Origin of the sequence: Umezawaea endophytica (assembly GCF_025061645.1) — a bacterium.
Taxonomy (GTDB): Bacteria; Actinomycetota; Actinomycetes; order Mycobacteriales; family Pseudonocardiaceae; genus Umezawaea; species Umezawaea endophytica.
Genome location: NZ_JANYMP010000020.1, coordinates 1 through 115343 on the forward strand (window position 1 = coordinate 1; position 115343 = coordinate 115343).

The following is a 115343-nucleotide window of genomic DNA, read 5'->3' on the forward strand; positions in this document are numbered from 1 at the left end:
AACTCTCCCAAGCCCGCACCGCCGCCGCCATCACCGCGCTGCTCGGTGGAGGTGGGGCACCGGCGCCGAAGGCGATCGAGAACACCGGCGCCGAGGCGGTGGTGATCGCCCCGCAGCGGCTGGTGATGGCGGAGTTCGCGCTGCCGTCGGCCACCGCCCCCGAATCGTTGGCCGGTCGGCGCTTCCTGGTCGTCGGCGACGGCGAGGAACTGGTGGCACGGCTCGTGGACCTGGGCGCGGAGGTGACCCGCGACCCGGCCGCGACGGTCGACGGCGTGTTCCACCTCGACCGCTCGACCGCGCTGCCCGAGGCGTTCCCGCTGTTCCGGGCGTTGCTGGCCAACGGTCCTCGCCACCTGGTCGTCGTGGGGTCCGGCGAAGGCCTGCGCGGGTTCACCCGCAGCGCCGCCAGGGAGTACCCCGACACGGCGGTGAAGGTCGTCGAGTTCGACGGTGAGGTCCGGGTGGACGCGCTGGTCGCCGAACTCGGGGCCACCGACGGAGAACCCGTCGTCCGGATCACCGGAGCGGGCCGGGTCGGGCTGCGGATGGTCGAGACCGACCTGGGGCTGCTCGGCAGCTCCGGCGCGGGCCCGGCCGGTGACGGCGCCGCCGAAGCGCTGGCGATCGGGCTCGACCGCGACTCCGTCGTGCTGCTGGTCGGTGGCGCGAAGGGCATCACCGCCCGCTTCGCCGCCACGGTGGCGAGCGCGAGCCGGTGCCGGATCGAACTGCTGGGCCGCACCGCGCTGCCCACCGAGGACGAGCCGCCCGCCATCGCGGCGGCGGCCGACCCCGCCGCCCTGCGGGCCGCGCTGATCGCGAGCGGGCTGCGGGTCCCGGCCGAGATCGAACGGGAGATCGGGCGGATCGAGGCCGTGCGGGAGGTGCGCGACACCGTGCGGCGGCTGACCGAGTTGGGCAGCGCGGTGCGCTACCACTCCGTGGACATGCGGGACGTCGAGGCCGTGCACCGCGCGGTCAAGGAGATCCACACCGAGCACGGCAGGCTCGACGGCGTCGTGTACGCGGCCGGGGTCATCGAGGACAAGCTGATCGCGGAGAAGACCGCCGAGTCGTTCGGCCGGGTGTTCGCCACCAAGGTCGACGGCGCCAAGACGCTCCTCGAAGCCGTCGACGGGCTGCCGAACGGGCCGCGGTTCGCGGTGTTCTTCGGCAGCATCGCCGCGGTGCTGGGCAACCGCGGCCAGTCCGACTACGCCGCCGCGAACGACGCACTGGAATCGTTGGCGCGCCGGTGCTCCTACCGCGCGCTGACCGTCCACTGGGGACCGTGGGCGCCGACCGGCGTCAACAACGGCATGGTGACGCCGGAGCTGATGCGGTCCTACGCCAAGCGCGGCATCAAGCTGATCGACCCGGAGGAGGGCGCGCTCAGCCTGCTGCGCGAACTCGCCTGGGGCCCGGAGGCGCTGGACTCGGTGGTCTACACGGCATCGGGCTGGTGACGACGATGAGCACCCCTGTCGCCATCGTCGGCATGTCGGTCCTGCTGCCCGGCGCGCCGGACCTGGACACGTACTGGGGCAACATCACCAGCGGCGTGGACGCGATCACCGAGGTCCCGGCCGGCCGCTGGGACGCCGACTACTACGAGCCCGACCTGGCACGCCGGGCCGACCGGGTCTACTGCCGCCGCGGCGGTTTCGTAGACCCGCTGGCCGAGGTCGACGTCGTGAGCTTCGGGATCATGCCGAACTCCGTGGCGGGCACCGAACCCGACCAGTTGATCGCCCTGCACGTCGCGGCGGCGGCCATCGCGGACGCGGGCGGCGACGCCCGGCTGCCGGTCGACCGGGAGCGCGTCGGCGTGGTGCTCGGCCGCGGCGGCTACCTGACGCCCGCGCTGGCCCGGCTGGACCAGCGGGTCCGGACAGCGCGCCAGCTCGTGCGCACGCTCGGCCAGCTCATGCCGGAACTGGGCGACGAGAAGCTGGAGCAGGTGCGGCAGGCGTTCAGCGACCAGCTCGGCCCGGACTCCCCGGAGTCCGCGATCGGGCTGGTGCCGAACCTCGCCGCGTCCCGCGTGGCGAACCGGCTCGACCTGCGCGGCCCCGCCTACACCGTGGACGCGGCCTGCGCGTCCTCGCTGGTCGCGGTCGACCACGCGGTGCGCGAACTCGCCGACGGGCGCTGCGACGTGGTGCTCGCGGGCGGGGTGCACCACTGCCACGACATCACGCTGTGGAGCGTCTTCACCCAGCTCGGCGCCCTGTCACCGAGCCAGCGCATCCGTCCGTTCGACAAGGGCGCGGACGGCGTGCTGATCGGCGAGGGCACGGGTGTGGTGGTGCTGAAGCGCCTCGCCGACGCCGAGCGCGACGGCGACCGGGTGTACGCGGTGATCACCGGGACCGGTGTCGCCAGCGACGGCCGCACCGCGTCGCTCGTCAACCCGGACACCGGCGGCCAGGTCCGCGCGATCCGCCAGGCGTGGCTCGCCGCGGGCACCGATCCGACCGCGTCGGGCTCGATCGGTCTGCTGGAAGCCCACGGCACGGCCACCCCCGCCGGTGACGCGGCCGAACTCGCGACGCTGGCCGAGGTGTTCGGGCCCGCGTCCGCGACCGACCGGCCGGTGATCGGCTCGGTCAAGTCCATGATCGGCCACACCATGCCGGCGGCGGGCGTCGCCGCGCTGGTGAAGGCCGCTCTGGCCGTGCACCACGGAGTCCTGCCGCCCACCCTGCACTGCGAGGACCCGCACCCGGCGCTGGCGACCACCCGGTTCCGGCCGATCGCCGAGGTCCGGCCGTGGGTCGACGAGGTGCGGCGGGCGGGCGTGAACGCGTTCGGGTTCGGCGGCATCAACGCGCACGTCGTGCTGGAGCAGGCCCCCACCAGCAGGCCGGGTCCGGCCGTGGTGCTGGAACCGGAACGGGTGCTGCGGCTGTCCGCGGCGTCCCCCGGCCACCTGGCCGCGCTGCTCGACACCGACGACGCGACCGTGCTCGCCGCGAGCCTGGACGAGCGCGAGGCGGCGACCGGGCCGACCCGGCTCGGGATCGTCGACCCCACCCCGAAACGCCTCGCGCTGGCGCGCAAGGCCGTGGCCAAGGGCGCGGGCTGGCGGGGCCGCAACGACGTGTGGTTCGCGCCGAAACCCCTGCTGGGCACCGGGGGCGGCAAGCTCGCGTTCATCTTCCCCGGTCTGGAGGCGGACTTCGCGCCGTCCGTGGACGCGCTCGCCCGCCGGTTCGGCCTCGACTGGCGCTCCGAAGCGCTCGTCGGCGACGTCGGCAGGCACGGCACGGGCGTGTTCCAGCTCGGCAGGCTCCTGGACACCGTGCTGCGCGAACTCGGCGTGCGGCCGGACGGCGTCGCGGGGCACAGCGTCGGCGAGTGGACCGCGATGGCCGCCGGGGGGATCCACTCCGCGCACCAGGTCGACGCGTTCCTCAGCGCCTTCGACCCGGACGCGCTGCGCGTGCCCGGCCTGGCGTTCGCGGTGCTCGGCGCCCCGGCCGACCAGGTGCTGGCCGCACTCGCGAACCAGGACGACGTGGTGCTGTCCCACGACAACGCGCCCAGCCAGTCGATGGTCTGCGGACCGGCCGAAGCCGTCGAGGCGCTGGTGCTGAGGTTCCGCGCCGACGGCGTGATCAGCCAGGTGCTGCCGTTCCAGTCCGGTTTCCACACGCCGATGCTCGAGCCCTACCTCGCGCCGATCCAGCGGGCGGCGGAGACCTACGACATCAACCCGGCGCGGGTGCCGGTGTGGTCGGCCACGACCGCGAGCGAGTTCCCGACCGACCCGGACGAGGTGCGCGCCCTGTTCGTCCGGCACCTGCTGGAGCCCGTGCGGTTCCGGCCGATGGTCGAGGCCATGCACGCGGCCGGGTTCCGGGCGTTCGTGCAGCTCGGCGTCGGCCAGACCGGGTCGCTGATCACGGACACGGTGCAGGGCAACGACACCCTGGTCGTGTCCGCGCACTCGCCGCACCGCGACGGGATCGACCAGGTGCGCCGGGTCGTGACCGCGCTGTGGGTCGACGGCGCCGAACCGGACGTCCGGCCGCTGCTCCCCGAGTCCGCGAAGCGGCGGCGGGCGCCGGTCCGGCTGGACCTCGGCGGTGCGCTCATCACGCTCGACTCGCGCACCCGGCTGCGGGTGCCCGGCCAGGCGTCCGCATTGGACAGCCTGGTCGACGGCTCGCCGCTCGCGGCGGAGTTGTCGTTGCTGCTCAAGGACACCGCGGACGTGGCGGCCGAGCTGCTCACGAAACGCAGGCCCGCCCCCGCTCCCTCGGTGCGGAAGCTCGACGCGGTGCTGCCGGTGTCCGTCGACACCATGCCCTACCTGCTGGACCACTGCTTCTTCCAGCAGCGCCCAGGCTGGCCCGACCACGTCGATAGCTGGCCGGTCGTGCCCGCCACGACGGTGATCGGCCACCTGATGGCGTTCGCCGAGCAGGCGGCTCCCGGACAGCGGGCCGTCGCGGTGCACGACGTGCGGCTCAGCCAGTGGATCACGGCCATCCCGTCGGTCGACGTGCCGGTCAGCGTCGTGCCCGCGGGTGACGACCGGGTGCTGGCCTCGCTGGACGGCTACTCCCGCGCGGTCGTCGAACTGGCGCCGGAGTTCCCCGCCCAGGCGCCCGCGCCCTGGACGTTCACCGACGAGCGGAAGCCGGACCTGACCGCGCGCGAGCTGTACGACGAGCGCTGGATGTTCCACGGCCCCCGGTTCCAGGGGGTCGAGGAGCTGACGGCGATCGGCCCGAAGCACGTGCGCGCCAGGCTGGTCACGCCCGCCGCGCCCGGCGCGCTGCTGGACAACGTCGGCCAGGTGCTCGGCTACTGGATCATGGCGTCGCTGCCGGACCGCACGACGGTGTTCCCGGTCGCGATCCACCGCATCCGCTTCCACGGCGACCACCCGGCCGCCGGGGAGGAGCTGGAGTGCCTGGTGCGCATCACCTCCGTGACCGACAACGCCCTGACCGCGGACATGCAGCTCGTCCGCCGCGGCCGCGTGTGGGCGGAGTTCGACGGCTGGTCGGACCGCCGGTTCGACAGCGACCCGAACATCCGCGCGAACGACCGGGCGCCGGGCCGCAACACGCTGTCCACTGTGGAGGATGGCGGCTGGACGCGCGTGCACGAGCGGTGGCCGGACCTGGCGACCCGCGAGCTGATCATGCGCAACCAGCTCGGCAGCGCCGAGCGCGAGCAGTACGACCAGCAGTCGCCGCGGGCGAAGCGGCAGTGGCTGCTGGGCCGGATCGCGGCGAAGGACGCGGTGCGCCGCTGGATGTGGGAGCACGGCGAGGGCGAGGTGTTCCCGGCCGAACTCCTGTTGCGCGACAACGAGGTCGTGGGCGTGCACGGGCGGGAGGCTCCCCCGTTGACGGTGTCGGTCGCCCATCACGGGGAACTCGGCGTCGGGATCGCCCGACGTGGTCGCTGCGGTATCGCCGTCGAGCCTGCGGACGACCCGGACGCCGTGGCGAAGGCGAGCAGTGCGGCTCTGGAAAAAGCTTTCGGAGCGCGCTTCGCACCCTCCGACGGCGCGGTCCCCGAAGTGCGGTGCGCACGGATCGGCAACCCGCCGGGTCTGCCGAGCAGGGAGTACATCGTGGCCTGGACGGCCGACGACGAACAGGAGATGGGCACATGAGCGTCGAAACCACCGCGCCGGTCACCGAAGGCCAGGTCACCCAGGACCAGATCACCGGCGAAGCGGTGCTCGCCGAGATCTCCGGGATGCTGCGCGTCCTGCTGGACGAGTACGGCCTCGACGACGTCGAGATCACCATGGCCACCAAGTTCCACGAGGACCTGGAGTTGGAGAGCATCGACCTCGTCTCGCTCTCCGCCGACCTCAAGGAGCGCTACGGCAACCAGGTCAACTTCGCCGAGTTCATCGCGGGGTTCGACCTGGAGGAGATCATCGCGATGACCGTCGGCCAGCTCGTCGACCACGTCGTGGTGTCGCTGCGCGAAGCGGCCCGCGGATGACGAAGATCCTCGCGGGCGACCTCGACACCCACGTGCAGCGCCTCCCGCCGACGATCCCGGTCGACGGCGAGGCGCCGGTCGTGGTGTTCATCCACGGCCTGCTCACCGACAGCCTGGCGAGCTACTACTTCACCCTCGGGCCCGCGTTCGCGGCGGCGGGCGTCGACGTGGTGATGTACGACCTGCGCGGGCACGGCAAGTCCGGCCGACCGGCGACCGGCTACCAGTTGGAGCGGTTCGTCTCCGACCTGGTGTCGCTGCTGGACGCCATGGACATCACCCGGCCCGTGCACCTGGTCGGCAACTCCTTCGGCGGCAGCATCGCGTTCGGCCTCGCCGCAGCGCACCCGGAGCGGGTCGCCACGGTCATCGCCATCGAGGCCGAGCCGCCCGTCCAGGCGTGGACCGTGCGGATGGCCGAGGGCCTTGACCTGGCCAAGTCGCAGCTCACCCAGGACGCGGTGATCGACTGGATCGCGGTCAACAACGGCAAGCACACCGCCCGGCTGTCACGGGCCGCGGGCAGGCTGCTCCAGGTGACCTCGATGCTGGAGGACATCCCGGTCAGCGACACGATCGCGGACGACCTGTCGGCGATCCGCTGCCCGGTGCTGGCGATCTTCGGCGCCGATTCGGGGCTGTCGCGGCAGGTGCCGTACTTCGAGTCGTACCTGGCGTCGTGCCGCACGGTCGTGCTGCCCGACCAGGGCCACTCGGTGCTGATCGAGCGCACGGACGAGACCCGCGACGCGATCCTGGGCTGGGTGCGCGACCACGCGTTGGGCCGCGTCGGGTGAGCCGGTTCCTCTTCGTGGTGCCGCCGCTGGTCGGGCACGTCAACCCGACCATCGGGGTCGCCGCGGAACTGGTCTCGCGCGGCCACGAGGTCGCGTGGGCGGGCCACCACGACGCGATCGGGAAGCTCGTCGGACCGGACGCGCGGGTGTTCGGCTGCGCGTCACCGGAACTGGTGCCGCGCGGCTCGGACCTGACCGGCCCGGCGGCGTTCCGGTTCCTGTGGCAGGAGTTCCTGCTGCCGCTGGGCGAGGCCATGAAACCCGGTGTGCGCACGGCGATCGGGGCGTTCCGGCCGGACGTCGTGGTCGCCGACCAGCAGGCCATCGCGGGTGGGCTGGTCGCCGAGGAGCTCGGCGTCCCGTGGATCACGTCCGCCACGACGTCCGCCGAACTCGTGGACCCGTTGGCAGGCATGCCGAAGGTCAAGGCGTGGCTCGCCGAGCGGATCGACGCGCTGCGCGGCGGGCACGGCGGACCGGACCCGAGGATGTCGCCGCACGGCGTCCTCGCGTTCACCACGCGGGAACTGCTCGGCGAGGTCGACCTCCCCCACGACGACGTGTGGCTGGTCGGCCCATCCATCGTCCCCCGACCGTCCACAGCGGACTTCCCGTGGGAGTGGCTGACCCGCGACGCGCCCACCGTGCTGGTCACCCTGGGCACGGCGAACGCCGACGCCGGTCACCGCTTCCTCGCCCAGGCCGCGCAGGCGTTGGCGCGCCTGGACGTCCGGGCCGTGCTGGTCGACCCGGACAGCTCGCTGACCGAGGTCGGCGACAACGTCCTGGTGCGGCGGCACGTCCCACAGCTCGACCTGCTCCCCCACGTCGACGCCGTGGTCTGCCACGCGGGCCACAACACGGTGTGCGAGGCGCTGTGGCACGGCGTCCCCCTCGTCGTCGCGCCGATCCGCGACGACCAGCCCATCGTCGCGGGCCAGGTCGTCGACGCGGGCGCGGGCGTGCGGGTGCGCTTCTCCCGCGCCACCTCGACCCACCTGTCCGATGCCGTCACGGCCGTGCTCGACGAGGCGAACGGCCACCGCAAGGCCGCCGCGCTCGTCGGCGACTCGTTCCGCGCGGCAGGCGGCGCGACCCGCGCCGCCGACCACCTCGAGAAGGTGTGAGGACCCCGATGTCCGGATCTTTCGGCACGCTGCTGTCGTACGCGAGGCCGCACCGCGCGGTCCTGCTGTCCACGCTCGCGCTGACCCTGCTGGCCAGCGCCTGCGGCCTCGCCCAGCCGCTGGTGGCGCAGGACGTGCTGAGCGCGCTGGGCACCGGCGGCGGCGTGACGGGCCCGATCCTCGCGCTCGCCGCCCTGCTGCTCGCGGGGGCCGCGCTGACCGGCGGGACGGCGTGGCTCCAGCAGCGCACGTCGGAGAGCGTCGTCCGCGACGTCCGCCGCGGCCTGGTGTTCCGGCTCATCCGGCTCCGCGTCCCCGAGCTGGACCGGCGCCCGCCGGGCGACCTGATCGCCAGGGTCACGTCCGACAGCACCCTGCTCCAGAGCGCGGCGACCGAGGGCCTGATCCTGGTCGTCAACGGCGCGCTGACGCTCGTCGGCGCGATCGTGCTGATGGGCACCCTGCACCTCGGGCTGCTCGGCGTGACGCTGCTGGTCCTGTTCGCGGTCGCGGTGGTCCTGACCCTCGTGCTGCCCCGCATCCGCCAGGCCGTGGCACGGGCCCAGGAGTCGGTCGGCGCGATCGGCGCCACCCTCGACCGCACGCTGGGCGCCGCCAGGACCGTGAAGGCGAACGGCGCGGAGGACCGCGAGACCGCCCGCGCCGAGGACGCCGTCGAGCACGCCTACCAGGCCGGACTCGTCGGCGCGCGCTACTCCGCGATCGTCAGCGTCGTCTCCGGCGCGTCGATCCAGGGCGCTTTCCTGGCCGTGCTCGGCTTCGGGGGGATGCTCGTGGCGTCCGGCGACCTGTCGGTGGCCTCGCTGATCGCGTTCCTCCTCTACGTGTTCTTCCTGGCGGGCCCGATCGCCTCCCTCATCGGCGGCGCCAGCAAGCTCCAGCAGGGCCTTGGCGCGGTGGGCCGCATCGAGGAGGTCCGCGACATGCCCATCGAGGACGACGTGGCCGCGCTCGTGGCGCTCCCCGACGGCCTGCCCCCGCCGTCGATCGAACTGCGGGACGTCCACTTCTCCTACCCCGGCCGCGCCCCCGCGTTGCAGGGCGTCTCCTTCACCATCGCGGGCGGCACCCAGACCGCGCTGGTCGGCCTGTCCGGCGCGGGCAAGACCACCATGTTCGCCCTGCTCCAGCGCTTCTACGACCCGGTGGCGGGCTCGGTCCTCATCGACGGCCGGGACGTCTCCTCGATGACCCGCGCCGAGGTCCGCCGACGCATCGCCTACGTCGAGCAGGACGCTCCCGCGATGGCGGGCACCATCCGCGACAACCTCCTCTACGCCGCCCCTTCGGCGACGGACGAGGACATCGCCGAGGCACTGCGCGTGACCTGCCTCGACACCCTGGTGAACGGTCTTGAGCTGGGCCTGGACACCTCCGTAGGGCCGCGCGGCGTGACCCTGTCCGGCGGCGAGCGCCAGCGGCTGGCCATCGCCAGGGCGTTGCTCCGCAAACCGCAGGTGCTCCTCCTCGACGAGGCCACGGCGCAGCTCGACGCCCGCAACGAGCAGGCCCTGCGGGACGCCGTCACCAGCGCCGCGCGGCGCTGCACCGTGGTCCTGATCGCGCACCGCCTGTCGACGGTGACCGAGGTCGACCAGATCGTGGTGCTGGAACACGGATCGGTGCGGGCGAGGGGCACGCACCGCTCGCTGGTGGACGACGACGACCTGTACCGCGAACTGGCGTCGACCCAACTCCTTGCCGATGCTATGGAATAGTCGGTGGTGTGCCGGTACGCAAACCGCTCGTGCTCGCCATCTGCTGCATGAGCCTCTTCATCGTCGGCTTGGACGCGACGATCGTGAACCTCGCGCTGCCGTCGATCCGCGAGGAGCTGGACGCCTCGGTGACCGGACTCCAGTGGACGGTCGACGCGTACACGCTCGTCCTGGCGGCCCTGCTCGTGCTGTCCGGCTCCACCGCCGACCGCCTGGGCAGGCGCCGCACGTTCCAGACGGGCCTGGTCCTCTTCAGCCTCGGCTCGCTGCTGTGCAGCATCGCGCCGTCCGTCGGCCTGCTCATCGTGTTCCGCATGGTCCAGGCCGCGGGCGGCTCCATGCTCAACCCGGTCGCCATGTCGATCATCACCAACACCTTCACCGAGAAGCGCGAACGCGCCAGGGCCATCGGCGTCTGGGGCGGCGTGGTCGGCCTCAGCATGGCCGCGGGCCCGCTCGTGGGCGGCGCGCTGGTGGAGACGATCGGCTGGCGGTCGATCTTCTGGCTCAACGTCCCGGTCGGCGTGCTGGCCATCGTCCTCACGGCCCTCTTCGTCCCGGAGTCGAAGGCCCCGAACCCCCGCCGACTGGACCCGGTCGGCCAACTACTGGTGATCGTGATCCTCGCGGGAACCGTCTTCGGGATCATCGAGGGCCCCGGCAAGGGCTGGACGTCACCACTGATCATCGGCTGCTTCACCGCGGCCGCACTGGCGCTCGCCGCCCTGCTCTTCTACGAGCCCCGCCGCGAGGACCCACTCCTGGAACTGCGCTTCTTCCGCAGCATCCCCTTCTCCGGCGCCACGGTGATCGCGGTCTGCGCCTTCGCCGCGCTGGGCGGCTTCCTGTTCCTCAACAGCATCTACCTCCAGGAAACCCGCGGCTTCTCCGCCTTGCACGCGGGTTTGCTGACGTTGCCCATGGCCGCCATGACCGCCATCTTCGCTCCCCTGTCCGGCCGTCTCGTAGGCGCTTGGGGAGCACGGGTCCCGCTGCTGGTCGCCGGAGTCGGCCTCACCACCGCGGGCCTCCTGCTGACCAGGACCGGCCCCGACTCACCGATCGCGCTGCTGGTCGTCGCGTACACCGCGTTCGGCATCGGGTTCGGCATGGTGAACGCACCGATCACGAACACCGCCGTCTCCGGGATGCCCACCGAACAGGCGGGCGTGGCCGCGGCCATCGCCTCCACCAGCCGCCAGGTCGGCGCGGCACTGGGCGTCGCCCTGATCGGCGCTTTCGCCGGCAGCGCGGTCGGCTGGTGGATCATCGCGGGCTGCGGGGTGGCGGTCACCGTGCTGGGCGCGGCGACAACCGGTCAACGAGCGTTGAAGTCCACGCTGTAGAGGATCTTCTTCGCCGGGTGCGTCCTGGCGACGTCCAGCATGGCGAGGCCGAGGTTCTCGGTCGTGGTGGTCACCTTGGGGAACAGCTTGTTCAGCAGCGGGTAGGCCGGTCCGAACACCTTGTAGAGACGATTCGCCCACCGGTGCGGCGACACCACACCGTGCAACGGCTGGATGTATCCGGGCCTGAACGCGTATCCCCTTGGTGACAACGCCATCACGTCGTTCTCCGTCTTCCCCTTGACCCGCGCCCACATCTGGCGGCCCTTCTCGGAGGTGTCGGTACCGGCGCCGGAGACGTAGATGAAGGTCGAGTTCGGGTTGAGTTCAGAGAGGAGGCGGGCGGCGGCGAGGGTGAAGTCGTAGGTGATTCGGGTGTAGTCGGGTTCGTTCATGCCTACGGAGGAGACGCCCAGGCAGAAGAAGCAGGCGTCGTAGTTGGTTAGCTGGTCTCGGAGGGGGGAGAGGTCGGAGAAGTCGGTGTGGATGACTTCGGTGAGTTTGGGGTCGGATTTGCCGGTGGGGCGGCGGCCGATGGAGAGGACGGACTCCACATCGGACGCGACCAGACATTCCCGCAACACACCCTGGCCGACCATGCCACTGGCACCGAAGACGATGACCTTCATGAGCGAAGGCTAGAGCAATGGGGGGAGGGGTGAACGGATCTGTCTTGCCATGAACACACACATCCTCAACACGAAACCCCGCCAGATCCGCCGATCCCGCCCCGGCGAAGTGCTCCCGGATTGCTTCCCGACTGAGCAGCGGGGTGTCGCCGAGTGGGGCCATTGGGTGTCGTACATCGGTTTCTTCGGCGTAGAACGCGGCCAGCTTGTCCACCTGGCTGCGGTCGCCGTTCTGCAACCGGCAGGCGCCGTCGAGGATGGCGCGGAATACGTCTTCAGGGGTCGACATCGTGTATGTCCTTCCAAGCGGAGTATTCGCTCCGGATGATACGGAGTTCAAACTCCGGTTAGCAAGGGGTGGTCGGCGGGAGTGAGACTGTTGGGGAGGGAGGATGGTGGGATGCGGAGTGACGCGCGGGCTAACCGGGACCGGGTGTTGGCTGCTGCCGAAGAGGTTTTTGGTGAGTCCGGCAACGCCGGCTCGACCGACGAGGTCGCGCGGCGCGCCGGTGTCGGTATCGGTACGGTTTTCCGGCATTTCCCGACCAAACGGGCGCTGCTCAAGGCCACGATCGTTCGACACCTCACGCTGCTAGCCGAAACAGCGCGAGCGCGCAGTGAAGGCGGCGAAGCCGGAGCGGCGTTTCGGGAAACGTTCCGCGAGATGGTTTCCGGCGCTCCGGCGAAGCTCGCGCTCGTCGCGTTGCTGGAAGAACCCGCCGACCCGACCGACTCAACCGACGAGGTGATGGCCGCGGCCATCATGGTGCGCGACGCCGTCGAGGAGTTGCTGTCCCGTGGCCAGCAGGCCGGCGAGGTGCGGGCGGACGCGACCGTCGATGAGGTCTACCTGCTGATCAGAGCGCTGGCCAACGCCAGGGGTGACCGGACCGTCGTGGACAGAGCGGTCGACATAGTGCTGGACGGCCTGTCCCCCCAACATTCCGAATAGCCCACCCCGACGCGCCGAGAGCGCGGATTCAGGCAGCAGTCGGGTGGGGGTGGCAGCGTTGGGCAGGTGAGCGGCGCGAACTGTTCCACGCCGGGGCGCCGCCACCCAGGTCGACGCTGGTCGCGGTGAGCCAGGTGATTCACGAGCCGAGCGCTAGTTCACCAGCCAACCGGCGGGATCGAGGAGCGCGGTTCCGGACACCGCGCGACCCGACCGGCAGGCCGCCCGAACCGAGCACCGGCCCCGTCACCCACCGCAACGCGGCGAAAGCCAGGCGCACCACCGCCAGACGAAAGCCAAGCACACCAACACAGGACCAAAGCCGGACACGGCCACCACCAGGCCAAAGCCAGGCGCACCGCCGCCAGGCGAAAGCTAGGCGCGCTCAGCCCGTCGCACCACCGCCAGGCGAAAGCCAGACGCGCTCAGCCTGTCGCACCACCACCCGGCCAAAACCAGGCACGCTCAGCCCATCGCACCACCACCCGGCCAAAACCAGACGCACTCAGCCCATCGCACCACCACCCGACAAACCCACCCCCTACAACAGCGTCAACTGGTCCCGGTCAATCCCCCTCTGCGTAGGCACTCCTGCGGGCAGCGCGCCGTTCGGCCAGCGGCCCTCGCCGTCGCCCGGCACGCCGGCCTCTCCTCTCCCCACGAACCCGTGCCGTCTCAGCAGCGGCCGCATTCGGGTCTCCAGCCACCTCCGGTACCGCTTGTCCGCGTAGCTCCCGGACCCGTACAGGTTCCGGTACCCGTCCAGCAGGTCCGGGTGTTCGCGGAGCAGCCAGGACGCGAACCACTCCCGTGCGCCCGGTCGCAGGTGTAGGGCGAGTGCTGTCACGCCGGTGGCTCCGGTGGCCGCTACCGCGCCCAGCAGGGCGTCCAGGTGTTCCTCGGAGTCGGTCAGGGCGGGCAGGACGGGTGCGATGAAGACGCCGCAGGGCAGGCCTGCGTCCCGGACCCGGCGGACCAGGTCCAGGCGGGCCTGGGGGCTGGGGGTGCCGGGTTCGAGCGACTGCTGGAGGTCGCGGTCCAGCAGGGCGAGGGACACGCCGATCCCGACCGGCACGGACTTCGCGGCCTCGGTCAGCAGGGGTAGGTCGCGGGCGAGCACCGTGCCCTTGGTCAGGATGGAGAACGGGGTGCCCGAGTCGGCGAGCGCCTTGATGATCCCCGGCATCAGCCGGTACCGGCCCTCGGCCCGCTGGTACGGGTCCGTGTTGGTGCCCATCGCCACGTGCTCGCGCTGCCACCGCGTCGACCGCAACTGCCGGGTGAGCACCTGGACGGCGTTGACCTTCACCACGACCTGGGTGTCGAAGTCGTGGCCCGTGTCCAGGTCGAGGTAGCTGTGCGTGTTGCGGGCGAAGCAGTTGTGGCTCACGACACCGTTGGCGACGAAGTCGCCGGTGCCGGTGGTGATGTCGAACAGCTCCCGGTCCTCCCCGAGCGCCTCGACGGCGACGACGCCCACGGCCGCGTCGAGCGGCGCGGCGTCGACGGATCGGGACGAGCTGCGAGCCGGGTCGACCACGTGGCAGAACCGCAGGGCCTCCGGCGCGCCGCCGCGCACCCGCGTGACGCCGTCCTCGACCGTGCAGTCGAAGTCGAGGCGTTTCAACCCCAGCACCACGGCGTCCACGATGGGGTGGTCCGTGCGGATCCGCAGCACCCCGCCGTCGCACCGGCCCGCCGCGTCGAACACGCCCGCGAGGAACCCCTTGGTCCACCCGTCCCCCGGCGCGACGGGCCACTCGATCCGGTCACGGTCGAGGCCCGCGTACAGCTCGGCCCGCTCCAGCGCCTCGGGCTCGGTGGTCAGCCCGCCCCGGACGACGCCCCACAGGTACCCGCTCCGGTACTCGGCGTCCTGCTCGGGACCGGCGGAGAACCCGCCGAACCCGACCAGCCTGTCACCCACCGCCAGCCGCGGGAGGTCGCAGGAGCCGGACGCCACGTGCCTCCAGCCCTCGGTGGTCAGGAAGCGGTGGTCCCCACTGGACACCAGGGACGCACCGTCCTCGAGGACCACCCGGAACGCGGGCTTCACGGTGCGCCAGTGCGCGAGGACGGTGGTACGAACGTACCGACCGCCACGAGTGCCGCAGACCTCGTCGCCGACCTCCAGGTCGGCGAGCGCCCGAACCCTCCCGTCGCCCAGCAGCACCGGGGTCGAACCGTCCAAGCAGTACGTGCAGCCGTGCGTGCACCCGCGATAGGGGTTGACCGTCCACTTGAACGGCATCGGGGAGGCTCCGGGGACCTTGTTCAGCACGGACTTGGCGTGGACCTCGTGGAACACCACCTCGGCGAACTCGGGAGTTCGTACGCTGCGCACGAGCCCCGGCAACCCCGGTAGCGCCTGCCGAGGCGCCGCCCCGTCCTTCTGCCCGTCCCATCGCATGCAAATATTCGAACACGTGTTCGAACCGGCGTCAATCGGAGTCACCCGTTGGATTACCTACTGTCACTCTTCACCACCCCCGCGCTCACCTTCGCGGGCGCCACGACCACCTGGGGCGAGGTGTTCGGGTTCGTGACGGGCGCCCTCTGCGTGTGGTTGGTGGCCCGGCAGAACACCTGGAACTGGCCCATCGGCATCCTGAACAACCTGGCGTTCCTCGCGCTGTTCGCCACCAGCGGCCTCTACGCCGACTCGGGGTTGCAGGTCGTCTACCTGGGACTGGCGCTCTACGGCTGGTGGTCCTGGCTGCGCGGCGGCGTCGAGCACACGCCGCTGCCGGTCAGCCGCACGACGACGGCGCAGTGGCTCTGGCTGGCCGTCGCGGGCGTCGTGCTGACCGGTGTCCTGGTGTGGGTCCTGACGGCCTTCACGTCGTCGACCGTGCCGTGGGCGGACGCGATCACGACGGTCCTGTCGCTGCTGGCGACCTGGGGCCAGACGCGCAAGAAGCTGGAGTCGTGGTGGCTCTGGATCGCCGCCGACGTCATCTACGTGCCGCTCTACGCGTACAAGGGCCTGTGGCTCACGGCCGTCCTGTACCTCGGCTTCATCGCCCTGTGCGTCCTGGGCCTGCGGTCCTGGTCGAAGGCCTACCGCCGGGACCTGGTGGCCGCGTGACCCGCTTCCGCCACGCGCTGGTGCTCGGCAAGTTCTACCCGCCGCACGCCGGGCACCACCACCTGGTCCGCACGGCCGCGGCGAGCAGCGAGCGCACGACCGTCGCCGTGCTGGGGGCGAGCGTCGAGTCGATCCCGCTGGCCGACCGGGTGGCCTGGCTGGCCGCCGAGCACGCGGACGATCCCGGCGTGGTCGTCGTCGGTGACGTCGACGACCACCCGATGGACTTCGAGGACGACGCGATCTGGGAACTGCACATGGGCGTCACGCGGTCGGCGCTGGCCCGTCGGGCGATCCTCGACGGCGACCCGACGGGCGCGCCGGTGGACGCCGTGTTCTCCAGCGAGGCCTACGGGGACGAGCTGGCGAAGCGGCTGGGCGCGGAGCACGTGCCCGTCGACCCGGCGCGGTCGGCGTTCCCGGTGTCCGGCACGGCGGTGCGCGCCGACCCGGCCGCCCACTGGCACCACCTGGCGCCGTCGACGCGGCGCGGGCTCGTCGCGCGGATCGTCGTGGTGGGCGCGGAGAGCACCGGGACGACGACGCTGTCGCGCGCGCTGGCCGCCGAGCTGGGCGCGCCGTGGGTGCCGGAGTACGGCAGGCGGCACACGGAGCTGAAGCTGGCCGCCGCCAAGGCCTTCGACCCCCGCGCCGGGGTGGACGATCTGGTGTGGACGGTCGGCGACTTCGTGGACGTGGCCGTGCGCCAGCGGATCGACGAGGACGCGGCCGTGGACGGACCGGTCCTGGTGTGCGACAACGACCCGTGGGCGGCGACGGTCTGGGGCCACCGCTACCTCGGCGCGCCGCACCCCGACATCGCGCCGGACGCCCGGAAACCCGCCCTGTACCTGCTGACCGACCACGTCGGGGTGCCGTTCGAGCAGGACGGCTGGCGGGACGGCGAGCACCTCCGGGAGGCGATGACGGGCCTGTTCACCGCGGGCCTGGCCGACCGCGGTGTGCCGTGGCGGCTGCTCACCGGCACGCCCGACGACCGGCTGGCGCAAGCGGCGACGGCCGTGGAGGAGGTGCTCGCCGAGCACTTCCGCTTCGCGAAACCCCTGGAGGCGCCGAAAACCGGTCGCCAGGGGTGACCGGGCGGTCTACCGTCCGCGACCATGTCGAACGCCGAACTCCCCCGCCGGGCCGCCGAGGCGATCCTGCGCCGCGTGGCGCCGTCGGCGACGCTCACCGAGGTCATCCGCCGCACCGGCGGCGAGCTGAGCGGCGTCCACGAGCTGCGCTGCGCCGAACCGGTGATCGTCAAGGTCTACCCGGAGGAGTGGGACTACCGGCAGGACAAGGAGGTCCACGTCTACCGGACGCTCGCCCGGCACGGTGTCGGTCCCGTCCCCGAGGTGCTGCACGTCGAACGGGCGGGCGGCCTGCTCGACGAGGCCTTCACCGTGCTGAGCAGGATTCCCGGCGTGCCGATGTCCGAGGTCTCCGCGGGGATGGACGAGGCCGAGCACCGCGGGCTCTACCGGGGCATCGGGGAGTTCCTGGCCGCCGTGCACGACATCGGCCAGGACGGCTACGGCGAGATCACCACCGAGGTCGTCGACCCCGCGCCCGCCAACACCCCCTACATGACCCGCCGGTTCGCCCGGTCCCTCGCCCTCTTCGACGGCGACCCGGAGCTGCGCCGCGGCGTGGAGTCGTACGTCGCCGAGCGGGTCGGGCTGTTCGCTAGCTGCGCGGCGCCCGTGCTGTGCCACAACGACCTGCACGAGGGCAACGTGCTGGTCGCCGAGGGCCCGAACGGCTGGGCCGTCACGGGGTTCGTCGACGTGGAGAACGCCATCGCCGCCGATCCCCTGATCGACATCGCCAAGACCGACTACTACTCGATCCTCGGCGTCGAGGCCAAGCTGACCGGTCTGCTGGAGGGCTACGGCCCGCTGCCGGACGACTGGCGCGAGCGCGTGGCGGTCTACTCGCTGCACCACGCGCTGGAGCTGTGGTGCTTCCACAGCATCGTCGGCAACACCCGGTTCCTGCCCGACATCGCCGGGGGCGTGCGCCGCCGCCTGGCTAGACCGTGACCACGACCTGGTCCAGCGACTTGCGCATTAGGTTCGGCACGACGCAGTCGTCGGCCGGGTAGCCGATCGGGATGACCGCGAACGCCTTCTCGTTGCGCGGCCGGTCCAGCACCTCGCCGAGGAACCTCATCGGCGACGGCGTGTGCGTCAGCGCGGCCAGGCCGGACAGGTGCAGTGCGGTCAGCATCATCCCGACCGCGATGCCGACGGACTCGTCCACGTAGTAGTGCTTGCGCGTGCTGCCGTCGGGTTCGAGGTAGAACCGCTGCTGGAACACGACGACCAGGTGCGGCGCGTCGGTCAGGTGCGGCTTGTGGTCGTCCGTCCCGAGTGGACGGAGGGCGTCGAGCCACTGCTCGCCGAGCCTGCCCGCGTAGGAGATCCGCTCCTCTTCCTCCGCAGCGGCCCGGATGCGGGCGCGCACCTCGGGGTCCTTGACCACGACGAACGTCCACGGCTGCTGGTGCGCGCCGCTGGGCGCGGTCGCGGCGACCGCGATGGCGTTGAGCACCAGCTCGTCCGGCACGGCGTCCGCGGAGAACATCCGCACGGTGCGGCGTTCGTCCATCCGCGCCCGCAGGTCAGCCGAGATCCGCAGCGATTCCTCGAAGGCGAGCCGGGCCGGGCGGTACGGCACGGGGTCGAAGTCGAGGCCGTGGTCGGGAGTCCAGTGCGTCGTCACGGTTCGAGTGTGGCTCGGGTGGGGTGGCGAGGAGAACCCCTGTCCGCCGAACCGTCCGGATGTCGGGCACCCCAGTCGTCGTGAATGATGTGCGCCGTGACGGACAAGCTGCCGACGGGGCGACGCCGACGCCGAGCTCGACCGACGACGGGCCACGGCCATGGTCACGGTCACGGCCCGGCGGAGCCCGCGTCGAGACAGGTCCGCACGCTGCTGCTGGTCCTGCTCGTGCCGCTGGTGCTGGCGACCGTCGTCGGCGCGCTGCTGCTCTACCCGTTCGGCCACGACCAGAAGACCGGCGCGGAGATCGGCCTGCGGCAGAGCCCGGTGAAGGCCGACGTCACGGCCGTGGTCGCCGGGTCGTGCGGCGGCCAGGCGGGTACCGGGGAGTGCCTGCTGGTCACGGTGAGGATGACCGAGGGCGAGGCGTCCGGGCGGTCGATCACCGTCCCGGTGCCGAACGAGCCCGCGACGCCGAAGTTCGCCGTGGACGACGCCGTCGTGCTGGCCTACGCGGGCGCGAACCCGACGGACCCCCAGTCCTACCAACTGGTCGACTTCCAGCGCGGGCTGCCGCTGTCCGTGCTCGCGGCCCTGTTCGCGATAGCCGTGCTGCTGCTCGGCCGGTGGCAGGGGTTGAAGGCGCTCGGCGCGCTGGTGCTCAGCTTCGTGGTGCTGATCCTGTTCGTGCTGCCCGCGATCCTGGCGGGCGAGGACCCGCTGCTGGTGGCGGTGGTCGGCGCCGGGCTGATCATGTTCGTCGTGCTGTACCTCACGCACGGGCTGACGGCGCGCACGTCGACGGCGGTGCTCGGCACACTGGTCAGCCTGGCGATCATCGGCGCGCTCGGCTCGGCGTTCTCGGCGTTCGGCAAGCTCACCGGGCTGGACGAGGACACGGCGAACCTGGTCGCGCTGCTGGGCCGCGGCATCGACACGCGGGGGCTGCTGCTGGCGGGCGCCCTGATCGGCGCGCTCGGCGTGCTGGACGACGTGACCGTGACGCAGACCAGCTCCGTGTGGGAGCTGCGCAGGGCGAACCCGTCGCTGAGCCGCCGCGAGCTGTACTCGGCGGGCCTGCGGATCGGCCGCGACCACATGTCGTCGGTGGTCAACACGCTGGTCATGGCCTATGCGGGCGCGGCGTTGCCGCTGCTGCTGGCGTTCTCGCTGTCCGGGCGCGGGCTGTTCGAGATCTTCACCGCGCAGCAGGTCGCCCAGGAGATCGTCCGGACGCTGGTGGGCAGCATCGGCCTGGTCGCCGCGGTGCCGGTCACGACCGCGCTGGCCGTTCTGGTGGCGACGCGGGAGCCGGTGGCGGAATCCACAGTGGAGGAACCGCCCGCCGTCGAACCGGAGCCCGAACCCGAGCCCGAGCCGGTCGCCCCGCTCGGGAGGAGGCGACCGGCCGCCAGGCTGTCCGGTGACATCTACACCGGCTACCACCGGGACAAGGGTCCGTGGACCCGCCCTCAGTGAGCGATCAGCACCGCGACGAGCGCGATGGTCGCGGGCACCGTCTGGACGAAGATGATCTTCTTGCTGGCCGTCAGCGCGCCGTAGACGCCGGCCACCATGACGCACACCAGGAAGAACACGGCGAACTGGAACGAGGGGTCGCCGTCGACGACCAGCGAGTAGAGCAGGCCCGCGCCGAGGAAGCCGTTGTAGAGGCCCTGGTTGGCGCCGAGCGTCTTGGTCTCCTTCGCGAACTCCGGCGTCAGGCCGAACGCCTTGTACCCGCGCGGCTTGTCCCAGAGGAACATCTCCAGCACCAGGATGTAGAAGTGGATGATCGCCACGAGGCCGACCAGGATGTTCGCCGCGATCTGCACGGGGTCCTCCAGGGTTGAGCGCGTTTACCGGTCAGTATCGTGACAGCGGGCGGGCGTTCCGGCTCGCCCCGGTGCCCGGTTAGGGGTTTCGGGCAGCGGATTCAGGGGTGTTCGTGCAGCCCACGCGGTGAGGACCGCTCGGTCCATGGCGGATACTGGTGTCGTGGCACGTGGCAGGAACACCCCGCAGACGCTCAGCGAGCAGGTCGACTCCGGAACGGCCGAGCTGTCGCCGGACCCCGACCGGCCGAACGCCTGGCTGCTGCGGCTCAACGGCACCGCGCAGTCCCACGTGGACCTCGACGACCCGACGAACATCGAGTTCGAGTACGTCCAGCGCCTGGCCCACGTCGTGGACCTCATGGCGCCGACCGGCAAGCCCGTGCGGGCCCTCCACCTGGGCGGCGGCGGGTTCACGCTGCCGCGGTACATCTCCGCGACCAGGCCCCGGTCGACCCAGCAGGTCGTGGAGATCGACGCGGCGCTGATCGAACTGCTGCGGCGCGTGCTGCCGCCGGACAAGAACGCCCGCATCCGCATCCGCAACGGCGACGCCCGCGAGGTCATGTCCCGCGCGCCGGGCGACTCGTTCGACCTCGTCGTGAGCGACGTGTTCTCCGGCGCCCGCACACCCGCGCACCTGACGTCGCTCGAGTACGTCCAGGAGGCCGAGCGCACGATGGTCGCGGACGGGATCTACGCGTCGAACATCGGCGACGGCAACGCGCTGGTGTACGCCCGCGCCCAGGCGTCGACCGTGCGCGCGGTGTTCGAGCACGTCGCCGTGATCGCCGAGCCGGGCATCCTCCGAGGTCGCCGGTTCGGCAACCTGATCATCCTCGGCTCGCACGTCGAACTGCCCGTCGAGCAGCTCGTCCGGCGCACCGCGGGCGACCCGTTCCCCGGCCGCGTCGAGCACGGGCGGCAGGTGGAGAAGTTCATCGGCGGCGCGAAGCCGACGACGGACGCGACCGCCACCCAGTCACCCAGCCCGCCGCCCGGCACGTGGGGCCTGCCCCCGGAGTGATCACCTGCCCGGCGCCGCGGAACCCCACCCGATCGGCGGCGGGTGAAAGCAGTGATCAGGATGGTCGACCGCGCAGTCCGCACCTACCCTCGAAGTACTGGGAGGGAGGCGCGTGGATGTCGACCCTGGTCCTGTACACCCCGCAGAACCGCAGGCTCGACCTGTCCCGGCTCGACGGGCAGGACTTCGCCCTCGTCCGGTCGCTGCACCGCCAGATCCGTCGCGGGGACAGGACCCTGCTCTGCTTGCGCGCCTCGACCGGGGACGGGGCCGAGATGCACGTCCGGGTCCGCGACGGCCGCTACTGGGCGGTGCACTTCCCCGGAGGCGACTGCGGCCTGGATCGGCACGAGATCTCGCGGGAGTCCGACGAGCACCGGCGCCAGAAGGACTACTGGCAGCGCGCCGCCGAGCACGCGGGCTACCGGGCGTGGCAGGAGCACCGGACCGACGCGAACACGATCCTCGACGTGGCCATCGACGGCCCCTGCCGAACAGGCGTCGAGGTCCAGCACTCGACGCTGGGAACCTTCCAGGTCAAGTCACGCACCACGAAGTCGTTCAACGTCGGCTGGCTCCCCGTCTGGTTCCTCGACTCCGACAACACCCCGCCGTGGTTCCACCAGGTGCCCGCGCTCGGGTGCAACACGTTGCGGTGGAGTTCGCTGCCCGTGCGAGGCTCGGCCACCGCTTTCGGTCCGAGCAGGTTCGCCGCCCTGGCGTGCACGGTCGCGAACTTCGGCACCTGCCCGGCCAGCGGGAGATCCCCGTGCGGGAAGCACCACCCGCGACGTGAGCCCTGGCGCGGGCTCACCGTGGACGACATCGCCGAGATGATCCCCGCCAGGGAGATCGTTCCCATGCGCGATCTGCGGGACCACGTCCACCTCGTCTCACCCGCGAACCTGGCGCTGTTCGAGGAACTCACCGGACGCAGCGGTGAGTACCGGCCAGGCAGCGCGTCGACGCGAGCCGGTGCCGCCACCAGCAGCACGCCCTGCGCAAACCCCGCCCACGACGATCCGCCACCGGGGCCGGGTTGTTCGAAGTGCGGCCGTGCACGGGCGGGGCCCGGCCGCGTGCTGTGCCCCGCCTGCCTGCACCGGCTGCGGACCCGGCCCATGAGCTCGTACTACGACGTCCCGTAACGGCCTAATGCGGGTACTCCGCAGGCCGGTTCTGGAAGGCCAGGATCGCCGGGTTGAGGATGACGCCGTCGCGGATCTCGATCGCTCGCCGGACGGTCTCGTCGGCGTCCCACGACGCGGGCCCCTCGAGCACCGTGCGCAGGTGCGGCAGCAGGGCCTCGCTGATCTCCCAGCTCGCCGAGTTCCACAGGTGCGACGGGCTGTGGTCGACGGCGTAGTAGGTGACCTGGTCGCCCACCACGAACGTCGGCGCGGCGAACGTCGTCGGCCTGGCCCAGCTGAAACCCATGCCCTCGTCGCACGAGACGTCGACGATCAACGTGCCCGGCGCGAGGGTGGGGAGGTCGTCCTCGATCAGGAACGTGAGCGGCGCGGCGGTGTCCTGGAGGACGCAGTTCACGATGATGTCGTGCCCGGCGAGGAACTCGGCGAGCGGCACGCGGCCGTCGCGGGTGTCCGCGTTGCTGCGGCGGGGGTCCTCGTCGTCGTGGTCGAACTGCACCATGACCGCCGAGTGGATCGGTGAGCCGACGGCGGCGACGTCGCGGTTGGTGAGGACGTGCACGTCGTGCACGCCGAGCGCGTTCAACGCCGTGACCGCGCCGCGGGCGGTGGCGCCGAAGCCGATGACGACCGCGCGCAGCCGCCTGCCGTAGTCGCCGGTCGAGCCGACCTGCTCCAGCGCGTGCAGGACCGAGGAGTAGCCCGCCAGTTCGTTGTTCTTGTGGAACACGTGCAGGCTGAACGCGCCTTCGCTCGTCCAGTGGTTCATCGCCTCGAACGCGATCAGCGTCAGCCGCCGGTCGATGGCCGCCTGGGTCAGCTTCTCGTCCTGCACGCAGTGCGGCCAGCCCCACAACACCTGCCCGGTGCGCAATCCGGCCACGTCCTGCGGCAGCGGCTTCGCCAGCAGCACGACGTCGCACTCGGCGACCAGCTCCGCGCGGGTGCGCAGGCCCGCGACCTGCGCCGCCAGCCGCTCGTCCGACACGCCGAAGCGCTCGCCGTAGCCGTGCTCCAGGTAGATCCGAGCCAGCAGGTCGGCGTCGATCCGGTCGAGGTGCAGCGGGTGGATCGGCAGTCTCCGCTCGTGCTCCTTGCTCGAACGAGCAACCACCCCGACGGTGAGCAGGTCCACCTGAAGCCCCATTCCACGTGCTTTCACGCCGTCACCGCATGGCTGTTGACCAGCTAGTGACCGGCGCTCCCGACCGTACCCCGTGTGCGGGCGGCACACCGGTCGGCGAGATGGCCCGGCGGACGCGGAAGGCGTCCGCCGGGCCATCCGGACTAGCAGCGGCCGAGGTCCTCCCACTGGGCGGTCAGGCCCGGCTCGGACCCCTGGGTCCACCAGCGGGCGCGCCACAGCCGCTGGTTGTGCGTGGCGCGCGCGTTCTCCAGGTAGACGCTCTCCCACTTCCACGCGGACACGCCCGCGCAGCCGACCGGCGTACCGGGCGTGGTGGTCGTCGTCGTGGTCGTGGTCGTGGTGGTCGTCGTCGTCGTCGTGGGCGGCGTGCCACCGCACTCACCCACGAGGTCGTCGACGAACCGCACACCGGTCGACCGGTAGTTCGCCGCGTTCGCGACGGCCACGGCGGGCGAGAGCACCTGGTTCTTCGCGTAGTAGACCCAGTCGGCCTGCTCCAGGTACGTGGCCAGACCGCCGTTGTGGGTCGCGAGGTCGATGAACCAGTGGTTGAAGTTCAGCGACATCGCCTGGCGCGGGTACACGTCGAACGGACCGCTGCGGTCGTGGTCCGCCACCAGCGTGCCGTCGATGTAGTACTTCACGTGGCCGTCGGCGACCGTCGCGACCACGTTGTGCCAGCCGTCCACACTGGACCGCTGGCTGTTGCTCTTGTTCTTCGACACCCACGGTTCGAGCTGGTAGGTGTGCCAGCTCGTCTGGTAGTTGATCGGCCCGGCCTCACCCCATCCGCCGTTGGGCAGGTACTCGGAGAAGTCCAGCTCGCTGTACAGCGGGTCGTTGTCGTAGCGCAGCGGGCTGATCGTGAAGAACGTCTGGTTCACGTGGTCGCCGTCCGGCCCGCTCACCGGCGCGTCGGAGAACCGGATGCGGCTGGCGTACGTGCCTTCGAGGAACCGGCGTTCCCCTTGCAGGACCTCGGTGTGCTTGGTGCCCGCCGCGGTGCCGTCGGTCGACGACGCCAACTGGAGCACCTTGTCACCGTTCACCGTGGGGAACGTGACGTTCTCCGGCGCCCACGTCGCGCCCGGCACGCCGGGGCCGCCCGCGTTCGACCGGACCTGCCAGCCGTGCTGGCCCAGCGTCCCGTCGGTGTGCGAGGAGTAGTTGAAGTCGTCGAACAGGACGCCGCACCCCGCCGCCGCGGCCGGAGCCGCCGCGCCGCTCGCGCCCCCGGCGGTGATCAGGGAACCGACCACCACGGCCGCCGCCAGTGCCGCTCCCGCGACCCGGACCTTCGTCGCGCGCCCCATCAGGCACGCTGCCAGAGGGCGGGGGTGGCCGAGGGCTCCCACGAGACGATGGACGTGTGCTGCTGGAGGCAGCGGTAGGTCGCGCCGTCGTAGGTGACCTGGGCACCGACCGGGTAGAAGGTGTTCGGCGCCCACGTGCCGCTCGCGGGCGGCTGCTGCGTGGTCGTCGTCGGCGGCGGTGGGCTGGTCGTGCAGCTACCCGACCCGAGGTCGTCCTTGAACCGCACGCCGCTCGACCGGAACGACGCCGCGTTCGCGACGGCCGTCGACGGCGACAGCACCTGGTCCTTGGCGTAGTAGACCCAGTCGACCTGCTGGAGGTACGTCGCCGTGCCGCCGCTGTGGCCCGCCGTGTCGATGAACCACTGGTTGAAGTTCAGCGACATCGCCTGGCGCGGGTACACGTCGAACGGACCGCTGCGGTCGTGGTCCGCCACCAGCGCGCCGTCGATGTAGTACTTCACGTGCCCGGCCGAGACCGTGGACACGACCGTGTGCCAGCCGTTGATGCTGCGCCGCTGGCTGGCGCTCTTGTTCTCCGCGTACCAGGGTTCCGGCGTGTAGGTGTGCCAGCTCGTCTGGAAGTTGACCGGGCCGGTCTCACCCCACCCGCCGTTCGGCAGGTACTCGGAGAAGTCCAGCTCGCTGTAGATCGGGTCGTTGTTGTAGCGCAGCGGGCTGATCGTGAAGAAGGTCTGGTTCACGTGGTCGCCGTCAGGCCCGCTGGACGGGGCGTCGGAGAACCGGATCCGGCTGGCGTAGGTGCCTTCGAGGAACCGCCTGGCGCCCTGGTAGATCTCGGTCTGCGTCGTGCCCGCGCCGGTCCCGTTGGTGGACGACGCGAGCTGGAGCACCTTGTCGCCGTCGGACGTCGGGAACGAGATGCCCTCCGGCGCCCACCTGGCTCCGGGCACGCCTGGACCACCGGCGTTCGCCCGGACCTGCCAGCCGTGCGAGCCGAGGGCGCCATCGGTGTGCGACGCGTAGTTGAAGTCGTCGAACAGCGCGCCGCACGCGGCGGCGGTGACGTCACTGGCCTCCACGGGGGCGCCGGACGCGGTGGAGACGCCCACCGCGACCATCGACAGTGCTGACACGGCCGCTGCTGCGGCCGTGGTGAAACGAGTTCTGCTGGATCGCGACATGAGCGTCCGCTCTCTCGGGTGGGGATGGGGAGAACCGCGGCGACCGGTGACCTGTTGCAGTTTTACCAGTGGTCCAGCAACAGATCCCCCATCAGCAAAGTGGTCTACCTCACAGGTAAAGTCAAGAGGTCTAGACCGATTATCTGCCAGCGGTTCTGAGGGTTCGATCAACACCCGAGAGGTAATACCACTGGTCACTTTCCGACCGGCTGAACAGGGTCACCAGTTGCTACGATGCAGAGGGCGCAACGGGAGGGAGCCAGCGGTGCGGCGAACAGAGGTGCGGGAGCGTCTGCGCGAGCTCATCCAACAGCGGCGGCCGGGCGAGGTCATGCCGTCCGAACGCGCGCTGAGCGAGGAGTTCGGCGTCTCCCGCCCCACGCTGCGCGCGGCCATGGACGACCTCGCCAGGGATGGCCTGCTGGTCCGCGAACACGGCCGGGGCACCTTCACCGGCACCAGGAAGATCAGCCAGGAGCTCACGCCCACCACCCCCGGCGAACTCGCCGTCCCCCCGGCGGAGGGCACCTGGTTCAGCAAGGTCGTCGAGTTCCGGGTCGAACCGGCGGGCGCGCGGCTCGGCAGGCGCCTGGAGGTCTCGCCGAGCCACGAACTCCTCGCCGTCACCAGGGTGAGGATCGTGGAGAACGCCCCGATGGCGATCGAGCGCATCCTCCTCCCGCACGACCTGGTCCCCGGCATCAACCCGGAGGACTTCGAGTCCGGCTCCCTCTACGAGCTGCTCAGGATGCGGTACGAGATCGTCGCCACGACCGCGGTGCAGATCACCGAGCCCACGGTCACCGACCCGGAGGAGGCGGCACTCCTCGGCGTCCCCCAGTACGCGCCAGCGCTGCTGTTCGAACGCACGACCAGGGACGCCACCGAGCGCGTCTTCGAGTACACCAGGTCCATCTACCGCGGCGACCGCTACCGCATCACGTCCCACTTGCGCTTCGACCGCACGTCGGGCTGACCGGCGGGCGTGACCACGCCGTCGTAGAGCCGCAGCACCACCGAGACGGTCACGTCCCAGCCGGGGCGCATGAGCTTCGGCTTGTCCCAGCACAGCGCCGAGCCGATGCCGCGGTACTGGGAGACGCGCACGAACCACGGGTCGCTCGGGCCGGACAGCACCGCCGTCCACGGGGCGACGGGGTCGGCGACCACGACGGCCAGCCAGTCCGCGACGACGCCGTTCAGGTCGTCCGCGCCGCGGCCGTCCGGGGTGATCACCCGCACGAGCGTCGGGTCGACGTCCGGCAGCCGCCAGAACCACCCGCCGTAGCCCGCGCCCGGCCGTCCGAGGCTGCCGGGGCTGTTCAGCACCACCTCGGAGTCCGCGGACAGCACGCTGGTCCACGACAGCTCCCAGCCACCCGACACGACCCGCCTGCGGATCTCACGGCGTTCGCGCAGCAGCACCACGCCGAACGAGTCGCACCACTCGACGGTCCCGTCCTCGGCCTGGCGCACCTGCCCCAGCTCGCCCTCGACGTAACCCCGGCCGCGCCGGTAGCTCCGACCGCCCCACAGGTTCACGCCGTCGACGTCGGGCAGCGCCAGCCCGATGCCCCGGTGCCACGGGTGGTCGGCCGGGTGCTCGCCGGTGACGACCGTGCCGCCGAGCGTCCGGACCGGGTGCAGCGCGGGCCTGGACACGACGGCGGGCGGCACGACGGCTTCCCGGCCGTACTCCGCCGCGCGGCCGAGCACCGACCACGGCGCCCCCAGTTCGGCGAAGGTCCGGAGCTGGTCGGCCGCCCGGACCACCGTGTCGTCGATCCCGTGCACCACCATCCGACTCCCCTTCCGCCGCAACCACTTCCGCGCGATCTGCACCGGTTCCGCCGCCGTGCGCACGGCTTCCAGCACGCGCATGAACCCGCCGCACGCCGCCAGCGGCGACTGGAGCGGCACCGAGGGGTCCCCGAGGTGCGCCACCAGGTTCCGCAACGGGGAGACGTGGTCGAACAACTCGTCGACGCCGTCGAGCACCAGCCGGTCGCGCGTGTAGTGCAGTTCCGCGCGCTTGAGGCTGCCGTGGACGACGAGCACGGGCTCCTGCTCGACGTCCGCGCACAGCGTCACGGCGACGACCACGGTGGTGCCGTTGCCGGTCCGCAGCCGCAGGCAGGAGGTGTCGTCGGCCTCGATGTCGTGCGCGCGCAGCAGTTCCAGCTCGATCGACGAGACGTCGTCGCTGCCGTCGACGGCCAGCGCGGTCGCGATGGCGTGCGCGTACGGGTTCGTGAGCGCCCCGTCCACCACGGGTTCGCCGTCGAGCGTGCGCCGCCCGGCCCACGGCGCGCGGGTGTAGTAGGCGTCATCGCGCGACCAGGCGCCACGCACGCCGATGCCCGCCACCTCACCGAGTTCGCCGGTCCGCACCAGGTCGGCGAGCCGCCGCACCGCGCCGGACCCGAGGCTCTGGAATCCGACCTGGCAGGCGACGCCCGACGTCAGGTCGACGAGTTCCCGCCACTGCCGCAGCGTCGGCGTCGGCGGCTTCTCCAGCAGGAGGTGCGCGCCGGAAGCCAGGACGTGCCGGGCGAGCGGCAGGTGCGTGTGCATCGGCGTGGACACGACACCGATGTCCGGCCGGGTCTCGGCCAGCAGTCGCGGCAGGTCGGGGCTCACCGGGCGGCGGCCGACCAGCCGCAGGCCCTCGGCGTCCAGCGGGGCGACCTCGCAGACCCCGGCGAACCGGACCTCCCCCGCGGCCTCCAGCTCGACGATCTCCCGCAGGTAGCTCCGCCCGTACCCGGACGCGCCGACGAGGACGACGGCCGGTGGCCCGTCGAGCCGTCCCATCCCGCCCACCTCGCTCAACCGGTTCCGCCAAGCTAAGCGCCGATCCGACCAGCAGTCAAGAGACCAGATGGAAACCGCTTACCAGCTTGTGGCGCAACAGTATCCACCCTTGCGATCAAGGCCTTCCGAGGTCCATCGTTACCGCGGCCGACACCGGGAGGAACCGTGGGTCCCCACCGCAGGAGCAGGTACGCCGCGGCGCTGGCCGCAGTTCTCGTGCTCACCGCCCCGCCGATCACCGCGTCCACCGGGCGCCACCACGGCGGTTGGGAGAGGCTCGACCGCGGTCTGGTCGCCGCCCGAACGGCCCAGGGCGTGCACCTGAGCTGGCGGCTGCTCCGCGAGGAGACCACGGGCTGGACCGCGACCGGCCTGGCGGGCCCCGACTTCGCGGTGTACCGGGACGGGCGGCGGATCGCCACCGTCACCGACAGCACCGCCTACCTCGACGCGTCACCCGGCGAGCGCTACCAGGTCGCCGCCGTGGTGCGCGGCCGGGAGGCCCGGCGGAGCGACCCGGTCACGCCGTGGGCCACGTCCCACCTCGACCTGCCGCTGCGCAGGCCGGCGGACGGCGTGACCCCGGCGGGCGAGAGCTACACCTACTCCGCCAACGACGTCAGCGTCGGCGACGTGGACGGCGACGGGCGGTACGAGTACGTGGTCAAGTGGGACCCGTCCAACAGCAAGGACGTCTCCCAGGTCGGCTACACCGGGCCGGTCTACCTCGACACCTACCGGCTCGACGGCACGCTACTGCACCGGGTCGACCTCGGGGTGAACATCCGGGCGGGCGCGCACTACACCCAGTTCCTCGTGCACGACTTCGACGGCGACGGCCGGGCCGAGATGATGGTCAAGACGGCGCCGGGGACGAAGGTCGTCGGCCGCGACGGCCGGGAGCGGCACATCACCATGCCGCGCGAGGACGTGCTCGCGGGCCACACCCACCAGGACGACTACCGCGTCGACGCCGAGGGCTACCGCAGGCACCTGGTCGAGGTGTTCCGGGGCTGGGACCGGCACCCCGAGGTCGTGGCCGGGCACTGGCCCGCGACGCTGGAGCAGGCGCTGGGCCTCGCGCCCCGGTACGCCTACCCGCTGTCGGAGGCGGACGCCGCCGCGCTGGTGGACCACTTCGTCGACGTCTACGCGCCCGGCCGCAGCGCCAACAACAGGCTGCGGAACTTCGCCGGGTTCATCCTGAGCGGACCCGAGTACCTGACCGTCTTCGACGGCGCCACTGGCCGGGAGCTCCAGACCGTCCGGTACAAGCCGGGCCGGACGGACGACGGCCTCCTCTGGGGCGACTACGCGATGAACCGGATCGAGCCCGGCAACCGCGTCGACAGGTTCCTCTCCGGCGTCGCCCACCTCGACGGGAAGCACCCGTCGGCGATCTTCGCCCGCGGCTACTACACCCGGTCCACCGTGATCGCCTACGACTGGGACGGCAGGCGGCTGGAGCAGCGGTGGTACGCCGACAGCGGCTGGGTGCCGATGTCCAACCCCTTCAACGACTCCCCGCACGGCCGGGACGGCACCGATCCGCGCTGGGCCACCCTGACCACCCAGGGCGCGCACTCGCTCGGCGTGGCCGACGTGGACGGCGACGGCAGGCAGGAGGTCGTCTACGGCGCGGCGACCCTCGACGACGACGGCAGCCTCCGGTACAGCTCCACCGGGATCCTGCCGCCCGGCAGCGCCGACCCCGGCGCGCGCAAGCGACTCGGTCACGGCGACGCCCTGCACGTGACCGACATCGACCCGAACCGGCCCGGCCTGGAGATCTACATGGTCCACGAGGGCGGCCCGGTCGCGCCGTACGGCTACGGCCTGCGCGACGCGGCGACGGGTGAGGTGCTCTACGGCGGCTACTCGGGCGTGGACACCGGGCGGGGCATGGTCGGCGACGTCCGGCCGGACGTGCCGGGCCTGGAGACGTGGGCGTCGCTGCCGGGCGGGTCCGGCGCGGTCGGGGTGTGGAGCGCCGACGGCAGGCTGCTGGAGAACCGCTCCCCCGGAACGAACATGAGCATCCGCTGGGCCGGGGACCTCACCACGCAGATCGTCGGCGGGGCGCTCGACGCGACCCCGACGATCGAGGACTGGCGGCGCGGCACGCTGCTCACGGCGGACGGGACGCGGACCAACAACGGCACCAAGGGAACGCCGTCGCTGGTCGCCGACGTCTTCGGCGACTGGCGGGAGGAACTGCTGGTGCGCACGGTGGACAGCTCGGCGCTGCGGTTCTACACGAGCACGGAACCCACCAACCACAAGATGTACGCGCTCACGCAGGACCGGCAGTACCGCGTCGAGGTCGCCCGGCAGCAGACCACCTACAACCAGCCCTCGTACCCCGGCTTCTACCTGGCCTCCGACACCGACTGGGCCGAGGTCCCGAGGCGCTGACCCCCGAGTCCTTCCGCCGCCCCCACCGGAGGAGGAACCGCTTGAGGACCAAGCTCGCACTGCTCGTGGCGCTCGCCGCGAGCCTCGTCACCGCGCCCGATGCCGCGGCCGCGACCACGGTGTCGCCCACCGATCCCAACATCAGGTACGCCGGACGGTGGAACACCAGTGCTCCCAGCGCCTACGTCTCCGAGTGGGCAGGCGCGTACGTCACCGTCGGCTTCACCGGCACCACGGTGAAGCTCAGGCAGCGCAACGCGATCGACCTCTTCGCCGCCATCGACGGCGGGCCTTTCACGGCGTACGCCAACAGGAGCGGGACGGTCGACCTCACGCCGACACCGCTGGCCGCGGGCAACCACACGCTGCGCGTCTCCTACCGCCCGATCGCCGGATCCTACAAGGGCGACGCGGTGTTCCAGGGGGTCGTCCTGGACACCGGCGCGCGGACGTTCGCCCCCGCCGTGCCGTCGAAGACCGTCGAGTTCGTCGGCGACTCCATCACCGTCGGCCAACTCTCGTCCCGGCAGGCGCTCACCGCGTACGGCTGGCTGGTCGGCGAGCGGCTGGGCGCGCGGCACACGCAGATCGCGGTGGGCGGCGCGTGCCTGTCCCCGTCGACGGACGGGTGCCTGAACATGAGGGACGGGTTCCTGCGCACGGGGCTGGCGGAGTCCGCGCCGCCGTGGGACTTCTCCCGCTACCGGGCGGACGCGGTGGTCGTGAACCTGGGCACCAACGACGTCGGGCACGGCGTGACGGGACCGCAGTTCCAGAGCGCCTACGTGACCCTGCTGCGCCGGGCCAGGGAGAAGTACCCGACCGCGGCCCTGTTCGCACTCGGGACCTTCCGCAAGCGCTACCTCGCCGAGACGCAGGCCGCGGTGAAGACCCTCACCGACGGCGGCGACGCGAACGTCTCGTTCGTCGACACGACGGGCTGGGTCGTCGAGGCCACCGACACCGTCGACAACGTGCACCCGAACGACACCGGGCACCGCAAGATCGCCGACCGGCTCGCGCCGATCGTCTCCGCGCGGCTCGGCGGCTGACGGCGCGACGGGGCCGCCACCACCTCGTCGTGGTGGCGGCCCGGTCCGCCGCTAGGGAGTGGCGAAGCTGGGGTGCGGCGGCTGGTTGTACGCGGTGTTCTGCCAGGCGATGGCGAGCCGGTACTGCCGGTCCTGCATGAGCGACGCGCGCTTGATGGTCGTCGTGTCGGTGGTGGAGTAGATCCGCAGCGCCTTGTTGTCCGACGTGCGCCAGACGACCTCCTCGCGCCAGTCGCCGAGGATGTCGGCGGACAGGGCGGGCGTGGACTTGGTGCCGTTGTTCGACGCGACGCCGGAGCCCGTGAGCAGGCGGGTGTCGCCGGACGTGCCGTACTTGTCGATCGTGGTGCCGTTCAGCAGCTCCCGCTGGGCGTCGCCGTCCCACCAGATCACGAAGTTCGCCGAACCGGGCTTGCGGCTGTTGACCTGCGCCCCGGTGGTGGCGCTGCGCAGCCCGCCGACCGCGGAGGACCACACCTCGGCACCGGCGTTGCCCGCCCAGACGTCCGCCGCCACGCCCCGACCGTTGTCGCAGCCGCACGACGCGGCGCTCCAGATGATCTGCCCGGTCCGGGCGTCACCGATCCAGTCGGCCGGGTCGCTGCCCGACTCCGACGGCTTGTAGACCTCAAGGCCGGACCTGGACGGGATGAAGTCGCCCACGTGCAGGGCGTCGCCGTGGTGCGTGTTGTTCTGCCACAGCCCGTAACCGTTGTCGTCGACGGCCATCGAGCCGTACATGATCTCGTCACGGCCGTCGCCGTCCACGTCCGCGACGGAGAGCTGGTGGTTGCCCTTGCCGGTCCACTGGGACCCGTTGGTGGACGACGAGGAGTCGAACGTCCACCGCCGGGTCAGCGCGCCGCCGCGGAAGTCCCACGCCACCACCGTGCTGCGGGTGTAGTAGCCGCGCGCCATGATGATGCTCGGCGACGAACCGTCCACATAGGCCGTTCCGGCGAGGAAGCGGTCGACGCGGTTGCCGTAGCTGTCGCCCCACCCGGAGACGGTGCCGCGCGCGACCACGAAGTTCTCGGTGTCCAGCACGGCGCCGTCGGTACCGCGGAACACGGACAGGAACTCCGGGCCGGTCAGGACGTAGCCGGAGGAGTTGCGGTAGTCGGCGGACGAGCTGCCGATCACCTGGCCGGTGCCCGACCGCGTGCCGTCGGCGGTCTTCGTGACCACCTCGGCCCTGCCGTCGCCGTCGTAGTCGAACACCTGGAACTGGGTGTAGTGGGCGCCCGCGCGGATGTTGCGGCCGAGGTCGATCCGCCACAGCCTGGTGCCGTTGAGCTTGTACGCGTCGAGGTAGACGTTGCCCGTGTAACCCGACTGCGAGTTGTCCTTGGCGTTGGTGGGGTCCCACTTCAGGACGATCTCGTACGAGCCGTCGCCGTCCAGGTCTCCCACGGAGGCGTCGTTCGCGGTGTAGGTGTAGGCCTCGCCGCTGGGCGTGGTGCCGCCCGGCGGGATCTGGAGCGGGACGTCCTGGCTGGTCGCCGCCGCCGTCACCTCGTCGGCGCTCGCGGAGGGCTGCTCCGCGCCGTCGACCACCGACCGCACGGAGTACCTCGCGCCGGGCGGCGCTCCCACGTCCAGGTAGCTCGTCGCGGTGGTGACCGGCGTGGTGGTGACCAGCGTCCCGTCGCGGTAGACGTTGAACGCCGAGTCGGCCGAGTCGGTCCGGAGTTGCCGCCAGGACACGAAGTTGCCGTCGTCGGTGGCGGACCGGAGGCTGATCAGCCCCCTGTCGAGGCGTTCCGTCGTGCCGGTGGGCGCGGGCTCCGCGTGCGCCTGCGCCGCGACGCCGCCCACCGCCGAGGCGCAGGACGCGACCAGCGCGAGCGCGAGCAGGTGTCGTCGGGCCGGACCCGCCTTGGTGCCGAACAGTCTCATCGTGCCGCTCCGATTCTCCGCACAGGCTTTCGATTTCCACGACAATGCGAAACCGACGAGGGCGAAAGACCTCGCCTTGCATGACCCCGGCAGCGGTCGCGCTCGTTCGCGCCGTCACCCGGAGAACCGGGCGGACGATCACTGGAAAGCGCTTTCCAGATCGTCAACATAGGGGTAACGCCGGAGGTCGTCAACAGGACCGGCCCGCTTCGAACGCCGTTCGACGCCCCGTTCGACGAATTCGACGATCCGCCGCCGCTCTTTCCTTGCCACAGAGGAAAAGGCGGCATTGACGGTGGCGTAACACCCTCGTAGCCTTCCCGGCACTGCCGCTGCGAACCGTGTCCTGCCAAGACGATTGCGACCGGAGGCGTCACCGTGGTCGAGTTGAAACGATTCAGGGCACTCGTCACCTCGGTGGCCGCGCTGCTGCTGGCCGTCACGGTCACCTCCTGCGGCGGCTCCTCGGGCGGAGGCGGCGAGGAGGAGACGGGCCCGGTCACCCTGCGGTTCTCCTGGTGGGGCAACGCGGAGCGCGCGGGCCTGATGCAGCAGGCACTCGACCTGTTCCACAGCAAGAACCCCACCATCACCGTCACGCCGAGCTTCCAGGAGTTCGAGGCCTACTGGCAGAAGATCGCCACCGAGACCGCGGGCGGGAACGCGCCGGACGTCCTCCAGACGGACTTCGCCTACCTGAGGGAGTACGCCGACCGCCGCGTCCTCTACGACCTGAAGAAGCAGGAGGGCAAGAACCTCGACCTCGGCGACCTCGTCGACGGGCTCAAGGGGGTGGGCGAGATCAAGGGCGGCCTCTACGGCGTGCCCGTGGGCGGCAACACCTGGGGCTTCGTCTACAACCCCGCGCTCTACGCCCAGGCGGGCGTGCCGGAACCGAAGCTCGGCTGGACCTGGGACGACTACCGCGCGGGCGCCAAGCAGATCACCGAGAAGACCGGCGTGTTCGGCAGTTCCAACCCCATCGACACCTACTACAACCTGGAGCTGCGGCTGCGGCAGGAGGGCGGCTCGCTCTACACCGAGGAGGGCGGGCTCGGCTTCGACCGCGCGCGCTTGGCCGCGTTCCTGGCCGAGGGCAAAAAGATGGCCGACGACAAGGCCGCGCTGCCCGTCGAGAAGGGCGTGCAGATCAAGCCGAAGCACGCGCTGGAGTCGGACCTCGTGGCGGGCTCGCCCGCGTGGGACAACTTCCTCGACCGCTACTCCAAGGCCACCAAGGCGGAGCTGAAGATCGCCCCGTCCCCGAGCGACAACCCGCAGGTGTTGGGGCAGTACCTCAAACCGGCCCTGCTGCTGAGCGTGTCGCAGAAGTCCGAACACCCCGCCGCGGCGGCGAAGCTGGTGTCGTTCATGATCAACGACCCGGAGGTCGGCAAGATCTTCGGCGCCAACCGGGGCCTCCCGCCGACCAACGCCCAGCGCTCGGCGGCCCAGCTCACCGGCCCGCTGGCCGCCGTGGCCGCCTACGAGGACGGCATCAAGGACAAGCTCGGCAAGACCCCGCCCGCACCGCCCAAGGGCGCGGGCTCGCTGGAGCAGGCGTTCATCCGCATCAACGAGGAACTGCTGTACGGCCGGATCACGGTGGACCAGGCGGTCGACCAGTTCTTCACCGAGGCCGACGAAACGCTCGGCAACTGACGATGGCGACGGTCACCCCGGTCCGCCCCGTCGACGCCACACCTCCCGGAGCGCCGGGCCCCCGCGGGGCGAGGCGGCGCTCCGGCGACGGCATCACCGGGTACTTCTTCCTGTCGCCGTGGATGCTCGGCATCCTGCTGCTGACGCTCGGCCCGATGGCGACCTCGCTGTACCTCTCCTTCACCGACTACGACCTGTTCGACACCCCGCGGTGGATCGGCCTGGACAACTACGCGCGGATGTTCCAGGACCAGCGCTGGCTCAGGTCGGTCCAGGTGACCGCCCTGTACGTGGTGCTCGCGGTGCCGGTCAAGCTGGCCGTCGCGCTCGCCGTGGCGCTGCTGCTCAACAGCGAGCGCAAGGGGCAGGGCCTGTACCGGGCGGCGTTCTACGGGCCTTCGCTGATCGGCGGGAGCGTGAGCGTCGCGATCGTGTGGAAGGCGATGTTCAGCGACGACGCCGCCGTGGACCAGGTCCTGCGGGTGTTCGGCGTCCACACCGGCGGCTGGTCGGGCAACCCGGACTTCTCCCTGCTGATGCTCGTGCTGCTGGCCACGTGGCAGCTCGGGGCGCCGATGGTGATCTTCCTGGCCGGGCTCAAGCAGGTGCCGAGGGAGCTGTACGAGGCGGCCGAGGTCGACGGGGCCGGGCGGTGGCGCCGGTTCGCGTCGATCACGCTGCCGATGATCTCGCCGGTGGTGTTCTTCAACCTGCTGATGGAGACCATCAACTCGTTCCAGGTGTTCACGTCCGCCTACGTCGTCGGCGGACCGAACGGACAGCCCGCGGGCACGACGCTGTTCTACACCGTCTACCTGTTCGACCGGGGCTTCGGCGACTACCGCATGGGGTACGCGTCCGCGATGGCCTGGATGCTGCTGCTGGGCGTCGGTCTGGTCACCGCGTTCCTGTTCCGCTCCGCGCGCGGCTGGGTCCACTACTCCGGGGAGAAGGCGTGAAGCGCGTGGCCTGGCACGTGGGCGTGCTGCTCCTGCTCGCCGTCGTGCTGTACCCGCTGGTGTGGGTCGCGGCCGCCACGTTCAAGCCGTCAGACGAGATCGTGGGCAGTCTGCGGCTGCTGCCGCTCGACCCCACGGTGGAGAACTACGAACGGGCCGTCGAGGGCGTCGGCGGGGTCGGGATCGGCCGGTACTTCCTCAACTCCGGGCTGCTGGCCGTGCTGTCCGTGGTCGGCACCGTGGCGTCATCGGCGCTGGCCGCCTTCGCGTTCGCCAGGCTGCGCTTCCGGGGCCGTTCGGCGATGTTCGCCGTCATGATCTCCACGCTGCTGCTGCCGTTCCACGTGCTGATCATCCCGCAGTACGTCGTGTTCCAGCGCCTCGACCTCGTCGACACCTACGTGCCGCTGCTGATCGGCAAGTTCCTGGCGTCGGAGGCGTTCTTCGTCTTCCTCATCGTCCAGTTCATCAGGACGATCCCGCTCGAACTGGACGAGTCGGCGAAGATCGACGGCGCCGGGCCGTGGCGGATCTTCTGGAACATCGTGCTGCCGCTGGCGAGACCCGCGCTGATCACCACGGCGATCTTCACGTTCATCTGGACGTGGAACGACTTCTTCGGCCCGCTGATCTACCTCAGCACGCCGGACAAGTACCCGCTGCCGCTCGCGCTCCAGCTCTTCATCGACGAGGCCAGCGGCTCCGACTTCGGCGCGCTGATGGCGATGTCGCTGCTCGCGCTCGTCCCGGTGGTCCTGTTCTTCCTGTTCTTCCAGCGGTTCCTCGTCGAGGGCGTGTCGACCTCCGGGATCAAGGGGTGAGGCGCTTCCCGCTGTTCGCCGAGTGCCTGACGGCCGGTGTCCTGGTGGTGCTCGCCGCGCTCCCGCTGGTCACGCTGCTGCCCGCGCTCGCCGCGGGCTGCGCGCACGTCAAGGCGCACGTCGACGGCGAGACCACCGCACTCCGCGCCTTCTTCGACCGCGTGCGCGACGCGGCGCGCGGCGGCCTCGGCCCGTCCACCGGCGTGGTCGCGGGGTTCGGCGCGCTCGCCGCTGACGTGGCCGTGCTGCGGCGCGTGCCGCTGCCCGGTGGAGGCGTGGTGAGCGCGGTCTGCGCGGTGGCGGCCGTCGGGCTCGCGGTCGTCGTCCTGCGGGCGGCGGCGGACTGGTCGCCGGGCGAGCGCTGGACGGCGCTGCTGCGCTCGGCCGCCCGCCGGAGCGCGGCGGACCCGAGCGGCTCGCTGCTGCTCGTCGTGGCGCTCGGCGTGCTCGTCGTGGTCACCTGGCAGCTTCCGCCGCTGGTCGTGCCCATGCTCGGCTGCGTCCTGATGGCGGCGGTCGCCGTCGAACGCCGCCGCTCCCGGCTTCGGGATGCCGAACACCTCTGATCCAGAGGTTTGCGCGCCACCGTGCGGGGCACCTAAGAAGGCACGGTCCAGGCGACGGAGAGGTGCGGAGCGCGTGTCACTGCTGGCCGACCGCTACCGGCTGGGCCGGGTGCTGGGCAGCGGCGGCATGGGCGACGTGCACCGGGCCTGGGACACCAAGCTCGGCCGGTTCGTCGCCGTCAAGGTGTTCCGCGCCCGCCTGGACGCCGTGTCGACCCGCCGCTTCGACGGCGAGGCCCGCACGCTCGCGGCCCTGTCGCATCCCCGTCTGGTGTCGGTCTTCGACGCGGGAACGGACGGCGACGCGACGTTCCTGGTGCTGCAACTCGTGGACGGCCGGACCCTGCACAACCGGATCGGCGACGGCCCGCTGTCACCGGAGGAGGTGCGGACGCTCGGCGCCGAACTGGCCGACGCGCTCGCCTACGTGCACGCCAACGACGTGGTGCACCGCGACGTCAAGCCGTCGAACATCCTGCTCGACACCGACGGCGACGCCTACCTGGCCGACTTCGGCCTGGCCAGGCTGACCGGCTCGACGCGCCTCACCGGCACCGGCGAGATGATGGGCACCGCCGCCTACCTCGCCCCCGAACAGGTACGCGGCCGGGACCTAGGTCCGCCCGTGGACGTATACGCACTCGGCCTCGTGCTGCTGGAGTGCCTGACCGGCTACCGCGAGTACGAGGGCAGCGAGGTGGAGGCCGCGGTGGCGCGCCTGCACCGCCCACCCGACCTCCCCGCCGACCTCCCCCCGGACCTGGCCAGGCTGCTGACCAGGATGACCGCACTCACACCACGCCGCCGACCGACCGCCCAGCAGTGCGCCCAAGCACTCCGCGCCGGGACGGACGCGCCGACCGGTTCCCGAACCCGCAAGGCGATCCTGGCCACTACGGCCGCCGCGGCGGTGGGCCTGATCGGCGCCACGTGGGCCTTCACCGGCGACCACGAACACCCAACGTCCGACCCGATCCCGACCCGCTCGTCAACCGCACCCACCCCGACGACCAGCGCCGCCCAGGCCGTCACCGCCGAGTCCGAGCCCCCCGTCGGCGTCCCGGCCCCGGAGAACGCCTCGCCGGATCGCGCGATCGTTCCGACCGACACAGGGGCGCCGCCCACCGAGGACGACCCTGGCTCGACAAGGGGCAAGGACAAGCAGAACCCAGGTCAGGCGAAGAAGTCCGCCGAAGGCGCGACGAAGAAGAACGGCGGCTGATCGGCCGGTCACGCACTCCGGCCACCAGACCGCTGTTCGAGTGCTCGAATCGGTCTCAGGGCAAAGCCTGAGCGATGTGTGCCTGAACGCGCACCGTCCGCTGTGGTCTGTCTATTGCCAAAAAGATGCCCTTTAAGCGGTCAGACGCGCCGGTGGATTTTCGGAGAATCCTCCCGCGGAACGCAGGCCGTGACGGACGACGATCGAACGCGGCGACGATCGAACGGCACTCGACCTGCCCTGACCTCGGCCGGAGGCGCGTCCACGGCGCTTGGCCTGCCGACCTCCTGCGAACGCGAGCGCCGACGTCTCGCCACGGGCGGGATGGGATTCCGGCATCCACGTCCGCCATGCACCTGATCTACAGCGAGTTACGCACAGCTACCTCATCCCGATGCACAAGGAGTTGGCCGGAAACGAGCGTCACTCACCGATCAAAGCGAGGAAAGGCCACGAGCATGGAATCGACATGGCGGTTGGGGCTCAAGCCCGCGGGAAACGTCGCTTGGTCTGCCGGGAGCTCTGCCGCCGCGGTGCCGGAGCGGGACCCGTGCCCGCTGCCGCCCGACGATCGCCGACTCGATCCCACCGAGCAGGTGACAGCCGAGGTCGCGCTTCCCGCTCGGCGAGGTCGATCGGACCTGGCGGGGCCTCACGGCCAACTGGTGTACAGACTGGCCGTCGCCGTCGACATCGAGAACTACAGCAGGTTGGACACCCTGGACCAGTCGCTGATCCAAACCCGGTTGAGCGAGGTCCTCGACTTCGCGGCACGCCACGCGGGTCTGGCGCGAGACCGGTGGCACCGCCAACTCCGAGGCGATGGGGAACTCGCCGTGCTGCCACCGGACGTGGACGTGGCGTGGGTCGTCGCGGAGTTCACCGAGCAGCTCGTCACGGCTCTGGCCGACCTGAGGCGGGCCAACTCGACCGAGCCCGCCCTGCGGATCCGGGTAGCGATGCACCACGGAACGGTGGCGATGGGGCACTTCGGGCCCGCGGGCGACACCCCGGTGATCACCTGCCGCCTCCTGGACTCGGACAACGCGCGGAACGCGCTGACTGACGAGACCTCGACCGACCTGGTCCTCGTGGTCTCGGAACAGCTCTACCAGGAGGTCGTCGCGAGCCGGTTCTACGGCCTCGCCCCGGACCGGTTCCGACCTACCCTGGTGTCCGCCAAGGACAAGGACTACGCGGGCTACCTCTGCTCGGGCACCCCTCGAACGCCGGACCGACCGGACAACCGGGCGAGCAGGCCGTCCGGCAACGGCAACGGGAACGGGAACGGGAACGTCAGGAGGATGCGCGAGGCGGGTTGACCAGCGCATCGGTTCGGGGTGCGCACCCGCGCCTGCCGGAAGCGCGAATCGGCCCCCACGAGATCGGGCCGAGACCACGACGTTCGCAGGACCCGAGATAGGACGAAGCGCCGCCCCGCTCCCGGCGCCACGAGGAGCGGGCGGCACCAACCCGCGTCAGCCCGTCGCCCCCAACGGTCGGTGGCGGACCGAGAGTGCGGCCAGGCGGGCCTCGTGGCGGCGCATGTCGGCGAGGAAGCCCGGCCAGTCGTCACCGCCGGACCAGGCGTTGCCCGCTAGCGCACAGAGCCTCGGGAACGCGAGGTACTCGGCGTGGGACGGGTCGGGGACGAATTCCGTCCACAACTGGGCCTGGGTGCCGAGTACCAGCGCTGCCTCCTCCGGGGACCAGCCTGGTGGGGGGAGTTCCTGCGCGTAGACGTCCCGCAGGGTCACCACTCCCGCGGGCTGGCCCGCGAGTTCGTCCGCGGCGTCGGTCTGCGGGTAGTCGAGGTACGTCGAGCGCCACGGGGTCATGATCACGGGGTGGCCGTTGCGGGCTGCCTCCAGGCCGTGGACGGGGTCGCGCCAGACCATGACCGTGGTCTCCCGCGGCAGGGACGCGGCGCCGCCGCCCTCGTCCCAGCAGACCGGTGTGCGGCCGTTCTCCAGCAGGAAACCGCTGATCTCGCCGAGGAACCAGCCGTGCAGGGCGTCCGGGCCTGGCAGGCCCGCCGACCGGACGCGCTCCAACGCCAGCGGGCTGCGGCCCCACTCCGCCGTGGGGCACTCGTCGCCGCCGATGTGGACGTGCTGCGACGGGAAGACGTCCATGACCTCCTCCAGCACGGCCCGACAGAAGTCCATTGTGGACTCCTGCACGCCGAACACCTCCTCGGAGACGCCCCAGCTCGTCCACACGGGCAGGTGGCGGTCCGGGAAGTTGCCGAGCTGCGGGTACGCGGCGAGCGCGGCGCGGGCGTGGCCGGGCATCTCGATCTCGGGCATGACGGTGACACCGCGCTCGGCCGCGTAGGCGACCAGGCCGCGCAGTTCGGCGGTGGTGTACGCGCCGCCGTGCGGACTGGCGTCGAACCGGGTGCTGCCCGCCGGGCCGATCATGCTCTCGGCGCGCCAGCCGCCCACCTCGGTGAGCTTCGGGTAGCCGGGAACGGGCATGCGCCAGCCCTGGTCGTCGGTGAGGTGCAGGTGCAGGACCGTGAGCTTGTGCAGCGCCAGCAGGTCCACGAACCGGTGCAGGAACGCGATGGGCATGAAGTGCCGCGCCACGTCCAGCATCGCGCCGCGCCACGGGAACGCCGGGACGTCCTGGACCTCCAGGCACGGCAGGGCGATCGGCCCCGTCGGCTCCACCGGGAGGAGTTGGCGCAGCGACTGGACCCCGTGCAGCAGGCCCGCGGGGGCCGCCGCGCGCAGCCGGACCCCGCCCTGGTCGACGCGGAGTTCGTAGCCCTCGGCGCCGAGGTGGCCCAGCGCCGGGTTGACGGCCAGCACCACGTCGCCGTCCGGTGAGGGCGGTAGCGCGACGCCGTACGGCCTCAGGTAGCCGCGCAGGAGGTGGACCGCTTGCGCGGCACCGGATCCCGTGCGGACGGCGGTGGCGCCGCCGATCGTGAAGCTGCCGGGAAGCCGCACCAGTTGCTTCGGCGGGGGAACGATCACGCCTGCACTCTCCTCACCCTTTGACCGCACCCGCGGTGATACCGGAAGTGACCCGCCCCTGAAGGGCGAGGAAGACCAGGAGGACGGGAACCATGAACAGCGTGGAAGCGGCCATCGTGGCGCCCCAGTCGGTGCCGAACGTGTTGCTGAACGACGACAGCCACACCGGCAGCGTCCGGTCGTCGCGGTTCTTGATGATCAGCAGGTTGGCGAAGGCGAACTCGTTCCACGCCGTGATGAACCCGAACAGCGACGTAGACATCAGGCCGGGGGCCAGCAGCGGGAAGACGATGCGGCGGAACGCCTGGAAGCGCGTGCAGCCGTCGACCAGCGCGGCCTCCTCCAGGTCGACCGGGATCGCGCCGAGGAACCCGCGCAGGGTCACGATGGTGAACGGCAGCGTGATCATGAAGTAGATCAGCGTCAGCATGGACAGCTTGTCGAGCATGTCCGTGTCGCGGGCGATGACGTACATCGGGATCAGCAGCGCCTCCCACGGCGTCATCTGCGCGACGAACACCATCAGGATGAACGCCCGCCTGCCCTTCCACCTCATCCGCGCGACGGCGAACGCCGCCAGCAGCGCGACGGCCAGCGCGAGCAGGACGCCGCCGAGCGACACGACGAGGCTGTTGCGCCAGAACAACCAGAACCCGCTCGCCCGGACGGCCGTGGCGAAGTGGTCGAAGCTGACCGTGGTGGGCCAGAACGTCGGCGTCGGAGCCTGGATGTCCTTGGTGGGCTTGAACGCCGTCAGGACCATCCAGTACACCGGGAACACCGCGACGACGCACACGAGCAGCGCCGAGGCGGTCAGGGGGATCCTGCGCCACTTCACAGTTCCGCCTCCTGCTTGAACATCTGGCGGAAGTAGGCCAGCAGCACGACCACCAGCAGCAGCACCGTGATCATCGAGACGGCCGCGCCGAGGTCGTACTTGTTGAGCGACTGCGCGATCTGGAACGCGTACACCGGCAGCGTCGTGGTGGCGTCACCCGGCCCGCCCTGGCTGATGGCCCAGATCTGGACGAACGACTTGAACACCCAGATCACCTCCAGCGACAGGATCAGGCCGAACATGGGGCGCAGGATGGGGAACGTGATGGAGGTGAACAGCCGCCACGAGCCCGCGCCGTCGATCTTCGCTGACTCGTAGAGCTCCGACGGCACGGTCGTCATCGCGGAGTACAGCGACAGCGCGGCGAACGGCACCGACTGCCAGACGATGAGCGCGACGAGGATGCCGAACGTCGAACTGCCGTTCGCGAACCACGTGTAGTCCTGGAACTGCTCGAACCCGAGCTGGACCAGCACCCAGTTGACCACGCCGAGCCGCGACTGGAACAGCCACTGGAACACCGTGGTCGCGGCGATGATCGGCGTCGCCCAGGTCAGCACCAGGCAGCCCATCACCAGCAGCCGCAACCACTTCCCGAGCGCGGACAGCAGCAGCGCGACCAGCGTGGACAGCACCATGATGAGCACGACGTTGACCACCGTGAACAGCAGCGTGCGCCGGACGACGGCCCAGAACACCGGGTCCGCCAGCGCTTCCCGGTAGTTGTCCAGCCCGACGAAGGTCGCGCCGCCGCGGATCAGCTCGCCGAGCCGGAAGTGCTGCACCGAGATGACCAGGTTGCGCACCAGCGGGTACAGCAGCAGGTACGCCGACCCGAGCACGGTCGGGGCGATCAGCAGGTAGGGCCAGATCGACACCCGGCGCCGCCGCCTCGGGCGCTGAGGCGGCGGCGGTTCCGGGGTGGCGGTCGGCCGCGGGCCCGCGTCGCGGACCACGGGAGCGGTCGACACGTCCGGCCTACTTGCCGGAGTTCAGGGCGGCGGCGATCACGTCGTCGGCCTTCTTGGCCTCCGCGACGGGATCACCGCCGGTCAGCACCGCGGTGAGGAAGTCCTTCACCGGGTTCTTCGCCTCGACGGCCGCCCAGTTCGGCGACTGCGGGGTGCCGTGGCCGTTGACCGCGCCCGCGGCCATCGCCGCCGCGCCGGGGTTCTCGGCGAGCGCGGACGCGAGGCTCGTGCGGTTCGGCACGTAGTTCATCGCCTTGGCCAGCTCGGTCTGCCACTTCTCCCCCGTCAGCGCCTTGATCATCTTGTACGCCTGGTCGGGGTGGCTGGAGGACTGCGGCACGATCAGGTCCGAGCCGCCGGTGAAGACGGCGCCGGGCTTGTCGGCGGTCTTGCCGGGGATCGGGAAGAACCCGAGCTTGCCCTCCAGCGCCGGGTTGGCCTTGGTGATCAGACCGGCCGCGCCGGGCACCGCGATCAACTGGGCGACGTCACCCCTCGAGAAGACGTCGGTCTGCTGCGGCTTGGCCTCGTCGGAGTCCTTCGGGCCCTGGCCCAGCGCCTGGAGGGACCGGTAGAAGTCCACGGCCGCCGCGCCCGCGGGCGTGCCGAGGCCGCCCTTCCACTTGTCGCCGTCCTTGGTGGCGAGGTCTCCCCCCTCGTCCCACAGGAACCCGGACAGCACGTACCAGTTCTGGCCGGGCAGGTAGATGCCCTGGGTCGTGCCCTGGTTGAGCTTCGCCGTGGTCTCCAGCCACTCCGCGCGGGTCTTCGGCGGCGCGGTGATCCCGGCGGCGGCGAACAGGTCCTTGTTGTAGATGACCACGCGGTTCGCCGCGTAGTAGGGGATGCCGAACTGCTTGCCGTCCACCGCTCCGGGATCGCGCAGGCCGGGGATCCAGTCCTTGCCGTTCAGCTCGTCGACCTTGTCCGTCAGGTCGACCACGCCGCCGCTGGCCGCGTACTGCGCGACCTGGGTGTTGCCGACCTCGATCACGTCCGGCGCGTCGTTGCTCGCGAGCGCGCTGACGACCTTCTGCCCGATGCCGCCCCACTCCTGGATCTGGATGTTGAGCTTGATGTTCGCGTTCTCCGCCTCGAAGTCGCTCTGGAAGCGCTGGAGGAAGTCGGGGGTGACGCTGTCCTTCATGAGCCAGACGTCCAGTGTCGCGGGACCGTCCGATGTGGACGTCGGCGTGGACGAACCGCAGGCGGCGGTGGCGAACGCCAGCGCGAGAGCGGCGGCGAGCAGGCGGGGGCTCTTCATCAGTCACCTCGTGGCGCGATGTTGACCATTGGTAAGACCAGATCTGTTGCACCAGAAGGTGGCATAGACCAATCGTCCGGTCAAGCATCGAGACCAAGAAGATGTTTCCGCAGACCAGCACCCCACAAGATGATCTACCGAACGGCGGTTGACACCCAGGCCGGACGCGAAAACGGTCTCAACTGGTCAAGTTGCGGCTTGACCAGTTGGCCGCTGTCAGGACGTGCGGGTCGGCCTGCCCGCCCTCAGGCACGCTTCCGCCCGCAGGTCGAGGAACGCCTCCTTGGGGTCCGGGAAGTGCCGCCACGGCTCGCCGTCCGCGTGGGGGCCGAGCAACCGGAACTGGTCGACGGCTTCGGCGTAGCGGTGGTTGTCGACCAGCGCCAGGACCGCGTAGCCGCGATCGGTCCGCGAAGCCCGGTCGTCCACGTGGTCGCGCGCCAGCACGGCGTCCAGGGCGGCGTGCACGAGCGGCGTGCGCCAGGCGACGGGGTCGTCCGCGGCCGACTCCAGCGCGGCGTGCAAGGGCAGCGCGGCCAGGAGGTGCGACGTGTTCGCGGCGCGTTCGGCGAAGGCGGTTGCCAGGTCGTGGGAACCGCACCACCGCTCGCTCCAGTAGCCGAGCGCCCGGTCGTGGCCCGCGCGGTGCGCGGGCGCCCGCGCCGTGAGCCCGGCCCAGATCCGGCCGAACCGGTCGTGGTCGAAGGACAGGCCGCAGGCGATCTCCGTGAACGACCACCAGGGCGTCGGGTCGTCCGGAGCCACCTCGACCGCGTGCTCGACGGCCGCCTCCGCCCGGCGCAGCACGCGCTGGAAGGCCCGGAGGTGTTCGTCCGCCGTCTCCCAGTCCGGGGCCGTGCCGCGAACGGCCCACGCCAACCGCACCCACGCCTCGGCGTCGACCACCGCGAGGTGCGGATCATCGGGGTGGGCCGCGCGCCACCGGTTCAGCCACCCGTCGTCGTGCGCACCGACGTCGGCGACCGCCCCCACGACGTGGGAGCGCCGGTCCCAGTCGCCCCACGAGTCGGCGACCACCGCGGCCGCGTGCCGCCACCGCCCGAACCGGGCTTCGGACAGGGCGAAGGTGAGGGCCGGCTCGCGTTCCGGGAAGTGTTCGCGCACGTCGCCGTTGGCCACGAGGCCCCACCGGGCCGGGTCGGCGTTCTTCCGAGGATCCATGGGGGGCAACGGGTTCTCCTGCCTCAGGCAGTGGGCCGGTAGTCGGGTGCGATGCCCGCCGCGGCGAGCGCGGCGCGGAGGGCCGTCGTGCTGCCGCCGTCGGCGACCGCGGCGTCGACGTGCTCCGGCGGGACGCCCACGTACTCGACGTCGCCGATCCAGTCCCGCCGCCAGCGCGCCCGACCGGCGTCGACGTGCGCCAGCGAGATGAGCCCGGTCAGGTCCTCCTCGACGAACCCCCTGGCGAACTCGCGCCGCGCTCGCGGTCCCCCGGACGCGCTGCCGGGACGCAGCCCGTCGGGGGCGAGGTCGACGAGCCTGCCCGCGTCCAACGCGTCCAGGACGGCGGTCAGCGTCGCGGGCCGCCCCGAGATCCGCGACGCCGCCCGGAGCAGCCGGTCCGCGGCGAACGCGGTCCGCGCCCGCACGGTGAGGTGCCCGAGTTCCGCCCAATCCACGCGCACGACGGGCGTCGGGCTCGCGAAGGACGCGTCCAGGACCCGCGTCGGCTCCACCAGCAGCCCGGCCGCGGGACCGCCGCCCCAGCTCCGAACCGGTTGCGCGGCCAGCGCTTCGACGGCCGCGATGCGCTCCGAGGTCGGCGGGTGGGAGTCGTAGGGGTCCTGCTCCCGGTCGCCGGACCCCTGCCTGACCTCTTCCAGGAAGTCGGCCAGTTCGTCGCAGCCGAGCAGGTCGGCGAAGCCGTCGAAGACCCCGTTCGGCAGGTATCCCGCGGCGGACGCGACGGCCAGGTGCCGCTCGACGAAGACATCCCACGCCGCGCCGAGCACCAGCAGTTCCCGCAGCGCGCTCGCGGCCGTGACCGAGCCCGCCACCCGCGCGGACACGACGTCGGCCGCGAGTTCCTGCCCGCGGCAGACCGCGCTCGACACCTTCAGGTACAGCTTGGTGTACTCCGCGATCAGGGCCGCCACGACGGCACGGGCCTGGTTGTCGCCCTTGAGCCCCTTGAGGACGCGTAGCTGCGCGTCTCGGCCGCTCATCACGATCCCGGCCAGGCGGGTGTCGCGGTTGCCGTAGTGGCCCAGCTCGTGGGCAAGGATCGAGGCGATCTGCTCCTCGGTGAGGCACGCCAGCAGCGGGGCGCCGATGTACAGGCGCCGCCGCACCACCCGCAGGCCGAGGAGCCTCGTCTGCTCGGACACCGCGGCGTTGACCACCGGGACGATCCGCACCTCGTCCGGCGGTCGGGTGCCGACCACCGCGGCGACCCGGTTCACCAGGTCCCACAGCCGCGGCTGGTCGTGCGCGGTGACCGGAACGCCGACGGGGTCCTCGCGCTGGGCCCGCCCGATCGTGATCACCGCGCCCACCAGCGCGAAGAACGCGGAGAACGCGAACACCGCCAGGAAGAGCCCGGTGAGGGGCCGATTCCACAGCAGCAGCCCCTCGCCGACGAGGATGCCGGCGGCCAGTCCCAGCAGCAGGACGTAGAACCCGGCCGGCATCGCGACCGCCGTGGCGGCGCGCAGCGAAAAGCGCATCGGACTGCCTCCCCCGAACACCGCAACCCCCTGCGGCTCCGAGCAGTGTGCGGCACCGCCCGCTCGACGGCCAAGCCGGGACGCGTTCAGTCCAGTGAGGCGACGAACCGGGAGACCGCGTCCGGGGTCAGCTTCTGCGCGAGCCGTCCGCCGGGCGCGAGGGAGGCGAGCTGGTACAGCGGCCGGTCGGCCGCCGCCATGCCCTGCGCCTCGGCCCGCAACTGGGCGACGAGCAGTTGGGAGAACACCAGCCCGTTCGGGTCACCGCGACCCGCCAGCACGTCCGCCAGCCTGCGCAGCGGGAACACGCCCTGCTCGCGCCCGCCGGTGCCCGCGTAGATCGCCAGCGCCAGGTTGATCGCCTTGCCGCCGCCGCGCACGAACAGCCCCACCGTGCGGCTGCCGCGGACGTCGGTGACGAGCAGGTCCAGCTCGTCGGCCGCCCGCAGGTCGACCGACCGCGTGCCGAACGCCCGCACGGACAGCACCTGGCCCTGGAGCCAGACCCGGCGCCGGGCCTCGCTCCACGCCAGGAGCAGCAGCGGCAGGGCGACGATCGCCAGGGCGATCAGTCCGGGGACGCGGCCCGCGATGAGCCCGAGGACCCCGCCGAAGAACCCCGCCACCATCACCGCCCCGATGGCGACCATGCGCGCCCGCTTGCGCACCGTCGCCGGGTCGAGGAGGTCCAGCGGGATCCGCTCGGCGTCGTCGGTCACCGGCCCAGCGCTTCCCGCACGGAGACGACCACGTCGACCAGCGGCACCGCGCGCTGGTCACCGGTCGCGAGTTCCTTGAGCTGCACGACACCGGCCTCGATGTCCCGCTCGCCGAGCACGAGCGCGAACCTGGCACCGGACTTGTCCGCCGCCTTCATCGCGCCCTTCATCCCACGGCCGCCGTAGGCGAGGTCGAACCGCACCCCGGCCGCCCGCAGCTCACCGGACAGCCCGACCAGCCGCGACTTCGCGGCCTCGCCGAGCGGCACGCCGTAGACGTCGCAGCGGGTCACGTCGCCGGGCGTGATGCCCTCGGCCTGGCACGCCAGCAGCGTGCGGTCGACGCCGAGCCCGAAGCCGACACCGGACAGCGGCTGCCCGCCCAACTGCTCCATCAGCCCGTCGTAGCGCCCGCCGCCACCGATGCCGGACTGCGAGCCCAGGCCGTCGTGCACGAACTCGAACGTCGTCTTCGTGTAGTAGTCGAGGCCGCGCACCATCCGCGGGTTCTCGGTGAACTTCACGCCCAGCTCGTTCAGGTAGCCCTTGACGGTCTCGTAGTGCTCACGCGTCTCCGGCGCCAGGTGGTCCAGCATCAGCGGCGCGTCGTCCATCAGCGCCCGCACCTCGGGGCGCTTGTCGTCCAGCACCCTCAACGGGTTCAGCTCCGCGCGCGTGCGAGTCGCCTCGTCCAGCGGCAGCTTCGCCAGGAACGCCTGGAGCTTCTCCCGGTACTGCGGGCGGTCCGAGCTGTCACCGAGCGAGGTGATGTCGAGCCGGAACCCGGTGAGGCCCAGCGACCGGAAGCCCGCGTCGGCGATGGCGATCACCTCGGCGTCCAGCGCCGGGTCGTCGACGCCGATCGCCTCCACGCCGACCTGCTGGAGCTGCCGGTAGCGACCGGCCTGCGGGCGCTCGTAGCGGAAGAACGGCCCGACGTAGTACAGCTTCGCGGGGAGCTGGCCGCGGTCGAGGCCGTGTTCGATCACGGCCCGCATGACCCCGGCCGTGCCCTCGGGGCGCAGCGTGACGGACCGGTCGCCGCGGTCCGCGAACGAGTACATCTCCTTGCTCACCACGTCGGTGGACTCACCGACGCCGCGCGCGAACAACGCCGTCTCCTCGAAGATCGGCAGCTCGATGTAGCCGTAGCCCGCCCGGCGCGCGGGCTCGGCCAGCGCCTCGCGCACGGCCAGGAACGACTCCGCGGTCGGCGGGAAGTAGTCGGGAACGCCCTTGGGGGCGGAAAAAGTAGTCACGTCACAGTCCTCGGTGCGGTGCGGCCGGTGCGGAGTCGCCCAGTTGCGTCAGGTACGGGTTGCTCACGCGCTCCCGGCCGATGGTGGTCGTCGGTCCGTGGCCGGGCAGGACCACCGTGTCGTCCGCCAACGTCAACACCTTGCGGCGCAACGACGTCAGCATGCTCCGGTGGTCACCACCCGGCAGGTCGGTGCGACCGATCGAGCCCGCGAAGAGGGTGTCGCCGGACAGCACCAGCCGTCCGCCCTCCTCGGTGCCCGCGCGGAACATCACCGACCCGCCCGTATGGCCGGGGGTGTGGTCGACGGTCATCCTCAGCCCGGCGAGGTCCAGTTCGGCGCCGTCGTCGAGCGAGCGCACCTGCTTCGGCTCGCGCATCTCCAGCTTGCCGCCGAAGAACGCGGCCGTCTCGGCGCTGATGCCCTTCAGCGGGTCCGACAGCATCTCCTGGTCGTCCGGGTGGATCCAGGCGGGGATGTCGTGCCCGTCGCACACGGGGGCGACGGAGAACGAGTGGTCGAAGTGACCGTGGGTCAGCAGCACGGCGACCGGCGACAGCCGGTGCTCACGCAGCGCCTTCTCCAGCGGCTCGACGGCGTCCTGGCCGGGGTCCACGACGACGCAGGCCTCGCCCTCGCCGGTGGCCACCAGGTAGCAGTTGGCCTGCAAGGCGCCGGTCGGGAACCCGATCACCAGCACGGCGGCACCTCTCGACGGCAACGGATTGGCAACAGAACGCGGTGTAACCGCTGTACCAGCCTAGCCGGCACACACCAGCTATATACGTGCCCCCTAGACTGCCCAAATTGTCGGCTCTGCCGGCACGCACTATCCACCCGCGAAGCACGAGATCCCTGGGGAGGGAGCAGGTGCCGAACAACGAGCAGCGCCGCGAACAAGCAAAGCGGAAGCTGGAGCGTCAGCTCGTCAACCGACAGCAACGAGCGAAGCGTCGAAGGCTTACCGCGCTGGTAGCGACGACCTTGACCGTGATCGTGGTCGCGGGCGGCGTCTACTTCCTCGCGACGCACGACTGGAGCAACGGCGACGCCGAGGCCGCCACCGGTGAGAGCAGCTCGGCGCCGAAGCCGATCCAGATCCCCACGGAGGTCAAGGCACTGCCGAAGCGCCCGACCCCGTTGGCCGACCCGGTCGCCTGCGAGTACCGCCCCTCCAAGGAGCCCGGTGCCAAGGAAGGCATCAAGGCGCCCGAGGGCGCCGGGATCGCCTCCACCGGCACGCAGACCGTGACGATCAAGGCCAACATCGGTGAGCTGAAGCTGACCCTGGACAAGTCGCTGGCCCCCTGCACGGTGAACAGCTTCATCAACCTGGTCACGCAGAAGTACTACGACGGGTCGAGCTGCCACCGCATCGGCACCGAGGGCCTCCAGATGTTGCAGTGCGGTGACCCGACCGGCACCGGTTCGGGCGGCCCCGGCTACGCCTTCGACAACGAGGTGTGGCCCGAGCTGACCTACGGCCGCTCGTACCTGGCCATGGCGAACGCGGGCGCGGACCCCGAGACGCAGAAGGGGACGAACGGCAGCCAGTTCTTCATCGTCTACGGCGACGCGCAACTCTCCCCCGACTACACCGTCTTCGGCAGCCTCGACGAGGCCGGCCTGAAGCTGATCGACGAGGTCGCGAAGGCGGGCCACGACGGCGCGTTCGACCCGTCGCCCGGCGGCGGCAAGCCGAACAAGGAAGTCAAGTTCGAGACGGCCACCGTCGGCTAGCACGCACCACCACGCACGAGAGCCCCGGCACACCGTGCCGGGGCCCTTCGCGTCTTCCCCTTGGTACTGCACGGGACCTGTCGATCATCCTGCCGAACAGCTCTAACGCCCCGCTGACGCCTCGTCGATCTCCGCCATGTGCGCCTCGGCCCACTCCCGCAGCGCGGCGAGCGGCACCTCCAGCGAAAGCCCGAGTTCGGTCAGCCGGTAGTGCACCCGCACCGGCACGGCGGGCTCCACCCGCCGCGCGACCAGCCCGTCGTGCACCAGGCTCTGGAGCGTCACGGACAGCATCTTCTGCGAGATCCCCGGTATCCGCCGCCGCAGGTCGGCGAACCGCACCTCACCGGGCGCGGCCTCGGCCAGCACCTTCACCGCCATCGACGTCCACTTGGACCCGATCCGGTCCAGCAGCCGCCGCGTGGGGCACGCGGGCGAGAACAGGTCTCCACGGGTCACCCGGACCTCACCACCTGACGCGGAAGTGCCGTCTTGGCACGGCGAACGAGAGTACCTAGCTTCACCAGGTAACCAATGGTAACCGCAGAGGAGCTGGGATGACCGACATCACCGTGGACGAGGTGGCCGCGAACGGCATCGAGATCACCGTGGCGACAGCCGGAACGGGACCGGCGATCCTGCTCCTGCACGGCTTCCCGCACACCTGGCGCATCTGGGAAAAAGTCATTCCCACGCTGGCCGCGAGCCACCGCGTCATCGCCCCGGACCTACGCGGCCTAGGCGGCACCACCCGAGCCAAGACCGGCTACGACGCCGGCACCCTGGCCCAAGACGCGGAAGCGTTGCTGGACGCACTGGGCGAACGAACCGCAACCGTCGTAGGCATCGACGCGGGCGCCCCACCAGCGTTCCTCCTGGCCATGCACCACCCCGAGCGAGTCGACCGCCTGGTACTCATGGAGTCCCTGCTGGGCGACCTACCAGGCGCCGAGGCTTTCACCCCACCGTGGTGGTTCGGCTTCCACCAGGTCCCCGACCTGGCCGAACAGGTCCTGACCGGCCACGAGGCCAAATACCTCAGGTTCTTCCTCACCGCGGGCACCCAGGGCCGAGGCGTACCACCGGACATCGAAACCGCGTTCACCACCGCCTACACCGGCCACGACTCCTTGCGCTGCGCCTTCGAGCACTACCGCGCCATGCCCACCAGCACCCGCCAGATCCGCGACGCCGTGGCGCACAGCAGACTCACCACCCCAACCCTGACGATCGGCGCCCACCCGGTCGGCTCAACCCTGGAACGACAACTACGCCCGATCGCCGACAACCTCACCGGCCGCGTGATCCCCGACTGCGGCCACATCATCCCACTGGACCGACCAGCCGCACTGCTACAGCTACTACTGGAGTAGCACGCCCCCGCACATCAGCACGCAACTAGAAGACACCCACACTCCCCCCGCCACCCCGATCCGAAGCGCCCTCATGGCCCGTTTCGTTTGTCAAGGCATCTTTCCCGCCTTGACAAACGAAACGGGCCATGGAGACACTTGGCGAGCGGGGTGGCTATCCCCACACCCTCAGCTAGCCGAAGTCACCCGGTAAACGTCGTACACACCCTCAACGCTCCGAACGGCCTTCAGCACGTGCCCGAGGTGCTTCGGATCCCCCATCTCGAACGAGAACCGGCTCACCGCCACCCGGTCCCGCGAAGTGGTCACCGAAGCCGACAGGATGTTGACCTTCTCGTCCGCCAGCACCTTCGTCACGTCCGACAGCAGCCGGTGCCGATCGAGCGCCTCCACCTGGATCGCCACCAGGAACACCGACGACGCCGAAGGCGCCCACTCGACGTCCAGCAGCCGCTCGGGCGAGGCCAGCAGTTCGTCGGCGTTCGTGCAGTCGGTCCGGTGCACCGAGACCCCACCACCACGGGTCACGAAGCCGAGGATGTCGTCACCGGGCACCGGCGTGCAGCACCGGGCCAGCTTCACCCACACGTCCGTGGCGTCCTTGACCACGACACCGGCGTCCCCGGTCACCCTCCGGCGGGTGACCGTCGACGGCGTCGACCGCTCGGCCAGCTCCTCCTCGGCGTGGTCGACCCCGCCCAACTGGGCCACGAGCCGCTGGACGACGTGCCGCCCCGACGTGTGCCCCTCGCCGACGGCGGCGTACAGGGCGCTCACGTCGGGGTAGTGCAGCTCCTTGGCCAACGCCCCCATCGAGTCGGCCGACACCAATCGCTGCAACGGGAGTCCGACCCGCCGGACCTCCTTCGCGATGGTGTCCTTGCCGACCTCGATCGCTTCTTCCTTGCGCTCCTTCGCGAACCACTGCTTGATCTTCGCCTTCGCGCGGGGCGACGCGACGAACGACAGCCAGTCCCTCGAAGGCCCGGCACCCTCGGCCTTCGAGGTGAAGATCTCGACGACCTCGCCGTTCTCCAGCTTCCGCTCCAGCGCGACGAGCCGCCCGTTCACCCGAGCGCCGATGCACCGGTGGCCCACCTCGGTGTGCACCGAGTAGGCGAAGTCCACCGGCGTCGACCCGGCGGGCAGCGTCTCCACGTCACCCTTGGGCGTGAACACGAAGATCTCGCGAGCGGCCAGGTCGAAGCGCAGCGACTCCAGGAACTCGCCGGGGTCGGCCGCCTCCCGCTGCCAGTCGAGGAGCTGGCGCATCCACGCCATCTCGTCGACCTCGACGCCCTTGCCGTTGTGCGTCCCGCGCGTCTCCTTGTACCGCCAGTGCGCCGCGATGCCGTACTCGGCGGTGCGGTGCATGTCGTACGTCCGGATCTGCACTTCCAGGGGCTTGCCGTCCGGCCCGATCACCGTCGTGTGCAACGACTGGTAGACCCCGAACCGCGGCTGCGCGATGTAGTCCTTGAACCGGCCGGGCATCGGCTGCCACAGCGCGTGCACGACACCCATGGCGGCGTAGCAGTCGCGCACCTCGTCCACCTGGATGCGGACGCCCACCAAGTCGTGGATGTCGTCGAAGTCGCGGCCCCGGACGATCATCTTCTGGTGGATCGAGTAGTAGTGCTTCGGCCTGCCCTCGACCTTCGCGGTGATCCGCGAGCCCTCGAGCTGGCCGGTCAGCTCGGTGATGACCCCGCCGAGGTACGTGTCGCGCGACGGGGCCCGGTTGGCCACCAGCCGCACGATCTCGTCGTACTTCTTCGGCTGGAGGATCGCGAACGCGAGGTCCTCCAACTCCCACTTGACCGTCGCCATGCCCAGGCGGTGCGCCAGCGGGGCGAGGACCTCCAGGGTCTCCCGCGCCTTGCGCGCCTGCTTCTCCGGCGGCAGGAAGCGCATCGTGCGCATGTTGTGCAGCCGGTCGGCCAGCTTGATGACCAGCACCCGCGGGTCCTTGGCCATGGCGATGACCATCTTGCGGATGGTCTCGGCCTCGGCCGCCGCGCCGAGCTTCACCTTGTCGAGCTTCGTGACACCGTCCACGAGCCGGGCCACCTCGTCGCCGAAGTCCTCGCGGAGGGCTTCGAGCGAGTAGTCGGTGTCCTCGACCGTGTCGTGCAGGAGGGCAGCCACCAGCGTGGTGGTGTCCATGCCCAGCTCACCCAGGATCGTCGCCACGGCGAGCGGGTGGGTGATGTACGGGTCGCCGGACTTGCGGCGCTGGGGCCGGTGCTTCTCCTCGGCCACGTCGTACGCGCTCTGCAACAGGGCCAGGTCGGCCTTGGGGTGCAGGTCGCGGTGGACGGCGGCCAGTGGTTCGAGCACCTGCTTCACGGGCGCCGCCCGCTGTGCGGTGATGCGTCGCGCGAGTCGCGCGCGCACGCGCCTGGTGGCTGACGGCGGCCGTGCGGGCACGGGCTGCGTCGTCGCCGCGGGTTCGGTGTCCTGGCTCAACCACGCTCCTCAGGGGCTAGGACCCGAGAATAGCCCCGCGCGCCGAGAAAAACGGCGTGCGGGGCGACGAGCGGGGTACTTCACACGGCGAGCAGCGCGCTGACGTTCCGTCCGGCTAGTCGGGCACGACCGTCCAGGGCGGTGATCTCCAGTACCACGGAGATGCCCGTCACGATCGCCCCCGCACGCTCCACGAGTGTGCAGGCGGCCTCGGCGGTGCCCCCGGTCGCGAGCACGTCGTCCACGATCACGACGCGCTGACCAGGGAGGATGGCATCGGCGGGCAGTTCCAGCTCCGCCGTGCCGTACTCCAGGTCGTACGACACGCGGTGCGCGACGGCGGGCAGCTTGCCCGGCTTGCGCAGCGGCACGACGCCGTAGCGCCAGCCGTACCCGAGGGGTGCTCCGAGCAGGAAACCGCGCGATTCGATCGCGGCGACGACCTGCGTGTCCGGGTCGATCTTGTCCTGCAACCCGTCCACCACGGCGCGCAGGGCGTCGGGATCGGCGAGCACCGGCGTGAGGTCCCGGAAAACAACACCCGGTCGGGGGAAGTCCGGGACCTCACGCAGGAGTTTCAGCGCGTTGTCGAGCTTCAACGCTGCTTCTTGCCGGTCGGGCGGCCACGACGGAGGTCGCTGGCCTTCGGCGTGCGGGACGGCACACCGGCCGCCGCCGCGTACGCCTTCTCCTTGCGGAGTTCGGCGTCCAGGACCGACTCGTCGCTGGACTCGATGCCCTCGGGGGCCTCACCGGTCGACTGACCGGCGGCGGCCTTCTTCGCCAGGCTCTCCCGGCGGGCGAGCACCCGCTGGGCCTGGGCCTTGTACTTCGGGTCGCGCATCTTCAAGTCCACGGCCGCGGGGGTCGCGATGTAGATGGACGACAGTGCGCCGATGAAGATACCCGTGAGCTGCACGAGCGCCAGGTCCTGGAGCGTGCCGACGCCGAGCAGGCCGACGCCGATCACGAGCAGGCCGAGCACGGGCAGCAGGGCGATCAGCGAGGTGTTGATCGACCGCATCAGGGTCTGGTTGACCGCCAGGTTGGCCGCCTCGGCGTAAGTGCGCCGGGTCAGGCCCAGGATGCCCCTGGTGTTCTCCTTGACCTTGTCGAACACGACCACCGTGTCGTAGAGCGAGAAGCCCAGGATGGTCAGCAGACCGATAACCGTCGCGGGCGAGACCTCGAACCCGACGAGCGAGTAGATGCCCGCCGTGATGATGACGTCGTGGAACACGGCGATGAGCGCCGCGACGGCCATCGACAGCTCGAAGTACAGCGCCAGGAAGATCGCCACCGCCACCAGGAACACCAGCAGCGCGATCAGGGCCTTGGTCGTGATCTCACCGCCCCAGGAGGCGCTGACGGCGCTGTCGCTGATCGACTGGATGCCGCCGGACGGCTTCAGGTCGTCGTTCAGCGCGGTCTTCAGCTTGGCGACCTGCTCCGTGTTCAGCGTCTCGGTGCGGATCTGGATGGTCGCCGTGCCGCCGGTGCCCACGCTCTGCACCGCCGTGGCGTCCTCGCCGAGCGCCTTGCTGAAGCTGTCCTTGACCGCTTGGACCTGGATGTCGCCCTGCGAGCTCGCGGCGGGCATCTGGATCTTGGTGCCGCCGACGAAGTCGATGCCGAGGTTGAACTGCTTGATCCCGATCGAGCCGATGCAGATCAGCAGGATGATCCCGAAGATCACGTACCAGCGCTTGCGCTTGCCGACGATGTCGAACGCGCCAGTGCCGACGTAGAGGCGGTGGAAGACTCCGTTGCCCTTGGTCTTCGCCACGTCAGGCCTCCTTCACGGCGGTGGTCTTCGAGCTCGCGTGCGCGCGCTGGTCGACACCGGCCTGCTGCGCCCCGCCGAGGCCGGACACCTTCGGGTTGGACAGGAACTTGGACTTCGACGCCAGCGCCACCAGCGGGTGCGTGACCAGGAAGACGACCACCAGGTCGAGCACCGTCGACATGCCGAGCGTGAACGCGAAGCCCTTCACCTGGCCGACGGCGATCACGTACAGGATCGCCGAGGCCAGGAAGCTGACCGCGTCGGCGGACAGGATCGTCCGCCGCGAGCGGATCCAGGCGCGCGGCACGGCCGACCGGAACGACCGGCCCTCCCGCACCTCGTCCTTCAACCGCTCGAAGAACACCACGAACGAGTCCGCCGTGATACCGATCGACACGATGAAGCCCGCGATGCCCGCGAGGTCGAGGGTGAACCCGATCCAGCGGCCGAGCAACACCAGGACGGCGTAGACGATGCCACCGGACAGGAGCAGCGACAGGATCGTCAGGATGCCCAGCAGGCGGTAGTAGAAGAGGCAGTAGAGGAACACCAGGCCGAGGCCGATGCCACCCGCGAGGAGGCCGGCTTCCAGCGAGGCGAGGCCCAGGGTCGCGGACACCGTCTCGGCCTCGGAGGCCTCGAACGACAGCGGCAGCGAGCCGTACTTCAGCACGTTCGCGAGCTGGTCGGCCTCCTTCTGCGTGAAGGTGCCGCTGATCTGGGTGCTGCCGCCGAGGATCGGCTCGTTGATGTTCGGGGCCGACACGACCTGGCTGTCGAGCACCACGGCGACCTGCTGCTGCGTGTTCGCGGTGGTGAACTTGCCCCACTTCGAACCGCCGTCGCCCTTGAAGTCCAGGGAGACCACGAAGCCCGCGCCCTGCGGGTCGCTGCCCGAGGTCGCGTTGTTGATGTCCTCACCGGTCAGGCGGGTGTAGAGCGAGTAGTCGTCTTCCTTGACCGTCTTGTCGTCGGCCGCCGGGTTCACCGGCGCGAGGACGTACTTGTTCGCCTTGTCCTGGTCGCAGGTGATCAGGGGCTTGTCGAAGTCGTCGTTGCCGATCAGCGGGTCGACGTCGACCGGGCAGGTGAACGCCTGGAGGGCCTGCTGCACGGTCTGCGCGTCCAGCGTGGTGAGCGCCGGGTCCTGCCTGCACGCCTTCGCCTCGGCGATGGCCTTGGTCGTGTCGTCCGAGTACTTGCCGTTGAACACGGCCTGGCAGTCGGGCTGGTCGGCGGGCGGCTGCGCGGCGTCGCTCGCGGGCGGCGCGGACGGGTCCGTGCTCACGGGGGCGGACGGGTCCGTGCTGGCGGGCTGGCCCTCCTGGAGGGGAGCCGGACGGCCCTGCGGGGCACCGCTGGACGGCGGCGTCGAGCCCGCGGTCTCACCGGGCGGGACCGAGCCCGACGTGGGGGCGGGGCTGCCGGACGTCGACGCGGGAGGCGTCGAGCCGGTCGTCTGCGGGACGACCGGGGCGTTCGGCGCCGGGGAGCCCACGACCTTGCGGAACGCCAGGCGCGCCGTCTTGCCGAGGCTCTTCGCGCCCTCGCCGTCGGCGCCGGGCACGGTGATGACCAGGTTCGTGCCGTCGCGGACGACCTCGGAGCCGGACACACCGAGGCCGTTGACACGGGTCTCGATGAGGGTTCGGGCCTGGTTGAGCGCCTCGTCCGTCGGAGTCTTCCCGTCGGGGGCTCGCGCGGTCAGCGTGACCCGCGTTCCTCCCTGGAGGTCGATGCCGAGCTTGGGGGTCGCCTTGCCGCTCCCGGTGAAGAACACCAGGGAGTACAGCGCGACCACGATGAGGACAAATGCGCCCAGGTACTTCGCTGGGCGGATCTGCCCGGCCGGAGGTGCCACGGTCCGTCCGTCTCCTCGAACTGGAAGATGATGTCAGGTCGGCGGACCTCGTCCTGGTGGGACGAGGACAGCACGCCCTCACCCGAAGGTGTTCAGTCCGGGCGAGGGCGCAGCGTACCCCGCGTCGTGTGAGCTGGACGTCACTGCCCGCAGTTGGCAGTTTTGACCGTTGCCAACCGCGGACCGACGCGCTCCGACGCGCTTACTTCTTGGTGTTGTGCTCCAGCGGCGGCGCGATCTCCGCGGCGGTCGCCGGGGCGACCTCGTCGACGACGGCGTCCTGTTCGTCGTCCTCGACCTCGTCGAGGTCGTCGGCCGGGACGATCTTCTCGCGCACGGCCTGGCGCAGCCAGGTCGTGACGACGCCGTCGGCGATCTCCAGGTCGATCGTGGCGTCGTCGGTGGCGTCGGCGACCGTCGCGTAGAGACCGGAGGTGGTCATCACGCGGTCACCCGGCTCCAGGGAGGACAGGAGCTGCTGCTGCTCGGCTGCCGCGCGCTTCTGCTTGCGAGCGCTGAGGAACAGCGGCACGGCGAGCAGCACCAGCAGCAACGGGAACATCAGGGACGAAAGGTTCATCATTCTCCGTTCGGCCGAACGCCCGATCCGTGTCCGGAACGTCCGATTTTTCTGGGTGCCACCGGCGATTGTGCCAGGTCATCGAACCCGATCACTCGTCAGGCCGTGGGTGGCTGCAATCCCAGGTGCAACCAGGCGGCGTCGGTGGCCACGCGTCCTCTGGGCGTACGGGCCAGCATGCCGGCTCTGACCAGGTAGGGCTCGCACACCTCCTCCACCGTGGTCACCTCCTCACCCACGGCGACGGCGAGGGTCGCGACCCCGACCGGCCCGCCGCCGAACGAGCGAACCAGCGCGCCGAGCACGGCCCGGTCCAACCGGTCCAGGCCCAGTTCGTCGACGTCGTAGACGGCGAGGGCGTCGCGGGCGACCTGGAGGTCGACCACGCCGTCCGCGCGGACCTCGGCGAAGTCGCGGACCCGGCGCAGCAGCCGGTTCGCGATCCGGGGCGTGCCGCGGGACCGGCCCGCGATCTCCAGCGCGCCGTCCTCCCGCAGGTCGACGCCCAGGATCTTGGCCGAGCGCCTGATGATGTGGTCCAGCTCGTCGGCGGTGTAGAACTCCATGTGCCCGGTGAAGCCGAACCGGTCGCGCAGCGGGCCGGTCAGCGAGCCGGACCGGGTGGTGGCGCCGACCAGCGTGAACGGCGCGATGTCCAGCGGGATGCTGGTCGCGCCCGGCCCCTTGCCGACGACGACGTCGACCCGGAAATCCTCCATCGCCAGGTACAGCATCTCCTCGGCGGGCCGGGCGATGCGGTGGATCTCGTCGATGAACAGCACGTCGCCCTCGACGAGGTTCGACAGCATCGCGGCGAGGTCGCCCGCCCGTTCCAGCGCGGGCCCGGAGGTGATCCGCAGCGACGCGCCCAGCTCGGCCGCGATGATCATCGCGAGGCTGGTCTTGCCGAGTCCGGGAGGGCCGGACAGCAGCACGTGGTCCGGCGGCGACCCGCGGCGCATCGCGCCCTGGAGCACCAGTTCCAACTGCTCGCGGACCTTGAGCTGGCCGACGAACTCGGTCAGGTCCTTGGGCCGCAGCGTTCCCTCGACGTCCCGCTCGGTCGGGATGACCAACGGCGAGAGGGTCTCGTCCTCTTCCTCGTAATTCACCTCTTGCGCCCCAAGGCGGCCAGCGAACGGCGGAGCACGGTCGGGGTGGTCTGCGCGGAGTCCTCGGCGATGACCGCGTCCACGGTCGACTCGGCCTGCTTGACCGGGAAACCGAGGCCCAGCAGCGCTTCCACGACCTGCTCGCGCACCTGCGGAGCGCCGTCCGCGACGCCGTCGGCGGTCGGCAGCGGGCCCGCCTTGTCGCGCAGCTCGATGATCAGCCGCTCGGCGCCCTTGCGGCCGATGCCGGGCACCTGGGTGAGCACGGTGATGTTGCCGTCGGCCAGCGCGGCCCGCAGCTTGTCCGGCTCCAGCACCGCCAGCGTGGCCAGCGCGAGCCGCGGCCCGATGCCGGACACGGTCTGCAACAGGCCGAACAGCTCCCGCGCGTCCGCGTCGGTGAAGCCGAACAGGGTCAACGAGTCCTCGCGCACGACCAGCGAGGTCGAGAGCGTCGCCTCCTCGCCGCGCCGCAGCCCGGCGAGCGTCGTGGGCGTCGCCTGGACGGCGAACCCGACTCCCCCGACCTCGACGACCACGTGATCGAGTCCGATGGACAGCACCTGTCCACGCAGCGACGAAATCACTTGGTCCTACCTCCGTTTTTCGCGGCCTGCGCGAGCTTGAGCTTGTGGGTGCGGGCCATCTCGGCGGCCTTGGCCTGCGCCTGGGCCATCCTCGACTGCATCGGCGCCCGCCAGATGTGGCAGATGGCCAGCGCCAGCGCGTCCGCCGCGTCCGCGGGCTTCGGCGCCTCGACCAGGCCGAGCAGCTTGGTGACCATCATCGTCACCTGCGCCTTGTCCGCGCGGCCCGACCCCGTGACGGCGGCCTTGACCTCGCTGGGCGTGTGGAACATGACCGGCAGGCCCCGCCGCGCGGCGGCCAGGGCGACCACGCCACCGGCCTGGGCCGTGGCCATCGCGGTGCGCACGTTGTGCTGGCTGAAGACCCGCTCGATGGCGATCACCTCCGGCCGGTACCGGTCCAGCCAGACCTCCACCTCGTCGGCGAGGTGCATCAGCCGGATCGCCAGCTCGTCGTCAACCGACGTGCGGACCACGTCGACCGCGACGATCTTCACCGCGCGGCCGGGGCCACCGTCGACGACGCCGAACCCGCACCGGGTCAGGCCTGGGTCGACGCCGAACACGCGCACTGGGGTCCCTCCACCGAGACGAACATCCGTTCGAACTTTAGTGGGTGGGCCACCGCCCGCTCCCCGCGACACGCGACCACCCGTCCAGGTGGTCCGCGACCGCCGATTCCCCCTCACGGGGACAGTCACGGATTGGCGACACCGGGGACGTGCGCGGTCGACACTGAGTCACCACCTCGCTACGGTGACGCGGTCCCTTTGATCCACTTCACCTTCCCGGTCGCGACAAGCGGGAGGCCACGATGCCGAGGCGATTCTGCGCTCGAACGGCCTTCCTCTGCACCCTGCTGGCGCTGCTGGTGGGTGTCGTGGTGTCGGGCGTGCTCGGCCACCAGGCGTCCGTCGCGCTGGACAAGACGTCGCAGCTCGCCGCCGCCGTCGCCGCGCTGGTCCTCTTCCTCCGGGCCGCCCGCCGCGAGCAGGGCACCGAGCGCCGCTGGCGGCTGTGGATGGTCGCGTCGACGGCGAGCCTGACCGTCGGCCTGAGCGCGTGGATCTGGGGCCAGCTCTTCCTCGGCGTCTCGCTGCCCTCGTCCACGTTGGCACCGCTGGGTTTCATCCTCACGCCGGTGCTCGCGCTGGGCGCGGTGCTGACGCTGGCGCACGGCGCGGCGGACTCGCTGCCGAACCACCGCAGCAAGCTGCTGGTGGTGCTGGACGGCCTGATCGTCGTGGGCTCGCTGTTCGTGCTGACCTGGGTGTCGGCGCTGGAGTCGATCGCCCGCGCCTGGGCCACGTCCGGGCCCGGTTTCGCCACCGTGATCGCCCACCCGGCCGCGTACCTGGTGCTGCTGGTGACGCTCCTGGTCACGTCGTGGACCCACCGCACCGTCCGCCAGTTGCCGATGCTGTTCCTCGCCCTCGCGGGGCTCGCGCAGTCGGCGTCCGGCTGGATCTTCGCCTGGCTCGTCAGCCACGGCGCCGAGGCCATCCCACCGATCGCCGACGTGGGCTTCATGGCGTGCCCGGTGATGCTCCTGCTCAGCTCGTTGGCCCCCACCAAGGGGAAACCGGTCCGCACGGGCGGGCTCGGCACCGGGGAGCTGCTGCACCTGCTCGTGCCGTACCTGCCGATGCTGATCACCGGTCTGTTCATCGTCGTCGGCACCGCGACGGGCGTCAGGTTCAACCCGCTGGAGATCTACGCGGGTCTCGGCGTCGTGCTGCTGGTGATCGTGCGGCAGCTCGTGACGCTGATGGACAACGCCCGCCTGCTCGACCAGCTCCACGAGAGCCGGGAACAGCTCCGGCACCAGGCCTTCCACGACCCGCTGACGGGGGTGGCGAACCGCGAGCTGTTCCGCGAGCGCCTCACCGCCGCGCTCCGCCGCGGCGACCCGGTCGTGCTCGCGTTCATCGACGTGGACGGCTTCAAGCACGTCAACGACAACTTCGGCCACGCCGAGGGCGACGCCGTCCTGCGGATCGTGGCGACCAGGCTCCAGCACTGCGTGCGCGACGAGGACACCGTAGCCCGGCTCGGCGGCGACGAGTTCGGCGTCCTGGTGGAGAGCGGCGACGTCGACCCGTCGGAGATCGGCAACCGCGTCCTGGCCGCGCTCAAGTCCCCGCACCAGACCCAGGGCCGCGAGCACGAGGTGTGCGCGAGCGTGGGCATAGCCCACCGCACGGCCCACGACGCCGCCGTGTCCGCCGACGACATGCTCGGTTCGGCCGACGCCGCCATGTACACGGCGAAGCGGCTGGGCAAGGGCATGGTCGTCGTCCACGGCTCGATCCCCGCACCGGAGCACGCGTGACCGCCGACGACGTCATCGCCGCACTCGACCTCGCCCCGCTACCCGTGGAGGGCGGCCACTTCGCGCAGGGCCACCGCTCCGCGGACCTGTCGACCATCTACTACCTGCTGCGCGCGGGCGAGTCCTCCGCCGTGCACAGGCTGACGAACGTCGAGGTGTACGCGCACCACGCCGGCGCCCCGCTGCGGATGCTGCTGCTGCACCCGGACGGCTCGGTGACCACACCGGTGCTCGGCTCGGCCCTCGCCGACGGGCAGCGCCCGCAGGTCGTGGTGCCCGCCGGGGTGTGGCAGGCGAGCGAGCCCGACGGCGACTGGGCGCTGGTGACCACGGTCGTCGTGCCGCCGTACACCGACGACGTGGTGGAGTTCGGCGACGCCGACGCACTGGCCGCCGAGTACCCGTCGCACGCGGCGGAGGTCAGGCGGCTCTGCCCGTGACGGTGCCGCGCGTGCGGGGGGTCGTGCTGCCCGTGGTCCGCTAGCGGTACGGGCCCTGGCCGGTCGGCCGGACCACGACCTCGTTCACGTCCACGGACGGCGGCTGCGACACGGCGTACAGCACCGCGCGGCCCACGTCGGCCGGGTCGAGCTTGGGTTCGGTGGCCCGTGACGCCGGGATCGCGCCGGTGTCGGTCAGGCCCGGCTGGACGACGGTGACGCGGACGCCGGTGTCGGCGCACTCGGCGCGGATGTTCTGCGCCAGGCCGGTGACGGCCCACTTCGTGGCCGAGTACAGGTTGCCGGGGCGGACGCCGCGGCCCGCCGCCGAGCCTGTCAGCACGAGGTGGCCGCGGCTGCGGACGAGCGCGGGCATGGCGGCCTTGGCGGTGTACGCGGGGCCGCAGACGTTGGTGAGCACCATGTCCGCCCACTCGGCGGGCGGGGCGCCCTCGTCGGAGGTGAAGGACGTGACGACGCTGGCGCCCGCGTTGGCGAAGACGACGTCGATCGAGCCCCACTCCTCCTCGACGCGCCCCATCAGGAACGCCAGGTCGTGCCACGAGGTCACGTCGCACGAGGCCGCCCAGACGCGGTCGGGCCCTCCCAGCCTCATCCCCGCGTTGACCAGGTCCTCCGCGCGCCGGGAGGCCAGCACCAGCCGGTAGCCGGCGGCGGCGGCCAGTTCCGCGGTGGCAGCGCCGATGCCACGGGAAGCACCGGTGATCACGAAGACCGAGTCGCCCATGGCGCGAACGCTACCCAAAGTCGTCAGCGGGACGACAGTGACACCTGATTGGATCATCTCACTGGTCCGAACAGGGGGTTTCATGAACATCACACGCAGGTTCGCGCTCGGCTTGGGGTCGGCCGCGGCGGCGTCGGCGGTGCTGGGCTCGGGAACGGCGGCGGCGCAGGACGACGAGGTCGACACCGAGCCGGAGCTGGAGGCGGTGGTCCCGCGCACGGCCGAGGTGGCGAGGCGCAAGATCGCCCGCAAGTACCGCCTGGAAACCCGCAGGGCGCGCGGCACCTGGTCCTCCTACATCGGTGTGGCGAACCCGGACGGGTCCGTGCGGGCGGCCGTGGAGGAGCACCCGGACACCGTCGTGGAGGCGTACAGCGTCAACAAGATCGCCGTGGCGGTCACGGTGCTGGACAAGGTCGACCGGGGGCTGCTGACGCTCGACCAGCGGATCGAGCTGACGGCGGACATCGTCATCCACGACACCGACGGGATCTTCGGGCTGGACGGCGCGTACCCCAGCTCGATCACCGTCGGCCACGTCCTGTCGGCGCTGCTGACCGTCTCGGACAACACCGCCGTGCGGCTGTGCGGCCTGCTCGTGCCCGCGCGGGAGATCAACGACATCCTGCGGGGCAAGGGTTTCGTCCACACGCAGGTCGTGCCGGTCGCCAACCCGAACCGGTACTACCTCGGGACGACGACGCCGCGCGAGACGTTCACGCTGCTGCGGAAGCTGGTGAACGAGGAGCTGCTGTCGCCCGCCTCGACCACCCACCTGCTGACGGTGCTGAGGTCGCTGACGTCGTTCACCGACGGCGTCCGGCTGGAGCTGTCGTCGAACGAGCGGCTCCAGGTCGCGACGAAGGCCGGTTGGTTCGCGGACGGCCGCAACGAGGCGGGTGTCGTGTTCGACGCCGACGGCAAGCCGGTGATCACGTTCGCGCTGTTCGCGTCCGGTCGGTTCCGCGGGGACGAGACCGCCAACAACGACAACTACAGCGCCACGCACCCGGCGCTGCGGGCGCGCGCGGCGATCGGCAGGACCCTGTTCGACTCGGTCCGGCAGATCACCTGCCCGGCGCCGAGGCCCCGTCTCTCGCAGGTCTACCGGCCCTGGACGGGCGCGTGACGTATTTCCCGAGGAGCTGCGCGCTCCTCACCTAGTGGACAGGGTCGGTCGTCGCCGCCGTCGACGACCGACCCGTTCACTCCCCGATCGGCTCGGGGGAGGTGTTGTCGGTGGTCACCGTGCCGCGTCCGGGGTCCGCGACGACTAGGCTCCCGGCAAGCTATCGAGGAGGAACGGGTTTGACTCCCAGGCAGGTGACGCTGGCGGAGGTCGCGAGCCACGCGGGGGTGTCGCTGGCGACCGCGTCGCGAGTCCTCAACGGCAGCACGCGGCAGGTCAGCGACGAGCTGCGAGACCGCGTCGTCGGGTCCGCGCAGGAGCTGGGCTACCTGCCGAACGCCGCCGCGCAAGCGCTGGCGCGCAACAGCAGCGTGCTCGTGGGTCTCGTGGTGCACGACATCTCGGACCCGTACTTCTCCAGCATCGCGGCGGGCGTGACCAGGATCGCCGAGGAGGCGGGCCTGGTCGTGGTGCTCGGCACCACCGGCCGCGACCCCGAGCGCGAGGTCGAGCTGCTGTACACGCTCCGCGCGCACCGGGCGCGGGCCGTCGTGATCGCGGGCAGCCGCACCACGGACCGAGGGGCCACGGCCAGGCTCGCCGCCGAGGTCGAGGCGTTCACCGCGCAGGGCGGGCGGGTCGCGTGCGTCTCGCAGTCCCGCATCCCCGCGGACACCGTCGTGCCGTCGAACCGGGCGGGTGCCCGCGCGCTGGCGCGGGAGCTGGCGGCGCTGGGGCACAAGCGGTTCGCCGTGCTGGCGGGGCCGCCGAACCTGGTGGTGGCGCGCGACCGGCTCGCGGGCTTCAAGGCCGGGCTGGCCGACGCCGGGCTCGACCTGCCCGCCGCGTCCGTGGTCACCGGGGCGTTCACCAGGGACGGCGGGCACGCGGCGGCGACCGAGCTGCTGGCCGCGAAGACCGGCGCGACCTGCGTGTTCGCCGTCAACGACGTGATGGCGCTCGGCGCGATGGCGGCGCTGCGCGAATCCGGGCTGCGGGTGCCGGAGGACGTGTCCATGGCGGGGTTCGACGACATCCCGACGCTGCGGGACCTGGTGCCGGGGCTGAGCACCGTGCGGCTCCCGCTGGAGGAGCTGGGCGAACGGGCGGCGCGGCTCGTGCTGGACGAGGGGACCGCCGAGGTCCGCACGGTCAAGGTCGCGGGCGAGGTCGTACTCAGGGCGAGCACCCGAGCACCCTCCGGAACCGGCCTGCGGTGAGGGCCATACCCTCTAAACTGGACCGAACCGCTCTCCACCAGCATGCCCGACCGAGGAGTGACTCCTTCCGTGCGCGACGCGCAGTCACCTGGCTTCAGTACTGAGCCGGGTCGAACACCCGGCTGCCACACCAGCTCGATCCCGTCCCTCGCCGGAGGCGACAGGTGATCGGAACACTCCTGAGCGTCCTCGGCCTGCTGGCCGTCGTCGCTCTCACCCTCGGGACCGCCACCGCGGTCGCCGCCGAGTTCTCGTTGACCGCCCTCGAACGCAGCACCGTGGACAACCACGCCGCCGTCGTGGGCGATGCCAGGGCCCTGAAGCTCCAGAAGGCGCACAAGTCGCTGTCCTTCCAGCTCTCCGGCGCCCAGTTGGCCATCACCATCACCACCCTGATCACCGGCTACATCGCCGAACCCGCCATCGCGGAACTGGTCGAACCCGGCCTGACCGCCCTCGGCGTGCCGTCTTCGGTGGCCGACCCGCTGGCACTGGCGTTCGCGCTGGCGCTGGCCACGGCCGTGTCGATGGTGTTCGGCGAGCTCGTGCCGAAGAACCTCGCCATCGCGAAGCCGATGGAGACGGCCCGCGCGGTCGTCGGCTACCAGGCGGCGTTCTCCAGCACGTTCCGCTGGCTGATCAGCGGCATGAACCTGACCGCGAACTGGCTGGTGCGCCGCTTCGGCGTCGAACCGGTCGAGGAGCTGGCGTCCGCGCGGTCGCCGGAGGAGCTGAGCGCCCTGGTGCGCTCCAGCGCCGAGCACGGCACGCTCGACCAGGGCACGGCGACGCTGCTGGACCGCTCGCTGCGCTTCGGCGACCGCACGGCCGGTGAGCTGATGACGCCGCGCGTGCAGGTCGAGGCGCTGCGCGTCGACGCGACCGTGCTGGACCTGATCTCCAAGACCCGCGAGACCGGCTTCTCCCGGTTCCCCGTGCACAACGGCGACCTGGACGAGGTGCGCGGAATGGTGCACGTGAAGCAGGCGTTCAGCGTGCCGGTGAACCAGCGCGGGACCACGCCGGTGTCGGCGCTGACCCGGCCGGTGCAGATCGTGCCGGAGACCCTGGAGGGCGACGCGCTGCTGGACCGGCTGCGGGCGTCCGGGCTCCAGACCGCGCTCGTCGTGGACGAGTACGGCGGCACGGCCGGGCTGGTGACGCTGGAGGACGTGGTCGAGGAGATCGTGGGCGACGTCCGCGACGAGCACGACCGGGGCGAGGCCGCTCCGGTCCGCCCGCTGGGCAAGGGGAGCTGGATGGTGTCCGGGCTGCTGCGCGACGACGAGGTCGCCGAGGCCACCAGGTTCCGGATGCCGGAGGGCGACTACGAGACGCTGGCCGGTCTGGTCATGGCCAGGCTCGGCCGCATCCCCGAGGTCGGCGACGAGATCCGGGTCGACGGCTGGCGCATCACCGTGATGCGGATGGACCGGCACCGCACGGCCGAGCTGCGGGTGGCCAGGGTCGCCGACGCGGACCAGGTGGCGGCGCAGTGAGCATCCTGGTCCTCTTCCTGTTCCTGGCGGGCAACGCGTTCTTCGTCGGCGCCGAGTTCGCGATCATCACCGCCCGCCGCGACCGGCTCGAGGCGCTGGCCGAGAAGGGCAGCAGCCGGGCCCGCACGGCGATCAAGGCCGGTCGGGAGCTGCCGCTGATGATCGCGGGCGCGCAGCTCGGCATCACGCTGTGCTCGCTGGGGCTCGGCGCGATCGGCGAACCCGCCGTGGCGTCGATCCTGGAGTCGCCGTTCCACGCCATCGGCGTCCCGACGGCGGTGCGGCACGGCATCTCGTTCGCCATCGCGCTGATCATCGTGGTGGCGCTGCACACGATCCTCGGCGAGATGGTGCCGAAGAACCTGGCCATCGCGAACCCGGAGCAGCTCGCGATCTGGCTCGTGCCGGTGCACTACGGGTTCTGCAAGCTCGTCGGCCCGGTGCTGCGGATGTTCACCGTCGTGTCGACGGCCGTGCTGAAGCTGATGAAGGTCACGCCGAAGGACGAGCTGGACACGGCGTACACGCCGGACGAGCTGGCGATGCTGATCGCCCAGTCCCGCCAGGAGGGCCTGCTGGAGGACTCCGAGCACCGGCGGCTCACGCAGACGCTGTCGTCGGCGGAGCGGACCGTGGCCGACGTGCTGGTGCCGCTGGACCGGCTGACCACGCTGTCGTCCAACCCGACGGTCGGCGAGGTCGAGTCGTCCGTGGCCCAGACCGGGTTCTCCCGGTTCCCCGTGCGCGGCGACAACGGGAAGCTGCTGGGCTACCTGCACGTCAAGGACGTGCTGGACCTCGCGGGCGCGGATCCGGGCACGCCCGTGCCCCGCACCCGCATCCGCGGCCTGCCGGACCTGCCCGTGGACGCCCACCTGGACGAGGCGCTGGCCGCGCTGCGGCGGGCGCAGTCGCACCTGGCGCGGGCCGTGGACGCGGACGGCGCGCTGTGCGGCGTCGTGGCGATGGAGGACCTGGTCGAGGAGTACGTCGGCACGGTCCGCGACGGCACCCACGTGAGCCGCGAGCTGTGAGTCAGGAGGCCCGAGCGGCGAATCGGGCCTCCTCCGCGGCGAACCCCTTGGGGGACACGGTCTTCCACATCAGCACCGCGGACAGCAGGTGCACGGCCGAGGCCATCACCCACACCCAGCGCAGCCCCCACGTCGCCGCGACGAACCCACCCGCGAGCGCGCCGAGCGGCGTCAGGCCCCAGGCCAGCGCGCGGTGGCTGGTGAGCACCCGGCCGAGCAGCGGCGTGGGCGTGAACCGCTGGCGGCTGGACTGCGAGCACACGTTCCACACCAGCGTCGTGGACGACAGCACCACCAGCGTCCCGGCGACCAGCGCGAACACCGGCGGCTCCACCGCGATGAGCAGGATCAGGACCGAGGCGGACAGCGTCGAGAGCCGCATGGACCAGGCGTAGCCGAGCCGGGTGACCAGTCGGTGCACCACGAACGACGCCCCGATCCACCCGACAGCCAGGCACGCCATCAGCACGCCGTAGCCGACCGAGCCGACGTGCAGGATCTGCGTCGCGTAGAGGACGAACATCGGCATGCTCGCGCTGGCGGCGAACGAGCCGAGCGCGACGGTGACCGTGATGGTGCGCAGCAGCGGGCTGCCCACGAGGAACGCGAGCCCGGTCCTGATGTCGCGCAGCGGGTGACCCGGCGGGCTCGGCACGTGCGGGACGGCGAGGCCACGGGTCAGCAGCAGCGCCACCAGTGCCGCCGCGCAGGCGAGCCACGCGGGCAGCCCGACCGCGAACGCCAGCAGGAAACCGGTCACCGGCGGCACCACGAACTGCACGACCCCGCGGTCGATGACGATCATCCGGGCGTTCGCGGCGGCCAACCGGTCCGGGCCGACGACGTCCGGTACCAGCGCGCCGCTGGCGCCGTCGCCGAGCACCTGCGAGCTGACGACGACGAACGAGACGACCAGCAGCAGCGGCAGGGTCAGCACGCCGGTCGACGTCGCGACGGCGAGCACGGCCGCCGCCGCGGCCTGCACGGCGAACGCCGACGCGAGCACCACCGTCCGCCGGAACCGGTCGATCAACACCCCCGCCGCCAGCGAGAACAGCAGCCACGGGAGCTGCCCCACCACGTTCACCAGCGCCACCTGCCGCGGATCGGTCGTGATCGTGATCGCCAGGAGCGGCAGCGCCGTCAGCAGCAGCCCCTCCCCCGTCGACCCGCTGACCGCGACCGCCTGCAACCGCCCCCACCCAGTCCCCATGCACCCACCTTGGCCGGATCACTGGCCAAGTCGAACGTTTTAGGCTGGGCTAAAGCGATGGCCCTCCGCTTCGCCGTCTCGCCGCTCTGGGAAACGATCGCCGGCCTGCGCGTGCTGGCCGCCCCGGAGTGCGCCCCGGTCCACCAGCGCTGGACCACGTGGGCCGAATCGCGCCTGGGCAGCCTGCCGGACGACCCGTGGTTCCGCCTGCTCCGCCGCCTCGCCACCCGCGGCCCCGTCGTGCCCGAGTTCCTCATCCCCACACCGGGTCTGCGCTCCACCGGCATCGACACGGAGGTCGACGCCCTCTTCCGCGCCACCCCCGAGCGCATCACCGCCGCCGTCGGCGCCGACCCCCACGCCCGCCCCCTGCTGGACGACCCGACCGAGGCACTGACCGCCCTGCGCGACCGCGTCCGAGCCGTCCACGACGCGATCGTCGAACCCCTCTGGCCGAGGCTGGAGGGCGTCCTCCAGGGCGACGTGGAACGCCGTGGCCGCAGGCTCACCGAACACGGCGGCCCCACCGTGCTCAACGAACTGCACGACACCGTCACCTGGCACCCGACCGCCGTCGAGGTGGCAGGCACCATCACCGAACTGGGCACCCGCGACCTCGTACTGGTCCCGTCGGCCTTCATCTGGCCGGACGTCTACCTCCGCGACAGCCCCGTCCGCCTTGCCCTCTGCTACCCGGCCACCGGCTTCGGCACCCTGTGGACCAGACCGACCCCACCAGCCCGCCCCGCCCTCACCCGCCTGCTCGGCACCACCCGCGCCCGCCTGCTGCACGAACTGGAACGCCCGAGCACCGTGTCCGAACTCGCCGAACGCCTGGACGTGACCGCGGGGTCGGTCTCGCAGCACCTCGGGGTGCTGCGGGCGACCGGCCTCGCGGTCAGCCGCCGGGAGGGGCGGGAGGTGGTGTCGCTGCGAACGGCACTGGGGCTGGCGCTGGTGCAGGGCGGGGATTAGGGCTTGGGCGCATTGGTGCGGATCACGCCGGCTCCCTGTCCAGGAGCTGCGTCCCACCGTCCCGCATGGTGTTCGCCACGCTCGCGCAAGCCTCGGTGAATGCACTGGCATCACGTCCCCAGTAGTCCGAGACGGCTTGGCCGCCACGAACCAGGAGATCAGCCACATCGGCGGCCATGAACAGGTGGGACGCCTCACCCCAGCGGGAATGGCTGTGCACTCCGCCACCAGAGGCATCCTCGATCAGCGTCGTCGACGGGCAAGCGCCCAGAAAGCTTGGTGCGGACCCAACGGCGTACCAGGCAAATAGGCCTTGGCCAGGGAAGGCACGTGGTGGAGCGTGCTCTCGGCCGCGCCGTCGGCGGCCAACTCGGCGGCCTGGAACAGGATTTGACGTTCCGTGATCGGGCTGCCTTCCGGCGCGGACTTCCAAGTGGATCCAAGTGCGTCGGGATCGTGTCGTAGGTCCAGGAGCAGAGCGGCCCACTGGTCCCGCAGATCGACGTAACCGCTGTACAGGAACTCGATCTCTCGAACATCGCTCGGCCAGGTCCACCCTCCCCCAGACTCACGCGGAGTCTGCCCCGTCCGTCAGCGACGCACGGGGCAGAACCACAACGTTGAGCGGTCAGGTCCCCAGACAACACCGCACTAGATCTCCCTCACCACTCGCACCGGGCTCCCCACCGCGATGACGTTCGCGGGCAGGTCGCGTGTCACCACGGCGCCCGCGCCGACCACGGTGTTCTCCCCGATGGTCACCCCGGCGAGCACGATGGCGCCGCCGCCGAGCCACACGTTGTCGCCGATGACGATCGGCTTGGCGGCCTCCCACTTCGCGCGGCGCGGTTCCGGGTCGACCGGGTGGGTCGGGGTGAGGAGTTGCACGTTGGGCCCCATCTGGACGTCGTCGCCGATGGTGATCGGGGCGACGTCTAGCGCGACCAGGCCGAAGTTGGCGAACGTGCGGGCGCCGATGGTGATGAACCTGCCGTAGTCGACGTGGAACGGCGGGCGGATGGCGGTGCCCTCGCCGACGGCGCCCAGCCACTCGGTGAGCAGTCGGGAGCGTTCGGCGTGCTGGCGGGACGTGGTCGCGTTGTAGGCGTCCTGGAAGTCGCCGGAGACGGCGGACAGCTCCTCGAGTTCCGGGTCGTCGGCGATGTACAGGTCTCCGGCGAGCATCCGCTCGCGCATGGTTCGGGTGTCCGGCGTCATGGGACGACCGTACAAACGCGCGGCACGAATAAGCTGACCGCATGGTGGTGTTGACCGAGGCCGAGTGGACGGCGCGCCGGGCCGAGCACCGGGCGCGCGTGCTGCGCTGGACGGGTCCGCACCACGAGCGGAAGGCGACCGGGGAGAAGCACCCCGTGCTGGACTTCCTGTTCTCCTACTACTCGCACCGGCCGTCGCGGCTGGAGCGCTGGCACCCCGGTCCCGGTGTCGTGCTGGAGGGCGCGGCGGCGCGCGAGTTCCTGCGGTGGCCCGCGTACGGGGAGACCGCCGACGGCGTGGCGCTGGACGTCGAGCGGTTCGCCGAGTCGCGGCGGGCGACCGTCGACTTCGTGCGGCGGCTGCTGGGGGCGACGGCGCGCCGGGCGCCGCGGCTGGGCTGCTTCGGGCTGCACGAGTGGGCGATGGTCTACCGGCAGCGGCCCGAGCAGGTGCGGCACAACGCGTGGCCGCTGCGGCTGGGGTCGACGGGGACGGACGCGGTGGTGGACGCGAGCCGCGTGCAGTGCGGGCACTTCGACGCGTTCCGCTTCTTCACGCCGGACGCGCGGCCGCACAACACGCTCCAGCCGACGAGGGAGACGCAGGTCGAGTTCGACCAGCCCGGCTGCCTGCACGTCTCGATGGACCTGTTCAAGTGGGCGTACAAGCTGGACCCGGCGACGCCGTCGGAGCTGGTCGCGGACTGCTTCGCGTTGGCCGTGGAGGTGCGCGAGCTGGACATGCGCGCGAGCCCGTACGACCTGGCCCCGCTGGGGTACGAGCCGGTGGCGATCGAGACGCCGGAGGGGCGGGCCGAGTACGTGCGGCAGCAGGCGTCGTTCAGCGCGAGAGCTGTGCCTTTGCGTGCCGCACTGCTCGACCTATCAGTAACATTGAGTCACACAGCAGACCTGAGAAACTGACCCAATCGGGTAAATATCCCGCCAAGTCAGCCACAAGTACTTAACCCAGCCCTCAGTCTTCACCTGTTAGCGTGACGGTTGCCGGTACAGGTGTCGTCGGGGCGGTGAATCCGGGTACCGAACGCGTTCGTGTCACGAGCCGCGGGAAGACGCTGAAAGGGAAGTCGATGTCTCGACATCGCACGCTGCGCACACGGGTGCGGCGCGGCGTGGCAGGCTGGCCCGTCGCGGTCGTCGGCCTCGTCGCGCTGATCGTCCTCGGTGTCCTCGGCTGGAGCTGGCTCGGTGGCGTGATCGAACGCCGGGCGGCCGCCGAGGCGGGCGACTGCGCCGAGGGTGAGGCGGCGCTGCGGATCGCGTCCACGCCGAGCGCGGCGGACGCGGTGCGCGACGTGGCGAAGGCCTGGAGCGCGACCCGACCGGTGGTCTACGACCACTGCATCCGGGTCGAGGTGCAGTCGATCGACTCCGAGGTCGTGCTCGAAGGCCTCACGCAGGGCTGGGACGAGGAGAAGCTGGGCACCCGGCCGCACGCGTGGATCACCGACTCGACGCTGTGGGTGAACCGGCTCGGCGCGCAGAACCACGCGCTGCTCGGCGCCGCCCCGCAGTCGATCGCCGCCAGCCCCGTGGTGCTCGCCTTGCCCGAGGAGGGCGCGACGGCCGTGCAGGCGTCGTCGGGCTTCCGCTGGACCGACCTGCCGGGCGTCACGTCCTCGCCCGCGGGCTGGGACCGCTTCGGCCAGGCGGCGTGGGGGCCGTTCAAGGTCGCCATGCCGGACCCGACGGTCAACGCGGCCACGGCGATGGCGATCCAGTCGGCGCTGGCGGGCGCGAGCCCCGAGGGCAAGGGCCCCGTCACCACCGACATGCTGAACCTGGACCCGGTGAAGAACACCATGGCGAGTCTGGTCGCCGCGAAGCCCGCGCAGACCCCCTCGACCACGTGGGAGGCGATGTCGCTGCTCGCCGACAAGCCCACCGTGAACGCCGCGGGCTTCAGCGCGGTCCCCGTGTTCGAGGTCGACCTCTACCGGCACAACACGGGCAAGGACACCGGCACCGCCCCGTTGAAGCCGCTGTTCGGCGTGACCCCCGGCGGTCCGACGCCGGTCGCGGACTTCCCGTTCGTGGCGCTCTCGGGCGACTGGGTCGGCGAGGCGCAGGTGCGGGCCGCGCAGGCGTTCCGCGACTTCCTGACCGACGAGGCCCAGCAGAAGATCCTGGCCGCGTCCGGGCTGCGGGTCCCGTCCTCGACGGACCGCCCGAAGCCGTCACCGGGTGTGCGCTGGGCGACGATGACCGAGGGCCTGGCGCCCGCGGACGCGAACACCGCGCAGCAGATCTCGGCGACGTGGGCGACGGCCGACAACGGCCAGGTCGTGACGCTGCTGGTGGACTCGTCGAAGTCGATGGAGGAGTCCGGCGGCGACGGGAAGAGCAGGATGGAGTGGCTCAAGGCCGCGCTGTCCGGGCAGGTGAACCGCTCGCTGTCCGGTTCGGTCGGGCTGTGGGAGTTCTCCCGGCAGCTCGACGGTGAGCGCCCGTACCGGAGGCTCGTGCCGACCGGTCCGGTCCTGGAGCAGCGGCAGGCGCTGCTCGACGGGATCGCGGGCCTGAAGCCGTTGAGCGCGACCCAGCTCTACACGAGCCTGCTGGCGCTGTACGAGGACACGCAGGAGAACTACCAGGAGGGCAAGCGCAACAGGATCGTCGTGCTGACCGACGGCCCCAACGACGGTGGCCTCGGCTTCGACGAACTGCGCGCCAAGCTGGACGAGTTGAAGCGCGACGACCGACCGATCCCGATCAGCGTCATCGCCATGGGTCCCGCGCCGGAGCGCGATCCGCTGAACAAGATCACCCAGTCGACCGGGGGCACCTTCTCGGTGGCGGAGGACGGCAAGGCGATCGACGCGGCGCTGGCGCAGATCCTGTCGGCGGGCTGACCAGGTAGGCGGTCAGCGCTGGATGGCGAGCTTGGCGAGTTCGCGGTCGAAGTCGATCCAGAGCTCCTCCTCACCGGAGGACACGACGTCGTAGGAGAGGTCGAGGAACTCGGCGATGTCCTCGGCGCGGCCGGACAGGACGGCGAAGCCGGTGGGCGCGTCCAGTTCCACGAGCACCCGCTCGGGGTCCTCCGGCGCGGGGCGGACGGCGATGTCGCCCTCACCGGTGCGGGTGATGAGCCCGTCGGCCAGTAATTCGCGGCCGAACATCCACTCCACCTCACCCTGCCCCGTGTGGAAGCTGATGGCGACGGCGTACGGATCATCGGGGTCGTAGCGCAGTTCGGCCTCGATGGGAGCGGGTGCGGCTCCGGGCGTGAGCAGGTCGAAGGTCGTGGCGACGGTGATGACGATCTTCTTGTTCATACTTCAACGATAAGTACCGACCGTGACGGCCGACACCCCTAGAAAGGGTGAGAGGACCCCGGAATCACCAAATCGTGCGCACTTTACCCACGAACGGGTGAACGGTTGTTCGTAGCGTGGCGGACCAGGGGACCGCGTCAGGGCGGGTACACCTTCGCCATGGCCGCCACCGAGGCCGCCATCCGCTCCCGGAGTTCCGGCGGCCCGACGACCTCCACGTGCGGGCCGAGCCTCAGCAGGTCCGGCTCGGCGTGGTCGAGCGACTCGGTCGGCAGCTCGACCGTCGTCCACCCGTCCGCGGCCGGTTCGGCGTCCGAGGCGCGCAGCGCGCGGGCGGCGACGACGCCGAGCAGGTACCCGGCGCGCCGAACGCCCTCCGGCGACAGCCGCACCGTGACGCGCACGCCGTACATGCGCTGCTCGAACCCCTCCGACCAGTCCTCCCAGAACGCCGTCAGGTCGAAGTCGGCGGGCCGGTCGAAGTGGTCGTCGGTCGTCGTGATCTCCAGGACCCGCGCGACCCGGTACGTGCGCAGGTCGCCGTCGGACCGCGCCACCAGGTACCAGACGCCCGCCTTCAGCACGAGGCCGAGCGGGTCCACGGTCCGACGCACCTCGACCGCCTTTCCGCCCCACCGCCGGTACCGGACGTCGAGCCTGCGCTGGTGCCACACGGCGTCGGCGATCGTGGTCAGGTTCGGGGTCTCGTCGGAGTGCCGGAACCAGCCGGGCGTGTCGAGGTGGAAGCGCTCGCGGACGCGCCCGGCCCGTGACCGCAGCTCGGGCGGGAGCGCGGCCTGGAGCTTGAGCTGCGCCGCCGCGACCACGGTGCCCAGCCCGAGTTCGGCGGCCGGACCGGGCAGCCCGGCGAGGAACAACGACTCCGCCTCCTCCGTGGTCAGGCCGGTCAGCCGGGTGCGGTAGCCGTCGACCAGCCGGTACCCGCCCGCCGGGCCGCGGTCGGCGTACACGGGCACGCCCGCGGCGCCGAGCGCCTCGACGTCGCGGTAGACCGTGCGGACCGACACCTCCAGTTCGTCGGCCAACTCCTGCGCCGTCATCCGGCCGCGCGACTGGAGCAGGAGGAGCAGGGACAGCAGTCGGCTCGCGCGCATGCGTCCAAGTTTCCCCCCGTACCTGACGGGCGGTGTCAGGTATCGGGTGCAGGATCTCCCGCATGACCACACACGCGGCGGGCAACGTCGAGATGAAGAGCTGGGAAGAGAAGACCTGGGACGGCAAGGCGCACGACGAGGTCTCGGGTGCCAAGCTCACCTCGGGCACGATGGTCGGCGTCTACCACGGAGCGCTGGAGGCCACCGGCGAGACCCGGTTCGTCATGACGTACATCGACGACAACAACTGCTACACCATCGGTCAGGAACTGGTGACCGGCACGCTCGACGGCCGCACCGGCACGTTCGTGCTCCAGCACATCGGCCGGTACAAGGACGGCTCCGTGTCCGGCGGGTTCACCGTGGTCCCGGAATCGGGCACCGGCGAGTTGGAGGGCCTGAGCGGCAGCGGCGGGATCACCTGGGAAGCGGGCCAGTCGGGCGTCTACTCCGTGGACTACGTCCTGTCCGCGTGACCGCCTCGCCGTCTTGGAGCACGGGCGGGGCGCGGTTCGGCCGCCGGACCGCGCCCCCGTCCGAAGCCCGCGCCTACTCGACCGAGATCGACACCTTGTTCGGGTAGAACGCCACGTGCCCGGTGATCTCCTTCACCGACGGGTACGGCTCGTCGTAGGTCCAGATGACGTCGGTCAGCGCCTGGTCGCCCGTGATCGAGTAGTACGACGCGTCGCCCTTGTACGGGCAGTAGGTGCTGGTGTCGGTGCGCTCGATCGCGGACTGGTCGACGTCCTCGATCGGGATGTAGTGCACGGCCGGGTAGGTCGACTCCTGCAACGTGAGCGACCTGGTCGTGTCGGCGACGACCCGGTCGCCCGCGCGCACCACGACGTGCTCCGTCGACGGCGTCACGGTGATGGGGTGGTCGGGGCCGGGGGTCTTCACTGGGCGTGCCATGGCTGGTGCTGCCTTTCGCCGTTGTCGTGCTCCTCCCTGGGTCAACGACGGCCGGGGCCCGATCATTTCCCACGCCCTCCGACCAGGCACGATCGGTTTTTGTCGGTGCTCGGGTCCACAATCGGCGGCATGGGAAAACCGGAGATCACCTCCCTCCAGGAGTGGCAGAAGGCCCGCGACGAGCTGCTCATCGCGGAGAAGGAGCTGACGCGCGCCCAGGACGCGCTCGCCGCCCGTCGGCGGCGGCTGCCGATGGTCGAGTTCGCGGGCGACTACCCGTTCGACACACCGGACGGCCCGAAGACGCTGCTGGACCTGTTCGAGGGCCGCCACCAGCTCGCCGTGTACCAGTTCATGGACCTCGGCCCGGACGCCTTCTGCGGCGGGTGCACGTGGTTCACCGCCAACGTGCCCGCGACCGGGCGGGGGATGCTGGCCGACAGCGGGGTGACGTGGGTGAACGCGTCGACGATGCCGCTGGCGCAGATCGAGGCGTACAAGGAGCGGATGGGCTGGACGCTGCCGTTCGTGTCGTCGCACGGCACCACGTTCGCCCAGGACTGCGGGGCCGACGGCGGATTCATGCTGACCCTGTTCCTGCGCGACGGCGACGCCGTCTACCGCACGTACGGCACGACCCACCGGGGCGTGGACAGACTGGTGTTCACCAACAACATCCTCGACCTCGCGCCGTACGGCAGACAGCAGGACTGGGAGGACTCACCGGACGGCTGGCCGCAGCACCCGACCTACGGCTGACGGCTGGTGACGGGCGGGGCTTGGTTGCGGGCAGGGCTGGTCGCTGCCTGACAGCCGACACAAGCTTGCCCACCGGAGGCGACCCAGCGCCGAACCACCCGCACGAACCGACCTACCCGCCACGAGCAGGCCTGCCACCCTCGACACAACGGTGACGGACCGCCCGTGAGCGGCCCGTCACCCGTGTTCTAGCTGTACGTGTCCTAGCAGTACGTCGACGTCGTGTCCTAGCTGTAAGCCGAGAGAGGAGGGCAGGAGCAGACCAGGTTGCGGTCGCCCTTGGCGCCGTCGATCCGGCGCACCGGTGGCCAGATCTTCGGGGCGTCGACGCCTGCCGGGAAGACGGCGGTCTCGCGGCTGTACGGGTGGTTCCACTCGCGGGTGACGGAGGCCGCGGTGTGCGGTGCGTTGCGGAGCGGGTTGTCGTCGGCGGGCCATTCGCCGGAGGCGACCTGGTCGATCTCGTGGCGGATCGCGATCATCGCGTCGATGAAGCGGTCGATCTCGCCGAGGTCCTCGCTCTCCGTCGGCTCGACCATGAGCGTGCCCGGAACCGGGAACGACATGGTCGGGGCGTGCAGGCCGTAGTCGGCGAGGCGCTTCGCCACGTCGTCCACGGTGACGCCCGTGGACTTGGTGATGCCGCGCAGGTCGAGGATGCACTCGTGGGCGACGAAGCCGCCCTCGCCGGTGTAGAGGACCGGGTAGTGCTCGTCCAGGCGGCGGGCGACGTAGTTGGCGGCGGCGACGGCGGTGAGGGTGGCGCGGCGGAGGCCGTCGGCGCCCATCATGCGCACGTACGCCCAGGAGATCGGCAGGATCGACGCGGAACCCCAGGGGGCCGCGCTGATCGGGCCGACGCCGGTCGCGGGACCGGCCAACGGCTGGAGGGGGTGGTTGGGCAGGTACGGGGCGAGGTGGGAGCGGACGCCGATGGGGCCGACGCCGGGGCCGCCGCCGCCGTGCGGGATGCAGAACGTCTTGTGCAGGTTGAGGTGCGAGACGTCCGAGCCGAACTTGCCGTACTGGGCGAGGCCGATGAGGGCGTTGAGGTTCGCGCCGTCGACGTACACCTGGCCGCCCGCGTCGTGCACGAGCGCGCAGACCTCGCGGACGGTGTCCTCGTACACGCCGTGCGTGGACGGGTAGGTGATCATGATCGCGGCGAGGTCGTCGCGGTGCTCGTCGACCGTCTGGCGCAGGTGGCCGAGGTCGATGTTGCCCTTGTCGTCGCACTTCACCACGACCACCCGCATGCCTGCCATGACGGCGCTGGCGGCGTTGGTGCCGTGCGCGCTGGACGGGATGAGGCAGACGTCGCGAGCCGCTTCACCGCGCCCGCGGTGGTAGGCGCGGATCGCGAGCAGGCCCGCGAACTCACCCTGGCTGCCAGCGTTCGGCTGGATGCTGACCGCGTCGTACCCGGTGACCTCGGCGAGCCAGTCCTCCAGGTCCTTGACCAGCGCCAGCAGGCCCTCGGCGTCCTCGGCCGGGGCGAACGGGTGCAGGTCGGCGAACTCGGGCCAGGTGATGGGCTCCATCTCGGCGGTGGCGTTCAGCTTCATCGTGCAGGAGCCGAGCGGGATCATGCTGCGGTCGAGCGCGACGTCCTTGTCGGACAGCGCGCGCAGGTAGCGCAGCAGCGCCGTCTCCGAGCGGTGCAGGTGGAACACCGGGTGCGTCATGAACTCCGACGTGCGGCGCAGCTCGGACGGGATGCCGTCGGCCGTGTCGGCGTCGAGCGCGTCCACGTCCGGCACCTGGACGCCGAAGGCCTGCCAGACGTCGACCAGGTTCGCGCGGGTCGTGGTCTCGTCGCACGCGATGGCGACGGTCGAGCCGTCGACCAGCCGCAGGTTGACGTCGAGCGCCCGCGCGGCCTCGACGACCGCCGCCGCGCGGTCCGGCACGTGCGCCTGCACCGTGTCGAAGAACTCGCCGTGGACGACGTCCACGCCGCCTTCGAGCAGTCCGGCGGCCAGCACCGTGGCCATGCGGTGGGCGCGCGTGCCGATGGCCCGCAGGCCCTCTGGGCCGTGGTAGACGCCGTACATCGAGGCGATCACGGCGAGCAGCACCTGCGCGGTGCAGATGTTGCTGGTCGCCTTCTCGCGGCGGATGTGCTGCTCGCGCGTCTGGAGCGCCAGCCTGTAGGCGCGGTTGCCGTCGGCGTCCTCGGACACCCCGACCAGCCTGCCGGGGAGCTGCCGCTCCAGGCCCGTGCGCACCGCCATGTACCCGGCGTGCGGCCCGCCGAACCCGATCGGCACGCCGAAGCGCTGGGTCGTGCCCACGACGACGTCCGCGCCGATCTCGCCCGGCGGGCGCAGCAGCGTCAACGCCAGCAGGTCGGCCACGACGACGGCGTTCGCGCCCGCCTTGTGCACCTCGGCGATCACGGACTCGTGGTCGCGCACCGCGCCGGACGCGCCGGGGTAGGACAGGAGCACGCCGAAGAAGTCGCCGCCCAGCCCGAGCCCCTCGATGCCCTGCGACAGGTCCGCGACGACGATCTCGATGTCCAGCGGCTCGGCCCTGGTCTCGATCACGGCCAGCGTCTGCGGCAGCGTGTCGGCGTCGACGACGAACTTCTTCGACTTCGACTTGCCCGCGCGGCGCACCAGCGTCATCGCCTCGGCGGCGGCGGTGGCCTCGTCCAGCATCGACGCGTTCGACAGCGGCAGCGCCGTCAGGTCGCCGACCATCGTCTGGAAGTTCAGCAGCGCCTCGAGCCGCCCCTGCGAGATCTCCGGCTGGTACGGCGTGTAGGCCGTGTACCAGGCCGGGCTCTCCAGCACGTTGCGGCGGATGACCGGCGGCGTGATCGTCCCGTAGTAGCCGAGCCCGATCATCTGCGTCATCGGCCGGTTGCGCCCGGCCAGCTCGCGCAGCTCGGCCAGCGCCTCGGTCTCGGTGGCAGGCGCGGGCAGGTCGAGCACCAGGTCGCCTTCGCGGATCGACGGCGGGATCGCGCGCTGCGCCAACTCCTCCAGCGAGCCGACACCGATGACGTCGAGGATCCGGGCCAGCTCGGCGGGCCGGGGGCCCACGTGCCGATCGGCGAACGGGGTGCCGTGTTCGAGAGCGGCGAGAGGAATGCGGTCCTGCGTCATGGAGGCGCCTCCGGCGAGGGTTGGGCTACGGACACACTTCTGCCGTCTGCCCTCCCCCTCTGTCTCCAACCCGCTCGGCGGGCGCCTGAGAGCTTCACCCGGCCGGGACCGGGCTTTCACCGTCGGCGGGACCGGAACCGGCCCACTTTCCAGAGGCGTCTATCCCGTGCGGTCCTTGCGCCTGAGAGGTTCCGGGGAGGATTTGCTCCTTCGGCGCCGAACCTCGCCGGGTTCGGACTCTCCCGCACGGGGTCATGCGACTACCCGACGATCGTACCCGCCTGGCCTCGTTCGGGTACCTCGGGCGCGACGCGGATCACCGCACGTCACGCCCCGAAGTCGGGTTTCGTCGGGAGGGCGCCGGGTCGCGGGTGGTGGAGGGGGCGACGTGCTCGGCCGCACCGCCGCGGGTGACGGCGAGCGCGGAGCGGAACGGGGGCGTTGTTTCCGCGAAGCGGAAGAACTCCGCTGCGTCAGCGGACGCGAAGGGGCAAGGCGAGCGTTCGATTCGTGACGAAACCACCCGCGGCCGACCGCGTTCCGGCCGACCGCCCCCTCCGGGACGAGCGCGCCGCGGCGTCGAGGAGCGCCACGACCATGATCACGAGCACGCGGCGGGCAACCGCTCCCCGAGCCCACCACGACCGACGGACAGGCCGATCGCGCGGACGCCTGAACCGACCGCGACGGACGGTTCGGGAGGGTCAGCCGATCGCGCGGTTGCGCCTGCGCTGGGACAGTTCGTCGTTGCTCATGGCCTCGATCTCCACGCCGTCGGCGCGCTCCGCGGGGAACTCGTGGATGGTGCCGCTGATCTCCCGCATGGCACCGCTCACCGCGATGCCGAACACGCCCTGGCCGCCCTGCAAGAGGTCGACGACCTCCTCCGGCGACGTGCACTCGTAGACCGTCGTGCCGTCGCTGAACAACGTGATCCTGGCCAGGTCCTGCACGCCGCGCTGGCGGAGGTGGTCGACCGCGACCCGGATGTTCTGCAACGAGACACCGGTGTCGAGCAGCCGCTTCACCACCTTGAGGACGAGGATGTCCTTGAACGAGTACAGCCTCTGGCTCCCCGACCCCTGCGCGCTCCTTATCGTCGGGTTGACCAGTCCGGTGCGCGCCCAGTAGTCGAGCTGGCGGTAGGTGATCCCGGAGATCTGGCACGCGGCGGGCCCGCGGTAGCCGACGTACTCGTCTGGCAGCGAGGAGTCCGGGAACAGCTCACCTTGTTCCCCGGATCCGGCCCGGATGGGCGCTTCCTCTGCCACGCCTGCCTCCCCTCGGCCGGCCTCACGACCGGCGACCGTGACCGGCGCTCCCGTGGTCGGGGAACACCGGCCGTGAAGGGCCACGCTGTGGAATCACACCGTCGCAATTCACTTGAGTTCGACGGTAGGACCGGGTTGGGGGCAGGTCAACGCGACGCGCGGTACACGAATTTCCTCACCCTCAACCAGAGGGTGAGAGAAAGCGCTCGAATAACCCTTTCGAGTGACGTTTAGTGATCGTTTAGCCCAACGCTGATGACCTTGAGTAGCGCGCCCGTGGGACCCCCAAGAGTGCGGTCTCGACAAGCGCCGTCACGCTCCGTCGTTACCCCGGACGCACGAAGGGCCACTCACCAGACTCGTGAGTGGCCCTTCGGCACGTTCAGGTCGCGGGACTCAGGTATCCGCTCCGCGGAAGTCCTCCGGCGAGATGGAGTCGAGGAACTCGCGGAACTTCTCGACCTCGTCCTCCTGCTCGTCCGGGATGATCAGGCCCGCTTCGGCCAGCACGGACTCGTCGGCGTGGATCGGCACCCCGACCCGCAGCGCGAGCGCCACCGAGTCGCTGGGCCTCGCCGACACCCGCACGTCGCCGTCGAACACCAGCTCGGCGAAGTACGTGCCCTCTTGCAGGTCGGTGATGCGGACCTGTTCGAGCTGACGGCCCAGTGCGCCGATGACGTCCTTGAGGAGGTCGTGGGTCAGGGGACGGACGGGCCGCACGCCCTGCTGCTCCAGCGCGATGGCGGTGGCTTCGACCGAGCCGATCCAGATCGGCAGGTACCGTTCACCTTCGGTTTCGCGCAGCAACAGGATCGGCTGGTTGGCGGGCAGTTCCACCCGCACTCCCACGACGCGCATTTCGCTCATCGGGTATCGCCTCCCTCAGCGCGCTGAACCACGGCGTCCCCGTACGACTACGAGGATCCTCCACGTACATCTCCGACGCTACCCGCCAAGCGGGCCCAGTGCCCCATTGGCGTCCACATGGACATCACGATGCGGACACCGGGGGCGAACAGCCGCGATCCGGCGGAAATCCCTATCCACCTGCGACACCGCGCAACCCGGCCTTCACCAGCAGTGTGTGCAACGTGACGGAGAGCACTGCCAATTCCCGGAGCACTTCCTCGGCCCGGCCGCGCGCGTCCGGATCGCGTTGCCGGTAGAGGGGCGTCACGATTTGCTCCAGCAGACCGACTTCACGATCCGCGGATGCCCGAAACGCCCTGAGGTGTCGGGGTTCGATGCCGAATTCGGCCATCGCGCGCACGGTTTTCGCGACCAGCACCGATTCGGGGTCGAAGAAGCCCGCGGCGCCGGAACGCACGATCCCGTACTGCTCCAGGTCGGTGAGCATCGTCTTGCTGATGCCCGCCTGGGCCAGGAGTTCTTCACGGGTGAGCCGTGGCGTCGACGCGGGCTGTTCGAAGTGCTCGACCGTCGGAACGCCCTCGACGGCCATCAGCGCCCGTCTCGGCGGTTCGTCCGCGGAGTCGAGCTGCTGCTTGATGACCTTCAACGGGAGGTAGTGGTCCCGTTGTGCGGCCAGGACGAAGCGCAGGCGCTCGACGTCCGTCGAAGTGAACTGCCGATAGCCCGAAGCAGTGCGTGCCGGGCGGACCAGCCCCTCGGATTCCAGGAATCGGATCTTCGAGATGGTCACGTCGGGGAACTCGGGGCGGAGCTGTGCCAGCACCGCCCCGATGCTCAACCCACCGCGCTGTGGCCGCCCGGCAGCCGTCACTGAAGCCCCTGGCCCCCGGCTCCCGGACCGGTCAGGAACACGAGGCGGAACTTGCCGATCTGCACCTCGTCGCCGTTCGCGAGAACGGCCTGGTCGACCGGCTCGCGGTTGACGTAGGTGCCGTTGAGGCTGCCCACGTCGATCACCACGAACTCCCCGCCTTCACGGCGGAACTCGGCGTGCCGCCGGGAGACCGTCACGTCGTCGAGGAAGATGTCGCTGTCGGGGTGCCGTCCCGCGCTGGTGGTGTCGCGGTCGAGCAGGAACCTGGACCCCGCGTTGGGGCCGCGCTTCACCACCAGGAGGGCTGACCCGGCGGGGAGGGCGTCGACGCCCGCTACCGCAGGTTCCGGCGCTGGCGCCTCGGCGCCCTCCACGTCGGCGAGGAAATCCGCCCGGAAAACGGAGGTCCGCTCCGGGGACTGCTCTGGCGGAACGCCTGGCCCGTCGTTCGTGCTCACCTGAGCTCTCCTCCTGCTGCTGGAACCGTCGAGACCACTAGAACCTATCGTGCCCGATTCCTCACGTGAGGAGCGGCTCCCGAACAGGCCGAGAAGACGTCGGAAGATCGTCGTCACTCCCCCGCCGCCAGCTCTTGGTAAGCGGCCGCGTCCAGCAGGTCGTCGACCGCCGTCGGGTCCGCCAACCGCAGCTCGACCATCCAGCCCTCGCCGTACGGATCGGTGTTCACCAGGTCCGGCTGCTGGTCGAGCGAGTCGTTGCGGGCGACCACCTCGCCCGCGAGCGGCGCGTAGATGTCCGAGACGCTCTTGGTGGACTCGACCTCGCCGACCGTCTGGCCGACGTCGACGGTTTCGCCGAGCTCGGGGAGCTGGACGAACACGACGTCGCCCAGTTGCTCCTGGGCGTAGTCCGTGATGCCGATGCGCACGGTGGCCTCACCTGTGCGCTGCACCCACTCGTGTTCCTCGGTGTACTTGAGCTCCTCGGGAATCACCGCGGCGCGCTCCTTCATGGTGGTCTTCCCCGCTCGCCCGGATGGACGAGTCCGTCATGTCGAAGGGTGATCTTCGCACGCGGGATCTTCCCACGCGGCTCACCCGTTCAGGCAGCCACCACCCCTGGGGAGCGACGCACGGCGAGCACCAGTTGACAGAGGTACAGGCCGGCGGACCACAGGTACAGCGCACCACCCCAAAGCATGAACGCGTACGCGATCGGGCGAGCGATCTGCGCCGCGGTCGAAGCGCCCTGCGCGAGCAGCAGGACCGGGAACGCGTAGAGCAGGTTGAACGTCGCCGCCTTGCCGAGGTAGTTCACCTCGAACGGCCCGTAGCCGTGGTGGCGGAGGATCAGCAGGAACACCCCGACCAGCGCTTCCCGGCCCACCAGGACCGCCGCGAGCCACCACGGCACGATGTCGCGCACCACGAAGGCGAGCAGCGTGGCGAAGATGTACAGCCGGTCCGCCGCCGGGTCCAGCAGCACGCCGAGCCTGCTCGTCTGGTCGAGCCAGCGCGCCAGCTTGCCGTCCAGCCAGTCGGACGCGCCCGCGACCGCGAGCACCACCACGGCCCACCCGTCGGCCTGCGGACCGAGCAGCAGGTAGAGGAACAGCGGCACCCCGAGCAGGCGCAGCACGCTCAACGCGTTCGGAACGGTCACCCACCGGTCACCCGGATCCTGACCTGCCTCGGCCACGTCCCTCACACTCCCCGTCAGCGCCGCCCGAACGAGGCGGTCACGCGGGAATGCTAATGCCGCAGGTCCGCCCCCACCCGGCCATGTCGGTCTCAGGTGGTGCGAGGCGGTTCGAGCGGGTGAACGACCGAGGCCCGCCAACGGCGTGAGCTGCTGCGAAGGGGCAACCACCCGAAATTGTCGGACCCTGGCCGTAGTCTCGAATCCGGGGGCCCACCCAGGCGGGGGACCTCGGGTCAAGACTGGTCAAGGCAGGTTTTGAAGGCACGACGGGTTCGAGGGTCCGGCGGGTTTCGAAAGACAGGTCGGCATCGAACGCCAGGGTGGCTTCGAAGGCCGGGTCGGGTTCCGGAGACCGGGGCGGGTTCGAAAGCCGGGCAGCTTTCGGAGACCGGGGGTGCGAACGCTGGGAAGCTTCCGAAGACCTGATCGGCGCTGAAAGCCTGCCGGTTCCAAAAGCCAGGCTGGCTTCGAAGACCTGGCAGGGCTTCGAAAGCCTGGCTGCTTGGCGCCGGGGTGTGTGCCGCGCGGGAATCACGGACCGACTCGGCCGCTGAAGTGCGGTGGCCGGTCGCCGCGACATCCGGTCAACGCCGGTTTGTTTCCACCGCGCTTCGAACACGCGAGTCCGTTCTGGGTGGACCGACCGATCCGCCACCGACGAACGCGGCCGAGCGGAACGGCGCGACACGCCACCGGTCGCGCCCGAAACGCCATACCCAAGAACCCCACCCAACCCGAATCGACACGACGTCGACCCCCATCGACAGCGCGTCGACGAGCGGTCCGCCCGGCGGACCGGTCAGGCGGAGCGGGTGTACGTCCAGCCGCGGCGTTGGAGGTCCGCGCCGGTGAACGCCTGCGGGCGGCCTCGGTCGTCGACGCCTACCCAGCGGGCGCGGAAACCTTCGAGCACGTAGGCGTGGCCCTTGCTCCAGACGACGCTGCACGGTGCGGTGGGCAGCGCGCTGGTGCTCGTCGTGCGCGCCGCCCTCGGCATCGCGGGCTCGGGCTTGGTTTCCGTGGTGGTGCTCATGTGTATCCCTCCACTGGGACTGTCGTCGACGTGGTGTTCGGCGTTATCCACGTCTCATCGATTCTGCGGGACTGTGGTGGGGAACACCGTCCGAAATCGGGGGTCGCGCGCCAACCGAGCACCTGTCGGCGCTGAGCTGTCGGGCGAGTACGCCGGGCCGTCCACAGACTGATCGAGCTGACAACCGTTCACCGTGCGGGGGCTGCCGCACGTCGTCCGACGAACTACACCCGCACTGATCAACTTCGCCATAACCGCAGTTCAAGGCAGCAAGCGGCGGACAAACCCGATGGCGGCGACGGCGACGAGCGCGGTCACCACGGCGGTCGAGACGGAGCTGGCGTTGGTCGGGTCGAGCTCGAAGAACGACTGTCCGAACGGGACCAGCAGGGCGACCAGGAACAACGCCGCCATGGTCGCGATGAGCGCGAGTTTCCACCAGACGAGTGGTCGTGCGACGAGGACGAGCACCCACAGCGCGATGACGAAGAGGGTGATGACGGCGGTCGTGCTGTCCTGTGCCTGGGTCGTGCCGTTGTCGACCGCGCGGGACGTCCAGTAGGCCGCGAACGTCGCCACGGCGGCGACCGCGCCCACCGGGACGGCCATCCGCAGCACCCGGCGGACGAAGCCGTCGCGGGCGCGGTCGCCGTTCGGCGCAAGCGCCAGGAAGAAGGCGGGGATGCCGATGGTGAGGCCGCCGATGAGGGTCAGGTGCAGCGGCTGGAACGGGAACGGGAAGCCGACCACGCCGATGAGGACGGCCAGCAGCACCGAGTAGACGGTCTTGACGAGGAACAGCGCGGCGACGCGTTCGACGTTGCCGATGACCCGCCGCCCTTCGGCGACGACGAACGGCAGCGTGGCGAACCGGTCGTCCAGCAGCACGATCTGCGCGACCGCCCGCGTGGCCGGGCTGCCGGAGCCCATGGCGACGCCGATGTCCGCGTCCTTCAGCGCCAGCACGTCGTTCACGCCGTCGCCGGTCATCGCGACGGTGTGGCCGCGGGCTTGGAGCGCGCCGACCATGTCGCGCTTCTGCGCGGGCGTGACGCGGCCGAACACCGTGCCCTCCTCGACCTCGTCGCCCAGCGTCGACGGCAGCCGCCGCGCGTCCACCGGGGCGGTGGCGCCGACGAGTCCGAGCGACGCGGCGACGGCGCCGACGGCCACGGCGTTGTCGCCGGAGATGACCTTCACCGCCACGCCCTGGCCCGCGAAGTACTCCAGCGTCTCCCCCGCGTCCGGCCGCACGCGCTGGGCGAGCACGACCAGCGCCATCGGCTCGACCTCGCCGGGCGCGCCCGCCGCGTCGACCGGCACGGACGCGCGGGCCAGCAGCAGCACCCGCAGGCCTTGCGCGCCGAGTTCCTCGGCGGCGGCCAGCGCGGCGGAAGCGGCAGGCAGGAGCACGTCGGCCGCGCCGAGCACCCAGTTCCCGTGCGGGCCGAAGCTCGCGCCGCTCCACTTGCGGGCCGACGAGAACGCGGCGAACGCCGTGACCGGCCATCCGGGTGGGTTCGGGTGGGCCTCGGCGACGGCCTGGAGGCTCGCGTTGGGGCGCGGGTCGGCGGCGGCGAACGCGGCGAGCACCTCGGCCGCCTCGAACCCGGCGAACAGCGGCCGCACCTCGGTCAGGCGCATGCCGTTCTCGGTCAGCGTGCCGGTCTTGTCCGCGCACACGACGTCGACGCGGGCCAGGCCCTCGATGGCGGGCAGTTCCTGGATGAGGCAGTTCCGCTGCCCGAGCCTGATGACACCGACCGCGAAGGCGACGCTGGTCAACAGCACCAGGCCTTCCGGGATCATCGGCACGAGCGCGGCGACGGCTCCGCGCAGCGCGGACGGCAGGTCCTCGTTCCCGTGCAACTGGCTGTAGACGATGAGGGCGCCCGCGGGCAGCAGGATCCACGTGACGAACCGCAGGATGCGGTCGATGCCCGCGCGGAGTTCCGAGCTGACCAGGGTGAACCGGCTGGCCTCCTCGGCGAGCTTCGCCGCGTAGGCGTCGCGGCCGACCCTGGTGGCGCGGTAGCGGCCGGTGCCCGCGACGGCGAAGCTGCCGGACATCACCGGGTCGCCGGGGTGCTTCACGACCGGGTCGGCCTCGCCGGTCAGCAGCGACTCGTCGACCTCCAGCGCGTCCGCGCCCACGACCACGCCGTCGACCACGACGTTGTCGCCCGTCCCGAGTTCGAGGACGTCGTCGAGCACGACCTCGCTCGCGCCGACCTCGGTCCTCGCGCCGTCGCGCCACACCACGGGCTTGGCCTCGCCGACGATGGCGAGGCGTTCCAGGGTCTGCTTGGCGCGCAACTCCTGCACGATGCCGATCAGGCTGTTGACCACGATGATCAGCCCGAACAGGCCGTCCTTGAGCGGCCCGACGACGACGATCACGGCGAACAGCGCGCCGAGCACCGCGTTGAAGCGGGTGAGGACGTTCGAGCGGACGATGTCGCCGAGCGTGCGCCCGGCCTGTGTCGGCACGTCGTTGGTCCGGCCGTCCGCGACGCGGTCGCGCACCTGTTCCGACGTCAGTCCGTGCTCCTGGCGCGTCGCTTCCGGCATGTGCCGAGGGTAGATCCGCTGCGGCGACCCGGCTGATCGAAAGTGGCATCTCAGCACAGTGGCCGAATGGATCTGTTCAGCAGTCCACTCGGACGTGATCCTGACCTCGTGCTGATCCACCCCTGGGACACCGCGAGCGAGGCCGAGTGGCGGCCGTGGCTGGCCGTGCGCGACTTCGGCCAGCTCATCGCGTCCGGCCGCGACCGGGACCTGCCCGTGGTCGTCCCGACGCACTTCCTGTTCGACGGCGACACGACCGTGCGGGTGCACCTAGCCCGACCGAACCCGATCTGGGCGGCGCTGGCGGAGAACCCGAACGTCCTGCTCGCCGTCGTCGACGACTACGACTACGTGCCCGCGGCCTGGGGCGGCACCGACGTCCCCACCTCGTACTACGCGGCCGTGCACCTGGTCTGCACGGCGGTGGTGATCGACGACCCGGCGGCGAAAGCGGACCTGCTGACCCGGCAACTGGCGCACTTCGAGCCGCCGGGCGGGCGGACCGACGTGTCCGAAGAGGTCGACGCGGACCGCAGGCAGCTACCCGGCATCCGCGGGCTCGAACTGACCGTTCGGGACGTGCAGGCCAAGTTCAAGTACGGCGGGAACAAGTCGCCCGAGGTCCGCGCGCGGATCGCGGAACACCTGTCCGAACGGGCCGGTCCGCACGACGCGGCGGCGCGCGAGCACCTCCTGAGCCGGGGCTCGGCCGACTGACCTCGGCTACCGTGGGGTTCGACCGCTGGACACGGGGCCGTCCCCCGTGCGGACCGCGGTCAGGCTGATGAGGTGCTGGGTGACCGGTGTCAGACGGTTGAGCACGACCGACCACTTGGAGATCCGCCGCTGGGCGGAGAGCAGGGAAGCCGCGCCGATCGCGCACCGCGCGGAGGGCCTCGGGTTCGACTTCCCCGACTACGACGACGACATCGACCCGATCGCGTGGGACCGGTGGTTCGCCGAGTTCGACGCCCGCGACCTGGAGTTCGTCTACCAGGTGAGCGAGACGGAACGGCAGACGAACTTCTTCCAGCTCAGGCCGCGGAACCCGGACCGCGCACTGACCACACAGGACTCGCGGGTACCCCGGTCCTTGTGATGGTTCATCACGTTACGTACGGTAGGTCTCGCAGCGGTTGAGCCAACAGCCGCGCCGGGGAGTTCCGGCGGGCCCGCACGGCCTTTTTTCGCTGCACGCACGCGTCGCGGCTTCTCGTCGTGCCCTCCAGGACTCCCCACCACATCCACGGGCACAACAAGAGGGAGATCCCACGTGACGGTCCAGGATCCGAACGTCGTGGACGCGAACCGCAACGAGCAGGCCATCGGCCTCGCGGTGAGCCACCCGACGCAGGATGTCACCGTCGTGTCGGTCTCGGGCGAGATCGACATGCTGTCGGCACCTGCCCTGCGCACCTACGTCACCACCAACCTCGTCCACGAGGGCACGTTCGTGCTCGACCTCACCGGGGTGTCGTTCCTCGGTTCCGCGGGGTTGGCCGTGCTGGTGGAAGCCGCGCAGGAGAGCAGAACGAGGGCGGTCGCGTTCCGCGTCGTCGCCGCCGACCGAGCCGTGACCAGGCCGATCGTGGCCACCGGGCTCGGCGAGGTGTTCGCGGTGCACAGGACGCTCGACGAGGCGATCGGCTGACGCGTCCTCACCCGATGGGCGACACCACGTCCGCCACGTGCGGCACCCCGGACGCCGTGAGCGCGTCCCACGCCGGGGTGTCCGGCCTCGCGAGCACGACTACGCGGTTGCCCGCCGCCGAGGCCGCATCGGCGACCGCGAACACCGCGTGCACGGCTCCGGCCGTCTCGTCCCCCAGGTCACCGAGGTCGACCACGACCGGCACCGCGCCGCCGCGGGCCGCCGTGAGCAGGGAGCGGCGCAGGGCCGCCCCGGTGCCCGCGGGCACGTCACCGCGGACGGTGACGAGCACCCCGGTGTCGCGTTCCTCGACCAGCACCTCGTGGCCGTCCTGCCGGTCGTCCAGCGCTTCGGAGCGCCGGGTGCGCGGCGAGCGGCACAGGCTGACCGTGGTGCCCCGCGAGGTGCGGTCGACGACGACCTGGTCGACGTTCTCGCGCATCAGCAGCAGGCCCCGGCCCCGGCCGGACAGTGCGGCGGGTGGCACGCGCCACCGGCCGTCGTCGGACACGACCGCGCACAGGGTGCCGTCGGCCTTCAGGTGGGCGCTGATCAGCACCCTCCCGTCGGCGCCTGGCGGGTAGGCGTGCTCGACGGAGTTGGACACGGCCTCGTTGACGGCCAGGAGGAGGTCGTACGCGACGTCGTCGTCGACGCCCGCGGAGACCAGCCAGGAGTCGAACGAACGGCGCATCTCCGCGAGGCTGGTCGAGTGCGTCCGGAAGTCGAGGGTGAAGCGCTCCACGTGGGTCCCGGAGCTCTCGGCGGGCGGTAGGGCGCTCATCAGAACGGACTTCCCGCGACTGACCGGTTCTACACGTGTGAAACGGGTCGGTTTCGGGTAGTGCTAGGACCATGGCCAGAACAACAGGACGGACTACGAGGTGAGCGTGTCGCAAACGGAGCCGCACCGCGGTGAGTCGGAAAGCACCCTCCAGGGCGTCGAGCTGCGGATGGCGGCGAACCCGACGCAGTTGTCGATCGTGCGCGCTGTCGCCGCGGACATCGCGATGCGACAGGACTTCGACCTCGACTCCATCGAGGACCTCAAGCTCGCCGTGGACGAGGCGTGTTCCACGCTGATCGCGCTGGCCGCGCCGGAGGCCGTGCTGAGCGCGCGGTTCGTGGTGACCGACGGCGTCGTCCAGGTGTCCACGCAGGTGGCGTCGAAGCGGTCGTCACCGCCGGACCGCGACAGCTTCGGCTGGCGGGTGTTGAGCGCGCTGGTGGACTCGGTGACCACGTGGGTGGCGCCGCAGGCCGGTGATGACGAGTACGTGGTGCACATCGACCTGGTCAAGCGCGGATTGGTGGATGCGTGACCGAAACCGGCGCGGAGACCACTACCGAGGCCGCCACCACGGCGACCTCCACGGCGGAGGCTCCCAGCTCGTCGTCCAGCACGCGGGGTGACTACGACCACCTCGCGCCGCTGTTCGTCAAGCTGGCGGCGACGCCCGCCGACGACCCCCGCCGGGAGCGGCTGCGCGACGAACTGGTGACCGAGCACCTCCCGGTCGCCAAGCACATCGCGCGCAGGTTCGGCAACCGCGGCGAGCCGCACGACGACCTCGTGCAGGTGGCCACGGTCGGGCTGATCAACGCGGTGGACCGGTTCGACCCGGAGCGCGGGAGCGACTTCCTGTCGTTCGCGGTGCCGACGATCATGGGCGAGGTCCGGAAGTACTTCCGGGACTCGAGCTGGTCGGTGCGGATGCCGAGGCGGCTCAAGGAGCTGCACCTGGCGATCAACGCGGGGTCGTCACGACTCTCGCAGACGCTGGGCAGGGCGCCGACGCCCAGCGAGCTGGCCGCGCACCTCGGGCTGACCCGTGAAGAGGTCCACGAGGGCCTGGCGGCGGGGAACGCCTACCACAGCGCGTCGCTCGACGACATGCTGCTGGCGGACGACAGCTCGATCTCGCTCGGCAACACGCTCGGCGCCGAGGACCCGGAGATGGAGGTGATCGAGCAGCGGGAGGCTCTGCACCCGCTGCTCGAACAGCTACCGGACCGGGAACGCAAGATCGTGGTGATGCGGTTCTTCGGGAACATGACGCAGACGCAGATCGCCGATAAGATCGGCATCTCGCAGATGCACGTGTCGCGACTGCTGGCGAAGACGCTCCGCCAGCTCCGCGACGGTTTGCAGGAGTAGCTCAGGCGACTCGGAGGCGACGACGGGCCGACGCGATGATCTTGCGTCGCTCGTCCTCGCCCATCCCGCCCCACACGCCGTACGGCTCCTGGGCCTCCAGCGCGTGCTGGCGGCACTGCTCCAGCACCGGGCACGCCGCGCAGATGCGCTTCGCGTGGTCCTCGCGCGCCGAGCGGGCCGAGCCGCGCTCGTTGTCCGGGTGGAAGAAGATGGCGCTGTTGGCGCCTCGGCAGTGGCCCTCCATCTGCCAGTCCCACACGTCGGCGACCGGCTTGGGCAAGCGGGTGGTGCAGGTCATCACGGTCTCCTCAGCGGTAACTGTTCGGCGACCCTGAACTACCCGGCTTCGCGCGGGGCGCAAACCTGTCCCATACCGCTTTTTCCCGCTTCCCACCGATCGGGTTACGGACCGACGTCCGGTTCCTCCTGCTTGAGCCGTTCGTCCAACGGCTCCCCGGCCCGCTGCTCGGCCGACGTCGTCCCGAACTTGTTCGCCCCCGACCAGTGGTCAGGGGCCTCGTAGCCCTCGTCGAGCGGGTCCGCGCCCAGCTCGTCCTCGTCGGTCTCCTCGGTCGTGTCCAGCGGGTTCTCGTTCGGGTCGGTCATGACGCTCCTCACGTGCTTGATCGTTTCGTCCTCCCCACCCAACCTCAGGCGAAGAACTCCCGCACCTTGGTGCGCAGGCCCTTGTCCACCAGGTCCCAGGCGTCCGGGTCGCCGCGCAGCACGGCCTCGGTGACGGACTGGATCTGCTCCACGGTCGCGTGCGGCGGGATCGGCGGGATGTTCGGGTCGCAGCGCACGTCGAGCACCACGGGCCTGCCCGCGGTCAGCGCGCGGTCCCAGGCCGGACCCAGGTCGTCCGGGTCGTCGACGGTGATGCCCTCCAGGCCGACGGACCTGGCGAACCCGGCGTAGTCGACGTCCGGCAGCACCTGGGACTCCTCGAACTTCGGCGCGCCACCCATCGCGCGCAGCTCCCACGTGACCTGGTTGAGGTCGTTGTTGTGCAGCACGCAGACCACGCACCGCTGGTCGGGCCACTCGTGCCGGTAGCGGGCGATGGTGATCAGCTCGGCCATGTTGTTCATCTGCATCGCGCCGTCGCCGACGAGGGCGATCACGGGCCGGTCCGGGTGGGCGAGCTTGGCGCCGATCGCGTACGGGACGGCCGCGCCCATCGTCGCTAGGGTGCCGGACAGCGAGCCGCGCATGGTGCCGCGCATCCGCAGCAGGCGGGCGTACCAGTTCACCGACGAGCCGGAGTCGGCGGTGATGATGGCGTCGTCCGGCACGCGGCTGGACAGCTCCGACACGATCCGCATCGGGTTGACCGGGTCGCCCGAGACCATCGCCTGCCCCTCCACGACCTCCCACCACCGCGCGACGCCCCGCTCGACCTCCTCGCGCCAGGAGCGGTCCTCCTTGCGCGTCAGCAGCGGCAGGAGCTTGCGCAGGGTGGCGCCGGAGTCGCCGACGAGCGTGCACTCGGTCGGGTAGCGCATCCCGATCACCCGACCGTCCACATCGATCTGGACGGCGCGCGCCTTCCCGTACTCCGGCAGGAACTGCGAGTACGGGAAGTTCGAGCCGACGACCACCAGCGTGTCGCAGCCGGTCATCAGCTCGTAGCTCGGCCGGGTGCCCAGCAGTCCTATCGAGCCGGTCACGTACGGCAGCTCGTCGGACAGCACGTCCTTGCCCAGCAACGCCTTCGCCACGCCGCCGCCGGTCAGGTCGGCCAGCGCCCGCACCTCGTCGGCCGCGCCGCGCGCGCCCTGTCCGATGAGGATCGCGACCTTCTCCCCCGCGTTGATCAGCTCGGCGGCGCGGGCGACGTCCTCGTCCGGCGGGACCGCCACGCTCACCGGGTGGCTCGGCGGGCTGGACGGCACGTGCTTGAACTCGTGCCGCGGCGGCGAGTAGTCCAGCTCCTGCACGTCCGCGGGGATGATCACCACGGTGGGCGCGCGCCGGTCCAGCGCCGTGCGGATCGCCCGGTCCAGCGCGTTGGGGAGCTGCTCGGGCACGGTGACCTCGACCAGGAACTCGCTCGCGACGTCGGCGAACACCGCCTGGAGGTCGACCTCCTGCTGGTAGCTGCCGCCGCGGGCGGTGCGGGCCGTCTGGCCGACGATCGCCACCACCGGCACGTGGTCCAGCTTCGCGTCGTAGAGCCCGTTGAGCAGGTGGATCGCGCCCGGCCCTGACGTGGCCATGCAGACCCCGACCCGGCCGCTGAACTTGGCGTACCCGACGGCCTCGAAGGCCGACATCTCCTCGTGCCGCGCCTGGATGAACGCGGGCCGGTTGTCGGCCTTCCCGAACGCGGCGACGATGCCGTTGATGCCGTCGCCGGGATAGGCGAACACCTGCTCGACGCCCCAGTCCCTCAGGCGTTCCAGCAGGTAGTCGGCGACCTTCTCGGCCATGGGTCCTCCTCGGTGGTGTCCGGAGGGGGTACCCGGCGATCCCGGTCCGTCACACGGCGAGCAGGAGCAGTCCGCCGAAGTAGAGGGACGCGAGGGAGATCGCGCCGAACACCAGCACCCACAGCGTGCCGGGGACGCCGGTCAGGCGGGCCAACTGGTCGGCGTCCGAACTGGGGGCACGGCCGCGCACACGTTTGCGCTGGAGTTCCCACACCGGGCGGACGCCGCCGAGCAGCAGGAACCAGCAGAACAGGTAGCCGAAGGCGTTCTGGACCTCCACGGTGGCGAACCACGACACCGCGAACACGATCGCGCCCGTGACCACGACGGAGATGACGCCGAAGACGTTGCGGATCATCACGAGCATCGCGATCAGCAGCGCGGTGCTGCCCCACAGCAGCGGGCGGATCTGGTCGGCCGCCACCAGCGCGGCCCCTCCCAGCCCCAGCAGCGACGGGGCGACGTACCCCGCGAACCCGGTGAGGATCATCCCGAACCCGGTCGGCCTGCCCCGCGACACAGTGACGCCCGACGTGTCGGAGTGCAACGTGATCCCGGACAGCCTGCGCCCGCTGAGCAGCGCGAACAACGCGTGACCGCCCTCGTGGGCGATGGTCACGACGTTGCGGCTGACCCGCCAGATCCCCCGGCTGAGCACCAACACCATGGCCACCAGCGCCGACCCGAGCACGACCGCGGCGTCCGGCCTGTCCCACAACTCCGTCAACGTCGGCACCGCACCAATACTGCCAGTCAGGATTCGCGGGCGGCCCGGCGGACGATGTCCAGTGCCTCCTCGACGTGCGCGCGGTGGGTGCGGTGGCTGAGCACGCACAGCCTGAGCGTGTGCTTCCCGTCGAGGCGGGTGCTGGACAGGAAGATCCTCCGGGTGCCGTTGATGCGCTCCAGCAGCCGCTCGGTGGTGGCGTCGCCGAACGGCGAGCGGAACACCGTGACCGTCAGGTCGGGCACCAGCGGCACCTCCAGGTTCCCCTCCGCCGACAGCTCCCGGTGCACCAGCGCGGCGAGGTCGAGCTTCTCGTCGAGTTCGGCCCGGAACGCGGCCACGCCGTGCAGGTGCAGCGGCAGCCACAGCCGCAGCCCGCGGTACTCCCTGGTCAGCTCGGGGCCGAGGTCGCCGTAGTCGGGCAGGTCGTGCTCGCGGTCGAGGTCCTGGAGGTAGTGGCCGTCGGCGGCGTGCGCGGCCCGCAGCCGGGCCTCGTCGCGGACCAGCAGCAGGCCGGTGCCGTAGGGCAGGAACAGGCTCTTGTGCGGGTCGAGGGTGATCGAGTCGGCCCGGTGCACCCCGTGCAGGATCGCCCGGCCGCGGTCGGTGAGCTGGAACGAGCCGCCGTAGGCGCCGTCGACGTGGAACCAGAGGTCCTCGCGCGCCGCCAGCGCCCCGAGCGCGTCCAGCGGGTCCACGGTGCCGGTGCTGGTCGACCCGGCCGTGCCGACCAGGAAGAACGGCCTCAGCCCGCGGTCCCGGTCGTCGGCGATCAGCGCCTCCGCGGCGGCCAGGTCCATCCGCAGGTCGTCGTCGACCGGCACCACGCGCACCTGCGCCGAGGTGAACCCGGCGATCCGGGCGGCCTTCGCCACGCAGTAGTGGGTGTGCTCGGTGACGTAGATCGTGCCGAGCGGGTCGGGTCCGCCGAGCCGGTCCTCGCGGGCGGTCGTCAGCGCGGCCAGGGTCGCGAGCGACGCGCCGGACGTGATCACGCCGCCCGCGCCGTCGGGGAGGTCGAAGCGCCTGCAGAACCAGCGGATCACCGCGTGCTCCATCGCGACCAGCGCGGGCGCGGTGTCGGCCACGCCGGTGAAGCGGTTCACCGCCTGCGCCAGCGTCTCGGCGAGCACGGAGCTGAGCAGCCCGCCCGCCGGGAAGTAGCCGAGGTAGCCGGGCCCGGCCGTCTCCACGGCGTAGCCCGCCGCCCGGCCGAACGTCGCCAGCAGGTCGTCGAACGTGCCTGGCCGCTCCGGCGGTTCCGCCAGGAACTCGGTCAGGTCCGCCGGGGCGGGCTCGCTCGCGGGCGCCTTGGCCAGGCCCGCGACGAAGTCCTCCACGAACGCGCCCACGGCGTCGGTCCACTCGCGCCGGGTCTCCCGGTCCGGTTCCAACATGGCGGCAGGCTAGGTCGGGACGTCAGGGCCGATCTTGTACGTTCTTGCGCCGGTAGTGCCCCGGCGCGACGCCGACGATCCGGCGGAAGTGCCGCGCCAGGTGCGACTGGTCGGTGAACCCGACCTCCACGGCCGCCCGCGCGACGGGCGTGCCCAGGTCGAGCAGGGCGCACGCCCGGCGGACGCGGAGCTGGTTGAGGTACGCGTGCGGCGGCAGCCCGTGCCGGGCGCGGAACGCCCGCAACAGAGCGAACTGTCCCGTGCCGACCTCGGCCGCCAGTTCGGCGAGGCTCGGCGGCTCCGCCAGCCGCTCGTGCAGGATCTCCCGCGCGGCCTCCACGTCCCGGCCGCCACCGGGTGGCGGCGGTGGCACGTGCTTCCCGCCGTACGCCCGCAGCAGCGCCGACAGGGCCTGCCCCAGCAGGGAACTCGCGGCCAACCGGTCGGCGGACTCGGCGGCCCGGTGCGCGGCGACGACCGCCGCGGCCGCGTCGGCGTGGTAGACGATCCGCTCGGTGAACCACGGGCTCGCGGTACCGGCGACCTCCGCCACCACCTCGACGTCCGGGTAGAACGCCCGGTAGGCCCACCCGCCCTCGACGGCGGGGCGGCCGGTGTGCACGACACCGGGGTTGATCATCACCAGCCCGCCGGGCAGCACCCGGTGCACCTCGCCGTCGAGCCGCAGCTCCTCGACGCCGGTGGTCGCGACGCCGATCGCGAACGTGTCGTGGCTGTGCCTGCCGAACCCGTGGGTCACGTAGTGCGCGCGGATCAGGTCCACACCGGACACCGCGGGGTGCCGCCAGTAGCGCACGTCGTCGACAACGGTCATCCGGTCACAGTAAGCGGCGCGGACGGCGTCGCCGCGTTCCCGGAAGTGGGGATAGGACTGTCCTATGGACCGCGATCGGTCTAGCCGGACCCCGCGCTGAACGCCTCCACGCGCCGCACCAGTTCCCTGGCGCCCTCGTGGTCGGGTCTCGCGTTGGCCGCTTGGCGCAGCGGCCGCATCCGGTCCACCGTGCGCACCGAGCGGATCGGCGTCGCCTGGCGGACGGCGTCGTGCCCCGCTTCGACGCCCGCGTCCACCTCACCCGCGAGCAGGGAGCTGACCGCGAGTTCGATCGTGCCGAACGCCCGGCTGCGGGCCATGGACTCGCCGTAGCCCTCGATGGCTTCGAGCAGGGCGGGCACCGCCTGTTCGACGTGCCGGACGTCGCCCGCCTCGGCGAGGCTCGCGTGGACGGTGCCGGTCATGCCGGTCAGGTCGGCGGCGGTGAAGAAGCGGGCCCAGTCGGGGGCCGCCTCCGGGTCGGCCGCGGCGAAGCCGTCGTGCGCGGCGGCGAGGAACCGCTCCGCCCGCACGGCGTCCCCCTGCTTGGCGTGCGCCCAGGCGCGGTTGGCGTCCACGATGGCCAGTTCCAGCTCGGAGCCCGCCGCGCCCGCCACGTGGGCGGAGGCGTCGAACTCGTGCAGCGCCTCGTCGAGCCTGCCGTGGTGCAGGTGGACCCGACCGAGCCGGTAGCGCACGTTCGCCGCGAGCGACTGGTTGTCCGCCGCGTCGGCGAGGTCGAGCGCCGCGCGGAAGTGGGCCTGGGCGGACTCGGCCCGACCGAGGTCGAACGAGATCCAGCCCGCGAGGTTGTGCAGGTCGGCCAGCGCGAGCCGCAGCCGCGCGGCCACGTCGGGGGAGACGGCGTCGCCGAGCAGTCGGCGGCCGGTGGTGAGCTGGGCGAGCACGGCGGAGACGCATGCGCCTCCGCCGTGCTCGTAGTCCAACGCCCTGAGGGTGCGGGTCGCGGCTTCCAGTCGAGCCACGTCCGAGGCACCCAGCCGGGTCAATGACCCACCCGGTGGCGCTTCACGTCCTCCTGCGCCTGGGCCGGGACGTCGCCGGTGCGGGGTTCGGGGGTGTGCTGCGCGGGCAGGGGCGTCGTCGTGTGGGGCTCGACGACGTCGCGGTCCCGCGTGGTCGGCTCGTTCACGTCGCTCGTCCGCTCGGGCACGATCCGGTGGTCCGTCTCGTGCGCGGGCTCGACGACCGGCTGCTCGACGAGCTCGGGCTCGTCGACGATGATCTTGCGCCGGGCCGGGAGGACGGCGATCAGCAGACCGACCGCGGCGAAGCCGAGGTGCAGCCAGTTGTCGTTGCTGTTGAGCGCCAGCGGGTTGCCCATCCCGGAGACGGGGTTGGACGAGATGACGCCCGCGAGCATCAGACCCCAGATGAACACCGCGCCGTACGCGATGAACAGCACCCAGCCGTAGGTGCGGGCCAGGGCGGAACTACCCGCCAGCAGCAGGCCGAGCACACCGAAGGCGAGGTGGATGACGTTGTGGAGCGGGTTGACGGCGAACCCGAGCACCATCGCGTGCTCGTCCCCGGCGAAGTCGCCGAAACCCGTGCGAAGGAAGCCCACCACGCCCGCTGCGATGAACAGCAGGGACACGAGCGCCACCAACACCTGTGCCGGTTGCAGGCCGGCGACCTTGACCTTGACACGCCCAGCAGTCGAGTTCCTCATGACGGGCGGTTACCCGGATCACACACAGAGCAAACGCGCAGGGTGAGATTGAGTGAAATCGGTGTTCAGCGCCGCGTTGGGGAGATCGGTGGGACTCGAACCCACTTGCACCGGGATCACGACCCGGCCCCTCGTCCACTTCGGGATCGATCTCAGCACCTCCGGCGCGAGTCGAACGCGCTCCGGCCGGGTCTGGACCCGGTGCCCCTCCCGTAGGGCTACAGAGGTTCGGGCCGGACGGGGAACGGGTGACCACGGACCCGTTCCCCGCCGGTACCGGACAGGAGTTCAACCAGCGGACCTCGCCGTGCCGAGGTGTACCCGACCCACCCCATGAAGGCCGGGCAGCAGCGCGTACGGGAGTCGAACCCGTGTTTCCGGAGTGAGAATCCGACGTCCTGACCACTGGACGAACACGCCTGGTCGCCGAACTCGCGAAGAAGGAACGGCTGATAACGCACTCGCCCCTTCCCCGAACTCGTCGGCAGCATCCCAACCTGGACTCGAACCAGGGACCCCGGCATTCGTAGTGCCGTGCTCTGTCCACCTGAGCTACTGGGATATCCGAATTGACACAAACGCAAAAGAGCCGCCGACCGGTTTCCCGATCGACGGCTCCCCGTCGTGACCTATGCGCAGGTCACGACCGGAAGCGCCGATCGCGTTCGAGATGCCGGAATCGCGTCGCCGCACCGGTCCACTCTTCTCCGCGCTGGTTCATGATCCCCTCCTCCCGTTCGCCGTGTTGGCACAACTATGAACGACTCCCGCACTATCGGCAAAGCATTTATTCGGATTGTTCCGGCACCGGCCAACCGGGTGGCAGCCAGTTGATCGCACACCACAGATCGGTGCGGTGCTGGGCCGAGGAGAGATCGAGTCCGAGTGCGCGTTCAACGTGCGCCATGCGGTGCCGGACGCTGTTGCGGTGCACGCCGAGCGCGGCGGCGCTGCGGTCCCAGTTGCCGTGCTGCGCGAGCCACGCGCGGGCCGTCTCGACGAGTTCGCCCGCGGACGGCGAGCGCTGCTCCGCGAGCGGCGCGAGGAGCCTGCACGCGAACCGCTGGGCGCTGGCCGGGTCGACGAGGGTGGCGATGCCGGTGCCCTCCTCCGCCCAGGTGGACCGGCCGGTGGCGCGGGCGCGGCGCAGCAGTGCGGCGGCTTCCCGTTCCGCCGCGGGGAGTTCGGCCGCGGTCGCGGGCGCGCTGACGCCGACGACCAGGTCCGGTGCGGTCACCGACCCGGCGGCCACGACGGCGCGGAACCCCTCGGCGAGCACGTCCACCAGCGGTGTGCCCAGCGTTTCCGCCAGCCGCTCGTAGTGCTCCTCCCCCGCGCCCGCGACGACCTGGAACGACGAGTCGCCGACCAGCCGTTCCAGCAGGTCGGCCGGGTCGCCGCCGAACACCAGCCTGGCCGCGAGCCTGGCGGCGGGGTCGGGGTCCTGGCGCAGCAGCGCGAGCAGCGCCAGCGCCACCGCGACGACGGCCCGGTCCGCGACGGACAGCGAGCGGGCCCGGCCGATCACCAGCACCGACGGGCGCCTGCCGATGTGCTCGACCGGCGTCAGCACGACGTGGTCGCCGTCGACCCTGGTGCCCGCGCTGCGCGGCCCCCGGCCCGCGCCGACCCGGTCGGCCAGCGCCCGCAGGTCGTCCGACGGGGTGGGCGCGCCCCCGGTCCTGGCCAGCACCTCGCCGTCGGCGTCGAGCAGCAGCGCCCAGCAGTCCAGCGCGTCGGCGAGCGCGGCGAGCGTGCCGTCGACCGGACCGGGCCGGACCGCCGCCCTGGTCATCGCCCGCTGGCTGTCGGCGAGCAGCCGCAGCTCGGCGTTCTGCGCCTCGGCGAGCGCGGTGCCCACGGCCTGGCTGACGGCCAGGAACGGCGTCCCCGGTGGCACGGCGACCAGCGGCAGTCCCTGCGCGCGGCAGGCGTCGACCAGGTCGGTCGGCACGGCGTTGTGCACCGGCGTGACCCCGAACCCGAGCGCGGAGACGCCCCGCCCGACCAGCCCGGACACGTAGGCGTCGAGGTCGTCCGGGAGGGTCACCCCCGCGGTGAGCAGCAGTTCCTGCCCCAGCAGGTAGGGCACGGGGTCGACGAGTTCGCTGACGTGCGCCCAGCACACCGGGCGGTCGAGGGCGTCCTCGCCGACGAGCACGGTGAGCCCGAGGTCGGCCCGGTCGACCAGTGCGGCGAGTGGGACGGTGCGCATGACCATGGCTTCCTCCGAAGTGCACAACGGACGGCTCCGCGTTGTGCGAATGGTCCACTTACCGCTTCAGCGTGCGCTTCCTATGGTCTGGAGCACAACGGTTCAAGGGGAGGACTGCGACGTGGTTCCGGTGCACGGCACGGCGCGGCCCCCGCTGGGCCCGGCCGACTCCTCGGTCACCACCCGGTTCGCCGGGCCCGCCACGTTCGCCCGCCTGCCGCGCCTGGACCAGGTGCCGAACGCGGACATCGCCGTCGTCGGCGTCCCGTTCGACACCGGCGTCTCCTACCGGCCCGGCGCCCGCTTCGCGCCGACGGCCGTGCGCGAGGCCAGCCGCCTGCTGCGGCCCTACCACCCCGGTCTGGACGTGTCGCCGTTCGCGGAGTGCCAGGTGGTCGACGCGGGCGACATCGCGTGCACCCCCTACGACATCGGCGCGGCCATCGCCGAGATCGAGTTGCAGGCGTCCGGGCTGATGGACACCGGCGCGAAGCTCGTGACGATCGGCGGCGACCACACCGTAGCGCTGCCGCTGCTGCGGGCCGTGGCGCGCAGGCACGGTCCGGTGGCGCTGCTGCACTTCGACGCGCACCTGGACACGTGGGACACCTACTTCGGCGAGCCGTACACGCACGGCACGCCGTTCCGCCGCGCGGTGGAGGAGGGCCTGCTGGACACCGAGGCCCTGTCGCACGTCGGTACCCGCGGACCGCTGTACGGGCGGGGCGATCTGGACGAGGATCGACGGCTCGGCTTCGGTGTCGTCACGTCGGCCGACGTGATGCGCCGGGGCGTGGACGAGGTCGCGCACGCGCTGCGCGAGCGGATCGGCGACCGGCCGCTGTACGTGTCGGTCGACATCGACGTGCTCGACCCCGCCCACGCCCCCGGCACGGGGACCCCGGAGGCGGGCGGGCTGACGAGCAGGGAGCTGTTGGAGATCCTGCGCGGGGTGGCGGGGGCGAACCTGGTCGGCGCGGACGTCGTCGAGGTCGCGCCCGCCTACGACCACGCCGACATCACGTCGGTCGCGGCCGCGCACGTCGCTTACGACCTGGTGTCGCTGGTGGCGCTGAACGAGAGGGGGAGGTGCCGGTGAGCGAGCGCACCGGAGGGGACCTGCTGGCCGAGGCGCTGGTGGCGCTGGGAGCCCGCACGGTGTTCGGGCCGCTGGTGCTCGGGCCGTTCGACGCGATCGGGCGGTCGAAGCTGCGGTACGTGGACTGCCCGGACCCGGCGTTCACCGCCGACGGGCACTCCCGCGTCACGGGGGACGTGACGCCGCTGCTGGCGCCGGGGGTCGTCGGGGAGCTGAGCGGGTCGGCCGCGGTGCTCGCGATCGGCGTGCGGGACGCGACGGTGCCGGTGAAGCACAGCGAGACCGTCGCGAACGCCGCCGGGATCGCGGAGGCGGTGGCGCGGGCGTGGGACGTGGCCGCGACCGCGCCGTTCGGGCCGGTGTGGGTGCGGGTGCCGGAGGAGGTGCTGCGCGGGCGGGCGTCGATCCCGTCGGTCGCGGCGATCGTGTCCTGCCCGGACGCGGTGATCCCCGAACCCCGATCGGTCAAGTCGGTGGCCCAGCGGCTGGACGAGGCCCGGAACCCGGTGGTGGTGGCGGGCGGCGGCGTGGTGCGCGGGGACGCGCGGGCGGAGCTGCTGGCGCTGGCGGAGAAGCTGGGCGCGCCGGTGGTGACGACGTTCGGCGGCAAGGGCGCGTTCCCCTGGGACCACGCGCTGTCCGCGCAGTCGTGGCTGTCCGACGAGCACACCACCCGGTTCCTGGAGGAGGCCGACCTGCTGCTGGTGGTCGGGTCCGGGTTGGACTCGCCGCGCGACAACGTCGTCCGGGTGGACGCCGACGCGGACAAGGTGGGTGACGGGGGCGTGCACGGCGACGCGCGGTTCGTCCTGGCGGACCTGGCGGAGACCGTGAAGCCCAGGACCGCGGGCGCCGGGGAGGCCGCGGTCCACGCCCTGCTCGACCTGGTGCGCCGCCCGGAACCCGAGCTGGACGCGATCCGGGCGGCGGTGCCCGACGACTCGCCGACCTTCTGGGACCGGACCGTGTTCGGGGACAGACCCTGGTGCGCGTGGGATCCGCGGGACTCCGCGATGGGCGGGAGGCCCGAAGGCGTGGGCTACGCCCTGCCCGCCGCGCTGGGGGCGGCGGTCGCGCTCGGGGACCACGTGCCGGTGCTGGCGGTGTCCGGGGGCGACACGGCCGCGCTGGGGCTGCGGGAACTCGCCACGGCCCGGCGGCACGACCTGCGGGTGACGTGGCTGGTGGTGGACGGCGAAGCGGACCTGCTCGGCATCGCGCACGCGCTGGGCGTGCCCGCGACCGGCAGCACCCCCTCGACCGTGCGCGACGACCTGTCCGAGGCGCTCGCCTGGCAGGGCCCCCACGTGGTGGTGCTGGGGCTGCCGTGGGGGGTCGACCACTAGACCGTTCGAGTTCGACGCGACCAGGCGTTACGCGGAAGCAACCGGAGTAGACCACTATCAGGTGATGGGAGACCGACGGCTGCGCATCGGGTGCGAGTTCACGTACGAGGCCGCCATCAGGACGCCCACGGTGTTCCAGGTGCAGGCGAACGACGAGCCTCGGGTGAAGGTGCTGTCCGAGGAGTGGCGGATCGACCCCGAGGTCGACTCGCACGGCTACCGCGACCTCTACGACAACCCGTGCCTGCGGGTCGTGCTGCCGCAGGGCATGTCGACGCTCACGTACGAGGCGCTCGCGGTGGTGCCGGACGCGGTCGAGGACTTCGACGAGGACGCGCCGGAGATCGTGCCGGAGCGGCTGCCCGACGACGTGCTGATCTACACGCTGCCCAGCCGGTACGTGCTGCCGGACATGCTCGCCGACCAGTCGTGGTCCCGGTTCGGCTCGACGCCGACCGGCTACCGGCGCGTCCAGGAGATCACCCAGCACGTCCACGACCACCTCACGTTCAGCTACGGCAGCAGCCTGCCCACGTCGACCGCGCTGGACGTCTACACGTCCGGGTACGGCGTGTGCCGCGACTTCACCCACCTGGCGATCTCGTTCTGCCGCGCGCTGAACATCCCGGCCCGCTACGTCTTCGGGTACCTGCCCGACCTGGACACCGAGCCCTCGCCGGACCCGATGGACTTCGCGGCGTGGATGGAGGTCTGGCTCGGCGACCGCTGGTGGACGTTCGACCCGCGCAACAACCGCCGCCTCAAGGGGCGCGTGGTCGTGGGGCGCGGACGTGACGCGTCCGACGTGGCGATGGCCACGACGTTCGGCGGCCCTACGCTCCACTCGATGGTGGTCCACGCCGAGGAGGCACAACCGTGACGCTGAGCCCCGAGTTGCTGTCCCGCCCGCTGCTGGACCACACCGCCGTGGACCTGGACGGCGCCGAGCGGGTCACCTACGTGCTGGAGCAGAGCTTCCACTACGGCTACGACCAGCCGATCGACCAGCTCGACCACCGGCTCGTGGTCGTGCCGCTGGCCCGGCACGGGAACCAGCACCGCCGCGCGCACCGGCTGGACGTCGAGGGCGCGGCCGTCCGCAGGCGGTCGCGGTTGGACGGCCACGGCAACACCGTCGTGCGCGTCCGGGCGGACCGCGTGGAGGAGGGTGTCCGGTTCGGTGTCGTCGCGCTGCTGGAACGCGTCCGCGCCGACGGCCCCGTGCACCTGCCCGCGTCGGCGCTGCGCGACCAGCGCCTGCTCCGCCCGACCAGGCTGACCACACCGGACGATCGCCTGCGCGACCTGGCCGCGGGCGTGCGCGGCGGTTCGCCGCTGGAGCGGGCCGAACGGATCTGCGCGCTGGTGCACGACGCCGTCCACTACGAGTACGGCGTCACGTCGGTCGAGACGACCGCCGCCGAGGCGCTGTCCGGTGGTCGCGGCGTCTGCCAGGACTCGGCGCACGTGATGATCACGTTGTGCCGCTTGGTCGGCGTGCCCGCGCGGTACGTGTCCGGGCACCTGCTCGGCGAGGGCGGCACCCACGGCTGGATGGAGGCCGTCGTCCCCGACGGCGACGCCGCCGTGGCGATCCCGTTCGACCCGTGCAACGGGAAGCGGGCGGGCGCGGAGTACATCACCGTCGCCACCGGCCGGGACTACGCGGACGTGCCGCCGACGTCCGGCAGCTACAACGGCACCCCGAACAGCACCCTCACCACGAACCGCCGCGTGGGTGTCCTCAGTGCGGCGTGATCCGGAAGCACGGTCTTGACCTCCACCTAACCTCAGCTCCTACGTTCGGTTGATCACCGAACCGAGGAGACGCCCGTGCACGCCATCCGCCAGCACACCTTCGGCCCCGCCGAGAACCTGGCCTTCGAGGAGGTCCCCGATCCGGAGCCCGGCGCGGGCCAGGTGCGGATCGCGGTGTCCGCCGCCGGGGTCCACGTGGTCGACACGACCATCCGGTCCGGGCTGAAGAGGGGCCCGTTCCCGTTGCCCGCCCTCCCCATGACCCCCGGACGCGAGGTGGCGGGTGTCGTCACCGCGCTCGGCGCCGACGTCGACCCGGTGTGGCTCGGCGGCCGGGTCGTGGCGCACCTCGGCCAGGCCAGCGGCGGTTACGCGGAGGTCGCCGTGGCGAACGTCTCCGCGCTGCACTCCCTGCCGGACCACGTGTCCGACGACGTGGCGGTCGCGATGATCGGCACCGGACGGACGGCGATGGGCGTGTTCGAGGCCGCCGCGTTCCGCCCGGACGACACCGTGCTGGTCCTCGCCGCGGCGGGCGGCATCGGCGCGCTGGCCGTCCAGGAGGCGCACGCCGTCGGCGCGCGGGTGATCGGCGCGGCGGGTGGCGCGGCCAAGGTCGACCTGGTGCGGAGCCTGGGCGCGGACCTCGCGGTCGACTACCGGGAACCGGGCTGGGACAAGGGGATCGAGGGGGTCACGGTGGTGCTGGACGCCGTCGGCGGAGCGGCGGGCCGGACCGCGTTCGAACTGCTCGTGCCCGGCGGCCGGGTGGTGCTGTTCGGGTGGGCGCTGGGCACCGAGCCGACGAAGTTCACCAGCGACGAACTGTTCGCCCGGACCCTGTCGGCGTCCGTGGCGCTGGGCCCGCGCCTGTTCCCCAGGCTGCGGGAGTTCGAGGAACTTTCCCTCGCGGCGGCGGCGTCCGGCAGGCTCACTCCCGTGGTCAGCTCGACGTTCCCGCTGGCCGACGCCGCGCGGGCGCACCGGGCGCTGGAGAACCGCGAGACCGTGGGCAAGGTCGTGCTCAAGCCGTGACACCGGGGTAGGGCGGCGGGGTCCTCGGCACGTTGCGGCCTGGCGAGAGGCCGTCGAGGAGGACCTCGCGCGCCTGCTCCGGAGGCAGGTCCAGCAGCTTGATGTAGACGATCGGGGCGAGCAGTCCGGGTAGCTCGCAGTCGCTCACCAGCACCGGGACCAGCTTGCGGGCCCTGCCGACCGGGTCCTGGAAGAACACCGAGTACCACTCGGCGGCCGGGAAGTCGCGGTCGAAGAGGTCCGGGCTCAGCACCAGGATCGTGCGGTCGGCCTGGACGCCCTGCTGGGTCAGGTGCACGATGTTCCGCCCCGGCCGCATGTCCCGCGCCTGGGTCAGCACCGTGTACCCCTCGGCCTCCAGGACGTGGGCCATCCACTCCGCCCACGGTTCGTCCGGACCGCCGAAGCTGATGAAGAAGTCGAGTCGATCCGCCACGCCGCGACGCTACTACCCGTTCCGGAACGGGCAAGGCAGGATTGCGGGGGTGTCCGCCGGCATCGCGATCAGTTGGGTCGAGGCGGATCGATCATGGGCCGAGTGGATCGCCTACCAGGTCGACGACCTCGGTTTTCCGGTCCACCTGGACTACCGCGCGGGCAGCAACCGCGTCCACGAGTTCGACCGGATGCTGGAGGAGGGCTACCGCGTCTTCGCGGTGGTCAGCGATGCCAGCCTCGCCGACGAGGTGACGCGGAGCGAGTGGCTGCGCGCCGTGCACCGCGACCCCACCGGCAAGCGCGGGCTGGTGGCCCCGCTGCTGGTCCGCCCCGGCGACGCGGGCCCGCTGTCACCGCTCATCCCCGTGCCGCTCTACGACTTCCGGTCCGAGTCCGCCGCCGCGGACCGCCTCCTCACCGCGCTGGGCCTGCGCGAGAAGCCCGCGCTCACGCCGAGCTTCCCCGGCCTCACCCCGGCCGAGCACCGGAGCTTCCGGTCCGTCGACCGGTTGATCAAGGAGGCGCCCGCGCCGCCCCGCCGCGTCCTCCACCAGACCGACGACGCGCTCCCCCGGCTGCGGGTGCTGAGCGGCCTGGCCCGGTCCGAGGCGGGCCAGGTGCCCCACGGGCTCCGGTCGGGCGACTTCGGCAAGGGCCTCTACGTCGAACGCGACGTGGCGCCGGAGGTGCTCGGCCGCCTGCTCGACGGAACGAGCGCGCCGCAGTTGCTGGTCGGAGGTCCCGGCACCGGCAAGACGAGCCTGTTGTGGGGCTTGGCGAACGGCCTGCTGGCGGGCGACGGGCACGAGGTGTTCCTGCTCAAGGCGACCTGGCTGCGCGGCGTCGGCGACCGGCCCGCGCTGGTGGACGCGGGCATGATCGCGGCGGCCGTCGAACGGGCGGGCCAAGCGTGCACTCTGCTCGTCGACACCGCCGACCTGGTGGTCACCGGCGAGGCCGGGCACCTCGCACTGGTCGAAGCGGTCAACGCCGCGGCGGACGGCGGGGCGTCCGTGGTCGTGACCTCACGTCCGGACGAAGCGGGCCTCCTGCCGGAGGACTGGGTCGTCGTGGAGCTGACCGACTACGCGACGGACGGCTCGCCGAGCGAGTTCGAGCGCGCGGTGGCGTCGCACAGCCGTTTCTACTGCCACAGCGCGGAGAACGCCCGCGGGATGGCGGCCCGGATCATCTCCGCCGTGGCGCGCCAACGCCCTCTCGGCTCCCTGTGCCTCCGCCCGTTGACGCTGCGCATGCTCTTCCAGCTCTACGCGCCGTCGGCCATCGCCGACAACGTCGACATCACCGACCTGTACTACGAGTTCTGGCGCGACCGGGTCGTCCGCGACCGCCGCGTCGGGTCGGCGGAGGAGTCGTCGGACGACGTCGACCTGGCCGGGTCGGTCCGGCAGCTCGCGGTGGCCATGCTGCGCGACGGCATCCCCGAGGTCGCGCCGGACCGCTCGTTCGACCCCGGTGAGCGGCGCCGGGAGGTCGACCTCCTGGTGCAGCGGGGCGTGGGTGAACTCGTCGTCGGCTCCTCCGGGCAGGCGTTCCGCTTCTTCCACCAGACTTTCTTCGAGTTCGCCGCCGCGCAGGCCCTGCTGCACGCCAGGCGAGCCGACGCGCTGGCGCTCCTGCACGACCGCATCCGCGGCAGGCCGGACGACTACCTGCTGCTGGCCGTCTTCGAGCAGGCGTGGCTGTGCGCGTGGCGCGACGACTCCATGGTTTCGGCGGCGAGAAACCTGGCCGTGCGGATGCTCGCCGACCTCTCGCGGACGTTCACCGACCGCGCGGGCGATCCGTTCCCGTACGCGCTCCAGCGCACGATCCTCTCGGTGCTCGCCCAGAGCCCGGACGTGCCGGAGGAGTGCTGGGAGCCCTTCGGCCACGTGCTGGCGCGGGCGAGCCTGCCCGTGGCGCGGGACTGCCTGGCGCTCATGCCCCCGCCGCAGCGCCGGTGGACCGAGCACGACGTGGACGTCCTGAAGGCGTGCGCGGACCGAGCCGACGCCGCGTGGGTGAGCGTCCTGGGAGTGCTGTCCCGCCTGGCGCAGCGCGATCCCGAACTGGCGGTCGTCGGCGCGCGGCGGCTGGAGCTGACGAAGCGGGCGGCGGGGCTGGCCACGTTCCGCGCCGAGCTGCCGAGGCTGTTCACCGGGCTGCTGACCGTCGACCCGGAGTTCGCGCTGGCCGAACTGCGGGAGCTGGGCAGGCTCACCGCGCTCAGGAGCGCGGGCCACCACCTGGTCACGATCCTGCGCCCGGTGCTGGACCGGGAGGCGGACCTGCCGGACGTCGACCTGGCGACGTGGGCGGACGGCGTCGTCGGCGCGACGGCCACCCGCGGGCAGGCGGTCACCCTGGCGCACGCCGAGGCGCACCGGATCGCGGCGACGCGGCTCGCCGAGCGGTACGGGTGGTCGCTCCTGCTCGTCGAGTTGAAGACCGCGCTCGCCACGGTCGCCGCGGCGGACAAGGTCGCCTCGCGCGACGGCGCGCTGCTCGGCGGGGTGCTGGCCGCGCTCGCCACGGACGGTCCGCTGGAGACGGTCGACGTGGTCGCGCTCCTGCTGCGCGGGCACGACGAACCCCAGGTGCACGCCGAGATCAACCGCGGCTGGCTGGTGGGCTACACCCGCCGCGCGCCGAACCGGATGCTCGACCGCTGGGCGGACTGGCTGGCCGAGGGGCTGCCCGCGTCCCACAAGAAACCCGTGGGGGCGCGGCAGCGGTGGGCGGACACGGTTCGGCGCACGCTGGAGCGCCAGGACGTGGAACCCGTGGTCGCCGTGGGCGTCGCGGAAGCCGCCTCCCGCCGCCTGTCCGACGACGAGGTCGCGCCGTGGCTGGACCCCGACGTGCTGCTGCGCCTGGTGGTGCGGGGCGCGGGGGTCGGCTCGGCGGGGGCGCGGGCCGCGGTGGCCGGGATCGCGGCGGGGCAAGAGCTTGCGCCGCACGCGATCCGGACGTTCATCCAGCAGTCGTTGCGCGGCACCGCTTCCCCGGAGGAGCAGCGGATGCTGCTCGACGTGCTGATCGAGCGCCGCGGGTGCGGGCACCTCCACCAGTTTCTCGAACGGCACCCCGACGTGGCCGGTTACCCGCTCCGCGCTCGGAGCGGGCCGCTGCGAACGCTGGTCGAGTCCGGTCTGGGGTCCGACCGGGCGACCGACCGCCGCGACGGGGCGCGCCTGCTGGTCGCGCTGGTCCGCCGCGACGGGCTGGTGCCACCAGCGTTGAGCACCGTGGAGGGGTGGCTCGGGGCGGCGCGCGAGGTGTCGGTGCGGAAGTCGCTGGTGCAGGTGCTGGGGCTGGGACTCGCCTCGGGCCACTACCCGGCGGCGGACGTGCGGCGCGTCCTGGCACCGCGGGCGGACTGGGACCCCGCGGAGGGGGCGCCGTCCGCCAACGCGCTGGAGGCCCGGTCGCTCCTGGTGGTGCTGCTGGCCGGGTGGGGTGCGCCGGGTGACGCCGAGGAGTTGCTGCGGCTCGCGTTTCGCGAACCCGTCGAGTCCGCCGTCCTGGGGAAGGTGTCGGGCTTCGTGCGGCACGGGGCCGCGGGGCTGCCGTTCCTGCTGGACTTCGGCAGGCGGCTCCGGCACGCGCCGCGCCGGGCGTGCAAGGACACGGCCGTGCGCTGGCGACCGGCCATGGCCGAGGTGCTGGCCGGGGCCGAACCGGGCGAGCACCTCGCCGTCCTGGACGCGCTGAGGGGCGACCTGGACGAGGAGTTCGCCGCGAGCGTCGTCCTGCACCTGGAACCCCGGCGGCACGCCGAACTGCGGCACGGGATGACCCTGCTGCTCGACGAACCCGACCTCGACGAACGGGTGCGGCGCAACATCCGGCTGGCCCTCGTGGAGAGGACCGCCCACCGCTCGCGGCGCACCGGTTACGACTGGCCGGACCTGCTCAAGCCGTGAAAGAGCCCGGTGCGCGTCCCGCTTCCCCTGCGAAAGCGGCACGCGCACCGGGTGTCCGCACCCCAGCGGGTGCGGGTGGCGTGTTCTCCGCTTCCCCTGCAGAAGCGGTGAACACGTGGCTCCTAGACCTTCACGCTGACGAACTTCTTGCCGTCGAAGTTCTCCACCTCGACAGCCGCCACGTCGTCCGGGGCGATGAGGGCCGAACCGTCGAGGTTCGTGCCGTCCGCCTCCCCGGCCTTCGAGACCAGCCAACTACCAATCTCCTCGCGGTGGCCGTCCTTCGCCACGACGAACAACCGGCACTTCTCGTTCTGCGGGATCCCGCCGATGCCCGCGTTGACCCGGACCCAGCCCGCGGCGGGCTTGACCTGGACGGTCATCCGCGCGCCGGTGTTCGGGTCCGCGAACGTGGCGACCTTCGTGCCCGCGGGTGGAGTGGCGGCCGACGACGTCGGTCCGGGCAGCGCTTCCGTGACGGGCGCGGTGCTCCGACCGACCACGACACCGCTGCCGAGCACGACCGCGGCGACGACGGCGGCCGCCGCGCCGAGTGCGAACTGCCTGCGCCGGACCGCGCCACCGCGTTCCGACCGCATCTGCCGCAGCGTGCGCTGGAGCAGCAGGTCACCGCCTTCCGGCGGTCCGTCGAGCAGCGCCTCCGGCGGAACGTCGCCGAGGTAGGCCTCCATGGTCCGCAGCTCGTCGAGCTCGGCCCGGCACTCCGGGCAGCGGGAGAGGTGCTCCTCCACGGACCGCACCTCCTGCTCGTCGAGGGCTCCCAGCACGTAGGCGCCCAGCAGTTGTGGATCGTGCTGCGTGGTCATCCGGCCACCCCCTTCAAGGCCACCTGTTGTCCGGCGAACGTCTCGCGCAGGGCGCGCAAGGCGTAATGGGATCTGGATTTGACCGTGCCCGGTGGCACGCCCAGCGCTTCGGCGGCCTCCGTGACGCTGCGGCCGTTGAAGTAGATCTCCCGCAGGACGTCGCGGTGGTCCGGGGAGAGCTGGTCGAGCGCTTCGAGCACCACGACGGAGTTCACCACCGACTCGGCGTGATCGCGTTCGATCGGAGGGGTCGTCGGCGACTCCGCGACCTCCTGCGGTCGGGCCGCCTTGGCCCTGACCCGGTCTGTCACGATGTTGCGGGCGACGGTGAGCAGCCAGCCGCGCACCGAACCCTTCCCGTTGACGAGCGCGTCGGGGTGGCGCCAGGCCCTGAGGAGGGTCTCCTGGACCACGTCCTCGGCAGCCGCCCGGTCGCCGGTCAACCGCGTCGCGTAGGCGAGCAGAGCCCGACCGTGCTCCTCGTAGAGCGATCGGATCAGCGCCTCGTCGGCCGCGGCCTCCCGTTTGCGGGACCACAGTGCCGCCATCCACCCACTCCTCTCATCAACCTGTCCAGGCACACACGGCTCCGGGGCCGCGGTGGTTCACGAAAGTGTCGAAGTACTTCCACCGATGTCCTCAACCGCAGGTCCGCCCCTCGTTGAGGCAGTCGGCCAACCGGGCCATGACCTCGTCGGGGAACACGTTCACGAACATCGCGTGGTCGGTGATCGGGTCGCGGTGCTCGTCGGGGAAGCTGTCGACGGCGAACGGCCTGCCCGCGGGCACGTCGTAGGAGACCACCAGCCGCAGCCGCGGCACCGGGAACGTCGTCGGCGGGCACGCGCCGTTGGCCGCGG

At 71.3% G+C, this 115343-nt stretch carries 102 protein-coding genes, 4 tRNA genes, 1 pseudogene and 1 riboswitch (1 of these 108 running past the window's edge); of the genes and pseudogenes, 47 read left to right on the top strand and 60 right to left on the bottom strand.

Going from position 1 to position 115343, the window contains the following annotated elements:
* The 7 genes from NZH93_RS33180 to NZH93_RS33210 form a co-directional block, all read left to right on the top strand.
* The coding region (locus tag NZH93_RS33180) for an SDR family NAD(P)-dependent oxidoreductase (RefSeq protein ID WP_259627226.1) at positions 1-1469 on the top strand (1469 nt) is incomplete at its 5' end.
* 5 nt (positions 1470-1474) lie between these two features.
* Positions 1475-5641, top strand: coding sequence for a beta-ketoacyl synthase N-terminal-like domain-containing protein (locus NZH93_RS33185; protein ID WP_259627227.1), 4167 nt, complete (start codon positions 1475-1477; stop codon positions 5639-5641).
* On the top strand, positions 5638-5982 hold the full coding sequence (locus NZH93_RS33190; protein WP_259627228.1) for an acyl carrier protein: 345 nt from the start codon (positions 5638-5640) through the stop codon (positions 5980-5982). The genes NZH93_RS33185 and NZH93_RS33190 overlap by 4 nt, the downstream gene beginning before the upstream one ends.
* Positions 5979-6779 carry an alpha/beta fold hydrolase gene (locus NZH93_RS33195; protein WP_259627229.1) on the top strand — a complete coding sequence of 267 codons (801 nt, stop codon included), beginning with the start codon at positions 5979-5981 and terminating at the stop codon, positions 6777-6779. The genes NZH93_RS33190 and NZH93_RS33195 overlap by 4 nt, the downstream gene beginning before the upstream one ends.
* Positions 6776-7906 (top strand): glycosyltransferase, encoded by a 1131-nt coding sequence (locus NZH93_RS33200; RefSeq protein ID WP_259627230.1) that lies wholly within the window; start codon positions 6776-6778, stop codon positions 7904-7906. The genes NZH93_RS33195 and NZH93_RS33200 overlap by 4 nt, the downstream gene beginning before the upstream one ends.
* An 8-nt stretch (positions 7907-7914) precedes the next feature.
* Entirely contained in the window at positions 7915-9645 is a 1731-nt protein-coding gene (locus NZH93_RS33205; protein ID WP_259627231.1) for an ABC transporter ATP-binding protein, read from the top strand.
* Positions 9646-9653: 8 nt separating this feature from the next.
* Positions 9654-10991 carry an MFS transporter gene (locus tag NZH93_RS33210; RefSeq protein ID WP_308214263.1) on the top strand — a complete coding sequence of 446 codons (1338 nt, stop codon included), beginning with the start codon at positions 9654-9656 and terminating at the stop codon, positions 10989-10991.
* On the opposite strand, the gene NZH93_RS33215 is transcribed toward NZH93_RS33210, so the two are convergent.
* Positions 10964-11620, bottom strand: a complete 657-nt coding sequence (locus tag NZH93_RS33215; protein WP_259627232.1) for an NAD-dependent epimerase/dehydratase family protein — start codon at positions 11618-11620, stop codon at positions 10964-10966. The genes NZH93_RS33210 and NZH93_RS33215 overlap by 28 nt on opposite strands.
* Positions 11621-12020: 400 nt before the next feature.
* Here NZH93_RS33215 and NZH93_RS33220 point away from each other — a divergent pair, with 400 nt between their 5' ends.
* Complete coding sequence (locus tag NZH93_RS33220; RefSeq protein ID WP_259627233.1) at positions 12021-12572, top strand: TetR/AcrR family transcriptional regulator; 552 nt, start codon at positions 12021-12023, stop codon at positions 12570-12572.
* A 541-nt stretch (positions 12573-13113) separates the two neighbouring features.
* On the opposite strand, the gene NZH93_RS33225 is transcribed toward NZH93_RS33220, so the two are convergent.
* Positions 13114-14982: an intein-containing Rv2578c family radical SAM protein gene (locus NZH93_RS33225; RefSeq protein WP_259627234.1), complete on the bottom strand. Its 1869-nt coding sequence runs from the start codon at positions 14980-14982 to the stop codon at positions 13114-13116.
* Positions 14983-15030: 48 nt separating this feature from the next.
* Between NZH93_RS33225 and pnuC the strand changes: the two genes are divergently transcribed.
* Genes pnuC through NZH93_RS33240 form a run of 3 tightly spaced genes read left to right on the top strand, consistent with a single transcriptional unit; the run spans position 15031 to position 17708 of the window.
* Positions 15031-15660, top strand: coding sequence for a nicotinamide riboside transporter PnuC (gene pnuC, locus NZH93_RS33230; protein WP_259627235.1), 630 nt, complete (start codon positions 15031-15033; stop codon positions 15658-15660).
* On the top strand, positions 15657-16757 hold the full coding sequence (locus NZH93_RS33235) for an AAA family ATPase (RefSeq protein WP_259627236.1): 1101 nt from the start codon (positions 15657-15659) through the stop codon (positions 16755-16757). The genes pnuC and NZH93_RS33235 overlap by 4 nt, the downstream gene beginning before the upstream one ends.
* A 24-nt stretch (positions 16758-16781) precedes the next feature.
* Positions 16782-17708, top strand: coding sequence for a phosphotransferase family protein (locus NZH93_RS33240; protein WP_259627237.1), 927 nt, complete (start codon positions 16782-16784; stop codon positions 17706-17708).
* On the opposite strand, the gene NZH93_RS33245 is transcribed toward NZH93_RS33240, so the two are convergent.
* The gene (locus NZH93_RS33245) at positions 17698-18390 is read right to left on the bottom strand and encodes a nitroreductase family protein (RefSeq protein WP_259627238.1); all 693 of its coding nucleotides are present in this window, start codon (positions 18388-18390) and stop codon (positions 17698-17700) included. The genes NZH93_RS33240 and NZH93_RS33245 overlap by 11 nt on opposite strands.
* A gap of 87 nt (positions 18391-18477) precedes the next feature.
* On the opposite strand from NZH93_RS33245, the gene NZH93_RS33250 reads away from it, so the two are divergent.
* Positions 18478-19869, top strand: a complete 1392-nt coding sequence (locus NZH93_RS33250) for a YibE/F family protein (protein ID WP_372506952.1) — start codon at positions 18478-18480, stop codon at positions 19867-19869.
* Here NZH93_RS33250 and NZH93_RS33255 read toward each other — a convergent pair.
* Entirely contained in the window at positions 19863-20225 is a 363-nt protein-coding gene (locus tag NZH93_RS33255; protein ID WP_259627240.1) for a DUF1304 domain-containing protein, read from the bottom strand. The genes NZH93_RS33250 and NZH93_RS33255 overlap by 7 nt on opposite strands.
* A 163-nt stretch (positions 20226-20388) precedes the next feature.
* On the opposite strand from NZH93_RS33255, the gene NZH93_RS33260 reads away from it, so the two are divergent.
* Positions 20389-21252, top strand: a complete 864-nt coding sequence (locus NZH93_RS33260) for a spermidine synthase (protein WP_259627241.1) — start codon at positions 20389-20391, stop codon at positions 21250-21252.
* Between the two features lie 116 nt (positions 21253-21368).
* A complete protein-coding gene (locus NZH93_RS33265) occupies positions 21369-22400 on the top strand; it encodes a competence protein CoiA family protein (RefSeq protein ID WP_259627242.1) in 1032 nt (343 codons plus the stop codon).
* A gap of 4 nt (positions 22401-22404) precedes the next feature.
* Here the strand turns inward: NZH93_RS33265 and NZH93_RS33270 are convergent, their stop codons facing one another.
* The 3 genes from NZH93_RS33270 to NZH93_RS50915 form a co-directional block, all read right to left on the bottom strand.
* Positions 22405-23565 (bottom strand): N(5)-(carboxyethyl)ornithine synthase, encoded by a 1161-nt coding sequence (locus NZH93_RS33270; protein WP_259627243.1) that lies wholly within the window; start codon positions 23563-23565, stop codon positions 22405-22407.
* A 125-nt stretch (positions 23566-23690) separates the two neighbouring features.
* A complete protein-coding gene (locus NZH93_RS33275) occupies positions 23691-24863 on the bottom strand; it encodes a hypothetical protein (protein ID WP_259627244.1) in 1173 nt (390 codons plus the stop codon).
* Complete coding sequence (locus tag NZH93_RS50915; protein ID WP_308214264.1) at positions 24863-25960, bottom strand: carbohydrate-binding protein; 1098 nt, start codon at positions 25958-25960, stop codon at positions 24863-24865. Before NZH93_RS50915 ends, NZH93_RS33275 begins: the two co-directional genes overlap by 1 nt.
* A gap of 313 nt (positions 25961-26273) precedes the next feature.
* Between NZH93_RS50915 and NZH93_RS33285 the strand changes: the two genes are divergently transcribed.
* On the top strand, positions 26274-26984 hold the full coding sequence (locus NZH93_RS33285) for a GntR family transcriptional regulator (RefSeq protein WP_259627245.1): 711 nt from the start codon (positions 26274-26276) through the stop codon (positions 26982-26984).
* On the opposite strand, the gene NZH93_RS33290 is transcribed toward NZH93_RS33285, so the two are convergent.
* Positions 26939-28822, bottom strand: a complete 1884-nt coding sequence (locus NZH93_RS33290; protein WP_259627246.1) for a DUF6807 family protein — start codon at positions 28820-28822, stop codon at positions 26939-26941. The two genes, NZH93_RS33285 and NZH93_RS33290, sit on opposite strands and share 46 nt — an antisense overlap.
* 165 nt (positions 28823-28987) lie before the next feature.
* Here NZH93_RS33290 and NZH93_RS33295 point away from each other — a divergent pair, with 165 nt between their 5' ends.
* Both NZH93_RS33295 and NZH93_RS33300 read left to right on the top strand, forming a co-directional pair.
* Positions 28988-31237, top strand: a complete 2250-nt coding sequence (locus NZH93_RS33295) for a rhamnogalacturonan lyase (protein WP_259627247.1) — start codon at positions 28988-28990, stop codon at positions 31235-31237.
* 41 nt (positions 31238-31278) lie between these two features.
* Complete coding sequence (locus tag NZH93_RS33300; protein WP_259627248.1) at positions 31279-32289, top strand: SGNH/GDSL hydrolase family protein; 1011 nt, start codon at positions 31279-31281, stop codon at positions 32287-32289.
* Between the two features lie 51 nt (positions 32290-32340).
* Here the strand turns inward: NZH93_RS33300 and NZH93_RS33305 are convergent, their stop codons facing one another.
* Positions 32341-34188, bottom strand: a complete 1848-nt coding sequence (locus NZH93_RS33305) for a rhamnogalacturonan lyase (protein ID WP_259627249.1) — start codon at positions 34186-34188, stop codon at positions 32341-32343.
* 387 nt (positions 34189-34575) lie between these two features.
* On the opposite strand from NZH93_RS33305, the gene NZH93_RS33310 reads away from it, so the two are divergent.
* The 6 genes from NZH93_RS33310 (at position 34576) to NZH93_RS33335 (ending at position 40740) form a co-directional block, all read left to right on the top strand.
* Positions 34576-35850, top strand: a complete 1275-nt coding sequence (locus NZH93_RS33310; protein WP_259627250.1) for an ABC transporter substrate-binding protein — start codon at positions 34576-34578, stop codon at positions 35848-35850.
* A 2-nt stretch (positions 35851-35852) separates the two neighbouring features.
* Positions 35853-36809: a carbohydrate ABC transporter permease gene (locus NZH93_RS33315; protein ID WP_259627251.1), complete on the top strand. Its 957-nt coding sequence runs from the start codon at positions 35853-35855 to the stop codon at positions 36807-36809.
* The gene (locus tag NZH93_RS33320) at positions 36806-37630 is read left to right on the top strand and encodes a carbohydrate ABC transporter permease (protein ID WP_259627252.1); all 825 of its coding nucleotides are present in this window, start codon (positions 36806-36808) and stop codon (positions 37628-37630) included. Before NZH93_RS33315 ends, NZH93_RS33320 begins: the two co-directional genes overlap by 4 nt.
* A complete protein-coding gene (locus NZH93_RS33325; RefSeq protein ID WP_259627253.1) occupies positions 37627-38196 on the top strand; it encodes a hypothetical protein in 570 nt (189 codons plus the stop codon). The genes NZH93_RS33320 and NZH93_RS33325 overlap by 4 nt, the downstream gene beginning before the upstream one ends.
* A gap of 73 nt (positions 38197-38269) precedes the next feature.
* Positions 38270-39418 (top strand): serine/threonine-protein kinase, encoded by a 1149-nt coding sequence (locus NZH93_RS33330; RefSeq protein WP_259627254.1) that lies wholly within the window; start codon positions 38270-38272, stop codon positions 39416-39418.
* A 665-nt stretch (positions 39419-40083) separates the two neighbouring features.
* Positions 40084-40740, top strand: coding sequence for a nucleotidyl cyclase domain-containing protein (locus NZH93_RS33335; protein ID WP_259627255.1), 657 nt, complete (start codon positions 40084-40086; stop codon positions 40738-40740).
* Positions 40741-40896: 156 nt separating this feature from the next.
* Here the strand turns inward: NZH93_RS33335 and NZH93_RS33340 are convergent, their stop codons facing one another.
* From NZH93_RS33340 to NZH93_RS33380, 9 genes are all read right to left on the bottom strand, one after another.
* Positions 40897-42402, bottom strand: coding sequence for a beta-N-acetylhexosaminidase (locus NZH93_RS33340; RefSeq protein WP_259627256.1), 1506 nt, complete (start codon positions 42400-42402; stop codon positions 40897-40899).
* A gap of 13 nt (positions 42403-42415) precedes the next feature.
* Positions 42416-43240, bottom strand: coding sequence for a carbohydrate ABC transporter permease (locus NZH93_RS33345; protein ID WP_259627257.1), 825 nt, complete (start codon positions 43238-43240; stop codon positions 42416-42418).
* A complete protein-coding gene (locus NZH93_RS33350) occupies positions 43237-44211 on the bottom strand; it encodes a carbohydrate ABC transporter permease (RefSeq protein ID WP_259627258.1) in 975 nt (324 codons plus the stop codon). The genes NZH93_RS33345 and NZH93_RS33350 overlap by 4 nt, the downstream gene beginning before the upstream one ends.
* 7 nt (positions 44212-44218) lie before the next feature.
* The gene (locus tag NZH93_RS33355) at positions 44219-45475 is read right to left on the bottom strand and encodes an extracellular solute-binding protein (protein ID WP_259627259.1); all 1257 of its coding nucleotides are present in this window, start codon (positions 45473-45475) and stop codon (positions 44219-44221) included.
* A gap of 216 nt (positions 45476-45691) precedes the next feature.
* Complete coding sequence (locus NZH93_RS33360) at positions 45692-46657, bottom strand: DUF4034 domain-containing protein (protein WP_259627260.1); 966 nt, start codon at positions 46655-46657, stop codon at positions 45692-45694.
* A 23-nt stretch (positions 46658-46680) separates the two neighbouring features.
* Entirely contained in the window at positions 46681-48162 is a 1482-nt protein-coding gene (locus NZH93_RS33365) for a M48 family metallopeptidase (protein ID WP_259627261.1), read from the bottom strand.
* An 86-nt stretch (positions 48163-48248) separates the two neighbouring features.
* On the bottom strand, positions 48249-48881 hold the full coding sequence (locus tag NZH93_RS33370) for a hypothetical protein (RefSeq protein WP_259627262.1): 633 nt from the start codon (positions 48879-48881) through the stop codon (positions 48249-48251).
* A complete protein-coding gene (gene hisS / locus NZH93_RS33375) occupies positions 48878-50140 on the bottom strand; it encodes a histidine--tRNA ligase (protein WP_259627263.1) in 1263 nt (420 codons plus the stop codon). The genes NZH93_RS33370 and hisS overlap by 4 nt, the downstream gene beginning before the upstream one ends.
* Position 50141: 1 nt before the next feature.
* Positions 50142-50840 carry an MBL fold metallo-hydrolase gene (locus NZH93_RS33380; RefSeq protein WP_259627264.1) on the bottom strand — a complete coding sequence of 233 codons (699 nt, stop codon included), beginning with the start codon at positions 50838-50840 and terminating at the stop codon, positions 50142-50144.
* 170 nt (positions 50841-51010) lie between these two features.
* Here NZH93_RS33380 and NZH93_RS33385 point away from each other — a divergent pair, with 170 nt between their 5' ends.
* Entirely contained in the window at positions 51011-51880 is an 870-nt protein-coding gene (locus NZH93_RS33385) for a peptidylprolyl isomerase (protein ID WP_259627265.1), read from the top strand.
* Positions 51881-51982: 102 nt separating this feature from the next.
* Here NZH93_RS33385 and NZH93_RS33390 read toward each other — a convergent pair whose 3' ends face one another.
* Positions 51983-52339, bottom strand: coding sequence for a winged helix-turn-helix transcriptional regulator (locus NZH93_RS33390; RefSeq protein WP_259627266.1), 357 nt, complete (start codon positions 52337-52339; stop codon positions 51983-51985).
* A 98-nt stretch (positions 52340-52437) separates the two neighbouring features.
* On the opposite strand from NZH93_RS33390, the gene NZH93_RS33395 reads away from it, so the two are divergent.
* Positions 52438-53253 carry an alpha/beta fold hydrolase gene (locus NZH93_RS33395; RefSeq protein WP_259627267.1) on the top strand — a complete coding sequence of 272 codons (816 nt, stop codon included), beginning with the start codon at positions 52438-52440 and terminating at the stop codon, positions 53251-53253.
* A 168-nt stretch (positions 53254-53421) separates the two neighbouring features.
* On the opposite strand, the gene NZH93_RS33400 is transcribed toward NZH93_RS33395, so the two are convergent.
* The 8 genes from NZH93_RS33400 to ruvC all read right to left on the bottom strand — a co-directional run bounded on the left by NZH93_RS33400 (position 53422) and on the right by ruvC (position 62220).
* Positions 53422-55722 carry a RelA/SpoT family protein gene (locus NZH93_RS33400; protein ID WP_259627268.1) on the bottom strand — a complete coding sequence of 767 codons (2301 nt, stop codon included), beginning with the start codon at positions 55720-55722 and terminating at the stop codon, positions 53422-53424.
* An 80-nt stretch (positions 55723-55802) separates the two neighbouring features.
* A complete protein-coding gene (locus NZH93_RS33405; RefSeq protein ID WP_259627269.1) occupies positions 55803-56321 on the bottom strand; it encodes an adenine phosphoribosyltransferase in 519 nt (172 codons plus the stop codon).
* Entirely contained in the window at positions 56318-57508 is a 1191-nt protein-coding gene (gene secF, locus NZH93_RS33410; protein WP_259627270.1) for a protein translocase subunit SecF, read from the bottom strand. Before secF ends, NZH93_RS33405 begins: the two co-directional genes overlap by 4 nt.
* Before the next feature lies 1 nt (position 57509).
* Positions 57510-59369, bottom strand: coding sequence for a protein translocase subunit SecD (secD, locus tag NZH93_RS33415; protein WP_259627271.1), 1860 nt, complete (start codon positions 59367-59369; stop codon positions 57510-57512).
* 202 nt (positions 59370-59571) lie between these two features.
* The gene (gene yajC, locus NZH93_RS33420; protein WP_259627272.1) at positions 59572-59949 is read right to left on the bottom strand and encodes a preprotein translocase subunit YajC; all 378 of its coding nucleotides are present in this window, start codon (positions 59947-59949) and stop codon (positions 59572-59574) included.
* 98 nt (positions 59950-60047) lie between these two features.
* Positions 60048-61061 (bottom strand): Holliday junction branch migration DNA helicase RuvB, encoded by a 1014-nt coding sequence (ruvB, locus tag NZH93_RS33425; protein ID WP_259627273.1) that lies wholly within the window; start codon positions 61059-61061, stop codon positions 60048-60050.
* Complete coding sequence (ruvA, locus tag NZH93_RS33430) at positions 61058-61648, bottom strand: Holliday junction branch migration protein RuvA (protein ID WP_259627274.1); 591 nt, start codon at positions 61646-61648, stop codon at positions 61058-61060. The genes ruvB and ruvA overlap by 4 nt, the downstream gene beginning before the upstream one ends.
* On the bottom strand, positions 61645-62220 hold the full coding sequence (ruvC, locus tag NZH93_RS33435) for a crossover junction endodeoxyribonuclease RuvC (RefSeq protein WP_259627275.1): 576 nt from the start codon (positions 62218-62220) through the stop codon (positions 61645-61647). The genes ruvA and ruvC overlap by 4 nt, the downstream gene beginning before the upstream one ends.
* Positions 62221-62462: 242 nt before the next feature.
* On the opposite strand from ruvC, the gene NZH93_RS33440 reads away from it, so the two are divergent.
* Together NZH93_RS33440 and NZH93_RS33445 are read left to right on the top strand one after the other, a co-directional pair.
* Complete coding sequence (locus tag NZH93_RS33440) at positions 62463-63980, top strand: GGDEF domain-containing protein (RefSeq protein WP_259627276.1); 1518 nt, start codon at positions 62463-62465, stop codon at positions 63978-63980.
* Positions 63977-64420 carry a cupin domain-containing protein gene (locus NZH93_RS33445; protein WP_259627277.1) on the top strand — a complete coding sequence of 148 codons (444 nt, stop codon included), beginning with the start codon at positions 63977-63979 and terminating at the stop codon, positions 64418-64420. Before NZH93_RS33440 ends, NZH93_RS33445 begins: the two co-directional genes overlap by 4 nt.
* Before the next feature lie 40 nt (positions 64421-64460).
* Here the strand turns inward: NZH93_RS33445 and NZH93_RS33450 are convergent, their stop codons facing one another.
* Positions 64461-65168, bottom strand: a complete 708-nt coding sequence (locus NZH93_RS33450; RefSeq protein WP_259627278.1) for an SDR family oxidoreductase — start codon at positions 65166-65168, stop codon at positions 64461-64463.
* Between the two features lie 82 nt (positions 65169-65250).
* Here NZH93_RS33450 and NZH93_RS33455 point away from each other — a divergent pair, with 82 nt between their 5' ends.
* From NZH93_RS33455 to NZH93_RS33470, 4 genes are all read left to right on the top strand, one after another.
* Complete coding sequence (locus NZH93_RS33455; RefSeq protein ID WP_259627279.1) at positions 65251-66297, top strand: serine hydrolase; 1047 nt, start codon at positions 65251-65253, stop codon at positions 66295-66297.
* A gap of 179 nt (positions 66298-66476) precedes the next feature.
* The gene (locus NZH93_RS33460) at positions 66477-67517 is read left to right on the top strand and encodes a LacI family DNA-binding transcriptional regulator (protein ID WP_259627280.1); all 1041 of its coding nucleotides are present in this window, start codon (positions 66477-66479) and stop codon (positions 67515-67517) included.
* A 164-nt stretch (positions 67518-67681) separates the two neighbouring features.
* A complete protein-coding gene (locus tag NZH93_RS33465) occupies positions 67682-69016 on the top strand; it encodes a hemolysin family protein (RefSeq protein ID WP_259627281.1) in 1335 nt (444 codons plus the stop codon).
* A complete protein-coding gene (locus tag NZH93_RS33470; RefSeq protein WP_259627282.1) occupies positions 69013-70050 on the top strand; it encodes a hemolysin family protein in 1038 nt (345 codons plus the stop codon). Before NZH93_RS33465 ends, NZH93_RS33470 begins: the two co-directional genes overlap by 4 nt.
* Position 70051: 1 nt before the next feature.
* Here NZH93_RS33470 and NZH93_RS33475 read toward each other — a convergent pair whose 3' ends face one another.
* Positions 70052-71263, bottom strand: a complete 1212-nt coding sequence (locus tag NZH93_RS33475) for an MFS transporter (RefSeq protein ID WP_259627283.1) — start codon at positions 71261-71263, stop codon at positions 70052-70054.
* Between the two features lie 57 nt (positions 71264-71320).
* On the opposite strand from NZH93_RS33475, the gene NZH93_RS33480 reads away from it, so the two are divergent.
* Complete coding sequence (locus tag NZH93_RS33480; protein ID WP_259627284.1) at positions 71321-72238, top strand: ArsR/SmtB family transcription factor; 918 nt, start codon at positions 71321-71323, stop codon at positions 72236-72238.
* Between the two features lie 651 nt (positions 72239-72889).
* On the opposite strand, the gene NZH93_RS33485 is transcribed toward NZH93_RS33480, so the two are convergent.
* Positions 72890-73456, bottom strand: a complete 567-nt coding sequence (locus tag NZH93_RS33485; RefSeq protein WP_259627285.1) for a sugar O-acetyltransferase — start codon at positions 73454-73456, stop codon at positions 72890-72892.
* 41 nt (positions 73457-73497) lie between these two features.
* Here NZH93_RS33485 and NZH93_RS33490 point away from each other — a divergent pair, with 41 nt between their 5' ends.
* Both NZH93_RS33490 and NZH93_RS33495 read left to right on the top strand, forming a co-directional pair.
* On the top strand, positions 73498-74379 hold the full coding sequence (locus tag NZH93_RS33490; RefSeq protein ID WP_259627286.1) for a 3-methyladenine DNA glycosylase: 882 nt from the start codon (positions 73498-73500) through the stop codon (positions 74377-74379).
* A gap of 167 nt (positions 74380-74546) precedes the next feature.
* Positions 74547-76328, top strand: coding sequence for a substrate-binding domain-containing protein (locus NZH93_RS33495; protein ID WP_259627287.1), 1782 nt, complete (start codon positions 74547-74549; stop codon positions 76326-76328).
* A gap of 12 nt (positions 76329-76340) precedes the next feature.
* On the opposite strand, the gene NZH93_RS33500 is transcribed toward NZH93_RS33495, so the two are convergent.
* The gene (locus tag NZH93_RS33500; protein WP_259627288.1) at positions 76341-76754 is read right to left on the bottom strand and encodes an SsgA family sporulation/cell division regulator; all 414 of its coding nucleotides are present in this window, start codon (positions 76752-76754) and stop codon (positions 76341-76343) included.
* 137 nt (positions 76755-76891) lie between these two features.
* The gene (locus NZH93_RS33505) at positions 76892-77869 is read right to left on the bottom strand and encodes a helix-turn-helix transcriptional regulator (RefSeq protein WP_259627289.1); all 978 of its coding nucleotides are present in this window, start codon (positions 77867-77869) and stop codon (positions 76892-76894) included.
* Positions 77870-77931: 62 nt separating this feature from the next.
* Here NZH93_RS33505 and NZH93_RS33510 point away from each other — a divergent pair, with 62 nt between their 5' ends.
* Positions 77932-78345 carry a DUF3224 domain-containing protein gene (locus NZH93_RS33510; RefSeq protein ID WP_259627290.1) on the top strand — a complete coding sequence of 138 codons (414 nt, stop codon included), beginning with the start codon at positions 77932-77934 and terminating at the stop codon, positions 78343-78345.
* Between the two features lie 73 nt (positions 78346-78418).
* Here the strand turns inward: NZH93_RS33510 and NZH93_RS33515 are convergent, their stop codons facing one another.
* Positions 78419-78784, bottom strand: coding sequence for a DUF427 domain-containing protein (locus NZH93_RS33515; protein ID WP_259627291.1), 366 nt, complete (start codon positions 78782-78784; stop codon positions 78419-78421).
* Between the two features lie 129 nt (positions 78785-78913).
* Between NZH93_RS33515 and NZH93_RS33520 the strand changes: the two genes are divergently transcribed.
* Positions 78914-79543, top strand: a complete 630-nt coding sequence (locus tag NZH93_RS33520; protein WP_259627292.1) for a DUF899 family protein — start codon at positions 78914-78916, stop codon at positions 79541-79543.
* 227 nt (positions 79544-79770) lie between these two features.
* On the opposite strand, the gene gcvP is transcribed toward NZH93_RS33520, so the two are convergent.
* The 9 genes from gcvP to NZH93_RS33565 form a co-directional block, all read right to left on the bottom strand.
* A complete protein-coding gene (gene gcvP / locus NZH93_RS33525; RefSeq protein ID WP_259627293.1) occupies positions 79771-82656 on the bottom strand; it encodes an aminomethyl-transferring glycine dehydrogenase in 2886 nt (961 codons plus the stop codon).
* Positions 82657-82815: 159 nt separating this feature from the next.
* Positions 82816-82911: riboswitch (glycine riboswitch) on the bottom strand.
* A 449-nt stretch (positions 82912-83360) separates the two neighbouring features.
* Positions 83361-83927 carry a MerR family transcriptional regulator gene (locus NZH93_RS33530; protein ID WP_308214265.1) on the bottom strand — a complete coding sequence of 189 codons (567 nt, stop codon included), beginning with the start codon at positions 83925-83927 and terminating at the stop codon, positions 83361-83363.
* Between the two features lie 396 nt (positions 83928-84323).
* A complete protein-coding gene (locus NZH93_RS33535; RefSeq protein ID WP_259627294.1) occupies positions 84324-84797 on the bottom strand; it encodes a bifunctional nuclease family protein in 474 nt (157 codons plus the stop codon).
* Positions 84798-84969: 172 nt separating this feature from the next.
* Entirely contained in the window at positions 84970-85674 is a 705-nt protein-coding gene (gene ftsR, locus NZH93_RS33540; RefSeq protein WP_259627295.1) for a transcriptional regulator FtsR, read from the bottom strand.
* On the bottom strand, positions 85671-86135 hold the full coding sequence (gene garA / locus NZH93_RS33545) for a glycogen accumulation regulator GarA (protein WP_259627296.1): 465 nt from the start codon (positions 86133-86135) through the stop codon (positions 85671-85673). Before garA ends, ftsR begins: the two co-directional genes overlap by 4 nt.
* A gap of 113 nt (positions 86136-86248) precedes the next feature.
* Positions 86249-86650, bottom strand: coding sequence for a glycine cleavage system protein GcvH (gcvH, locus tag NZH93_RS33550; protein ID WP_259627297.1), 402 nt, complete (start codon positions 86648-86650; stop codon positions 86249-86251).
* Positions 86651-86739: 89 nt separating this feature from the next.
* On the bottom strand, positions 86740-87300 hold the full coding sequence (gene clsA, locus NZH93_RS33555; RefSeq protein WP_372506954.1) for a cardiolipin synthase ClsA: 561 nt from the start codon (positions 87298-87300) through the stop codon (positions 86740-86742).
* A gap of 838 nt (positions 87301-88138) precedes the next feature.
* Positions 88139-88372, bottom strand: a complete 234-nt coding sequence (locus NZH93_RS33560) for a hypothetical protein (RefSeq protein ID WP_259627298.1) — start codon at positions 88370-88372, stop codon at positions 88139-88141.
* Between the two features lie 261 nt (positions 88373-88633).
* Positions 88634-90943 (bottom strand): HAD-IC family P-type ATPase, encoded by a 2310-nt coding sequence (locus NZH93_RS33565; protein ID WP_259627299.1) that lies wholly within the window; start codon positions 90941-90943, stop codon positions 88634-88636.
* A gap of 108 nt (positions 90944-91051) precedes the next feature.
* On the opposite strand from NZH93_RS33565, the gene NZH93_RS33570 reads away from it, so the two are divergent.
* The 3 genes from NZH93_RS33570 (at position 91052) to NZH93_RS33580 (ending at position 92594) form a co-directional block, all read left to right on the top strand.
* Positions 91052-91660 carry an FMN-binding negative transcriptional regulator gene (locus tag NZH93_RS33570; RefSeq protein ID WP_259627388.1) on the top strand — a complete coding sequence of 203 codons (609 nt, stop codon included), beginning with the start codon at positions 91052-91054 and terminating at the stop codon, positions 91658-91660.
* A 79-nt stretch (positions 91661-91739) separates the two neighbouring features.
* Positions 91740-92042, top strand: coding sequence for a hypothetical protein (locus NZH93_RS33575; RefSeq protein WP_259627300.1), 303 nt, complete (start codon positions 91740-91742; stop codon positions 92040-92042).
* 174 nt (positions 92043-92216) lie between these two features.
* Positions 92217-92594 carry an anti-sigma factor antagonist gene (locus NZH93_RS33580; RefSeq protein ID WP_259627301.1) on the top strand — a complete coding sequence of 126 codons (378 nt, stop codon included), beginning with the start codon at positions 92217-92219 and terminating at the stop codon, positions 92592-92594.
* A gap of 7 nt (positions 92595-92601) precedes the next feature.
* Here NZH93_RS33580 and NZH93_RS33585 read toward each other — a convergent pair whose 3' ends face one another.
* Positions 92602-93378, bottom strand: a complete 777-nt coding sequence (locus NZH93_RS33585) for an ATP-binding protein (RefSeq protein ID WP_259627302.1) — start codon at positions 93376-93378, stop codon at positions 92602-92604.
* 106 nt (positions 93379-93484) lie between these two features.
* On the opposite strand from NZH93_RS33585, the gene NZH93_RS33590 reads away from it, so the two are divergent.
* Complete coding sequence (locus NZH93_RS33590) at positions 93485-93916, top strand: ATP-binding protein (RefSeq protein WP_259627303.1); 432 nt, start codon at positions 93485-93487, stop codon at positions 93914-93916.
* Complete coding sequence (locus tag NZH93_RS33595; RefSeq protein ID WP_259627304.1) at positions 93913-94752, top strand: SigB/SigF/SigG family RNA polymerase sigma factor; 840 nt, start codon at positions 93913-93915, stop codon at positions 94750-94752. The genes NZH93_RS33590 and NZH93_RS33595 overlap by 4 nt, the downstream gene beginning before the upstream one ends.
* Before the next feature lies 1 nt (position 94753).
* On the opposite strand, the gene NZH93_RS33600 is transcribed toward NZH93_RS33595, so the two are convergent.
* The 13 genes and pseudogenes from NZH93_RS33600 to NZH93_RS33660 all read right to left on the bottom strand — a co-directional run bounded on the left by NZH93_RS33600 (position 94754) and on the right by NZH93_RS33660 (position 104051).
* Entirely contained in the window at positions 94754-95050 is a 297-nt protein-coding gene (locus NZH93_RS33600) for a WhiB family transcriptional regulator (RefSeq protein ID WP_259627305.1), read from the bottom strand.
* 104 nt (positions 95051-95154) lie between these two features.
* Positions 95155-95358, bottom strand: coding sequence for a hypothetical protein (locus NZH93_RS33605; protein ID WP_259627306.1), 204 nt, complete (start codon positions 95356-95358; stop codon positions 95155-95157).
* Between the two features lie 44 nt (positions 95359-95402).
* Positions 95403-97184, bottom strand: a complete 1782-nt coding sequence (locus NZH93_RS33610) for a thiamine pyrophosphate-requiring protein (RefSeq protein WP_259627307.1) — start codon at positions 97182-97184, stop codon at positions 95403-95405.
* Between the two features lie 49 nt (positions 97185-97233).
* The gene (locus tag NZH93_RS33615) at positions 97234-97920 is read right to left on the bottom strand and encodes a M50 family metallopeptidase (protein WP_308214266.1); all 687 of its coding nucleotides are present in this window, start codon (positions 97918-97920) and stop codon (positions 97234-97236) included.
* 17 nt (positions 97921-97937) lie between these two features.
* Positions 97938-99308: a pyridoxal phosphate-dependent decarboxylase family protein gene (locus NZH93_RS33620; RefSeq protein WP_259627308.1), complete on the bottom strand. Its 1371-nt coding sequence runs from the start codon at positions 99306-99308 to the stop codon at positions 97938-97940.
* A 22-nt stretch (positions 99309-99330) separates the two neighbouring features.
* Positions 99331-100143, bottom strand: coding sequence for an AraC family transcriptional regulator (locus NZH93_RS33625; RefSeq protein ID WP_259627309.1), 813 nt, complete (start codon positions 100141-100143; stop codon positions 99331-99333).
* 80 nt (positions 100144-100223) lie between these two features.
* On the bottom strand, positions 100224-101537 hold the full coding sequence (locus NZH93_RS33630; RefSeq protein WP_505011381.1) for an NsdA family TPR-like regulatory protein: 1314 nt from the start codon (positions 101535-101537) through the stop codon (positions 100224-100226).
* Positions 101420-101836: pseudogene (locus NZH93_RS51480) on the bottom strand (DUF4383 domain-containing protein); the annotation flags it as partial. The pseudogene NZH93_RS51480 and the gene NZH93_RS33630, both read right to left, overlap by 118 nt.
* Positions 101837-101913: 77 nt before the next feature.
* Positions 101914-101990 (bottom strand) — tRNA-His (locus NZH93_RS33640).
* 2 nt (positions 101991-101992) lie between these two features.
* Positions 101993-102064: transfer RNA gene (locus NZH93_RS33645), tRNA-OTHER, on the bottom strand.
* 120 nt (positions 102065-102184) lie between these two features.
* Positions 102185-102256, bottom strand: a tRNA-Glu gene (locus NZH93_RS33650).
* 68 nt (positions 102257-102324) lie between these two features.
* Positions 102325-102398: transfer RNA gene (locus NZH93_RS33655), tRNA-Arg, on the bottom strand.
* A 225-nt stretch (positions 102399-102623) separates the two neighbouring features.
* The gene (locus tag NZH93_RS33660; protein WP_259627312.1) at positions 102624-104051 is read right to left on the bottom strand and encodes a PucR family transcriptional regulator; all 1428 of its coding nucleotides are present in this window, start codon (positions 104049-104051) and stop codon (positions 102624-102626) included.
* A gap of 130 nt (positions 104052-104181) precedes the next feature.
* Here NZH93_RS33660 and speB point away from each other — a divergent pair, with 130 nt between their 5' ends.
* The 5 genes from speB (at position 104182) to NZH93_RS33685 (ending at position 109289) form a co-directional block, all read left to right on the top strand.
* Positions 104182-105150: an agmatinase gene (gene speB, locus NZH93_RS33665; RefSeq protein WP_259627390.1), complete on the top strand. Its 969-nt coding sequence runs from the start codon at positions 104182-104184 to the stop codon at positions 105148-105150.
* Positions 105147-106496, top strand: coding sequence for a thiamine pyrophosphate-dependent enzyme (locus NZH93_RS33670; RefSeq protein WP_259627313.1), 1350 nt, complete (start codon positions 105147-105149; stop codon positions 106494-106496). The genes speB and NZH93_RS33670 overlap by 4 nt, the downstream gene beginning before the upstream one ends.
* A gap of 64 nt (positions 106497-106560) precedes the next feature.
* The gene (locus NZH93_RS33675; protein WP_259627314.1) at positions 106561-107376 is read left to right on the top strand and encodes a transglutaminase-like domain-containing protein; all 816 of its coding nucleotides are present in this window, start codon (positions 106561-106563) and stop codon (positions 107374-107376) included.
* Positions 107373-108254: a transglutaminase family protein gene (locus tag NZH93_RS33680; RefSeq protein WP_259627315.1), complete on the top strand. Its 882-nt coding sequence runs from the start codon at positions 107373-107375 to the stop codon at positions 108252-108254. The genes NZH93_RS33675 and NZH93_RS33680 overlap by 4 nt, the downstream gene beginning before the upstream one ends.
* Positions 108255-108329: 75 nt before the next feature.
* Positions 108330-109289: a zinc-binding dehydrogenase gene (locus NZH93_RS33685; protein ID WP_259627316.1), complete on the top strand. Its 960-nt coding sequence runs from the start codon at positions 108330-108332 to the stop codon at positions 109287-109289.
* Here NZH93_RS33685 and NZH93_RS33690 read toward each other — a convergent pair.
* A complete protein-coding gene (locus NZH93_RS33690; RefSeq protein ID WP_259627317.1) occupies positions 109279-109725 on the bottom strand; it encodes a toll/interleukin-1 receptor domain-containing protein in 447 nt (148 codons plus the stop codon). The two genes, NZH93_RS33685 and NZH93_RS33690, sit on opposite strands and share 11 nt — an antisense overlap.
* 49 nt (positions 109726-109774) lie before the next feature.
* On the opposite strand from NZH93_RS33690, the gene NZH93_RS33695 reads away from it, so the two are divergent.
* On the top strand, positions 109775-113656 hold the full coding sequence (locus NZH93_RS33695; RefSeq protein ID WP_259627318.1) for a TIR domain-containing protein: 3882 nt from the start codon (positions 109775-109777) through the stop codon (positions 113654-113656).
* A gap of 122 nt (positions 113657-113778) precedes the next feature.
* Here the strand turns inward: NZH93_RS33695 and NZH93_RS33700 are convergent, their stop codons facing one another.
* The 3 genes from NZH93_RS33700 to NZH93_RS33710 all read right to left on the bottom strand — a co-directional run.
* The gene (locus tag NZH93_RS33700; RefSeq protein WP_259627319.1) at positions 113779-114483 is read right to left on the bottom strand and encodes an anti-sigma factor family protein; all 705 of its coding nucleotides are present in this window, start codon (positions 114481-114483) and stop codon (positions 113779-113781) included.
* Positions 114480-115031, bottom strand: a complete 552-nt coding sequence (locus tag NZH93_RS33705; protein WP_259627320.1) for a sigma-70 family RNA polymerase sigma factor — start codon at positions 115029-115031, stop codon at positions 114480-114482. The genes NZH93_RS33700 and NZH93_RS33705 overlap by 4 nt, the downstream gene beginning before the upstream one ends.
* 91 nt (positions 115032-115122) lie before the next feature.
* Positions 115123-115343, bottom strand: partial view of a DUF1996 domain-containing protein gene (locus NZH93_RS33710; RefSeq protein ID WP_259627321.1) — the final stretch only. It continues 715 nt past the right edge of the window; the window shows 221 of its 936 coding nt (coding positions 716-936); its start codon lies beyond the right edge, outside the window — the gene reads right to left on this strand; its stop codon occupies positions 115123-115125.

Excerpts from the sequence above, each read along its gene's own strand:
- NZH93_RS33185 (WP_259627227.1), top strand. The coding sequence starts at position 1,475 with ATGAGCACCCCTGTCGCCATCGTCGGCATGTCGGTCCTGCTGCCCGGC.
- NZH93_RS33190 (WP_259627228.1), top strand. The coding sequence starts at position 5,638 with ATGAGCGTCGAAACCACCGCGCCGGTCACCGAAGGCCAGGTCACCCAG.
- NZH93_RS33195 (WP_259627229.1), top strand. The coding sequence starts at position 5,979 with ATGACGAAGATCCTCGCGGGCGACCTCGACACCCACGTGCAGCGCCTC.
- NZH93_RS33205 (WP_259627231.1), top strand. The coding sequence starts at position 7,915 with ATGTCCGGATCTTTCGGCACGCTGCTGTCGTACGCGAGGCCGCACCGC.
- NZH93_RS33215 (WP_259627232.1), bottom strand. The coding sequence starts at position 11,620 with ATGAAGGTCATCGTCTTCGGTGCCAGTGGCATGGTCGGCCAGGGTGTG.
- NZH93_RS33220 (WP_259627233.1), top strand. The coding sequence starts at position 12,021 with ATGCGGAGTGACGCGCGGGCTAACCGGGACCGGGTGTTGGCTGCTGCC.
- NZH93_RS33225 (WP_259627234.1), bottom strand. The coding sequence starts at position 14,982 with ATGCGATGGGACGGGCAGAAGGACGGGGCGGCGCCTCGGCAGGCGCTA.
- NZH93_RS33240 (WP_259627237.1), top strand. The coding sequence starts at position 16,782 with ATGTCGAACGCCGAACTCCCCCGCCGGGCCGCCGAGGCGATCCTGCGC.
- NZH93_RS33250 (WP_372506952.1), top strand. The coding sequence starts at position 18,478 with ATGTGCGCCGTGACGGACAAGCTGCCGACGGGGCGACGCCGACGCCGA.
- NZH93_RS33265 (WP_259627242.1), top strand. The coding sequence starts at position 21,369 with ATGTCGACCCTGGTCCTGTACACCCCGCAGAACCGCAGGCTCGACCTG.
- NZH93_RS33275 (WP_259627244.1), bottom strand. The coding sequence starts at position 24,863 with ATGGGGCGCGCGACGAAGGTCCGGGTCGCGGGAGCGGCACTGGCGGCG.
- NZH93_RS33290 (WP_259627246.1), bottom strand. The coding sequence starts at position 28,822 with ATGGGACGGCTCGACGGGCCACCGGCCGTCGTCCTCGTCGGCGCGTCC.
- NZH93_RS33305 (WP_259627249.1), bottom strand. The coding sequence starts at position 34,188 with ATGAGACTGTTCGGCACCAAGGCGGGTCCGGCCCGACGACACCTGCTC.
- NZH93_RS33315 (WP_259627251.1), top strand. The coding sequence starts at position 35,853 with ATGGCGACGGTCACCCCGGTCCGCCCCGTCGACGCCACACCTCCCGGA.
- NZH93_RS33355 (WP_259627259.1), bottom strand. The coding sequence starts at position 45,475 with ATGAAGAGCCCCCGCCTGCTCGCCGCCGCTCTCGCGCTGGCGTTCGCC.
- NZH93_RS33360 (WP_259627260.1), bottom strand. The coding sequence starts at position 46,657 with ATGGATCCTCGGAAGAACGCCGACCCGGCCCGGTGGGGCCTCGTGGCC.
- NZH93_RS33365 (WP_259627261.1), bottom strand. The coding sequence starts at position 48,162 with ATGCGCTTTTCGCTGCGCGCCGCCACGGCGGTCGCGATGCCGGCCGGG.
- NZH93_RS33395 (WP_259627267.1), top strand. The coding sequence starts at position 52,438 with ATGACCGACATCACCGTGGACGAGGTGGCCGCGAACGGCATCGAGATC.
- yajC (WP_259627272.1), bottom strand. The coding sequence starts at position 59,949 with ATGAACCTTTCGTCCCTGATGTTCCCGTTGCTGCTGGTGCTGCTCGCC.
- NZH93_RS33440 (WP_259627276.1), top strand. The coding sequence starts at position 62,463 with ATGCCGAGGCGATTCTGCGCTCGAACGGCCTTCCTCTGCACCCTGCTG.
- NZH93_RS33450 (WP_259627278.1), bottom strand. The coding sequence starts at position 65,168 with ATGGGCGACTCGGTCTTCGTGATCACCGGTGCTTCCCGTGGCATCGGC.
- NZH93_RS33455 (WP_259627279.1), top strand. The coding sequence starts at position 65,251 with ATGAACATCACACGCAGGTTCGCGCTCGGCTTGGGGTCGGCCGCGGCG.
- NZH93_RS33475 (WP_259627283.1), bottom strand. The coding sequence starts at position 71,263 with ATGGGGACTGGGTGGGGGCGGTTGCAGGCGGTCGCGGTCAGCGGGTCG.
- NZH93_RS33480 (WP_259627284.1), top strand. The coding sequence starts at position 71,321 with ATGGCCCTCCGCTTCGCCGTCTCGCCGCTCTGGGAAACGATCGCCGGC.
- NZH93_RS33485 (WP_259627285.1), bottom strand. The coding sequence starts at position 73,456 with ATGACGCCGGACACCCGAACCATGCGCGAGCGGATGCTCGCCGGAGAC.
- NZH93_RS33490 (WP_259627286.1), top strand. The coding sequence starts at position 73,498 with ATGGTGGTGTTGACCGAGGCCGAGTGGACGGCGCGCCGGGCCGAGCAC.
- NZH93_RS33495 (WP_259627287.1), top strand. The coding sequence starts at position 74,547 with ATGTCTCGACATCGCACGCTGCGCACACGGGTGCGGCGCGGCGTGGCA.
- NZH93_RS33500 (WP_259627288.1), bottom strand. The coding sequence starts at position 76,754 with ATGAACAAGAAGATCGTCATCACCGTCGCCACGACCTTCGACCTGCTC.
- NZH93_RS33505 (WP_259627289.1), bottom strand. The coding sequence starts at position 77,869 with ATGCGCGCGAGCCGACTGCTGTCCCTGCTCCTCCTGCTCCAGTCGCGC.
- NZH93_RS33510 (WP_259627290.1), top strand. The coding sequence starts at position 77,932 with ATGACCACACACGCGGCGGGCAACGTCGAGATGAAGAGCTGGGAAGAG.
- NZH93_RS33515 (WP_259627291.1), bottom strand. The coding sequence starts at position 78,784 with ATGGCACGCCCAGTGAAGACCCCCGGCCCCGACCACCCCATCACCGTG.
- NZH93_RS33520 (WP_259627292.1), top strand. The coding sequence starts at position 78,914 with ATGGGAAAACCGGAGATCACCTCCCTCCAGGAGTGGCAGAAGGCCCGC.
- gcvP (WP_259627293.1), bottom strand. The coding sequence starts at position 82,656 with ATGACGCAGGACCGCATTCCTCTCGCCGCTCTCGAACACGGCACCCCG.
- NZH93_RS33535 (WP_259627294.1), bottom strand. The coding sequence starts at position 84,797 with ATGAGCGAAATGCGCGTCGTGGGAGTGCGGGTGGAACTGCCCGCCAAC.
- gcvH (WP_259627297.1), bottom strand. The coding sequence starts at position 86,650 with ATGAAGGAGCGCGCCGCGGTGATTCCCGAGGAGCTCAAGTACACCGAG.
- NZH93_RS33560 (WP_259627298.1), bottom strand. The coding sequence starts at position 88,372 with ATGAGCACCACCACGGAAACCAAGCCCGAGCCCGCGATGCCGAGGGCG.
- NZH93_RS33565 (WP_259627299.1), bottom strand. The coding sequence starts at position 90,943 with ATGCCGGAAGCGACGCGCCAGGAGCACGGACTGACGTCGGAACAGGTG.
- NZH93_RS33585 (WP_259627302.1), bottom strand. The coding sequence starts at position 93,378 with ATGAGCGCCCTACCGCCCGCCGAGAGCTCCGGGACCCACGTGGAGCGC.
- NZH93_RS33600 (WP_259627305.1), bottom strand. The coding sequence starts at position 95,050 with ATGACCTGCACCACCCGCTTGCCCAAGCCGGTCGCCGACGTGTGGGAC.
- NZH93_RS33605 (WP_259627306.1), bottom strand. The coding sequence starts at position 95,358 with ATGACCGACCCGAACGAGAACCCGCTGGACACGACCGAGGAGACCGAC.
- NZH93_RS33610 (WP_259627307.1), bottom strand. The coding sequence starts at position 97,184 with ATGGCCGAGAAGGTCGCCGACTACCTGCTGGAACGCCTGAGGGACTGG.
- NZH93_RS33620 (WP_259627308.1), bottom strand. The coding sequence starts at position 99,308 with ATGTTGGAACCGGACCGGGAGACCCGGCGCGAGTGGACCGACGCCGTG.
- NZH93_RS33625 (WP_259627309.1), bottom strand. The coding sequence starts at position 100,143 with ATGACCGTTGTCGACGACGTGCGCTACTGGCGGCACCCCGCGGTGTCC.
- NZH93_RS33660 (WP_259627312.1), bottom strand. The coding sequence starts at position 104,051 with ATGCGCACCGTCCCACTCGCCGCACTGGTCGACCGGGCCGACCTCGGG.
- NZH93_RS33675 (WP_259627314.1), top strand. The coding sequence starts at position 106,561 with ATGGGAGACCGACGGCTGCGCATCGGGTGCGAGTTCACGTACGAGGCC.
- NZH93_RS33700 (WP_259627319.1), bottom strand. The coding sequence starts at position 114,483 with ATGACCACGCAGCACGATCCACAACTGCTGGGCGCCTACGTGCTGGGA.
- NZH93_RS33705 (WP_259627320.1), bottom strand. The coding sequence starts at position 115,031 with ATGGCGGCACTGTGGTCCCGCAAACGGGAGGCCGCGGCCGACGAGGCG.